Origin of the sequence: Brucella sp. IR068 (assembly GCF_049065885.1) — a bacterium.
Taxonomy (GTDB): domain Bacteria; phylum Pseudomonadota; class Alphaproteobacteria; order Rhizobiales; family Rhizobiaceae; genus Brucella; species Brucella intermedia.
The window spans coordinates 1-113,912 of the sequence record NZ_JBAKHE010000001.1 but is presented as its reverse complement, the minus strand read 5'-3'; the positions used below and the strand labels follow the sequence as shown (position 1 = coordinate 113,912).

Here is a 113,912-nt window from a genome sequence, read left to right as displayed (position 1 = left end):
AAGGGCTTGGCCGTCATTTCGGCGGCAACTTCCATGAAGCGGAAGTGCGCTATCTGGTGGCAAAAGAATGGGCGAAGACGGCGGAAGACATTCTCTATCGCCGCACCAAGCATTACCTGCACCTGACAGAAGCCGAACGCGCCGCATTCGTGGAATGGTTCGACAACGCTAAAATCGTCGCTTGAGGACACATCATGGCGCTGACGCTTTCGCTGAATACCAATCCGCTTGTGAACCGCTTTGCCGAGCCGGGCGACCTGATCGAAACGGTTGCCCGCGACCTGCGCCTGCGCGACCTCCAGCTGACCCATGAATTCATCAATCCGAGCTGGCAGGCTTCGACCATCCGTCGCCTGACGCGCGACATGGACAAGGCCTTGCAGCGCACCGGCGTCCGTGTCACTTCGGGCATGACCGGCCCCTATGGCCGCCTCAACCATTTCGGCCATCCCGATGCGGAAGTGCGCCGCTACTATGTCGACTGGTTCAAGACCTTTGCCGACATTATCGGCGACCTTGGCGGCAAGTCGGTCGGTACGCAGTTCGCTATCTTCACCTACAAGGATTTCGATGATCCGGCGCGCCGCGAAGACCTGATCAAGATCGCCATCGACTGCTGGGCCGAAGTGGCCGAACATGCGGCTGGCGCCGGTCTCGACTATGTGTTCTGGGAGCCGATGAGCATCGGGCGCGAGTTCGGCGAGACGATTGCCGAATGCATGAAGCTTCAGGATCGCCTCACCGCCGCCGACATGGCGATCCCCATGTGGATGATGGCCGACATCGACCATGGCGACGTCACCTCGTCCAACCCGGACGATTATGACCCTTACGCCTGGGCGCGGGCCGTGCCGAAGGTCTCGCCGATCATTCACATCAAGCAGAGCCTGATGGACAAGGGCGGGCATCGCCCGTTCACCGCCGCGTTCAACGCCAAGGGCCGCATCCAGCCGGAACCACTCCTCAAAGCCTTTGCCGAAGGCGGCGCGGTTGATAATGAAATCTGCCTGGAGCTTTCCTTCAAGGAGCGCGAGCCGAACGACCGCGAAGTCATCCCGCAGATTGCGGAAAGTGTGGCTTTCTGGGCTCCCCACATTGACACCGGCGCCAAGGACTTGAAAATATAGGTAATTTCAGGAACCGGACCGTTTTCAATGGCAGATGCTGACGATTCACTGGCGCTGCGCGCCGCCTGGCTTCACTTTGTGGGCGGCATGACCCAGTCAGCCGTCGCCAAGCGCCTCGGCCTGCCTTCGGTGAAGGCGCATCGCCTGATTGCCAAGGCCGTCGCCGATGGTGCGGTGAAGGTAAGTATCGACGGTGACATTACCGAATGCATCGACCTCGAAAACCGCCTCGCCGACATGTACGGCCTCGATTATTGCGAGGTTGCGCCCGACATTGGCGAGGAAGGCCTGCCGCTGATGGTCCTCGGCCATGCCGGGGCGGATTTTCTGCGCCGCGAGATCGAGCACGGCGATCACGAAGTCATCGGCATCGGCCATGGGCGCACGCTTTCTGCCGCCGTCAGCTATATGCCGCGTGTCGCGGCCAGCAATGTACGTTTCGTATCCCTGCTGGGCGGCCTGACGCGCAATTTCGCCGCCAACCCGCATGATGTGATGCACCGCATCGCGGAAAAGACGGGGATGCCCGCTTATGTGATGCCGGTTCCCTTTTTCGCCAACACGGCGGAAGACCGTGAAGTGCTGCTCGCCCAGCGCGGCGTCACCACGGTTTTCGACATGGGTTGCCGCGCCGAACTGAAGATCGTGGGCATCGGCACGGTGGATGCGCAGGCGCAGCTCGTCACATCCGGCATGATAGAATTGAGCGAAGTTGAGGAGATTGCGAACCTCGGCGGCGTCGGCGAAATGCTCGGCCATTTCTTCGATGCAAACGGCCAGCGCCTCGAAACCGCGCTCACCGCCCGCACCATCGCCGCCTCGGTGGAAAACGCTGATATGAGCCGAATCATCGGGCTGGCCGGCGGAATTTCCAAGGCTGACGCCATTCGCGCCGTGCTGAAAAGCGGCCGGCTTTACGGCCTCATCACCGATGAGCGCACCGCAAGGGCTCTTATCCGACAGCCAGATGGAAAATAACAAAATCACATTTTTCTCGTGGATTTTTTTGTGATTTTGTGATCTAACTTCATGCGATAAATGTTCCGCCAATGAGATCGGAAACAGCGTGAAGCGCGACGACAGACGACAGGCGATCATAAACCTTCTCATCGAAAATCAGGCCGTCGACCTCGACGATCTGGCGGACCGGTTTGCTGTTTCCAAGATGACGATCCACCGCGATCTGGATTCGCTGGAACATTCCGGCGTGCTGCGCAAGGTGCGCGGCGGCGCGACCATCGATACCGGCACCCAGTTCGAGAGCGATTTTCGTTTCCGCGAGCGGCAGGACGGCGAAGCCAAGCAGAAGATGGCCCGCGCCGCGCTGGAACTGGTGGAACCCGGCATGACCGTGATGGTCAATGACGGCTCCATGGCAGCTGTCCTCGGCGGCATGTTGCTGGAAAAGCGCCCATTGACCGTCATCACCAACAATGCCGTCATCGTCGATGAGCTGAAGGGCGAGAACGGGATCAATCTGATCGCGCTCGGCGGAACCTATTCAGCCAAGTTCAACGCCTTTTTCGGCATACTGACGGAAGAAGCGCTGTCGCATTTGAGTGCCGACATCGCTTTCGTTTCGTCGCCCGCCGTCAACGGGCAGCTTGTCTATCACATGGATGAAAACGTGGTGCGCACCAAGCGCGCCATGACGGCGTCCGCGGCCCGCACCTGCCTTCTGGTCAATCACCAGCGGTTCGGGCGCCCTGCCCTCCACGTCATGGCAAATCTCTCCGATTTTGACGCGATCATCACCGATTCATCACCCGGCGCCGCCATACTGGACGAACTCGAGCAGGCCGGGATCAGACTGACAATAGCAGCAGACTAGGAACAGTTACGCATGAGCAGATTCTGGGTTGGAACGAGTTGGAAAATGAACAAGACGCTGGCCGAGGCCCGCGCCTTTGCCGAAGCGCTGAAGGCTGCCGATGGCGGTCGTTCCGCCGATATCCAGCGCTTTGTCATTCCACCGTTCACCGCCGTTCGCGAAGTGAAGGAAATCCTGTCGGGGACCTCCGTCAAGGTCGGCGCGCAGAACATGCACTGGGCCGATCAGGGCGCATGGACCGGCGAAATTTCACCGCTGATGCTGAAAGATTGCAATCTCGACATCGTTGAGCTTGGCCATTCGGAGCGCCGCGAGCATTTCGGCGAGACCAACGAAACGGTTGGCCTCAAGGTCGAAGCCGCCGTGCGCCACGGCCTGATCCCCCTCATCTGCATCGGCGAAACGCTGGAAGACCGCGAAAGCGGACGCGCGGCTGAAGTGCTGGAAGAAGAAGTGCGCGGCGCTCTTTCCCGGCTTTCCGACGACCAGAAACAGGCTGAAATCCTGTTCGCCTATGAGCCCGTATGGGCCATCGGCGAGAACGGCATTCCCGCTTCCGCCGATTATGCCGACGCGCGGCAGGCCGAAATCATCGCGGTTGCCGAAAGTGTGCTCGGACGCCGCGTGCCTTGCCTCTATGGCGGCTCGGTCAATCCCGGCAATTGCGAAGAACTCATCGCCTGCCCGCATATCGACGGCCTGTTCATCGGCCGCTCGGCGTGGAACGTGGAAGGCTATCTCGACATTTTGGACAAGTGCGCCAGAAAGATTCAATCCAATTAAAGGAGCAATCCCATGAAAGTAGCAGTAGCAGGCGACAGCGCCGGCGAAGGTCTGGCCAAGGTTCTCGCCGACTATCTGAAGGACCGTTTCGAGGTTTCGGAAATCTCGCGCACGGATGCTGGCGCGGATGCATTCTACGCCAACCTTTCCGACCGCGTGGCTTCCGCAGTTCTCGACGGCACCTATGACCGCGCCATCCTCGTTTGCGGCACCGGCATCGGCGTGTGCATCGCAGCCAACAAGGTTCCGGGCATTCGCGCCGCGCTCACGCACGACACCTATTCGGCAGAACGCGCAGCGCTTTCCAACAACGCCCAGATCATCACCATGGGCGCCCGCGTCATCGGCTCGGAAGTGGCCAAGACGATTGCCGACGCCTTCCTCGCACAGACCTTCGACGAAAACGGCCGTTCGGCTGGCAACGTCAACGCGATCAACGAAGTCGACGCGAAATACAACAAGGGCTGATCGCCCTTATTTGACGTCCCGGCCCGAAACGCTTCCGCTTTTCGGGCCGGTGGCGAAACCGGTTCAGCTTTCCGGAATGACGGCAGCAAAGTCCATTGCACCGTGAAGGATGTGGACGACAATCACCTGCTCACCATCAAGGCGATAAAAGATCAGATAATTGCCGTGAACCTTTCGGCGTATGCCCTGCTTTTCATATCGGGGCACCTTGGGAAAAGCCTTTGGAGAGGCGGCAATCGCCAGGCATTCCCGTTCCATTTCATCGATAAAGGATAAAGCTCTGAGCGGATTGTCCCTCGCGATATAATCGCCTATCCGCAGGAGGTCATTCGTCGCTTCGTCCGTGAAATGGACCTTCATTCGGTCGTGTCCGGCAACATTGCCTGATAGCGTTTACGCAAGGCCCCGAAAACGTCCTCCGCGCCGGCTGTCCGGCTTGCATCAGCGTCGGCGACCCCGCGCATGATGGAGGCGTCGAGCGCAGCAAGACGGGTTTCCCGCTCCTGAACGAGGCGCACGCCCTCACGCAGAACCTCACTTTTCGAGCCGTATCGTCCCGTATCGACAAGGTCCTGTACGTAGCTTTCAAGCTGCTTGCCAAGTTCTGCACTGATCATCTGTCCTGCCTCCATCGCTCTGCGATAGTGACAAGATAGATTTCTTATCAATTATTATCAAGACCCTCGACCGTGCAAACAAAAAGCGGAGGATTTCCCCTCCGCTTTTCATTTAGCTTATAGCAAGGCGCTAAGATGCTAACGCATCACGCCCTGAAGATGCTCAATCGCCGCACGGGCTTAACCAAGTCTCAGCAAGACTTGGTTAAACAGCAGAACTTAGCTGAACTTCGGGTCCAGCGAACCATCGCGATAACGCTTTGCCATGTCGGAAAGCGGGATCGGACGGATTGAGGCGGCATGACCGGCAGTGCCGAACTGCTCGAAACGCTCCTTGCAGAGCTTGGTCATGGCAGCCATTGCCGGCTTCAGGTACTTGCGCGGATCGAACTCGCTCGGGTCTTCCTGCAGGACGCGGCGGATCTGGCCGGTCAGCGCCATGCGGTTGTCCGTATCGATGTTGATCTTGCGCACGCCATGCTTGATGCCGCGCTGGATTTCCTCGACCGGAACACCCCAGGTCGGCTTCATCTGGCCGCCATATTTGTTGATGATTTCCTGCAATTCTTCCGGCACGGAAGACGAGCCGTGCATGACGAGGTGCGTGTTCGGCAGCTTGCGGTGGATTTCCTCGATCACATGCATGGCGAGCACGGAACCGTCCGGCTTGCGGCTGAACTTGTAGGCGCCATGCGAGGTGCCCATGGCGATCGCCAGTGCATCGACCTTGGTTTCGCGCACGAACTTCACGGCTTCGTCCGGATCGGTCAGAAGCTGGTCGTGCGACAGCACGCCTTCCGCGCCGTGGCCGTCTTCGGCATCGCCCATGCCGGTTTCGAGCGAACCGAGAACGCCGAGTTCACCTTCCACCGAGATGCCGCCCAGATGCGACATCTCGCTGACCTGACGCGTGACCGAAACGTTATAGTCCCAGTCGGCCGGGGTCTTGCCGTCGGCTTTCAGCGAACCGTCCATCATGACGGAGGTGAAGCCTGCCTGAATGGCGGTCATGCAGGTTGCGGCTTCATTGCCATGGTCGAGGTGGACGCAGACCGGGATATGCGGATAGATTTCCGTCACCGCGTCCATCATGTGGCGAAGCATGATGTCGTTGGCATAGGCACGCGCGCCGCGCGAAGCCTGCAGGATCACCGGCGCATCGACGGCATCCGCCGCTTCCATGATGGCCAGAGCCTGTTCCATGTTGTTGATGTTGAATGCCGGGACGCCGTAACCCTTTTCAGCGGCGTGATCGAGCAATTGCCGCAGCGTAATGCGCGCCATTTCTAGCCTCCTAGAGCGCATCCCGAAAAGTGTGAAACGGTTTTCGGAACAGGATGCGCGTTGCAAAACAATTGGATGGAGCATTTGCAATGCTCCAGGCGATGTCAGGTCAGGTTATTTCGCGAAGTACTCGCCGAGGATGTCCACCTCTTCGGCAACGCCGAACACCAGCGCACTGCGCTCGTGATAGGTTTGCGGGACGATATCGAGAATGGATCTCGAACCGTCGGTCGCCTTGCCTCCCGCCTCACGGGCGAGGAAAGCAATCGGATTGGCTTCGTAGACGAGCCGCAGGCGGCCCTTCTCGTAGCCGGGGCGGCTGTCGTTCACGTAGAAGAACAGCCCGCCGCGCTGCAGGATGCGGTGCATGTCGCCCACCGCAGCACCAAGCCAGCGCATGTTGAAGTTACGCCCGCGCGGACCGTCCTTGCCGTTATAGGCATCATCCACATAGGCTTTCATGCCAGCCGAAAGGTGGCGATAAACGGATGCGTTGAACGCCAGATCGGAGGTGCGCTCGGGCAACGTCACATTGCGGCGCGTGATATGGAAAATCCCGCTCACCGGATCGAAGGTCGCGAAGATCACGCCTTCGCCGACCGAAAAGCCGAGATCGACCGAATTGCCGTAGGACACATAACCGGCGGCGAGCTGGCGGTTGCCGGGCTGCAGGAACGGTTCTTCCACATCGGCGGGAAAGATCGAGAAGATCGTGCCAAGCGGTGCGCCGAGGCCCACATTGCCGGAACCGTCGAGCGGGTCGATGGCGACGGCGATCAGCCCATCGGCCTTGCCAGCCACCGGCAGGTCCGCTTCTTCGGAAAGAATTGAGGCCGCGCCCGCAGCAATCAGCAGCTCGACGAACAGGTCGTGCGAACCGACATCGATGCACTTCTGCTGGTCCTGATCGCTGTTGACGCCGACGAGCTTGCCCGGATCGCCGGGAAGCGAACCGCGAGCAATGCGACCGGCAAGCCGTGTCGCGCCCGCCAGAATGGCCTTGATCGCATCGGCGGTCGCAAGACGCAGACCATCCTTGCCAGCCCAGTTGTCCAGATAGGCGCCGACCGCTTCGGCTTCCACGCGCTCGCTGTCGCCCACCAGAACCAGCGGAGAAAAATTGCCAGCCATCGTCATTCGCCCTGCTCCAGCAAGAACTTGGCGCGGGCGACAATCGCCTCGGCCGTAATGCCGAATTTCTCATAAAGCACCTCGGCAGGGGCCGAAGCGCCGAAGCCGTCCATGCCGATCACATCGTCTTCGCTGTCGACATAACGTGTCCAGCCGAACTTGCCCGCAGCTTCGACAGCGATGCGCGGCGCATCGCCCAGAACACCCTTGCGGTATTCCTTGCTCTGCTTTTCGAACAGGTCCCAGCTCGGCATGGAGACGACCGCGGTTGCGATGCCTTCTTCAGCAAGCTTTTCGGCAGCCTTCACGGCGAGCGAGACTTCGGTGCCCGTGGCAAGCAATGTGATCTGGCGTTCGCCCTTCGCCTCACGCAGCACATAGGCGCCGCGTGCGGAAAGATTCTCGCCATTGTCGGTGCGCAACTGCGGCACGTTCTGGCGCGACAGGGCCAGAACCGAAGGCGTGTTCGGATCGGAAACCGCAACAGCCCAGCATTCCAGCGTTTCAATCGTATCCGCCGGGCGGAAGACATGCAGGTTCGGCATGGCGCGCAGGCTGGCCAGATGTTCGACCGGCTGGTGGGTCGGGCCGTCTTCGCCAAGACCGATGGAGTCATGCGTCAGCACATGGATGACGCGCACGCCCATCAGAGCCGAGAGCCGGATGGCGTTGCGGGCATAATCGGAGAACACCATGAAGGTGCCGCCGTAAGGAATGAAGCCGCCATGGACCGCAATGCCGTTCATGGCCGCACCCATTGCGAACTCGCGCACGCCGTAGCTCACATAGCGGCCGCTCTTTTCCGGCGTGAAGTCGCTGTCGACAGCCGGAACGCGGGTGAGGTTCGAATGGGTAAGGTCAGCCGAGCCGCCGATCATTTCCGGGAGCGCCGCCGTCAGGCTTTCAAGCGCAATCTGGCTTGCCTTGCGGGTCGCGACATTCTGCGGCTTGTCGAGAAGGCGCTGCTTTGCGTCCGCGACAACCGCAGCGAAGCCTTCCGGCAGGACACCGGCGATCCGGCGGTCGAATTCGGCACGTTCGGCTGCGGGCAGCGCATCGACGCGCTTCTGCCATGCATCGCGTTCCGACGCGCCACGGGCACCGGCTTCGCGCCAGGCATTGAGCAGGGGAGCAGGAATTTCAAAGGCTTCCGCCGTCCAGCCGAGCGCTGCCTTGGTGGCCGCATTTTCGGCGGCACCAAGCGGAGCGCCGTGAACGCCGCTCGTACCGGCGCGGTTCGGCGAACCATAGCCGATGACGGTCTTGAGCGCGATCAGCGTCGGGCGGTCGGCCTGAGCCTTGGCGCGCGTCAACGCCGCATCGATGGCGTCGTGATCGTGACCGTCGACCTTTTCGACATTCCAGCCGCACGCCTTGAACTTGGCCGGAATATCGTCGGTGAAGGCGATTTCCGTGCTGCCGTCGATGGTGATGCCGTTGTCGTCATAAAGCACGATCAGCTTGCCGAGGCGAAGATGCCCGGCGAGAGAGATCGCCTCCTGGCCCACGCCTTCCATGAGGCAGCCGTCGCCGCAGAAAACATAGGTGCGGTGATCGACTATATCCTTGCCGAACTGGTCGGCGAGCGCGCGTTCGGCGATTGCCATGCCGACGGAGCTTGCAAGGCCCTGACCGAGCGGCCCGGTGGTCAGTTCGACGCCTTCGGTATGGCCATATTCGGGGTGACCGGCGGTCTTAGAACCCCACTGGCGGAAGTTCTTCAGCTCATCGAGCGACACGTCCTTGTAGCCCGCCAGATAGAGCGCGCTGTAAAGCAGCATCGAGCCATGGCCGTTGGAAAGCACGAAGCGGTCGCGGTCGGCCCAGTTGGGGGCCGACGCGTCGAATTTCAGGTGCTTCGAGAACAGAACGGCTGCGGCGTCGGCCATGCCGAGTGGCATTCCCGGATGGCCGGAATTGGCGGCATCGACGGCATCGATCGAGAGAGCGCGAATGCAGTTGGCGAGTTGCAGCATATCTGATACGGGCGGGGCGAAATTCATCGGCGGCAACCTCCTTGCCAAATGCAAAGTCTCAGGCATTTCCGGCAAGGCGAAACCCGGGTTCCGGCACCGGCATGCGTATAAACAACAAAGCCACGGCGCATTATGCAACGCGGGCGTTACGCCGACTGGATGCAATGCGCTCGTGCTGCCCGGGTTTGCGCGGTCCCTTCAGGACCAGCCTCCCGGGCACCAATTCCGGTAACACCGTTTCAAAAGCATAACAATATGGTCATAACATTATAACGATTTAAATGTGATCTTGAGTGTGATTTTTCTTTCCACACCCCCGTTTCAGGCCCTTTGGACGGGCAGAATCGCAGGATCGGCGCCGCGACTCACCCCCGCAAAACAAAAAGACAGCCCGCGGGCGACCGCGGACTGTCATTTGAATGATCCTTGCGATGGGGCGGATTACGCGCCCGCCATGCGCTGGCGTCTCTCGCGTAACAGCATCGGACCATATTCCAGAACGTAAAGCCCGAAAGCGCCCATCCAGAGCAAGGCCGAGGCGGCGAGGATGGTGTGGAAGAAATTCGGCATGATTTCCGCCAACGGACGGATCAACGCCGCCGCGACAAGGCAGAGATAAGCGGCCTGCGTGACGGGCGATGCCGTCAGTTCGCGCCCGGTATGGCCGCGGGTGGCCCGCGTCATGACCGCCAGCATCATGCAGCCGATCGCACCCACCGTCACAACATGCAGTGCGGAATAGGGATTGAGGCGATCAATGGCCGAGAGACCGATGGCGATGAAACCGAGCGGGATGAACGCATAGGCGACATGAAGAACCAGCAGCAGCTTTTCCCGCGCCACAGACCATCCCCGCCAGCGGTAAAGCCGCACGATGTGAAACAGGGCTGCAATCCACGCCAGTACCGCCGTTATCGTCTGGTCGGGAGCGGCGATCCAGCCGATACAGGCAGCCACTCCGACGAGAATGCTGAAACCGTCATAGCGGTTGAAAGGCACCGGAAAGCGCGTCTCCCCCATCTTGTTGAGCCAATTGCGGGTGAAGCTTGGCACAATGCGCCCACCAATCACCATAACCAGCAGGACATAGGCGCTGACCCCGATGCGGTCGGCCAATGCCACGTCACCGTCGGTCAGGATCAGATAATGGAAGACGAGATTGGCAACCATCACCGTTGCCACGCCAACCAGCACCTTCAGGTTTTTCCATTGGCGCCCGGCAATGATTTCCCGCGCGCAGATGAAAAGCAGCGAGGGCAGAAACAGACTTTCGACAGCGACTGCAAAGCGCACATCGATCAGGTCAGGCTCGAGAAAGACGAGCCGTCCTGCAAGCCATACCCCGCAGAGAATGGCGAGCGGTGTGCCCGATACCGGCAGGCCGCCTGTCCAGTTCGGAATGGCGGTCAGCAGAAAGCCTGCGAGAACGGCGGAAGAAAAACCGAACACCATTTCATGGGCGTGCCAGTTCAGCCCGCCATAGGAACCGCCCAACGGCGTTCCAAGAGTGAGCGACAATATCCAGAAGAGCATGGCCAGAACGGCCCATATGGCTCCGCCCAGAAAGAATGGGCGGAAGCCATAGCTGAGGAGGACGGGACCGGTCATCTTCAGTCCGCGCGGCATACCTTTTTGATCGGATGGCATCGCAGCAGGTACTGCCTGCAGGCCTGGCTGTCTGGTCATGATGTCCTCGCCATGAAGCCGGTCAAGTCCGGCTCATCGAGTTTCGGTATTACTGGCCCCTATTACTGGCCCGCATTATTTGGCGCTGGCGATGACCTTTTCCAGCCGCTCCTGAACGACCTTCGGCTTCTTGGCCGAAACGATCTGTTCGAGATTGGCCGGGCTGTCGCCCACGGCGATCAGCGCGATCATGCCCATTGCATAATGCGGAGTGCACTTTACCAGATATGCGCCGGGTTCCGTAACCGTCAGCACATAATTCTCGTTGATCTTGCTTTTGAACTTCTCCGCGCCTTCCGGGATCATGTCCTTGATGGATTCGACATTGTGCCCCTTGTCCACCGGCACGAAGGTGATCGTGTCGCCGGGATTGGCCTTGATATAGGCGGGCTCGAAAACCATGGCGCCCTCGGCGCCCTTGTTGAGCATGTGAACTTCGATATTTTCGGCAAGGGCTGGGGCCGCCAGCACCGCAAGAATGCCTGCTGCAGCAAATTTGATTGCGAGTTTACGCATTTTCGTCCTGATCTCCATCGGGTGGGCGCAGCTGCCGTCTCGGCTTTACACGCCACACGACGGGATTTAGACCCGCCGCAGGCCATTCTCTTTGATCTGGATCAAACAGGTTGCGTTATTCATGATAATGACTCTCAGAATAAAAAGGGTTGATTTTCCGCGTCGGCCCACCGCACCATTTCGGGTGAAGCCCTTTTGCCGCAGGCCCCGGCCCGCCTCCCCGGCATGACAACCCTGCATGCATCTTGTATGCATTTCAGCGAACTTTATTCGCCCCTATCCGCACTGCCTCAAGAACCGGCAAGGAATGACAGAATGAGCGACACCATTTCGATTTCGACAGAAGAACTCGCCGGGCTTGTGCGGGAAATCCTGAACAAGGCGGGTTTCAGCGCCGACCATGCCGCAGCCATCGCCAAGACGATTGTGGCGGGCGAGCGCGACGGCTGCAAATCCCATGGTGTCTACCGCATCGAAGGCTGCCTGCGCACGCTGAAAAGCGGCAAGGTGGTCGCCGATGCTGATCCGGTCGTCACGACCGATGACAGCGCCGTTGTTCGCGTCGACGCCAAGGGCGGCTTTGCCAATCTGGCCTTTGAACGTGGCGCCCCTGCCCTGGTCGAGAAGGCACGCAAGCTCGGCATTGCGGCGCTGGCGATCAACGATTGCACCCATTTCGCCGCCCTGTGGCCGGAAGTCGAGGCGCTTGCCGAACAGGGGCTTGCCGCAATCGCCATGTGCCCGAGCTATGCAACCGTTGCGCCAGCAGGCGGAACGAAGCCGCTTCTGGGCACCAACCCCTTCGCCTTCGGCTGGCCCCGCCCCGGCGATTATCCTTATGTGTTCGACTTTGCCACCAGCGTGGCCGCGCGCGGCGAACTGGAGCTTTATCGCCGCGCCGGAAAGCAGCTGCCCGAAGGCTGGGCCGTCGATGCGGACGGCAAGCCCACGACCGACCCGGAAGCAGCCCTTGCAGGCGCGATGCTGCCATTCGGCGAGCACAAGGGCTCGGCCATTTCCACGATGATCGAACTTCTGGCTGGTGTGATGATCGGTGACTTCACCAGTCCTGAAGCGCTCGACTTCCTTGGCACGACGACGCTTGCGCCGCGCCATGGCGAACTCATCATTGCCTTCGACCCTGCCCGCATGGCGGGCGGTCGTGGCAATCCGCAAGAGCGCGGCGAAGTCCTGATCGAAGCGATTGCCGGACAGGGCGCGCGCCTGCCGTCGCAGCGCCGCTTTGCCGCTCGCCGCGATTCACTCAGCAAGGGCATCACACTCACCGCCGCTGAAATGGCGCTGCTGGAAAAGCTCAAGGAAAAGGGTCTCGACGCAGTGTCGTGATCCCAAACAAAAAGGCGCCGGAAACCGGCGCCTTTTTGTTTTTTGAACTGATTTCAGGCAGCGTATTTCGTTGCTGCGCTGCCCTGCTTGTTCCAGTCGGCATACCAGGTCTGGAACAGCTTCAACTGGGTTTCGCAATAGCCGCGCTGGCTATCGGACAGCTTGTCCGTCTCGTTGAAATGCAGTTCATATTCCGGATTGCCGGTCAGCACCATCATGTGCTTGTAGAAGAGAACGAGGTCCGGACCTTCATCGAAGGACGACAGCACGTCGAGTGCGGCTTCCAGTTCCAGCGCCAGCTTGCGCGCTTCGACGTCGCCGGTGGCTGCGGCCTTCGACAGGGCAACCAGATGCTGCACTTCCTTCGGCAGCACATTGCCGATGCCCGTGATTGCGCCGGTTGCACCGCAATTGACGAAACCATGGAAAACGCCGGTATCGACGCCGACCATCAGGGTCACATTGTCATCGGCGCTGGTGATGTTTTCAGCGGCGTAGCGCATGGCTTCCGCGCCGCCGAATTCCTTGAAGCCGATCAGGTTCGGATGTTCCGCACGCAGCGCGAAGAACAGGTCGGCGCGGGTGGCGAAACCATAGTAAGGGCTGTTGTAGATCACGGCAGGCAGATCGGGAGCAGCCGACAGGATCGCCTTGAAATGCGCCTTCTGCGCCGAGATGGACGAGCCGCGCGACAGAACACGCGGAATGACCATCAGGCCCTTCGCGCCAACCTTCTGCGCGTGGGCAGCATGGGCGGCGGCAATCTTGGTGTTGACCGCGCCGGTGCCGACGACGACCGGCACGCCGGCCTTGGCAAGCGCTTCAACGCCAGCCATGCGTTCCTCGTCCGAAAGAAGCGGCCAGTCACCCATGGAGCCGCAATAGACAACCGCAGACATGCCCTTCGCGATCAGTTCCTTGCCTTTGCGGACCAGCGCATCGAAATCCGGCGTGCGGTCGGGCTTGCAGGGGGTCATGAGGGCCGGAATGCAGCCGGAGAAAATGTTAGAAGTCATAGCGTCTTTCCTTGGCGTTTTCCTTGGGCGCTTTCGCGCGAGCTGAACCTACAATCGCTCTGTCGAACCTTGTATTGCAATCAAATATACACTTTGTATTTTTCTTGTCGACCAAAATTTTAAATGAGGATAGGATTGCTTGACCGGTGGAACTTAAACTGCTGTTAGAATGCGGTTGTGCCGCGCCAAATACACCGTAAGAAGGCAGAAAGATCATGGACAAAGACGACGCCAACCAGACAGCCGACCGGAAGAAGGGTTCAGGTGTCAAGCTGGTTTACGACGTGCTGCGCGACGAGATCATCGATCTTTCGCTCGCGCCGGGCAGTCCCATCGATGAAAACCAACTGGCAGAACGCTTTTCCATGTCGCGCACGCCGATCCGCGAGGCTTTGGTGCGGCTTGCAAGCGACGGCTTCGTGACCACGCTCCCCAATCGTTCGACTGTCGTGTCCAATATCGACTTCCTGAGCCTGCCCGCCTTTTTCGACGCGGTGACGCTGATGTACCGCGTCACGACGCGACTTGCAGCGCGCAACCGGACCGACAAGGATCTTGAGAATATCCGCGCGCATCAGGAAGCCTTTGCCCGCGCCGTCCGCTCGCAGAACGCACTGGAAATGATCGCGACCAACCGCGATTTTCATGCGGCCATTGCCGAAGCCGGACGCAATCCCTTCTACACCACGTTCTTTTCGCGGCTTCTCGACGAAGGGCGCAGGCTCTTGCGCCTTTATTACCAGTCCTTTGCGGACCGCCTGCCGGAGCGTTACGTCACCGAGCATGAGGACATGATCCGCGCCATCGAAGAGCGCGATGTCGACACCGCCGATCTGCTCGGCAAGGCGCATGGCGACCAGATCGTCTATCAGATCCGCAAGCTGATTGCGGAAGACCGCCGCGACCAGCTGGATCTATAGAGCATCCATCGTCATACGGCTTCGGGCAATCGCCGCGCTTCCATCACGCGGTCGCACCATCCGAGCACGGCCTTGCTGTCGGGTGCCAGAAGAACGCCGCAATCCCCGGCAAAGTCGTTCCAGCCCTCGACATAGGTTTCGCGCACCACGGTCAGCACCGGAATCTGGCGCGCATAGGCCGTTTCGATGATGGAGCGGAAACCATGCCCTTCCGTCTCGCCCTTGCCGAAACGGTTGAGGATCAGCATATCCGCGCCGTCATCGAGTTCCGTCTGAAGCGCGCCTGCCACATCGGCAAGGGCCGCCGGATCGAGGCGGCAACCCTTCGACCCGGAACCGAGCGCCTGCGAAATGATCTGCGTGACGCCGGTGCCGATATGCTCGATCTCGATATCGCGGCAGCATTCCTCGCCGCCGGTTTCACGGTGCTGCAGAAAGCCGGCCACGCGCAGGCCCGCCTGTCTTGCCCGATGCGCCGCACCTGCCAGAAGCTGGTCCACCGGCACATCCTTGGCGGCGAGGATGGCCGCAAGCGTCGGTTCGTTCCTCATGCCTCGGCTCCCTCGTTCGACAACAGATCGATGCCGGTAATCTCAGCGTCGGCTGCGAGGATCGCGATATATTGCGACACCGCCTTCGACCAGGTGGAGGCTTCCAGCCAGCCCGCAATCCGGTCGGCCACATAATCGAACGGCAGTTCCTCGCCTTCGATGCGGCGGTCAAGCCGCACAATATGAAAACCGAAGCGGCTTTCAATGGGATTGGCCGTGATTTCCCCTGCCGCCATGCGCTCCAGCGCCCTTTCAAATTCAGGCACCGTGCTGCCGCGCGTGAGCTGGCCCAGATTGCCGCCTTGCGCGCCCGAAGGGCAGGACGAATATTCATGCGCGACCGAGGCGAAAGTGGCAGGCTCGGCAATCACCGCCGAAGCCAGGCGGGCAGCGGTCGCGCGGGCCTTTTCGCGGGCCTGGCTGTCGGCGGGATCGGCGGCGATCAGGATATGGCTCGCCTCCAGAATGGGCGCACTGGTGAAGCGGTCGCGGTTGTTTTCGTAGAAGCGCAAGGCTTCCTCCCGCGTGGCGGAAGGCACTTCCACCTCCCGTTCGATCACCATGCGCACCAGCGCATCCTCGTCGGTTTCGCTGCGTCCCTCGGCGTCCTTCTCGCGTTCCGGCACGATGCCCGCCTCCCTCGCCCGCTGCAAAAGCAGTTCGCGGACCGCGAGCGCCCGGGCCGCGGCAAGCAGCGCCGCGCCGGGATTGTCCGACGGATGGTTCTGCGCCTCCGTCAGGATGTCGGTTTCGTTGATCGCCACGCCATTGACGGACACCGCATCGAAAACCGGGCGCGGCTTGGGCGGCACCCGCGTATCCGGCTCCTGATAGGTGGTATAGCCGGTCGGGTGATTGTGCTGCCCGGCAGCGGGTTGTTTCCGGTCGAAAAGCGTTACCATGAGCCTTACTCCGCAGGAACGCGCATATGCGAGGGCTGAGCCGTATGGTTGCGCTCACGCACGACCTGATAGCCCGGACGCCAGATATAGCGCACCGGTGCGCTCAGCATATGCACAAGGCGCGTGAACGGGAACAGCAGGAAGATCGTCAGCCCCAGGAAGATATGCATCTTGAAGACAAACGACGCATCGGTGATGTAGCTCGATGCAGCCGGGTTGAAGGTGAAGATGCCCTGCGCCCAGTTCATGAATGTCACCATTTCGCCGCCGTCGATATGTTGCAGCGAAACCGGAATGGTGCCGAGGCCCAGCAGAAGCTGCACCCACAACAGCATGATGATCAGCGTGTCGGTCGGCCTTGAAGATGCGCGCACGCGCGGATCGAACAGGCGGCGATGCACCAGCATGCTGGCGCCGATGATTGCCATAACCCCGGCAATGCCGCCCGCCACGACGGCGAGAATCTGCTTTGCCTCATGGCTGACGCCAAGCATGTCGAACACCCAGATGGGTGTCAGCAGGCCGACGAAATGACCGGCGAAGATGAACAGCACGCCGACGTGAAACAGGACCGAACCCCACATGAGCTGCCTGCGCCGCAAAAGCTGGCTCGAGCCCGAACGCCAGGTATAGGGCTCGCGGTCGTAACGGAAGATCGAGCCGAGCACGAGCACGCTCAGCGCGATATAGGGATAGATGCCGAAAAGAAACGTATGGAGGTAAGCCATTTTCCGTCTCCTATAGATGTGAAGGGTTGGACGGGGAGCCGGGCTTGCGCTGTGCCGCACGCATCTGCATGCGCAACCGGTCCGGGCCGCAGGCGTTTTCACCCGCATTGCCGCCGAACGTCACCGCTTCTTCTTCCCAGATGCGGTCGAGCGCGGCGAGGTCGTTCGGGTCGTCTTCTTCCTGCCGAAGCAATTCTCCGACGAGGCTCTGGTCCGGCTTGGCGTTGGCGACATGCAGGAGCGCCGCAAAGGCGTTGGCATAGGGCGACTGGCGCTTGCGCAGCCGCTCGCCGATGGCCGCCGTGATATGGCCGGTCTGGGTGAGAAGATCATGGATTTCCTCCGGCGAGCGCGTCGACAGGAACTCGAGAAACAGCGGCAGATAGTCCGGCAGTTCCCTGGCATCCACCACAAAGCCGTTGTCGTCATACATCTTCATCAGGTCGACCATGGCCTGGCCGCGATCGCGGCTTTCACCATGCACATGCTCGAAAAGATGCAGCGACAGCGACCGCGTGCGGTCGAAAAGATGCACATAGCGTTCCTGCGCCTCGTAGAGGTCGCAGTCGCAGACATAATCGACAAGACTGTCGAGAAGCCTGCGGATGCCGGGCGAAAGCCTTTCCCCGGCAAGCGCCTCTTTCAGCTCCTCTCCGCCCAGTTGCAGCTCGGGCGTGGGATAGGAAAGCAGCAGCGAAATGATTTTCAGGGTCCTGTTCATTACACCTGCTCCCTGAAAATATCGGTCGGCGTTTGGACCACTTTCTGGCGCTTGGCACCGAACAGATCTTCCGTCGACGTGCCGCCCGAGCAGCCATTGCCGAAGGTGAAGCCGCAGGAGCCGCGCACGTCATAGGCGTCCTCGGTGATTTCACGATGCGTCGTCGGGATGACGAAGCGGTCCTCGTAATTGGCAATCGCCATGATGTGGTACATTTCCTCGATCATCGCGCCGCTCATGCCGACGCGGTCGGCAATCGCCTCGTCGATGACGCCATCGACCGTCTTGGCGCGCATATAGGCGCGCATGGCGAGCATGCGTTCCAGCGCCGAGATGACCGGCTCTTCCTTGCCTGCGGTCAGGAGATTGGCGAGGTAGCGGACCGGGATGCGCATGGAGCGGACATCCGGCAGCGGGCCGTCCATGCCGAGCTTGCCGGCAGCCGCAGCCGATTGCAGCGGCGAAAGCGGCGGCACATACCAGACCATCGGCAGGGTGCGGTATTCGGGATGGAGCGGGAAGGCGATCTTCCAGTCCATCGCCATCTTGTAGACCGGCGAATGCCTGGCGGATTCCAGCCAGGCTTCCGGCACGCCGTCCTTGCGCGCCTGTTCGATCACGGCAGGATCGTTCGGATCGAGGAAGATGTTGAGCTGTTCCTGATAGAGGTCCTGTTCATTGGCCGTGGAAGCGGCCTCCGAAATACGGTCTGCATCATAGAGCATCACGCCCAGATAGCGGATGCGGCCGACACAGGTTTCCGAACAGACGGTCGGCTGGCCTGCTTCGATGCGCGGATAGCAGAAGATGCACTTCTCGGACTTGCCCGAGCTCCAGTTGTAATAAATCTTCTTGTAGGGGCAGCCGGAGACGCACATGCGCCAGCCGCGGCACTTTTCCTGATCGATCAGGACGATGCCGTCATCCTCGCGCTTGTAGATCGCGCCGGACGGGCAGGCCGCAACGCAGGTGGGGTTGAGGCAGTGCTCGCACAGGCGCGGCAGGTACATCATGAAGGTATTTTCGAACTGGCCGTAGATTTCCTTCTCGACGCCTTCGAAATTGTAGTCCTTCGAGCGCTTGGCGAACTCGCCGCCGAGAATTTCCTCCCAGTTCGGCCCCCATTCGATCTTTTCCATCCGCTCGCCGGAAATCAGCGAGCGCGGGCGGGCGGTCGGCATGGTCCTGCTTTCGCCTGCCGTCTGCAGATGGCCGTAATCGAAGTCGAACGGCTCGTAATAGTCGTCGATTTCCGGCAGGTCCGGATTGGCGAAAATCTTGGCGAGGATGCGCCATTTTGCGCCCATCTTCGGCTCGATCTTGCCGTTCTTCTTGCGGACCCAGCCGCCGTTCCACTTCTTCTGGTTTTCCCATTCCTTGGGAAAACCGATGCCGGGCTTGGTCTCAACGTTGTTGAACCAGGCATATTCCACGCCTTCACGGTTGGTCCAGACGTTCTTGCACGTCACCGAGCAGGTGTGGCAGCCGATGCACTTGTCGAGATTGAGCACCATTCCAATTTGCGCACGGATTTTCATTCTGCTGCCTCCTTCACGGCGGAGTTGCGGTTGCCTTCTTCAAGCGGCCCTTCCATCCAGTCCACATGGTCGAGCTTGCGCACGACCACGAACTCGTCGCGGTTGGCGCCGACGGTGCCGTAATAGTTGAAGCCATAGGATTGGTGGGCGTAGCCGCCGATCATATGCGTCGGCTTGGTGATGATGCGGGTGACGGAGTTGTGAATGCCGCCGCGCTGGCCGGTGAGCGGCGAGCCGGGCGTATTCACGATCTTCTCCTGCGCGTGATACATGAAGATGGTTCCATCCTTCATGCGCTGGGAGACGACCGCACGGGCCACGATGGCGCCGTTGGCGTTGTAGACTTCCACCCAGTCATTATCGACGATGCCGGCCTTTGCCGCATCCGGCTCCGAAATCCAGACAACCGGCCCGCCGCGATTGAGCGTCAGCATCAGGAGATTGTCCGTATAGGTGGAGTGGATGCCCCATTTCTGGTGCGGCGTGATGAAGTTCAGCACCAGATGCGGCTGGCCGTCCGCCTTTTCGCGGATTGCCGGATTGACCGTCTTGGTGTCGATGGGCGGACGATAGACGCAGAAGCCCTCGCCGAAGGCGCGCATCCACAGGTGATCCTGATAGAGCTGCTGACGGCCGGTCAGCGTGCGCCACGGGATCAGCTCATGCACATTGGTATAGCCCGCATTATAGCAGACATGCTCGGATTCGAGCCCCGACCATGTCGGCGAGGAGATGATCTTGCGCGGCTGCGCGACGATATCGCGATAGCGGATCTTCTCGTCTTCCTTGGGAAGAGCCAGATGGGTGTGGTCGCGGCCTGTGAACTTCGACAGCGCTTCCCATGCCTTGACCGCCACTTCGCCGTTGGTTTCCGGCGCAAGCGAGAGAATGACCTCGGTTGCGTCGACATCGGTATAGATGCGCGGACGCCCTTCGGTTGCGCCCGGCTCATGAACCCTGCCGTTCAGCTTGCCGAGAAGCTCGACCTCATGCTCGGTGTTCCACGAGATGCCCTTGCCGCCATTGCCAAGCTTGTCCAGAAGCGGCCCGACGGAGGTATAGCGCTTGTAGAGGTTCGGATAATCGCGCTCCACGACCACGACCGATGGCATGGTCTTGCCGGGGATCGGCTCGACTTCGCCCTTCTTCCAGTCGAGAACATCCTTGGGCTGCGCCAGTTCGCCCGCCGTGTCATGCAGGGTCGGCACCAGAACGATGTCCTTCTCGACGCCCAGCACTTCCGGCGCCACTTCCGAGAACTTCTTCGCGATGCCCTTGAAGATGTCCCAGTCGCTGCGTGCTTCCCATGCCGGGTCGGCGGCACTCGACAACGGATGGATGAAGGGATGCATGTCGGAGGTATTGAGGTCGTTCTTTTCGTACCAGGTGGCAGTCGGCAGAACGATATCGGAATAGACGCAGGTCGTGGACATGCGGAAATCGAGCGTGACCAGAAGGTCGAGCTTTCCTTCCGGCGCATTCTCATGCCACACGGCCTCGCGGCTTTCCTGCGCGCCTTCCTGTCCCAGATCCTTGCCAAGCAAGCCGTTGGACGTGCCGAGCAGGTGCTTCAGGAAATATTCATGCCCCTTGCCCGACGAACCGAGCAGGTTCGAGCGCCAGACGAACATGTTGCGCGGCCAGTTGGCCTCGTGGTCCGGGTCCTCGCAGGACATGGTGACAGTGCCGTTCTTCAAGGCATTCGCGATGAAGTCCTTCGGCTCCTTGCCCGCTGCGGCTGCCTCTCTGGCAAGCTCCAGCGGGTTGGTCTGGAGCTGCGGCGCGGAAGGCAGCCAGCCCATCCGTTCGGCGCGGATGTTGTAGTCGATCATCGTGCCTTCCCACGCCCCCTCGGGCGCGGTGGGCGAAAGGATGTCCTGCACCTTCACGGTCTCGTAGCGCCACTGGTCGGTATGCGCATAGAAGAACGAGGTGGAGTTCATGTGGCGCGGCGGACGGTTCCAGTCCAGCGCGAAGGCAAGCGCGGTCCAGCCGGTCTGCGGGCGCAGCTTTTCCTGTCCCACATAATGGCTCCAGCCGCCGCCCGACTGGCCGATGCAGCCGCACATCACCAGCATGTTGATGATGCCGCGATAGTTCATGTCCATGTGGTACCAGTGGTTGAGACCGGCACCGAGAATGACCATGGAACGGCCATTGGTCTTTTCGGCATTGGTTGCAAATTCGCGGGCGACGGCAATGATCTGGTCGCGCGGGACGCCCGTGATCTTCTCCGCCCAGGCCGGTGTATAGGGCAGGCCCTCGTCATAGGACCTGGCGGAGTTCTCGTCGCCAAGCCCGCGATCGAGGCCGTAATTGGCGGCGAACAGGTCGAACACGGTCGCGACCAGCACTTCGCCCTTCTTCAGCTTGAGCTTGCGGGCCGGGACCTTGCGCACCAGCACGCTGTCATGGTCGGTGCCTTCAAAATAATCGTGCTCGCGATTGCCGAAATAAGGGAACGCCACATCGGCGACGGCATCGTGCGCGCCCGCCGCAATGAAACTCTTGGCGAGTTCCACATCCTTACCCCGGCCATCCTTTTCTTCAAGGTTCCACTGGCCGTCATCGCCCCAGCGGAAGCCGATGGAGCCCTGCGGGGCAACATAGGTACCCGATCTCGTATCAAAGGCGACCGTCTTCCAGTCGGGATTGTTGGCCTCGCCCAGATCGTCCTTCAGGTCCGAGGCGCGCAGGAAGCGGTCCGGCACGTAGCGTCCGTCCTTCTTCGAGAGCATGACCAGCATCGGGAAGTCGGAATATTTGCGGCAATAATCCTCGAAATAGGGAACCTGCCGGTCGAGATGGTATTCGCGCAGGATCACATGGCCAAGCGCCATGGCAAGGGCGGCGTCGGTGCCCTGCTTCGGGTGCAGCCAGAGGTCGGCGAACTTTGCGGCTTCCGAATAGTCGGGCGAGACCACGACCGACTTGGTGCCCTTGTAGCGCACTTCCGTATAGAAATGCGCATCCGGCGTGCGGGTCTGCGGCACGTTGGAACCCCAGAGCATCAGGAAGCCCGCATTGTACCAGTCTGCCGATTCCGGCACGTCGGTCTGTTCGCCCCATGTCATGGGTGACGCGGGCGGCAGGTCGCAATACCAGTCATAGAACGACATGCAGACGCCGCCGAGCAGCGACAGGTAACGCGAACCCGCCGCATAGGACACCATCGACATGGCCGGGATCGGCGAGAAGCCGATCACGCGGTCCGGGCCGTATGTCTTGGCCGTATAGGCATTGGCGGCTGCGATGATCTCGTTGACTTCTTCCCACGTGGCGCGAACGAAGCCGCCGAGACCGCGCACCTTCATATAGTCGGCGCGCTTGGCCGGGTCCTGCTGGATCGCAGCCCAAGCTCCGACCGGCGTTTTCAGCGCACGTTCCTTGCGCCACAGTTTCAGGAGGCGCGAGCGGATCAGCGGATATTTCACGCGGTTGGCCGAATAGACATACCAGCTATAGCTTGCCCCGCGCGAACAGCCGCGCGGTTCGTGGTTCGGAAGATCGGCGCGGGTGCGCGGATAGTCCGTCTGCTGGGTTTCCCAGGTGATGATGCCGCCCTTGACGTAGACCTTCCACGAGCAGGAGCCGGTGCAGTTCACGCCATGGGTGGAGCGCACGATCTTGTCGTGCTGCCAGCGCTTGCGATAGGCGTCTTCCCAGTCACGGTTTTCGTTGGTGGTGACGCCATGGCCCTCCGAGAAGGTGCCGACATTCTTGCGCGCAAGAAAGTTCAGGCGATCGAGGAGTAGACTCATGATTTTATCCTCATTTTGGTTCGTTAGGCGGCAGCAGCGGCTGGCTTGCTGCGGTGCTCCACGTCGTAGAGCAGCCCGCCTTTTCGGGTGTAGACGCCCCAGGTGATGACGAGGCATGTCACGTAGAAGATCAGGAAGGCCCAGAGTGCGGCTTCCGGCCCGCCGGTCATGCTGATCGAGGTGCCGTAGCCCTTCGGAATGAAGAAGGCGCCGAAGGCAGCGATGGCCGAGGTGAAGCCGGTGATGGCCGCGGATTCCTTGTCCGCTTCGTGGCGGCGTTCTTCCGCGGTGGCCTTGGGCATGAGCCTGTCCATTTCCTTCGACATGATCGCCGGGATCATCTGGAAGGTGGAGGCGTTGCCGATGCCGGTTGCGAAGAACAGCAGGATGAAGGAAGCGAAGAAGCCCCAGAACGCGTTCGGCTGATCCTTGATGCCGACGAAGTAGAGCACGCCCGCCACGCCGATCATCATCAGCACGAATGCCCAGATGGTGACGCGCCCACCGCCGTATTTATCGGCAAGCCAGCCCGAACCCGACCGCGACAGCGCGCCGACGAGAGGCCCGAGAAAGGCGAACTGAAGCGCATTGACTTCCGGGAAGAGGATGTTGGTCAAAAGCGGGAAGCCTGCCGAATAGCCGATGAACGAGCCGAAGGTTCCCGTATAGAGCCAGCACATGATCCAGTTGTGCCTGCGGCGGAAGATGACGGCCTGATCGGCAAACGAAGCCTTGGCCGATGCGATGTCGTTCATGCCGAACCAGTTGGCGAAGGCCGTGATGATGATGAACGGCACGAAGAAGAACCCGGCATTCTGCAGCCACAGCGGTGCGCTGCCCGCTTCGGTCGCGACCATTGCCGGATCGCCGCCGAGCTTGCCGAAGATACCGGCGGTGATGACCAGCGGCACCACGAACTGCACGACGCTGACGCCGAGATTGCCGAGGCCCGCATTGAGCGCTGCCGCATTGCCCTTCTCGTGCTTGGGGAAGAAGAACGAGATGTTGGACATGGAGGAGGCAAAGTTGCCGCCACCAAAGCCGCAGCAGAGCGCCAGCAGAAGGAAGATGAAATAAGGCGTGTTCGGGTTCTGCACCGCATAGCCGATGCCGATGGCCGGAATGACCAGCGACCAGGTGGTCAGTGTGGTCCACAGGCGACCGCCGAAGATCGGCACCATGAAGGAATAGAAAATGCGGAAGGTCGCGCCCGAAATGCCGGGGAGCGCTGCCAGCCAGAAGAGCTGGTCGGTCGTGAACTGGTAGCCCACCAGCGGCAGCTTCGCCACCACCACGGACCAGACCTGCCAGATGGCGAAGGACAGCAGAAGCGCGGGGATCGAAAGCCACAGGTTGCGCCTGGCGATCTTCCTTCCCTTCTGCTCCCAGAAGGCAGGATCGTCCGGACGCCAGTCGGTGAGGACGGAATCGCCTTTTGCCGGCTTGATTTCGGCCTTCTTCAGGCCCTGCAATTCGGCGAAGGCCGGAAGTTCTTCCGTGGCCGCGCCTTGCGAGGCGCGTTCCATCTGGCGGATCGAGACATGCATCCATGTGAACGACACGGCGACGATGACGAAAAGCAGCATGAAGCAGCTTGTCCAGAGGCCGGTCTGATCGAGGAGCACGCCGAACAGGATCGGCAGGATGAAGCCGCCAAGGCCGCCGATCATGCCCACGAGGCCGCCGACAGAGCCGACATTGCCCGGATAATAGACCGGAATGTGCTTGAAGACCGCAGCCTTGCCGAGCGCCATGAAGAAGCCGAGGATGAAGACGGTGATGGTGAAGCCGATCACGCCCATTTCGGCATGGAAGGCCAACGGGCCGTTATCGCTCTGGATGACGTAATCCGTCGGCGGATAGGACAGCACGAAGGTTGCGACCAGCGAGACGGCGAAGGTCCAGTACATGACCCGGCGCGCGCCATAGACATCCGAAAGATGCCCGCCATAGGCGCGGAACAGGCTGGCCGGGACGGAGAAGAACGCCGCGATGATGCCTGCCAGGCGAATATCGACGCCATAGACATGGATCAGATATTGCGGCAGCCACAGCGCGAGTGCCACGAAGGCGCCGAAGACGAAGAAATAGTAGAGCGAGAAACGCCAGACCTGCACATTCTTCAGCGGTTCCAGCTCCATCAGCGTGCTGGTGGGCTTTATGCCCTTGAGACGGCGCTCGACCAGAACCGGATCGTCGCTCGTGGTGAAATAGAAGATGAGCGCCATGACGACCATCGCCGCCGCCCAGACTTCCGCGACCGCGTGCCAGCCAAACGCAACCATGACCATCGGCGCGAAGAACTTCGTCACCGCCGAGCCCACATTGCCCGCGCCGAAAATGCCCAGCGCGACGCCCTGCTTTTCCGGCGGATACCAGCGCGACACATAGGCGACGCCGACCGAGAACGACCCGCCCGCCACGCCGACGCCAAGCGCTGCAACCAGCATCTGCGGATAGGTGGTGGCGTAGGTCAGAAGCCAGGTGGCGACCGCCGAGACCAGCATTGTGAGCGTGAAGATGGCGCGGCCGCCATAGCGGTCCGCCCAGATGCCGAGGATGACGCGGATCAGCGATCCGGTCAGGATGGGCGTGCCGACCAGCAGGCCGAACTGCGTTTCGCTCAGTCCAAGCTCGGACCGGATTTCAATGCCGATGATTGCGAAGATGGTCCAGACCGCGAAACAGACTGTAAAAGCGGTCGTACTCATCGCTAGCGCCGTTGTCTGCGCCCTGGGATTTTCCCCTGCGACATGTTGCATAGGCGTACTCCGAATTGAATACCATTGGGAGGTTTCGTATGCACTTATGCGTCGACTGCGAGATGAATACATTGATTAAGATCAATATCTTTAGACTATTCAAGTTGAATTTTAGTTCTTGGTGACTTAAGGACAATAATAAACCGAGTTTGGCCCAAGTATTGATTAATGCATATTGCACGATTGATATTTATCAATTATATTAGCGGGCAATAACTTGCCCCCTGAAGTGAGGATCGATGCGGAGAGAAGAAATCGACGCGCTGAGAAATCTGCCGCTTTTCGCGGACATGGCCGACGCCACGTTCGAGCGGCTGGTGCGCCCGAGTTTCGTGCAGTCGTTTCCGCCCCGCACGACCCTGATCAGGGAGGACGAGCCTGCGGATTTCCTGTTCGTGATCCTGGACGGGCTTGTGCTGATGTCGGCGAAATCGGACGATGGCGAGACCGCGCTGGAGATACTGCGCGCCGAAGACATCTTCATCCTCGCAGCCGTGCTGAACGATGATGTGTGCCTGCAAACCGCGCAGACGCTGACCCCCACCCGCGTGCTGATGGTGCCTTCCAGCCTGGTGCGCGACCTGATGAGCGAGGATGTCGGCTTCATGCGCGCCATCGTTTTTGAAACCGCGCGCGCCTATCGCCGTCTGGTGAAGGAACTGAAGGCGCAGAAGCTGCGCAGCAGCGTACAGCGCCTCGCCAACTGGATCGTCAAGGAATCGCTTTTGAACGACGGCGCCGACGTGGTGATGATTCCTTACGAAAAACGCACGCTCGCCGCCTATCTCGGCATGACGCCGGAGAACCTGTCACGCAATTTCGCGACACTCGGTTCGCATGGCGTCACGGTGCAGGCCTCGGCGATCAAGATCACCAACAAGAACAAGCTGCTGCAATTTGCGGCCCCCTCCCACCTGATCGACAGGCAGGAACCGGCGCGCGCATTCGACAGAATTTGAGATCAGCAGCCTTCATCTTCCTGTCAAACAGAACGACTATCCGGTGACTTTCTCGATCGAACGGGCCGCCGTCATGAAAGCACCTCTTGCTGCACTGTTTCTCGCCCTTGCAACCAGCGCCGTTGCGCATGAAATGCCCAAGCCCGAACTGATCGGCGCTTTCACCCTGCCCACCGGCCTGAAAATCGGCGGCGTCGAATTCGGCGGAATATCCGGCCTCGACTACGACCCGCGTGCAGATGTCTATTACGCCATATCCGACGACCGTTCGGAAAACGCGCCAGCGCGCTTTTACAAGCTCAAGCTCGCCATCGACGGTTCCGGCATGCAGAGCCTCGATATTCTGGAAACGGTTACGCTTCTGGACAAGGCGGGCAAACCATTTGCACTGAAGGACGTGGACCCGGAAAGCATCCGCTTCAATACGGCCACCGGCACCATCTACTGGTCGAGCGAAGGCGACAGGAATGGCAGACCGTTTGTCGGCGAAGCAAAGACCGATGGCAGCTTCATCCGCGAATTTGCCTTGCCGGAAGCTTACATTCCCGACGAGGGCAGGACACGCGGCATCCGCAACAATCTTTCCTTTGAAAGCCTGACGATCACACCTGACGGCAAGACGCTTCTGGCCGGTACTGAAAACGCGCTGGTACAGGACGGGGACAAGGCGACGCTCGACCATGGCAGCCGCTCGCGCATCATCGCCTTCGATCTCGCATCAGGCAATGTGACGGCGCAATATGCCTATGACACCGGCCCGATCTTCACCAAGGCGACTGAGCCGCCCTTCTGGAACGATAACGGCATGTCGGAATTCGTTGCCGATGGAAACGATCTCCTCACCGTCGAGCGCTCCTTCGCCATGGGCGTGGGCAACCGGATCACGCTCTATCGCGCATCCTTCGATGGCGCCAGCAATGTGAAAGACGTTCCGTCGCTCGCCAGCGAGCCGGTAACGCCGCTGTCAAAGCAGCTCCTCCTCCAGCTCGACGAAGGCGATTTCGGCCTCGACATCGACAATATCGAGGCCGTCACCTTCGGGCCGGTGGTGGACGGGAAGAGGACGCTGGTCCTCGCTTCCGACAACAATTTCAGCCACGGACAGGTTTCGCAGTTCATCGCCCTGAAGCTGCCCTGAAGCGACATGACCGGCCACAGCATTTCCAGCTGAAGTGTGGCGCGGTTTTGCGCAGGATGTTCAGGTCCAGAAATAGCGCACGGTGTGGAAGAAGACCGGGGCTGAAAAGACGAGGCTGTCGGCCCGGTCGAGCATGCCGCCATGCCCTTCGATCATGTGGCCCCAGTCCTTCACGCCGCGATCGCGCTTGATGGCGGAGGCGACAAGCCCGCCGAAGAAGCCCATGATGCAGGATGCGGCCGCAAGCGCGCCCGCCTGGAGCGGCGAAAACGGCGTCAGCCAGGCAAGCCCCGCACCCAGAAGCGATGCCGCCGCAACCCCGCCGACAAAGCCTTCCCAGGTCTTTGACGGCGATATGCTGGGCGCGATGCGATGTTTGCCGAACAGCTTGCCGAAAATATATTGCAGCACATCGCTGCCCTGCACGGTGGCCACCAGAAACGCGATCAGCAGCAGTTTCTTGCCGTCGAACCCGGGAATATCCAGCGTCATCAAGGCCGGTACATGGCTGATGCAATAGACCGACAGCATGATGCCCCATTGCTGCTCGCTGATGCGTTCCAGAAAGCGCGACGTGTCGCCGGAAAGCGCCGTCAGCACCGGCATTGCGAGGAAGCAATAGACCGGGATGAAGATGGAATAGAGCCCGTACCAGTCGATCCAGATCAGGTAATATTGCACTGGAATGACCAGCAGGAACATGCCGAGCAGCACGCGGTGGTCGGCGCGCCTTGTCTGGGTCAGCGTCGCATATTCGCGGAGGGCCGCGAACGAGATCATCGCGAACAGCACGATCACGCCACCCTTCCCGAACAGGAAAGCGACGCACATGGCGCCAACCATGATCCACCATGCCTTGATGCGGGCATTGAGATTGACCAGCGTGGATGAAAGCGGCTTCGGCGCGCGCCATGAAAGAACACCGGCCACGGCGCTTGCCGTTATCAGAACGCCCATGAGGCCAAGGAATAATCGGGTTGTTTCGCTCATGGCTGTTTACCGTTACGGGGCTGTATATCGAGAAGGCTCTGGCGGGCGCGGGCGAGAAATTCCTTGCGGTCCTCACCCTCGCGAAGCTGGACCGGCGCGCCGAAAACGACACGGCACAGAAGCGGCACCGGCAGCATCGCGCCCTTGGGCAGCACGCGCGACATGTTTTCGATCCAGCATGGCACCAGTTCGACATCGGGGCGCGCCAGCGCCAGATTGTAGATGCCGGAGCGAAAGCGCAGCAGCGCCTCGTCTGTCATGTTGCGCGTGCCTTCGGGAAAGATGATGAGCGAATAGCCGTCGGCCAGCGCCTTCAGCATCACTTCCATCGGGTCCTGCGTGCGTTCCACCCAGTTGCGTTCCACAAGCACGGTGCGCAACAGAACTTCCGCCATGAACTGGCGCACGCGGTTGCCCCGCCAGTAATCCGCGCCGGCGACGGCACGGGTGCGCGCGCGTTCTTCCTGGTCGAGACAGGAAGAGAGCAGGATGAAATCGCCATGACTTGTGTGATTGGCAAAATAGATGCGCTGGTTGCGCGACGGGCCAGTGCCGCTCCAGATCGGCCGCACGCCGGTAATCCCCCGCGACAGGATTGCCAGAAACGAACCGAAAATCGATTGCACCTGATGCCGGATCAGTTCCCGCATGTCACAGCCCCTGACCCGATGGCACCACGGCCAGCAGAATGAAAAGCACGATCTCAACCCCCATGAAGAACCGCAGGCGCTCCACGATGCGCCGCGAACCCTCGATCCTCGCCGCAAGCGGACGAACAGGACCGGCATGGGTGCGCAGGCCCATGCGTTCCAGAATTCGGTCCACCTCGCTCAGGCCCGTTTCGCCGGAAGCGGCAATCAGCCGGAAAAGCGCTGCATCGAACAGAAGATGCGCCGCGATACCGAGCACGATCAGCGCGCTTGCAAGCAGCAGCGGCCAGATCAGCCAGAAAGCCAGATCGTGCACCGGGCGCAGGAAGGGCGCGACCGCAAGAAGAACCACCGCGACGGCAATGCCGGGAAAGGCGTTGCGGCGCAGCCAGACCGCCGTGGAGGATGCAGGCGCGTTCATGCCGCCTCCCCCGCCAGATGCAGATGAACGGGCCAGCCTTTGGCGCGGATCAGCGTTTCTGCTTCTCGCGCATTGGCCACGCGGCCAGTCGAGACGAGCCAGGCCACCGCAACCGTGGCGCTGCGCTGGAAACCGAGCGCGCAGCAGATGAGAACCGGACCGTGATGGCGAGCCGCTTCAACAGCATCGGCGGCCAGTTGCACTTTTTCCGATGGCGGCGCGACCATATCGATCGCGGCAAAGCTCTTCCATTCCGCGTCATGCGGCGGCGGCACCATTTCAGCGGCCAGATCGATGACGGTCGCGAAGGATGAAAGTTCTGCGGCTCTAGGAAAACGCCCCAGAAACACCCCGTCGGCAAGCTCCACATGCGGCGGCAGCCTGCGGGTCCAGAACCGCACATTCAGCCCGGCAAAAAGACGATAGGGCCAAAGGAGCCAGCGGCTTGCAAGACTGACCGATCCATCCGTCTGCTTCTGGAAAATGCCAGCACCGGCCCCGAAATAGCCAAGCGCCACGATGGCCAGCGCGGTTGCGGGCCAAAGCCAGAAGATCGCATAGCCAGTCATGCTGAGGCCATGAATGCCGAGCGCGAGAAAAAGCACAGCGCCCGCCAGATAATATAGACCCAGCCGACGCGCTTTTGGGTTCGTGGTCAACTGAAAACCGGCAAATGGTGACGACCCACTACGCGGAAAAAGCCACAGGGCAAACAGGCCGAGCAAAGCGCCTGCCGGAATATCGACCGCGTGGTGCTGATAGGTGGTCAGCACCGACAGGCCGATCAGCAGGCACCAGACATGCCAGACCACGCGCACGGCGCCGCCCATCACGCGGCGCATCTGGTCCCAGATGATGATCAGAAGCGCGATATGCAGCGAAGGTGCCTGATTGAAGGGTTTGTCGAAACCGCCGAGCACATCGAACATGAAGCCCGGAATGCCAGCCGTTGCCGGTTTTACGAAGGTCGCCGTCAGCGGAAAGGCGACGAAGCAGAGAACAGCGATGATCTGAGCCGCCAGATAACGCTTCGCCAGCCGGTCCACCTGTTCCGGACTGTCATTGACGAACAGCGCGACCGCGTAGAACAGATTGACCGACCAATAGGGCACGATGCTCCACGCGATGAACGGAACCCGGTTTTCCCACGCGAAGGCAAGGTTCGGCACATGGCTTTGCTGCGATGCGAGCCAGTTGGCCGTGCCGTATGTCAGGTAGAAGAAGGGAGCGAGAAACAGAAGCCAAAGGATGGCGCGACGGACCACGGGCCGCCGCGAATATCCCTCGCGTTCCGTCAGATGCACCGTCACGCCTTGCCGTCTCCGACCCGCTCTGCAATCGAGACGGTGAAAATGCCCCACTGATCGATGCGCTGTTCGATCTTGCGATAGCCTGCCTTTTCGACAAGCTGGTCCATCTCGCCCTGCGTGCGGCGGCGCATCACCCATGCCTCGCCGCCGCGATGCGAGGTCAGCGCCCGCGCGATCATTTCAAGCTGCGGATGCCATGGCTGGTTGGTGTAGATCAGCAGTGCGCCGGGCTTCTGCACGCGGGCAAGCCCCGACAGCGAACGATTGATCAGTGCATTGTCGGGGAAAAGCTCGTAAAGACCGGACACGATGGCAAGGTCCGGCTGCGGCGTGACAGCGGCAAGGCTTTCCTCGTTGAAAGCATCGCCCTCTTCCATATGGGCAATGGCCTCCAGCCCGCGATCCCTGATGAGCTTGTTGCCCGCCAGCACATTGATCGGCGAATAGTCGCGCAGATGGATGCTGTCCGGCATCGCGCCGGCGCGCACCACCGCGTCGATCACGTAGCGGCCATGGCCGCAGGCAATATCAAGAATATTGGTCGAGCGGCCTTCGCTCTTCAGCCGGTTGATCGCCACGCCGATCAGTTCTTCCAGATGCACCTTGCGCTGCCGGATGCCCCGCCAGCCGATCGCTTCCAGAAACTGCCTGTCGATGAGCTTGCCGCCCGGTCCAATACCGCGCGCTTCGTTCTCATAAACGTAATCGAGCGTCGAACCGGAATCGAAGCCGGTGCGCCTGCCGACTTTCAGCCCTTCCGAAAACAGTGCGCCGAAGGCTATCGAAGCCCGCGTCGACGCCCAGTAAAGCCCCTGCGCCGTCAGAAGCGGCAGCGGGGTCGACAGCCGGTCCGCCTCGTCGCGCGTGTGGCCTGCAATATGCGCTTCCGTCAGGTCGGCGCGCTGCGGCGCTTCGGCAAAGCGCGCCTCGATGAAATCATGAATGCGTTCGATGGCCGGTTTGCGATCCCGCTCGCCCAGCGTGTCGTGGTAGAAGCCCTTGAGCACGTGCCGCTCCTTGATGCGGCTGCCGAGGTTCTCGAAGAAGCGATGTTGCGGCGCGGGGCGCACGACGAAATCGCTGCCGGAGATGAGCAGTTGCGTCGGAACGGTAATCGCCCGCGCATCGTCCACCACGCGCTTCGCCGTCTCGTAGAGTTGCAGCAGGATATGCGATGCAATGGGCCGTGCGATCAGCGGATCGGTGCGATAGGATTCGATGCGTTCCGGATCGTGGGTCAGGAACTGCGGCTTGACGTAGGAATTGACGTAGAAAGTGCCTTTCAGCTTCTGCCACAGGCCGATGCCTTCCTTGGCGAATGGCACATAGAGCTTGATGTCGAAGGCGGGCGAAGCCAGCACCAGCGCCCGGATATTCGGCGCATAGTCATGCACCCATGCGGCAGCAAGCACCGCACCGACGCTCTGCGCGATGATTGCCACGTCCTCGATGGCCGCGCTGGTTTCCCGCCGGATATGGGTGACGAAACTGTCGAGATCGCGGATCGACGCGCCGAAGGATGGCGAGAAGCCGCGCACGCCCGGCGACTGGCCGTGGCCGCGCGCATCCCAGGCATAGAAGGCGTAGTCATCCAGCCCCAGCTCATCGACGAGGTGCGCGACACGGCCGCTATGCTCGTGCCCGCGATGCAGCAGGACGATGACGCCTTTCGGCTTTCCGGAAAGCGCCGGCCAGAAACGGTAGAACAGCGACGTGCCGTCATGGGTCGCGAACCGGCTTTCCTGCGCCACGCGATGCGGTTTTACTGCCTGCTCGTCCATGCATCCCTCTCCACAGCGTTTCCTCGCGAGGCGGCTGCCCCCAATTTCTATTGAGTGAAACAAAATGTTTGCTTAAACGAGCTGGAGCGAACCGCAAATAGCTGTTCAATACTTATTCTTCGTTTCCCAAGAGATTCTTGATGTCCGTTTATCAACTCAAGTCGCGTTTCCAGAATTTACTGAGGCCGCTGGTCGTGCGACTTGCCGCAGGCGGTGTAACCGCCAATCAGGTTACAGTCGCCGCCGCGCTCGTCTCGATCATACTTGGGGCTTTTCTGGCGTGGAGCGGAAATGCGGCATGGTTTGCGCTCGTCCCGGTCTGGCTGTTCCTCCGCATGGCCCTGAACGCCGTCGATGGAATGCTGGCGCGCGAACATGGGCAGAAATCGACGCTGGGCGCCTATCTCAACGAGATCGGCGATGTGGTTTCCGACGCGGCGCTCTATGCCCCTTTCGCGCTGGTCGCCCCGTTCACCGGCCCGTGGATTTTCGCGGTCATATTCCTTGCCACGCTGACGGAATTTGCCGGTCTTGCCGGGGCTTCCGTGGGTGCGAGCCGCCGTTATGACGGCCCGATGGGCAAGAGCGACCGCGCCGTGGTCTTCGGCGTGCTTGGTGCCTGGATCGCCATCGACGGCACCTTGCCGGACTGGATGTTCTGGCTGCAACCGCTCCTTTGCCTGCTTCTGGCCGCGACCACCGTCAAGCGCATCGCAAACGGAATAAGCGAGACAAAGAACCGTTAAAAGGTACTGGTCCGGGACTGGTATTGACGCAATTGGGGCCTATGTTGGTCCATTCAATTCCAGCTCAATCGGAGGCCATGCCAATGAAGAAAGCTAAAACTGCTTTTCTGTTTGCGGGCATATTCGCATTTTCATCCGCGCAGAGCCCGGCGCTCGCCGCCAGCGACGGCAGTTCCAGCCAGCGCGCCAGAGAAGTCACAGCGGTGGTCAACGCCGTGGCACAGAAGTTGCCCGGCCAGCCTATCAATACGGTGATGTATATCCGCTCCAACAATTTCGAGGTGCTGGCCGGCGACTGCACAGTGCGCGCGCATATCGTCTCGTCCGGCCACAAGGCGAAAAGCACCTCTCCCGACAAGATCAAGGTCCGGCTCAACAAGCGGCGCTGCGCACGCTAACTCCCGTTGAGCTGTGACCTCGCGACGGTCTTGACCACCCAGTCGGCGAAGACGCGCAGGCGGTTGCTCAGATGCCGGTTGGGCGGATAGACCAGATAGATCGGCGTCGGCTCTATCTCCCATTCCTGCAGGACGGGGCGCAGCGTGCCGCTGGCGATATCGTCCTTCACCATGAACAAGGGCGCCTGCACCACGCCGAGCCCGGCCCGCGCGGCGGCAAGATAGGTGGTCGATTCGTTCGCCGCCACCACATAGCGCCCGTTGACCTCGATCTCCTCCGTCCCCTTCCTGAAGCGGAACGGCATCTGCTGGCCGGTCGATGGCCGGAAATAGCCGACCACAGTACAGTCACGGCTGAGGTCCGACGGGTGAAGCGGCGTGGAGCAACGGTCGAGATATTCGGCGGAAGCGCAGGCGATGAAATGCATGTCGCCGATGCGGCGCGCAATCAGCGACTGGTCGGCCAGCTCCCCGATGCGAATGGCGCAATCGACATTCTCCGCCACATAATCGACAGGCCGGTCCGACACGCCGAGATCGATCTGGATATCGGGATAGCGCTGGTGAAACTCCATCAGCGCCGGAATGATGATGAGATTGGCGACCGCGCCCGCCATTTCGACGCGCAGGCGCCCCTTGGGCAAGGTCTGCGCGCTAGACAGGCTGCCGTCGAGTTCGGCAAGATCGGCGAGCAAACGGGCCGCACGCTCGTAATAGAGCGCGCCGTCCGGCGTCACCAGAACGCGGCGGGTGGTGCGATTGAGGAGCTTCGTACCAAGATGGGCTTCCAATCCCTGAATGAGATTGCTGATCGTTGCCTTGGGCATGTTGAGCGAGGCGGAGGCGCGCGTGAAATTCCCGGTTTCGACAACCCGGAGAAAGGCGCGCATGGCCGAAAGCTGGTCCATTATCAAAAAGCCGTTATTGTTCGAGATTCTGGACAGTGTAACCAATTATAGGGGACTATTCCAGTTCATAGACAATGATAATATCTGATCATGGCAGTTTGCCGCTAGCGCATGTCCCCCAAAAGTGGGAACCGGTTTTGGGGCAAGGACTTGCGTGAATACAGCCAGAGCATTTCCGACGATTCCGTTCAGACAGAAATGCTCCGGCGCATCGTGCAGCCCGGTGGAGATCACCTGACAGGCATGAATGCGGCGCAGCAAACAGCCGGAGCGTGGGCGCGAACCATATATAGGCGTGTCCTGCTCCAGACGCATCATTTTCGGACCGGAAGCGTGAAACGGTTTTGCGTTCGGAAATACGTGGAAATAGAATGGATAGGGCGGTCTGGACGATTCCGTGTGACAGAACCGCTTTATACATGAAGGCCAGAAAAGATGTGCGAGAAGTTTAGTGTAGAGACGTTGCAGGTTCATGGGCGACTTCATGGTCAAGCCCAGGGACAGGCGGGCGACTGCACCTGCAAGGCGCGCATCTACCGGGGGACAAAGCTGCTCTCCCCGCCGCCGGTGGTGCTGCACCTTCACGGTGGCGCTTTCTCGGCCAGTTGTCTGGGCGCCTGCGAGCGCGTCGCCGAAACACTTGCCGAGGCGGGTGCGGTGGTCGTGTCGCCGGAATATTCGTCAGCCTGTCTCAACCCGTTCCCGGCGGCGCTTGAGATAGTCTATTCCATCCTGACTTCGATGCGCGCGCGCTGCCCGGAGTTTGCGCACAAGAAGTCGATGCTGTTCGTCGCCGGTGAAGAGGCGGGCGGCAACCTTGCTGCCGGCGTGGCCCTGATGGCGCGCGATCAATATCTGACCGATCTCAAGGGTCAGATACTGCTTTCGCCCATGCTCGACCCCTGCCTCGCCACGGCGTCTTTCCGCAAATATTGCCCGGAAAGCGCCGTCAAGACGATGTCGGATGGCTGGCAGCATTATCTGGGCGAGTGTGCGGGTTTCACCCACCCCTATGCCGCGCCCGCCTTGTGTACCCGTCTTGCTGGTCTGGCACCCACTTTGCTTGTCACCAGCGCCCAGTGCCCGATGCGTGATGAAACGCAGGCCTATGCCGAGCGTCTTCGTCAGGCGGGCGTGAAGGTCCAATCGCATGTCCTGCCCGGAAAAGCCGGCTGGATACCTGAAAACAAGGTGGCGGGCACCGACTGGTCGCCACAGGAGCACAAACTTGTAGACCTGTTTTCCGATTTCTTCCGGCAGGCAGGAGCAAAGGCAATCGCAGCATGACATCAGTTTTAAAGTCCTCCCAAGCTTTGACCTGATGCCCCAATGAAGCCGGCCCCCACCGGTTAGAGCGAAGCTCTAACCTCCTTGATTGAAAGCATAATCAGACCGAACCTCTCCGGTCGGGTTATGCTGCAGGAGATACAACAATGACATCGATTACAGCCCGCCGGGCCCTATGGGGCGCCGGCCTGAGTATCCTATTGTCTGCAGCTGGCGGCGGCGCCATTCTCTTCGGCGCGCCCCACCTCAAGGCCGATGCCGCAACCGATATTTCCGCTCCCCCGCCTGCCGTGCCGGTTTCCGTCGCCAGGGCGGAATCGCGCCGCATTGCGACCTGGGAAGAATTTTCCGGTCGTCTGGAAGCGATCGACCGGGTTGAAATTCGCCCGCGCGTCGGCGGCGCAATCCTGAAAGCCCATTTCCGCGAAGGCGCTCTGGTGAAACAGGGCGATCTGCTCGTCACCATCGATCCCGAGCCCTATGCAGCGGCGGTGGAAAAGGCGAAGGCACAGGTTTCAGCCGAAGAGGCCCGCGTTGCGCTGGCCAAGACGGAACTGGAACGCGGACGCCAGCTCGTCACCACCCGCACCATCGCCCAGAGCGGCCTCGACCAGCGGTCCAGCGCCTATGACGAGGCGCAGGCAAGCCTGCGTTCAGCCAAGGCGGCCCTTCGTACCGCCGAGCTCGATCTTCAATATACGGAAGTGCGCGCGCCGATTTCCGGCCGCGTCGGGCGGCTGGAAGTAACGGCAGGCAATCTGGTTGCCGCAAGTTCCGCCTCGCCGGTCCTGACCACGCTTGTTTCGGTCGATCCGATCTATGCAAGCTTCAGCGCCAATGAGGAAGTCGTCACCAAGGCGCTTGCCAAGCTTGCAGCCTCGCCCGGCGGAAACGCCATCGAGCGCATTCCGGTCCAGATCGGCACCGCTTCCGATGAAGGCACCCCGATTTCCGGTCATATCCAGCTCATCAACAATGAGGTCGATGCCACGACCGGCACGATCCGCGTTCGCGCCGCAATCGACAATCCGGACGGCAGGCTCATTCCCGGCCAGTTTGTCCGCATCCGCTTCGGCGAACCGGAACCGGATGAAAAGCTGGTGGTGAGCGACCGCGCCATTGCCTCCGATCAGGACAAGAAATTCGTCTTCGTGGTCGGGGCCGATAACAAGGTCGAATACCGACAGGTGGTTCTGGGACGCAATTATGACGGCCTGCGCATCATCGAAAGCGGGTTGAAGCCCGGCGAGAATATCGTCGTGAACGGCCTGCAGCGCATTCGTCCGGGCGTGGTCGTCGCACCGCAACCCGTCACCGAAACACTTGCCAAAAACTGAATTAAAACGGCGCGCCTGAGCGCGCGCTAACCGCAAATGCTCAGCCTCAGCAACCCGCGAAATCTGCCGATTTCGCGGGCCGGGAGAGTCTTTGCCCATCCGCCACGGCATCGGCCCAAAAATCGATTTCGATTTTTGGAAAGCACGATGCCCAGACCCAAACAATTAGAGCGTCCTTTGTGCGTTCGACCGAACGCACGGCGCTCTAAGGGGGATAAACAGATGAACTTCTCACGCTTTTTCGTCGACCGGCCGGTCTTCGCTGGCGTTCTGTCGGTCCTGATCTTCGTTGCCGGTCTGATCGGCATGACAGGTCTGCCGATCTCGGAATATCCGGAAGTCGTGCCGCCGCAGATCGTGGTTCGCGCGCAATATCCGGGCGCCAACCCTGCCGTCATTTCCGAAACCGTCGCCACGCCGCTTGAAGAACAGATCAACGGCGTCGAGGGCATGCTCTACATGCAGAGCCAGGCGACCGCCGATGGCGTCATGACGCTGACGGTCACCTTCGCGCTCGGCACCGATCCCGATCAGGCCCAGCAGCTGGTGCAGAACCGTATTTCGCAGGCTGAACCGCGCCTGCCGGAAGAGGTGCGCACGCTTGGCGTCACGACCGCCAAGAGCTCGCCCGACCTGACGCTCGTCGTCCATATCATCTCGCCCGATGGCCGGTATGACGTGAACTATCTGCGCAACTATGCGGTTCTGAACGTCAAGGACCGTATCGCCCGTATCCCGGGCGTCGGTCAGGTGCAGATATTCGGCGGCGGCGATTATTCGATGCGCGTCTGGATCGACCCGCAGAAGGCCGCCGAACGCGGTCTTTCCGCAAGCGACATCGCCAATGCCATCCGCCAGCAGAACGTTCAGGCCGCTGCCGGCGTCATCGGCGCATCGCCGTCCGTTTCCGGTCTCGACCTGCAACTTTCCGTCAATGCGCAGGGCCGTCTCCAGTCGCCGGAAGAATTCGCCAATATTGTCGTGAAGTCAGGCAATGAAGGCGAAATCACCCGGCTGGGCGATGTGGCGCGCGTCGAAATGGGCGCCGCCGATTATTCGCTGCGCTCGCTGCTCGACAACAAGCTCGCGGTCGGCATGGGCGTGTTCCAGTCGCCCGGTTCCAATGCGCTGGACATTTCCGAAAACGTCCATGCGGCCATGGCGGACCTGAAGAAAACCATGCCGGAAGGCGTGGATTTCGACATCGTCTATGACACGACCGGGTTTGTGAAGGCTTCCATCGAGTCGGTCATCCATACGCTGCTCGAAGCCATCGTGCTGGTGGTCATCGTCGTCATCCTGTTCCTGCAGACATGGCGCGCCTCCATCATTCCGCTGGTTGCCGTTCCCGTTTCCATCGTCGGCACGTTTGCGGTGATGTATGTGTTCGGCTTCTCCATCAATGCACTCAGCCTTTTCGGCCTGGTGCTTGCCATTGGCATCGTGGTCGACGACGCCATCGTGGTGGTGGAAAATGTCGAGCGCAACATCGAACAGGGGCTGTCGCCGGTCGAGGCAACCTATCGCGCCATGCAGGAAGTGTCCGGGCCGATCATCGCCATTGCGCTGGTGCTGGTCGCGGTCTTCGTACCACTTGCCTTCATCACCGGCCTGACAGGCCAGTTCTACCGTCAGTTCGCGCTCACCATCGCAATCTCGACGGTGATCTCGGCCTTCAATTCGCTGACGCTTTCGCCTGCCCTCGCGGCACTGTTGCTGCGCGGTCACGATGCGCCGAAGGATCGGCTCACCCGCATCATGGACAAGCTGTTCGGCTGGTTCTTCCGTGGCTTCAACCGTTTCTTCGGTGCAAGTTCGGAAGCCTATGGACGCGGTGTCGGCAGCATCCTCTCGCGCAAGTCGCTGGTCATGGGCCTCTATGTCGTGCTGCTCGGCGTCACCTTCGTCCTGTTCCGCGCGGTGCCCGGCGGCTTCGTTCCGGCGCAGGACAAGCAATATCTGATTGGCTTCGCGCAATTGCCGGATGCGGCAACGCTCGACCGGTCGGAAGATGTGATCCGTCGCATGAGCGACATTGCGCTCAAGCATCCGGGCGTGGCCAATGCCATCGCCTTCCCCGGCCTGTCAATCAACGGTTTCACCAACTCGTCGAACTCCGGCATCGTTTTCGTGACGCTGAAGTCGTTCGAGGAGCGCAAGACCCCGGAACTGTCGGCCAATGCCATCACCATGGAGCTGAACCAGCAATACGGCGCCATTCAGGATGCCTTCATCGCCATGTTCCCGCCGCCGCCCGTTCAGGGTCTCGGCACGACAGGCGGCTTCAAGCTCCAGCTTGAGGATCGCAACGGGCTTGGCTTCAAGGCGCTTGACGATGCGACCAAGGCGTTTCTCGCCAAGGCCTATCAGACGCCGGAACTGGCTGGTCTCTATTCGAGCTACCAGATCAACGTGCCGCAGCTTTATGCCGATCTGGACCGCGTGAAGGCGCGACAGCTTGGCGTGGCGGTGACCGACGTGTTTGAAACCCTGCAGATTTATCTGGGTTCGCTCTATGTCAACGACTTCAATGCCTTCGGACGCACCTACAGCGTGCGCATTCAGGCCGATGCGAATTATCGCAGCCATGCCGAGGATATCGGCAAGCTGAAGGTGCGTTCGCAGTCCGGCGAGATGATCCCGCTGTCGGCGCTTCTGAAAGTCGAGCAGACCGTGGGTGCGGAACGCGCCATCCGTTATAACGGCTTCCTTTCCGCCGATATCAACGGCAATCCCGCCCCCGGCTTCTCGTCCGGTCAGGCGCAGGCTGCCATTGAACGGATCGCGGAGGAAACCTTGCCGCCCGGCATCACCTTCGAGTGGACGGATCTGACCTACCAGCAGATTCTGGCTGGCAGCTCCGGTTTCCTCGTCTTCCCGCTGGCGCTGCTGCTCGTCTATCTGGTTCTGGCCGCGCAGTATGAAAGCCTTGCCCTGCCGCTGTCGATCATCATGATCGTGCCGATGGGGATCATGGCCGCACTCACCGGCGTCTGGCTGACAGGAGGCGACAACAACGTCTTTACCCAGATCGGCTTGATAGTCCTTGTGGGGCTGTCGGCGAAGAACGCGATCCTGATCGTGGAATTCGCCCGCGAACTGGAGCTTTCAGGACGAGGCGTCGTGCAGGCGGCGGTCGAGGCAAGCCGGTTGCGCCTGCGTCCGATCCTGATGACATCGATGGCGTTCATCATGGGCGTGGTGCCTCTGGTAACGTCGACCGGCGCCGGTGCGGAAATGCGCTCGGCCATGGGCATCGCGGTCTTTGCAGGCATGATCGGCGTGACCGCCTTCGGCATCTTCATGACGCCGGTGTTCTATGTGCTGATCCGCAAGCTCTCCGGCGAGCGCCCGTTGAAACATGCAGGCGCGAAGATCGAGGCCCCGCATCTGGCGCCGGGGGAATAATCCCGGCGTCTCCTTCCATCGCCTTCCACAGAAGGGCCGGAGCAATCCGGCCCTTACTTCGTTGTGGATTGGCCTTCTGCCGTCGCGATATCGCCCGAATCGGTTTCTTAAGAGGAGGCTTTGTCCGCTGCATGAAGGAGAAGATCGTTGCAGAAGTCCGGTTTGCTTGCCCTCGTCCTCGCTGCCACCGCCCTGGCAGCATGTTCCGAAACGACGCCCGGTCCTTCGGCAAGCGCCTCCCCCGCCAGACCGCCGGTCGATCCCACCCCCATCACCGGCAACTGGTGCAGCCCTGACGGCCAGCGATTCGCCATTTCCGGCGAGCGTTTCGACAGCCGCGACGGCCAGTGCTCGGTCACGCGCATGAACAATTACGAAGGCACCTTTACCGTCTCGATGTCCTGCACGGCCAACGGGCAGCAGTCGAAGGAAAACATCACCATTTCACCCGTCGGACAGACGCTGCATATCTCGTTCCTGTCGATGGGCGGCAAGCGCGCCGTGGTCAACCGCTGCGCCTCCTGACCGGGCCGAAATCAAATCAAGGCAGAACCGTGAACCGGCGCGATTTTCGCGCCGGATGCGTTTTTTCGCGGCAAACCATGACTTTTTCCCACCAAAACTTGTGGCGAACGCCCGACAAAATCATGGCGAAAATGCGGCAAATGGCATTTTGGGGATGATGTGATGCGACAGGAGGGGTCCGCTCTGCTAAACTCTCCGCTGCAATGCCATACCCAAATTATAGGGAGACAGACATGAAAGTCGTATTCGTGACTACCGCTGTCCTCGCTCTGTCGGTTACCGGCGCGATGGCAGACTGCACCTATCACAGTGCTCAATCCTCCACGAAAATGGAGAAGCCGCAGACCACTGCAAGCATCCAGACAACGGCTCCGGAACAGAAATAACCGCCGGAAAGCCGGGAACCGGATAGCCCATCCTGATTCGTGACGATCGCGCCGCAACGCCGGTCGTCACTTTTTTCTGAAATTGAAACAGGGCAAAAAAAAGCGCGCCCTTCAGATGAAGGACGCGAAAGAGTTGCAAGCTCGCTCTGTTCGAGGAACCTGAACGGCAGGTTCTAGGCTCGACCAGATGCCTGTCGGCCATTTTGCCCTGGAAGCGACCCAGAATGCGGGACCGGTTTTTATTCGTAGCTCGAAACGCTTCGCTTCGAGAGTAACCGTTATCGCCGCTTCCGCGCTGTCCGGACTGGTTTGGCTGCCTATCGACCCCGACTCCCCGCGGTCGATAAGCAGCCCCCGCCCAATTTTTTGCGTCAGCCTCCTAAGCCCCAACAGGCCGACGGTTATTTAGTGGACGCTCTAGTAGCGAAAAACAATTCCCCTATTCAGGGGGGGAGGTTAGAAAGAAGAACTGACCCACTTTTCCGGCAATGACTTTCAGCAGCCGGTAGATTTTGAAAGACTTTATGAAACCGTTTGATATTTATTTGAAATTGGACCAGACTTTTTCAGTGTTATGTGCGAATTGACGCTTTTGAAGGGGAATTTCGTCCGCCAAACTCAGGAGATTCTTGAAATTTCGGGCATCCTCCCTTTTAAGCTTCGCTGCATTCGCATTCGTTCGTTTCTGGAGATACCTCACGTGTCATGCGCAAACTGGATGTTCGCTTTCCGGCGTCTTCTGGCGCTCCCGGCACTGATCGCGCTTTTCGCCGTCTGCCAAATCATCCTTTCCACAGGCGCGGCTCCTGCTGCATCGCCTGCGACGGTGACCATCACGCTGACCGTCATCGCCCCCGATGGAACGACGCGCGTATTGAGCAATGACGACTTCACGCAGTTGCCGCAGAATACGTTGCAGACCAACACCGCCTGGACCGAAGGTCCGCAGAATTTCGACGGCGTGCTGCTGCGCGACGTGCTGGCAACGGTGGGTGTGGACGGTAAGAACGCCCCCAACCGTTCGATCACCATTCTTGCGCTCAACGATTACAGTATCAGCATTCCGCTGGAGGACGCCTACAAGTACAATGTCCTTGTGGCGCGCAGGATGAACGGCCGGGAGCTGAGCCTGCGCGACAAGGGACCATACTGGATCGTCTATCCGCGTGACCAGCATCAGGAACTGAACGATTCGCGCTATGATCACCGCTGGGCATGGCAGGTGAAGCAGATCGAGGCGAAATGAGAATCAAGCGGGGCTATATTCTCTCCGGCCTTGTCATGGCAGGTTTTGCGGCCCTGCTCGCTTATGCATTCAGCCAGCTTCTCCAGATCCAGAAATCGCTGGCGACCTATACCGGCGAGAACATGGTCTGGGCCATCACCAAGACCGAACGCGACGCCGGACGCCTGGCCGAAACGGCGCTGACAATGCCGGCGGGCAGCACCGACACCGCCGATCTCTCGCTCCGCCTCGACGTTCTTTACAGCCGTTTCGCGCTTCTGGCCGACGGGCCGCAGAAGAAATATTTCGCCCGTATTCCGGGCGCTGCCGAAATCATCCAGCGCAATACCGACCGGCTTCCCCAGATCGAGGCGATGATCAAGGCCGGGCCGGAACAATTCGACCCTATAGCCATCTATCGGGCGCTGGTGCCCATGCGCGATGAACTGACCAAGGTTGCCGATGACGCGACGATCGTGGAGCAGGACCATGGCGGTGCGCAGCGCGACCAGCAATTGCAGTCGATCTACCTGATCATGTTCGCGGTGCTGGGCATCATGGCGACGGGCGCCATCCTGTCCTGGCAGGTGGTTTCCAACATGCGCAAGGCCGAGCGCGCCCACAAGGCATTGCAGGAGTACAAGCAGCAACTCGAACAGACCGTCGCCGACCGCACCGCCGCCCTGCGCGAGGCGCTGGAAAGCGAGCGCAAGGCCAAGGAACTCTACAAGAGCTTCATCACCACGGTTTCGCACCAGTTCCGCACGCCCGTATCGATCATCGACATCATCGCCCAGCGCTTCATCCGCCGCGCCGACGAGTTCACGCCCGAAATCATCATCGACAAGGCCAAGCGGATGCGCAACGCCAGCCGCCGCCTGATCCTGCTTCTGGAAAGCACCGCCAATGCGGAACGCCTTGATGAAAGCGGGTTCCAGATCAACCGCCAGCCGGTCGATTTCTCCGAACTGGTGCGCAACACCTGCGCCTATCATCAGGAGCTGCATCCCGAGCTGGAACTGGTGACGGACATTCAGGACAGCGAGACGTTCTGTTACTGCGACGGCATTCTGGTCGAGCAGATTCTTGTCAACCTGCTTGGCAACGCCACCAAATATTCGCCCGCCGGCAAGCCCATCGAAGTGACCACGGAAGAAGACGAGAACGAATTCCGCTGCATCGTCCGCGACCACGGTATCGGCATACCGGCGGAGGAAGCGGATCGCATATTCACGCGCTTTTTCCGCGCCAGCAACGCATCGCACATGGCGGGCACCGGCCTGGGCCTCAGCCTGTCGCGCGCGCTCGCCGAATTGCACGGCGGAACGCTTGTCTTCACTTCGATTGAAGGACAAGGTACGGTATTCATCCTCACTCTACCAAAGGTGGCCCAGCATGCGACTGCCTGAAATCCTCCCCCAGCCGACCGTCCTCTGCATCGAGGACGAAACCCATATTCTGGAAGAACTGATCGATGAACTGGGCACTTCGGGGTTCAACGCCATTGGCGCGGCCAATGCGACCGAAGCGCTGCGCGTGCTGGACACGACGACGCCCGACATCATCATCTGCGATATATTGATGCCCGGCACCAACGGCCTGCAATTTCTGGAACAGATCCGCAGTTCCCGCACCGACCTTGCCGGAACGCCATTCCTGTTCCTGACCGCGCTTGCCGACCGCAGCCACGAGCTGACCGGCAGGGAGGCCGGTGCCGACGATTACCTGACCAAGCCGATCGATTTCGATGTCCTCATCCTCACGATCCGCGCCCGGCTCAATCTGGTGGCGCGCGTGAAGGCCATATCCAACCAGCCTGCGGCAGCGGAGCCGAACGGCGAGTTCATCCATCTTTCGCGCCGGGAAACCGAAGTGCTGAAGGAGATAGGCACCGGACAGCGCAACGGCGAAATCGCCCGCAAGCTTGGACTGTCGGAACATACGGTCAGCGATTATGTGAAGGCCATCTACCAGAAGCTCAGCGTGTCGTCGCGGGCCGAGGCAACGCGGGAAGCCATAAGGCGTGGCCTGGTCGACATGAGATAGTGGCCGACATGAGATAGGCTTTCGAATTCAACCGGTTTTTCTGGGGATGAGCGGTAATGATCTCGACAATCCGAAAGCCCCAAATTACGGTTTGCCCATGAAGCAACCGGTTCGACAACGCGCTGTCTTCTTCATTGGCGGCTATGATCCGAAAACGCCGGAGGCGTTTTTTGGACGATTGAACAGAGAAATCAAACGGTTCGAGGCACTGTGGAGCGTTCGTTCCGACGTTTCGGATGTCAGCGTGTCGCCGGACGGCGAGATCGGCTCCGTCGCGATCGCGACGGCCTCCGCCGATGATGGATGGGCGACCCAGACCGACTTCAATTTTCTCGTTCTGGACAAGATCGTGCTCGCGGATTTCGACCGTCCGCTGCCGGTCAGGCTCGCCAAATATCTCGCCGCCTTCGGGGATTTCGTCCTGACCGGCACCGCCTTCCGCTTCTTTGCCAAGGCCTGGCGCTTCGGGCTTTATTTTCTCTATCCTTTTCTCGTGCTGGCCCTGTTCGCCGTTGCGGGCTATGCGGTGGCGCGATGGACGGTCCAGTGGCTCGGCGCACTGAGCTGGCTCGTCGGCCTTGCGGTTTTTTTCGCGGCGCTCGCCATTCTGGGCAAAAGATGGTCCACCAACCACCTGATGGACCTCTGGTCGTTCTCGCTCAATTTCATTCGCGGGCGGCGGCGGGATGCAGAATCCCTGATGCAGCGCTTCGCAGCCGGCATTGTCGAGCGCACCGCGGCGAAACATTATGATGAAGTCATCCTGATCGGCCACAGCACCGGCGGCATGCTGATGCTGGATGTTGCCGCGCGCTGCCTTGCCATCGATCCGGAATTCAGCAGCCATGCGCCGAAGGTGACGGTCCTCACGCTCGGATCGACCGCGCTCAAGGCCGGTTACCATCCGGCGGGCGGGCATTTTCGCGAGGGCGTGCAGCGGCTGGTGGACGATGGCGGGATCGACTGGGTGGAAATCCAGTGCCTGACCGATGCGATCAACTTCTACAAGACCGACCCCGTGGCCGAGATGGGTTTGAAGCGGGATGCGCAGCGATCCTTTCCCGTCACGCGGACGGTGCGCATAAAGGAAATGCTGCAGCCGGAAATCTACCGGCGTGTGAAGCGGAACCTTTTTCGCGTGCATTATCAATATGTATTCGGAAATACGAAGCCCTATTGGTATGATTTCTTTCAAATCTGCTGTGGGCCGGTCTCGCTTCGGGAACGGACCGACGACCGCATAATCGGCGCCCTGCCAAGGAAGGAAACTGTTGCCGAATGACACCGACACTGGCTGCAATCGTCTGGAGTATCGGGCTTGTCGCCTGGGTCGTCATCCGCATTCCGCACCAGCGGCGCGCGCGCAAGATCAAGGTTGCGAAGGATGCAAGGACGCTGGCCGACAGGCTGGCGCTGGGGGCGGCGACTGTCGGCCTGTCGCTGATCCCGATCGTCTATGTCGCAACCGGCTTTCCAGCCTTTGCTGACTATGCCTTCCAGCCGTGGCTGGCCTGGATCGGGGTGATTGTCGAGATCGCCTTCCTCTGGCTTTTTTATGCAAGCCACCGGCAGCTCGGCAAGAACTGGTCGGTCTCGCTTGAAATCCGCCGCGAGCACAAGCTGGTGACCGAAGGGCTCTATAAATATGTCCGCCACCCGATGTATCTGTCGTTCTGGCTGTGGGCGATTGCGCAGTTCTGCCTGCTTCCGAACTGGTTTGCGGGGTTGGCGGGCCTTGTCGGTGTCGCCATCCTCTATTTCTACCGGGTCGGCCACGAGGAGGCGATGATGCGCGCGGCGTTCGGCGCATCCTATGACGACTATGCGCGCAGGACGGGCCGCGTCATCCCGAAGATCAAAATATAGCTCAAGTTCTAGTGATTTGGCCGAAGCGGATCGGCGCTCTAAATACTCTTTCGATGCGTTCCGTTCGAAAGCCATTTTCGAACGTGCCCCAACAGGTAGTCGAAGATGGTTTCAAAGCCCGATAGTTTGCATTCGAAAATGACCCGCCGCAGCCTGATCTTTGCGGGGGCGGCGCTCGCCTTCTGTGGGGGCGCGGCCCAGGCAGCGCCCAGAACGCCTTCCCGAACGGCGCCGCAGGCCGATGTCTACCTCCTGCGCGGCTTCGGGGATATCTTCTCCACCGGCATCGACGAGATCGGCAAGCAGTTGCAGGCCAACGGCGTCGATGCGCATGTCGAGGGGCATCAGGCATGGCGTTTTGTGCTGAACCGGATTCTCACCGACCAGAGAAACAATCCGCGTGCGCCGGTGGTGCTGATCGGCCATTCGCTGGGCGCCAATGCCGTTATCGATATTGCAGCGGCGCTTGAAAAGAAGGGCATCCAGGTTGCCTATATGGCGACCTTTGCCGCTACCGCTCCCGCCCCCCTGCCCGGCAATATAAGACGTGTGGTGAACTTCTATTTCAAGGAGCACGGCTGGGGCCTGCCGCTGACGGCCGGGCCACGTTTCAGGGGAAGCCTCGACAACCGCGATTTTTCAGGCATGAAGGATATCGGCCATTTCAACATCGAGAAGCAGCGCCCGCTTCAGGACGAAGTGGTGCGCAATGTGATGGGCATCGTGCGTTCGAGATGATCGGAAAAGCCGAATGGCGGAAGAGAATGGGAGTCGAACCCACCAAAGACCGTCTATCGGCCCCTCCCGGATTTGAAGTCCGGACATGCCACCGGGCATGCATCCCTTCCAGATATTGATTCATTCCATAAATTCGTCTCAGGTGGCCGCGACGAGAGGCCGTTTCTGCCCGGCTGCCACCATTTCACTTACTCCTCATTCCTACCGCACCAGCAATCGAAGCGTCAATCTGGACAACTGGCCGATCATTGAATGATGCAGGTGCCCGGCCATTCATTGCAGGCTCGGTTTGCGCAACCGCCTGCGACAGCCAGAACCAGTATCAGGCACATGGTTGTTGAAAAGGTTTTCACAGGGCTCCTCCCGTTTGTTGCGTTTCCCCTTGCGCAAAATCGCCAAACAGGTCGAGCTTGCGGCGGTTGAGGCGGCGCATGTCTCCGCGCCTTATCGTAACGCTGTTGCGGTCGAAGAATTCCAGTATCTGGATCGCCACCTTGCGGCCGCTGTCGACCCGGTCGCGAAATCGCGCAGCGATAAACCAGCCGCTGTCGAAAGCCGCGTCCATGTCCGACAATATTCCGATCATCTCGGCAATCGTTGCGCGGAGGAAAAAATGGTCGTGCGCCACTTCATGCACCCGGCCCATGCGCCCGGCAAGCTTGAGCAGGCGGCGGATATCTTCCTCCCGCTCATCCAGCAGACCCGCAATATCGCGCACGCGCGGCGGGCGAAAACGGGCATCGCCGCCAAGAAGCGGCGCGATGCGCTGCCAGAGCGCCTCGTCGGCATCGCTCATCGTCACTTCATGATCGCGCAGGCGCAGCCAGGCACCGTCGAGCCGCAACAGGTCCGCCTCGATGAGTGCAGCAATGGCGGCGCGGAAGGCCGGAGCAGGCAGGCGCGGCTTCAACAGCAAGCGCAGCCGCTCCACACCCATGCCAATCAGGTCCGGGTTCTCCGTGTGGAAAGCACCGAGCCGCGCCACAATCTCGTCCCGCAGCGCATTCCATCGCTCCGGCAACAGCAGGAGCACGGAATTCGCCTGCGGCAGCATCACCGCATCGAGCGCCTGCGCCAGTGCCTGCGGATCGTCGGCCAGCGCCCGGTCGCGCTGGAAGGCCGTCGCATCCAGATAATATGGTTCGACGGACAGCAGCGCCCGCGCCGCCTGCACGGGATCATCGATGGAATGGGCGTCGAGTTGCGCCATGCGCTCGGGGCTGCGGCGCTTGCGCTGCGGCGGACGCAGATCGAGAAAACGTCCGCCCCCGATGGTTCGTTGCGCGGACACATCCCGGATGACGAAACGGTCTCCGGCGGCCACGGCAAGGGGGCGATCCAGAACCATTTGCACCCGGTCTTCGCTCCCGGGCCGAAGCTCGCCGCCCCGCAAAGGCACGATGCGCGCGCCAACTTCCGCCGACGCATGATGTAGGCGCGCAGGAAACCACTGGCCTATCGGCTTTTTCTCGGAAGGCAATATTTGCAGCGAAGCATCGATGCGGTCCGTGGGACGATGCAGAGGGGGCGACACCAGCATGTCGCCGCGATGCACCGCCTCTTTCGATATGCCTTCGCCTGCCAGATTGAGCGCGCAGCGATCACCCGCCTGCGCGGTTTCGCTCGGCCGGTTCTGCGCATGAATGGTCCGGACCCGCGCTTCTTTTCCAGCCGGGCTGATCGCCAGATGATCGCCGATGGCGACCTTGCCGGAAAGCACCGTGCCAGTGACGACCGTACCCGCGCCCTTCAGCGTGAAGGAACGATCCACGGCCAGACGAAAACGTCCGTTCGCCTGCCGCTCGCCAACCGCATGGGCCTGCGCCTCCAGCATGGTTCTGAGATCGTCGATCCCGGCACCGGACACGGTGGAAACCGCCAGAACGGGAATATCGACAAGCCCCGTCAGCGCCAGTTCGTTGCGGATAGCGGTTTCCACTTCCGCAAGGCGGTCGGGCGCGGCAAGGTCGGATTTGGTAATGACGGCAACACCGCGCCGGATGCCGAGCAGATTGACGATTGCCAGATGTTCGCGGGTTTGCGGCATGATGCCGTCATCGGCGGCGACAACCAGCATGACGAAATCGATGCTCGCCGCCCCGGCCAGCATCGTATGCACGAACTTCTCGTGCCCCGGCACGTCGACAAAGCCCAGTATATCCTTTTCGTCGCCGGACAACGGCAGATAGGCAAAGCCGAGATCGATGGAAATGCCCCGCGCCTTTTCCTCTTTCAGCCGGTCCGTATCCACCTGTGTAAGCGCGCGCACCAGCGCGGTCTTGCCATGGTCGATATGCCCCGCCGTTCCAACGATCATGGTTGCTCGTCCAGTGCGCTGCGCGCTGCCTCGATGAAAGGCGCGGCAAGCGCGCTGCCGCCCGTCCTTGCGCGCTGCAGATAATCGTAAGCCGCCAAAGGATCGCGTTCCACGCCCATGCCGAGGTGCAGCGCCGCCCCCAGCATGGCCTGCCCGTCGGCATCGCCCGCGTCGGCGGCCTTTCGCCACCAGTAGACCGCCCGGGACGGATCACGCGGCACACCGAGGGCATTATGGTAGATCATGCCAAGCCGCGTCATGGCTGCGGCAACGCCGCCTTCGGCTGCCTTCAGCGCCCATTCACGCGCCTCCACCGGATCGGCGGAAATCACCTCGCCCTCGATGAGCATCCAGCTCAGCATGTCCTGCGCCTGCGCGTCACCCTGTTCGGCGGCAAGGCGGTAGAGCCGCGCAGCTTCCGGGTAATCGGCTTCGATGCCTTCGCCCTTGAAAAGCAGGGAAGCGAGATTGCGCTGGCCGGAAGCATCGCCAGCGGCGGCGGAAAGGGTCAGCCAGCGCTGCGCGAGGCCGATATTCTTCTCGACGCCCATGCCGCCTGCAAAACAGGCCCCGATATTGTTCTGCGCACGGGCATTGCCGCTACGGGCCAGCGGCTCCCAGATGGAAAGCGCCGTTGCGTAATCACCCGTCTTTGCAGCCGCAAGCGCCTTTTCCAGCGCCTGCGCCGTCGTGTCCTGCTTCGTTTTGCGGGCGAAGAGATCAGCAAGCCGCATAGGATGACAGGTTCCCGATGAAACTGCTTTCGTCGTCAAGACAGCGCAAGTCGAGCACGAGCGCGCCCTTTTCTATCCGCCCGATGACCGGGAGAGGCAGCGCGCGCAGCGAAGCGCCAAGCGCTGTCAGCGCGGAGCCGCTGCCGTCCTTCGGTGCAATCGACAGACCGGCGCTTGGCACGGTCGAAAGCGGCAAGGCCCCGGAGCCGATCTGGCTGGCGCACTCCGTCACCGTGACGGTGAAAGCGGGCCCGAGCACCTTTTCCAGCGCGGGTTTGAGCCTTTCCGCCTGCGCGGCAATTTCTGCCTGCGGGCGCGCCAGATAACGCAAGGTCGGCAGTTTTTCCGCAAGCCGCTGCGGGTTGCGATAAAGTTTGAGCGTCGCCTCAAGCGCTGCAAGCCTGATCTTGTCGACCCGCAAGGCGCGCTTCATCGGGTTCCTGTTGATGTGGGCGATCAGATCGCGCCGCCCGACGACGAACCCCGCCTGCGGCCCGCCGAGAAGCTTGTCGCCGGAAAAAGTGATGATATCAGCGCCTTCGGCCACTGCCTCGCGCACCGTCGGCTCATGTGCCAGACCGAAAGCTGTCAGGTCGGCCAGCGTGCCGGAGCCGAGATCGTTGACCAGCGGCACGCCCCTCGCCTGCGCGATTGCTGCAAGTTCCGGGGCAGTGACTTCGCGCGTGAACCCCTCGATCCGATAGTTGGAGGTGTGGACCTTCAGCACCAGACCCGTATCGGAGTTGATCGCATTCTCGTAATCGCGCGGATGGGTGCGGTTGGTGGTGCCAACTTCGACAAGCCGCGTACCGGCGCGGGTCATGATATCCGGCATGCGGAAAGCACCGCCGATCTCGATCAGTTCGCCACGCGAAACAATGGCTTCCTTTCCCGCTGCAAGGCTGTTCAGCACCAGAAGCACCGCCGCCGCGTTGTTGTTGACGATGGTGGCATCCTCTGCCCCGGTCAGTTCGCAGACAAGCGCGCGCAGATGATCGTCACGCTCGCCGCGCGCGCCGGAAGAAAGGTCGAACTCAAGAGAAACCGCCTGCCGCATGGCTTGCGTCGCAGCCTCGATTGCGGCTTCGGCCAGAATGGCGCGCCCGAGATTGGTGTGCAGGACCGTTCCAGTCAGGTTGAACAAGGGGCGCAGGCTCGACTGGCCGGATGCTTCGAGCAGGTGAATAACCCGCTCCGCCAAAAGCACGTTGCTGGAAGGCGCGGCGCCGGACTTCACCGCCTCACGCTCATTTCCCAGCACCTTCCGCACGGCTTCCGCCACCGAAGCATGGCCAAAGCTCTCCAATGCTGCGGCAAGCGCGGGCATTTGCAGGATGGCATCCACGGAAGGAAGATGGCGCAGCGACGATTTGATCTGGTCCATGCTGCCTCACAATCCGGCGAGAAGCGGGGAGAAACCACCCCGCCTGTAAGGCGTCTCGCGCATCAGCATGTCCAGGCCGAGGCTTGCAACATCGTCGGCCACCGGATCGGCATCCGAGGATAGCTGCTGATAGATGATCTTGACCCAGCTTTCGCATTCATCGCAGGTTTCGGCCTTGATGACGCCGCCGCCTTCTTCGACTTCCTTGTAGCCGATGCCTTTTGTGGACCCGCAGCACGTGCATTTGATCCGCACATAGTGCCAGAGCGTGTTGCAGACGGAACAGGAGCAGAAGCGCGCGCCATGCGCACCGTGCCAGCCGACGACCATGGAGCTTGACGGCATGCTGCCGCAAGCGGGGCAGACGCCATCGGCAACCGGCTTCACCGACTTCGGGTCGAGCGCCGAGGCGAGCCGCGCAAGATGAAGCTGCAATCCCGCCCAGATATAGATGTGCTCGGCAATTGCGTCAGGCGGCAGAACGCCGGCAAAGATCGCCTCGACCATCCGGCGACGTTCATTCGCATCGCTGCCCGCCACACGCTCCAGCGCATCGGCGGCGTCCTGCGGCTTGGCGATATTGCGGGCGCGCTCGAAGAGCCGGTCGAAGATGGTGTGAAGCCCCGCATCCGATGCGGCATCCGCACGATCGATCGAGGGCATCCCGAATTCGCGTCCCCGATCATTCTCCTGCCGCGCAGCGACAGGGCCGAGCCCGGCGTCTATTTCGGACTGCGCCTCGCTCAGATCAGCGATGAATTCCAGATAGGGTTTCAGCGGGCTGACCGAAGCCAGAATACGCAGGCGCTCCGCCCGTCTGGCAAAAAGCGCGCCGGGGTCCGGCAGTTGCACGAAGGGTGGGGCCGATATTTCGCCGATGACCGTCGGGTCCGGCACCAGATCTTTCTTGCCTGCCATGTCACTCCTCACGAACCCAACGGGCCACGTGGACCACTGAATAACGTCATTCTGAGGTGCCTGCCGGGAAATGCAACCCGGAAGGCGCGAAGTTCAGAGCATGATTCCGAAAAGCGGAGACCGGCTACGCAGGGAAATCATGCTCAAACAAAAGCCTGGGGCGAGATGAAGCTTCAATTTGAAAGCATGCCGCTCTAGGCGGCAGGCTTGCCGCTGCCCTGCTTCGCCTTCTGCTTCGATGTCAGTTCGCGCAGCCACTTGCGATGGTGCCGCCAGGCCCAGCCGCCCGTCACCGTGCCGCGTGTCATCGCATGGATCGTGCCCTTGACCCAGATCGCGGCATAGACATGCACGATCCAGACGCAGATGGCCGCAACCGCCGCCATGGAGTGAACGAACAAGGCCCAGCGCTGCTGGTTGATGCTGGTATAGGAGCCGAAATATTCGTTCCAGATCATCAGGCCGGACACGATCAGGATCACGATCAGAAGCGACATGGACCAGAAAACAAGCTTCTGACCGGCATTATATTTGCCGACTTCAGGCAGCTTTTCCTCATTGCCGGCAATCACGTCATTGGCCTGCGACAGCCATTGGCTGTCTTCGCGCTTCCACAGATTGGCGCTCCAGAAGCGCAGGAAAAGGCCGAGAAAGCTGAAGAACAGGACAACGCCGATCCATGGATGGATGGCGCGTGTCCACTGCCCGCCGCCAAACAGGCCCGACAGGAAAAACAGCCACGGGTGGAACATTGCAAGGCCGGAAAGGGCCAGCAGCACCAGGCTGGCGGCGGTGATCCAGTGATTGATGCGCGCGCCGCCGGAATAGCGGTGCACCCTGACCGGCGGGCCGGGTTCTATGCCGTCGCCGCGCTCAACATCGTCAAAGTCGGTCCTGCTCATGAGCTTTTTTCCCCCGTGAGCTTTTCGGCCTGTTCCTCGTCGTGCTCTGTCACGACATTCGGCCCCTTGAAGATATAGTGCAGCAGACCCGCTGCGGCGGCCAGCCCCATGACAGCCATGCCCGCATATTTGGACACGCCCTTCCACGCCTCGACAACCGGGCTGATGCGCGGATTGTTCGGCAGGTTGGCATAGAGTTCGGGCCGGTCGGCATGGTGCAGCACATACATGACATGGGTGCCGCCAACGCCCGGCGGATCGTAGAGCCCGGCATTCTCAAAGCCACGCGATTTCAGGTCCTTGATGCGTCCGTCGGCCCATTCCTTCATTTCGTCCTTGGTGCCGTAGACGATGGCCTGTGTGGGGCAGGCCTTGGCGCAGGCCGGTCCCTGCCCTACCGCGATGCGGTCGGAGCAGAGCGTGCATTTATAGGCCTTGTTGGTGACCTCGGAAACGCGCGGGATGTTGAACGGACAACCCTTGATGCAATAGCCGCAACCGATGCAGTTATCGTGGATGAAATCGACGATGCCGTTGGAATATTGCACGATTGCACCGGGCGCCGGGCAGGCCTTGAGACAGCCGGGGTCTTCGCAATGCATGCAGCCATCCTTGCGGATGAGCCATTCCAGATTGCCGGTATCGGGATTGTCCCACTCGGTAAAGCGCATCAGCGTGAAGGTGTCGGGCGTCAGGTCGTGCGGATTGTCATAGACGCCGACATTGATGCCCACTTCCTCATGCGTATCGTTCCATTCGGCGCAGGCCGACTGGCAGGCCTTGCAGCCGATGCACTTCGACACGTCTATGAGCTTCGCCACCTCGGTCTGGCGCTCGGCAGGCGGCGTCACATTCGACGCCGACCGCCTGATCAGGTCCTTGTCACCGAAACGCGGCTGTTGCGGCTGGACGCTAGGATTGGGAACGGGTGGAAACATTTATCCCTCCTAAGCCACAGGCGCGCTTGAGCGCTCGATATTGACCAGAAACGCCTTGAATTCCGGCGTCTCGATGTTCGCGTCGCCGACGAAAGGCGTCAGCGAGTTGGGGCCGAAGCCCTTGCGGGCAGCACCCATGAAGCCCCAATGGAGCGGGATGCCGACCACATGCACCGTCTTGCCGTCGCAGATCAGCGGCTTGATGCGCTTGGTCACCACCGCCTTGGCCTTCACCGAGCCGCGCTTCGACCACACCCGCACCCAGTCGCCCTTGGCGATGCCCTTTTCCTTCGCCAGTTCCTCCGAGATTTCGACGAAGAATTCCGGCTGCAGGACTGCATTCACATGGACATGCTTGGTCCAGTAGTGGAAATGCTCCGTCAGACGGTAGGAGGTGGCCGCATAGGGGAACTCCTCCGAAGCCGTTTCGGCGAACTGCTTGAAGTCGTCGTTGAAGACACGCGCTACCGGATTGCCCCGGATGTTGGGCGCGATCACATTGGCGAGCGGCGATTCAAACGGCTCATAGTGGGCCGGGAACGGACCGTCGCGCATCATGCCGCGGCTGAACAGGCGCGACGCGCCTTCCGCATTCATGATAAAGGGGCCGACTTCCTGCGGCTTGGCGGTCGGCGCAATGTCCGGCACGTCATAGCCTGTCCACTTCGAACCGTCCCATTCGATGAGCTTGCGGCTCGGGTCCCACGGCTTGCCGTCGATGTCGGCGGAGGCGCGGTTATAGAGAATGCGGCGGTTCGCCGGCCATGCCCACGACCAGTTGAGATAGGCGCCCGTCTCGTCCGGATCGTGATTGTCGCGGCGGGCCATGTTGTTGCCCGCCTCGGTGAAGCAGCCGGAATAAATCCAGCAGCCTGATGCCGTCGAGCCGTCGTCGCGTAGCGCCGCGAAACCGGCGAGCAGCTTGCCCGCCTCGGCGACCACCTTGGTCGGATCGGCCGGGTCGGTGACCGTGGAAAGCGCGCGGCCGTTCAACTCCTTGGCCAGTTCTTCCGCTGTCGGCTCGCCCTCATCCTTGTAATCCCAGGTGAGATTGAGGATCGGATCGGGGAAAGCGCCGCCTTCCTTGCGATAAAGCTCGCGCAGCCGCAGGAAAATCTGCGCCATGATCCAGTTGTCGGTCTTCGCCTCGCCGGGCGGTGTGGCACCGGGCCAGTGCCATTGCAGCCAGCGCCCGGAATTGGTGAGCGAACCTTCGTCCTCCGCAAAGCAGGTGGAAGGCAGCTGGAACACTTCCGTCTGGATGGAAGCAGAATCCACATCGTTGAATTCGCCGTGGTTTTCCCAGAAACGCGAGGTTTCCGTTTCCAGCGGGTCCATCGTGACGAGGAATTTCAGCTTCGACAGGGCATCGGTCAGCTTCTTGCGGTTCGGCACCGCCATCAGCGGATTGAACCCCTGACAGACATAGCCGTTGACCTTGCCATCATGCATCATGTCGAAGATGCGCAACATGTCGTAGTTCGGCACGTCGAGCTTCGGCAGCCAGTCGAAAGCAAAGTCGTTTTCGACGGTCGCGGCGCTGCCCCACATCGCCTTCTGGAAACTGACGAAGAACTTGCGATAGTTCTGCCAGTAGCTCGTCTGGTTGGGGCGCAGCGGCTTGAAACCGCGTGTCGACATGTAGATTTCGAGATCGGTCTCCTTTTCGACCGGGATGTTCATATAGCCCGGCAGGAGGTTGGACATCAGGCCGATATCGGTCAGCCCCTGAATGTTGGAGTGACCGCGCAGCGCATTCATGCCGCCACCGCGCACGCCGATATTGCCGAGGATCAACTGCAGCATCGCCATGCAGCGAATATTCTGCGATCCCTTGGAGTGCTGCGTCCAGCCGAGCGCGTACATCGACGTCATCGTCTTGTCCGGCGCCGAGCATTCGGACATCATCTGGGCCACTTTCAGGAATTTCTCCTTCGGCGTGCCGCAGATGCGCTCCACCATTTCCGGCGTGAAGATGGAAACGTGCTCTTTCAGCAGGTTCCATACGCAGCGCGGGTTCTGCAGCGTATCGTCGACGACCGCATAGCCGTCATCGCCGATCACATATTCCCAGCTCGAGCGGTCGTAGTCGCGCTTTTCCTCGTCATAGCCGGTAAACAGCCCGTCCTTGTACTCGAAGCCATCCTTGATGATGTAGCTGGCATTGGTGAAATGCTTCACATAATCCCACTGCACCTTGTCATTCTGAATGCAGTAGTTGATGACGCCGAGCAGGAAGGCGATATCCGAACCCTGCCGGATAGGCGCGTAAAAATCCGCCACGGAAGCCGTGCGCGTGAAGCGCGGATCGACGACGATCAGCTTCGCGCCGCGATGGTGCTTGGCCTCCGTCACCCATTTGAAGCCGCACGGATGCGCTTCCGCCGCATTGCCGCCCATGACGACGACGAGATCGGTGTTCTTGATATCGGTCCAGGAGTTGGTCATTGCTCCGCGGCCAAATGTTGGGGCGAGACTCGCCACCGTCGGGCCGTGTCAGACGCGTGCCTGGTTATCGAATGCGACTATGCCTGTGCTGCGCACCACCTTGTAGGTGAGAAACGCCGTTTCGTTGGTGGTGGCCGATGCCGCGAGAAAACCCGTCGAGACCCAGCGATTGACCGTGGTGCCCGCCGCATTCTTCGCGATGAAGTTTGCGTCGCGATCGTCTTTCAGATGGCGTGCGATGCGGTCGAGCGCATCCTCCCACGAAATCTGCTTGAATTCGGCGGCGCCCGGCTCGCGCACCCGCGGATTTTTCAGGCGGGTCTCGGCCTGGACGAAACCCCTGAGTGCCGCGCCCTTCGGGCAAAGCGTGCCGCGATTGGTGGGGTGATCCGTATCGCCTTCGACGTGGATCAGATCGGCCTTCTCGCCTTTCCTCACATCCCCCTTGGAATAGAGGATGATGCCGCAGGCGACCGAGCAGTAAGGGCAGGTATTGCGGGTTTCGGTCGTGTTGGTCAGCTTGAAGGGGCGAATGGTTTCGGCATAGGCGCTTTCCACCGCACCAAAACCGAAGGACCCAAGCGCCGAAGCCGCCACTACCGCCCCCGTTCCGCCCAGAAACTGGCGGCGTGAGAGCTCCACATTCATTGCGCTGCACCTCCCTGATCGTCAGAAGAAAAATGCCGAAGCATATCCCTCCCTGAATTGGACTTGCCTGACATCAGTTCACCGCAATAAACCCAAGTTGTCAACCGAAGGGCAGGTTAAATTAATTAACAATAAGACCCATTTATCAATAATATGACTTTCATAGTCAGGTATTAATACATGAACCTCACCACAGGAATGACTTGGAAACGTGCCAGCTGATTGACGTTGCCGTGTAAAAACGCCAGACTGATGTCGTGGCTTCTTTTGTTGCTCCCGAGTTTCGGGGCTTGAATTTTGAGCGGCTCCTGCCTCGCACCGGCTTCCCTGACCCGATGCGACGGCATCGTGCGGCCCTCGGCTCCGGCTCCCCTCAGCCGCGCAAAACCACAGCCCGAATTTCCTGCCATCGCTGCATCTATGCCCTTCGCGCGTTCCGGGCTTTTCGGGGTTTCCGGACCTTCCAGCTTGGCGGCGCGAAAGTCGTCCTTCCACGCCATCGCACAGAACAATTCAGAGCAAAAAGGGGATCGTCATGAACCGTCGGGAGCTTCTTAAATCCGGTGCGGCCTGTGCCGCCGTCAGCATGCTGCCGAATTTTGCCTCTGCGGCCAGCACCGCATTCGCGCCGCAGCCGTCGGACTGGCGCAGCTTCGAGATCACAACCAGCGTCACGCCTGCCGCTTCGGGAGAAGTCATTCGTGTCTGGGTGCCGCTGGCGGGCTTCAACGCCGATGACTGGAACCGCCCGGAGGGCAATCGCTGGACGACCAATGCCAAGGTCGCGCGGCTCGACCGCGATCCGGCGAGCGGCACCGGCCTTCTCTATCTCGAATGGGATGGAGGGGAAGAAAAGCCTCAAGCCGAAATCATCAGCCTCATCTCCACCCGCGACCGTTCGGGCAATCTCGAGGCACCGGCCAAGGCCGTGCCGCTGACCCGCGCGGAACGCGAACGCTATCTGGCGGGAACGCGGCTTGCGCCAGTCGATGGCATCGTCAAGCAGACCTCTGACAGGATCGTTGCGGATGCCGATACCGATCAGGAGAAGGCGCGCCGGATCTACGACTGGGTCGTCGCCAACACCTATCGACGGGCCTCCACGCGCGGCTGCGGAGACGGCAATATTGTCGCCATGCTCGACAGCGGCGATCTCGGCGGCAAATGCGCCGACATCAATCCTTTGTTCGTGGCTCTCGTCAGGGCGGCGGGAATTCCGGCCCGCGACCTTTATGGCGTGCGCGTCGCGCCTTCCGCCTTCGGCTACAAGAGCCTCGGCGCGAAAAACGAGGTCATCACCAAGGCCCAGCATTGCCGCGCCGAAATCTATCTCGACGGCATCGGCTGGGTCGCGACCGATCCGGCGGATGTGCGCAAGGTGATGTTGGAAGAGGAAAAGGACGGGCTCCCCGCCGACGATCCGCGTGTCGCAGCCGTGCGGCAAAAACTCTTCGGCTCCTGGGAGGGCAACTGGATCGCCTTCAATGACGGCAGCGATATCGTCTTGCCTTCCGCGCAAGGGCCGGAACTCGGCTTCCTCATGTATCCGCAGGCCGAAGTCGCCAGCACCCGTCTGGATTGTCTCGATGCGGACGCCTTCCGCTACGCCATGACCGCACGCGAAATAACGATATAAGTTTTGAGGTTATCATGGATATTGCATCGCCTATTCGTCTCAGCACGCTTGCCCATGGCGGCGGTTGCGGCTGCAAGCTTGCTCCAGCCGTTTTGCAGGATCTGCTGTCGGACCAGCCGGTCATGCAGCCGTTCAGCCAGCTTCTCGTCGGAACGGAAACCGGCGACGATGCCGCCGTCTGGCAACTGGACGACGAAAACTGCGTGATCGCCACGACGGATTTCTTCATGCCGATGGTGGACGATCCATTCGATTTCGGGCGCATCGCGGCCACCAATGCGATATCCGACGTCTATGCCATGGGCGGAACGCCGATCATGGCGCTGGCGATCCTCGGAATGCCGGTGAACAAGATGCCCGCCGAAATGATCCGAGAAATCCTGAAGGGCGGTTCCAGCATCTGCGCGGAAGCGGGCATTCCGGTTGCAGGCGGGCATTCCATCGACGCGCCGGAACCGATCTATGGGTTGGCGGTCATCGGCACCTGCAAGCTTTCGAACCTGCGCAGGAACAGCGGCGCGCGTGTCGGCGACACGCTGATCCTGACCAAGGCAATCGGCGTCGGCATCTATTCCGCCGCCTTCAAGAAGCAGGAACTCGACAGCGCCGGTTATGATGAAATGATGGCGTCAGTCACCTTGCTGAACCGGATCGGTGCCGAACTCGGCAAGGATGACGCCGTTCATGCCGTCACCGATGTGACCGGCTTCGGCATTCTCGGCCATGCGCTGGAAATGGCGCGCGGCTCCAATGCGGGCATTGCGCTGGACTATTCCGCCCTGCCCTTTCTCAATCAGGCCGAACATCTGGCGCAGGCCGGTTTCGTAACCGGAGCCTCCACCCGCAACTGGGCAAGCTACGGCCATGGCGTGCAGCTTCCGGACGACTATCCGCTCTGGAAACAGCAATTGCTGACCGACCCGCAGACGTCCGGCGGGCTTCTCGTATCCTGCGCGCCGCAGGAAGGCGAAAGGCTCCTCGGCAGCATCCGCGCCGCCGGCTATCCATCCGCCCGCATTGTCGGGAAAGTGACGGACGATGCGGGCCGCGTGACCGTAAACGGATGAAATCGCTGCAACATCAGCCTGAAAGCAGGATGCGTGGATTCTACAGTCTGGAGGGCCGTTTGTGCGTTCATAAGCACGTGCGGCGCTCCAGGACGGCTCATCAACAGCTCCCTCATTGTTTGGACTGTTCCCCTCTGGAAATCGGTGGCATGAGTCGATAAAGGCAGTAGCGCGTCCCGAAAAGTGCGAAGCGGTTTTCGGAAAAGATGCGCGTTAAAAACAAACGGATAATATTTTCCAGAGGGACATCATGGGCTATTTTCCAAGTTGGCGTTTGACATCAAACGCCGTCGTGCTTCCTGACGAGCGTCTTCCGGCCGCCGCCGCCATTCCGATGGGCGTGCAGCACCTGCTTGCAATGTCCGGCTCGACCATCGTCGCGCCCCTGCTGATGGGCTTCGATCCCAATGTAGCCGTCTTCTTTTCCGGCATCGGCACGCTTCTGTTCTTCGTGCTGACGGCAGGCCGGGTGCCGAGCTATCTCGGTTCGTCCTTCGCCTTCATCGCGGTCGTCATCGCCGCGACGGGCTATGGCGGCTCCGGCCCCAATCCCAATATAGCAATCGCGCTTGGCGGCATCATCGCCTGCGGCGCGCTCTATGCGCTTATCGGCCTCGTGGTCATGGCCATCGGCACGGGCTGGGTGGAGCGGCTTATGCCCCCGGTCGTCACCGGCGCCATCGGCGTTTCCATCGGCCTCAACCTCGCCCCGGTCGCTGTCGGCCAGCTGAAGGGAAGCGGCACGCATATCACCATCGCGCTGCTTACCGTTCTCTGCATGGGTATGATCGCCGCCTATGGTCCGCGCGGCACCAAGCGCCTGTCGGTGCTCTTCGCACTGCTTTTCGGTTATCTGCTGGTCCTGATCCTCGGCAACGGCCTCGGCATCGTGCCGGGCATCGATTTCACCGCCGTCAGCAATGCGGCATGGTTCGGCCTGCCGCATTTCACCACGCCGGAATTCAACTGGCAGGCGATCACCCTGATCGCGCCGGTCGCCATCGTGCTGGTGGCGGAAAACCTCGGTCATATCAAGGCGCTCGGTTCTATCACCGGCCAGAACATGGACCGCTACATCGGCCGCGGCTTCCTCGGTGACGGCATCGCGACCATGATTTCCGGTTCGGGCGGCGGCACCGGCGTTACCACCTACGCCGAAAACATCGGCGTCATGGCGATGACCAAGGTTTATTCCACGCTGATCTTCGTGATTGCCGCCGTCATGGCGCTGATCCTCGGCATGTCGCCGAAATTCGGCGCGATCCTGCAGACGATCCCGGCTCCGGTTCTGGCCGGTCTTGCCGTTTCGGTCTTCGGCCTCATCGCCTCGGCCATGGCGCGCATCTGGATCGTCAACAAGGTGGATTTCGCGGATTCCCGTAACCTGTTCACCGCCGGTGTGGCGCTCATTTTCGGCGCGGGCGACTTCACCTTGAAGATCGGCGAATTCGCGCTCGGCGGCATTGCGACATCGACGCTAGCCGCCCTCGTGTTCTATCAGTTGCTCGGCATCGGCCGCAGCGACAAGCCCGCCGAATAAAATCAGAGGGAGCGGGCATCCGGCCCGCTCCTTCCACTGCCGAAGCAGGTCCTGCTTGATCCGCATCAAATACTGTACTTCTATATTCGTCTATGTCCGAGAATGAAGATCATCCGGATGAGACGGGTTCATGCTATCAGACCTTTTCGAACATAACCGGCAGTGGGCCGCGGAAAAACGCCGGGAAGATCCCGAATATTTCAGCCGGCTGTCCTCGATGCAGCGCCCGGAATATCTCTGGATCGGCTGTTCCGACAGCCGCGTTCCGGCCAATGTCGTCACCGGATTGCAGCCGGGCGAGGTGTTCGTGCACCGCAACGTCGCCAACCTCGTCCATCGCGCCGATCTCAACCTGCTGTCGGTGCTCGAATTTGCGGTCGAGGTGCTGGAGATCAGGCACATCATCGTCTGCGGCCATTACGGTTGCGGCGGCGTGCGCGCCGCCATGGCCGGTTATGGCCACGGCATCATCGACAACTGGCTGCAGCCGGTGCGCGATATCGCGCAGACACATGAGCAGGAACTGGACCGCTTTACCGATCCCGAAGAACGCCTGAACCGGCTTTGCGAGCTGACCGTCGCCTCGCAGGTGGAAAGCCTGTCGCGCACGCCGGTTCTGCAATCGGCCTGGAAACAGAACAAGGAGATTGTCGTGCATGGCTGGATTTACGGCCTCAAGGACGGCCTGTTGCGCGACCTTCAATGCGACTGCACGAAAAGCGTGCTGGATTTTTCATGTCAGCAGGCCGGTTGATCCGCAAGCAGCCTCTCGGCCCTCAAGCGCATGTCGGGTGCAAGTTCGGCTGAACGCCGCGCAACCTTGTCGAAACATACAGAGGTAACTTCGTTGACCGCGCGCAGTTCGCCGTCGAGCGAACCCGCCATCGTCTGGCGAAACGTGATCGACGAGCGCCCGACTTTCAACACCTGCGAACAGATCGTCAGCAGGTCCCCGGCTGGCACTTCACGCTTGTATTCGGTTGCCGAGCGCACATCGGCCCAGCCGAATGCGTCATCGGGAATTTTCCCTGCGATGTGGCCAAGCAGTTGAAAGCTCGCATCGTCGAACATCCCGGCATAATGCCGGACATTCATATGCCCCATGACATCGCACATCCACGGATGCGCGACGCCGACAAAGGTAACAAGACCGCTCATCGCGCCACCGACCGGTAGCCGCCGAGGAAGGCCGTGAGATTATCGCCCAGCGCATCGCACAGATAGCCGCCTTCCTGCACGATGACGGTGGGCAGCCGCAGCTTCGCGATTGCTTCGGCAATGCGTCCGAAACCGCCGGTAGTCACCGACAACCCGCCGAACGGATCCCCCTCGAACGGATCGAGGCCGAGCGCGACCACGATCGCATCGGGCGCGAAGGCTTCGATGCGGCGGAAGGCCGTGTCGAGCGAGGCGAGGAATTCGGCGTCGCCGGATTTGCGCGGCAGCGGCAGGTTGAGATTGTAGCCAAGCCCCGCGCCTTCGCCGCGTTCGTCGGCGTGGCCCCAGAAGAATGGATAGAAACGCACCGGATCAGCATGGATGGAGACGGTCAGCACATCGGGACGGGAATAGAATATACCCTGCGTGCCGTTGCCGTGATGAAGATCGACGTCGAGGATCGCCACACGCCGGGCATTGGAGCGCAGGCGCTCTGCGGCGACCGCCGAATTGTTGACGAAGCAGAAGCCGCCCGCCACATCGGCAAAGGCATGATGCCCCGGCGGACGGCAGAGCGCATAGGCCGCAACTTCCCCTGCAAGCACCGCATCGGCGGCATCGACCGCGCTCCACGCGCTCCAGCACACGCTTTCCCACGTGTGTTCGGCAATCGGGCAGGCCGTATCGGCCATGTGATAGCCGACCTGCCCCACGGCGGACGCCGGATAGCGGCCGTCACGCGCGAGCGGATGGATGTTGGGGATCACCTCTTCCGACGCCTCTTCGATACGCCGCCAGCGGGCATGGATGTGCTGCAGGAATTCCAGATATTCCGGCGTATGCACGGCCGCAATCGGGCCAAGGCCGTGATTTTGCGGACGGATGATCTCGCAGCCTGCGGCCTTTGCACCGGCGAGCAGACGTTCGACACGCTCCGGCTGTTCGGGGTTCGGCTGCGGCGCGCCGCTGGAAAGAAAGGCTTTCGGGTCGTGACGCTTCTGCTCGACTGCGTAAAAGGCTTTCATGACTGCTCCCTGATTTGATTGATGCGCGCCAGGCGGGTGAAATCCTCACCATAGGCGCCGTGATCGCGGTCGGATTCGATCCAGCCGATACCGAGCCGCTCATAAAATCTCTGCGCAGCAATATTGTCCCGGTCCACGGCCAGCCGCAGATAGACGCCGCCCCGCGCCATCGACCAGGAGGAGACATGGCGCAGAAGCACTTCGCCGATCCCGTTGCCGCGAAAGGCTTCATCGACATAGAGGTCCTGCACGTAGACGCCGGGCTTGCCATACCATGTCGAGAAGATGGGGAAAAACAGGGCCAGCCCGGCAAATGCCCCGTCCACCTCGGCGATCAGGCTGGTGAATGCCGCATAGGGGCCGAAACCGTAACGGCGAAAATCCTCGACCGTGCTGGAAATCCTGTCGGCAGCGCCAAGCCCCTCGCCCATGATGCGGATCGCCTCATGGATCATTTCGGCATCAGCGGGTTCGCCCAGACGAACGATGACGCGCCTTTTGCTGTCCAACACGATTTTCGGCATCAGAACGCCACCCTGTCTCCGCCTTTGAGGCCCAGATATTCGCGTGCCTCCTCGGGCGTCGCAACGTCCAGCGACAGGCCGTCGAGGATGCCGCGTATGCGCCGCACCTGATCGGCATTGCTTCTGGCAAGCTGGCCGCGCCCGTCATAAAGGCTGTCTTCCAGCCCCACGCGGACATTGCCGCCCATGGCGGCCGCCATGGTTATCATCGGGATCTGGTGCCGCCCCGCCGCCAGCACGGAAAAGGAATAATCGTCCCCGAACAGCTTGTCGGCAATCCGCTTCATATGCATGAGATTGTCCGGATCGGCCCCGATGCCACCCAGAACGCCAAAGACGAACTGGATGAACAGATGGCCCGACACCAGTCCCCGGTCGCGGAAATGCGCCAGCGAATAAAGATGGCCGACATCGTAGCATTCAAACTCGAAACGCGTGCCGCAGCCCTGTCCGAGACTGGTCAGGATGCCTTCCATGTCCGCGAAAGTGTTCTTGAAGATGGAATGGCGGGTGGCTTCGAGCAGTTCCGGCTCCCACGCATGTTTCCATTCACGCGGCTTGTCGAGTGCCGGGAATAGCGCGAAATTCATCGAACCCATATTGAGCGAGCACATTTCCGGCTCTGCCCGGAGCGGCGCGGCCAGCCGGTCCTCCAGCGTCATCAGCGACGAGCCGCCGGTGGAGATATTCACCACGGCAGATGTCGATTGCTTGATGCGCGGCAGGAACTGCATGAACAGGTCCGGATTGGCGGAAGGCCTGCCGTCGCGCGGGTCGCGGGCATGCAGATGCAGGATCGACGCACCCGCTTCCGCTGCCGCAATGGCTTCGCTCGCAATCTCGTCGGGCGTTACCGGCAGATGCGGCGACATGGACGGCGTGTGCACGGAACCCGTCACCGCGCAGGTGATGATCACCTTGCGACGCATTTTCTTCTTGTCGGTCATGATCCGGTTTCCTTACGCATTCACGGGCAGTTTGAGCTCACGCGCCAGAACCTCCAGCGTGTCGCCGAGGATGTCGGTGATCTCGCCGACCTGTTCGCGGCTGACGATCATGGGCGGGCAGACGAGGAAATGATCGCCTTCGACGCCGCCGCGTGTGCGGCGCGAATAGATGATCAGCCCGCGCTCATAGGCGAGATCGACCATGCGCTGATGGGCGTTCAGCTCCTTCGGCAGCGGCTTCATGGTTTCGGGGTCGGAAACGAATTCGGCAGCGAGCAGCAGGCCCTTGCCGCGCACATCGCCGATAAAGGGGAAGCGCTTTGCAAGCCCTTCCAGTTCGCCCTTCAGCGCATCGCCCATGCGGGCGGCATTGCCGACGAGATCGAGGCGATCGATTTCCTGCAGCACTGCCTTGCCTGCCGCGCAGGCCAGCGGATTGCCGGCATAGGTGAAGCCATGCAGGAAGCCGCCCGCGTCCAGAACCGGCTGCACGATGCGCCCCGGCGCCGCCATCGCGCCCAGCGGGCAATAACCGGAGGCAAAGCCCTTGGAAAGCGCGATCAGGTCCGGCTTGCAGTTCCAGTGGTCGCCGCCCAGAAACTTGCCGGTGCGCCCGGCGCCGCTCATCACCTCGTCATGGATCAGCAGGATGCCATAACGGTCGCAGATTTCGCGGATGCGCGGATAATAGCTGTCGGGCGCAACCAGCGCGCCGGTAGAGGCGCCGCCGATCGGCTCCATGATGAAGGCGAGCACGCTTTCAGGGCCTTCCTCCTGAATCCGTTCCTCCAGCATGTCGGCATATTTCTGTCCGCGCTGTTCCATCGAGAGATTGTCGCGGTCGAGATAGGCGGTCGGCGCCGGAACCTTGGGCATTTCGCGCATGATGGGCGCGAAAGGCTCGCTCAGGGCCGCATAGCCGGTGACGGCGAGCGCCCCAAGCGTGCCGCCGTGATAGGAGGGAAAGCGCGAAATCACTTTCCAGCGCTTGCCCTGCCCGGTCGCAACCGCCCACTGGCGGGCGAGCTTGATGCAGGATTCGACCGCTTCCGAACCGCCGGAAACGAAGAATATCTTGTCCAGACCTTCCGGCATACGCTCTGCGGCCATGCGTGCCAGATCTTCCGCCGGTTCGTTTTCGAAATGCAGGCGATAGGCGAAGGTCACGCGGTCCATCTGCTCCTTCATGGCATCGAGCACGTTGCGATTGCCATGGCCGATATTGACCACCATCGCGCCGCTCGATCCGTCGATGACGCGACGTCCGTCCTGATCCCAGATGTAGATGCCCTCGGCGCGATCCACCAGCGGCCTGCGCAGGCGCGACTGGTAGAAAAGATGTGATGCCGGGCGTTCATTCTGTGCATTTGTGTTGAGCATGGCGTTACTCTGTCAGCGCTTGAGATATTGGTTGAGAACATTGGCGGTCACGCGCTCGACCATGCGGTCGCCGCGCTTGAGGGCCGCTACCCACTCGCAGCTTCCGGCGTGGAAGACCTCGCCCTTGCCGCGTGGAAAATTGACGATCATGCCGCAGCCCCGCTTGGTGCGTTCCACGGCTGCATCCCCATCGTTGCCAATCAGCGTATCGGCCACGAATTTTGCATCGGCGTCGGAAAGGAACTGGTCGTCGGCCGGAATATCCGCGCTTTCCTCCTTGAGAGACGACATGCCGAGCGCCAGAATCTGCAACCCGTCAGGTGCGCCGCTGCCCTCTTCCGGCTCCGGCAATCCGCCACGGATCACATAATCCAGTCCGTCGACCTCGTAGCCGAAGGCATGGCCTTGCGAACCCAGAAGATCGCCGTAATAGATGCCGGTTCCTGCAAAGGCCCAGTGTTCGGGACGATAGACCGGGAAACCGCGCACGCCGCGCGGGGCGCAGCCGCCCCAGCCGACATAAAGCCCGCGCAAGGCGTTGAGGCCGAATGTCTCTGCGGCAGGCCGTCCGGTTTCCGCCGCTTCCCAGCAGCCGCTTGTGCGGCGCGGATCGGCGGAGCGATAGACCGGATCTTCGGCGCGGGCACGGTATTTGTAGCAGGTCTGCCGCTTGCCATTATCCTCAAGCCGGGTCTGCCACATGAAATTGCCGGCGAAACGCGCCGCACGACCGCCGCCATCGACATAATTATCGACGGCATCGCGCATTTCCCATGTCCAGTATTCATCATGACCGACAAAGACCACGCAGTCATAACCGTCGAGAATTTCCGGCGCGAAATGCAGCTCATGCTGGGTTGCGAGATCGACCGCATAGCCTTCCCGTTCGGCCCAGCGGAAAAACAGGCTGTCATAGCTTGCCCAGCCGGACGAGGCATATTTCTTGGAATAGCCATTGGCATAGGCCCATTCCATGTGCGGATAGCGCGGGGGCGCGGCAGGGGGCGTGACGATTTCCAGCGGCACACGCGGCGCATCGGGCGGCAGCAGCGCGAAGCCACGGCAGAACGGGCGCTCGATGCTCACCGTCGTCGCATATTGATCGCCGTTCGGCCCGGTAATGCCCTGATAATGGTTGGAGCCGCCCCAGGTATTATAGGCCGTCCATGTGCCGGTTGCGGCAACCTGCAGGATACGGCCCGGCTTGCGCCCCGCCGCAGGGCGCAGGATGAACAGGTGATGGCAATGGATGGGCTGGCCGTCATTGCCATGCGCCTTCAGCGTGATGCGATAAGCGCCGGAGGGCCAGGTCTCATCCGTCCTGACGGCGAATGTCGTTTCCCAGCCGCAGCCGACGACCGAACATTGCGCCGGTGTATCCTGCCATTTGCAGTCGATCCCGCGTTTTGAGAATACCGGCGCTTCCACTGCGCCGTCCCGCACGATTTCGATGTCGAAACGTTGCGCGGTCGCACTTACCTGAAGATGAACCGTCGCGCCCGGCAGATAGGAATAGGCGTCGGTATAACACCAGATTTCGCCGCGCGGCCCGTCCATGCCGGGATATTCGTAATAATGGCCGAGGACAGCCTCGCGGCGCTGCGCCGGGGTCAGCCCGAAATCGGGAAACTCCGCGAAATTCACAAACTCGTTGTTTCGCTCGCTCATGCCGACACCTCACGCAGCCAGATATTTCTTGAGGAAGGAGCGGGTACGCTCCTGCACCGGGTTGCTGAGTATCTGGTCCGGCGGCCCTTCTTCCACGACCACGCCGCCATCCATGAACAGGATGCGGTCGGCAACCTCGCCTGCAAAACGCATCTCGTGCGTGACGATCAGCATCGTCATATGTTCGGCGGCAAGCTGTTTCATGACGGCATTCACTTCGTCCACCAGCTCGGGGTCGAGCGCCGAAGTTGCCTCGTCAAACAGCATCACTTTCGGCTGCATGGCGAGCGCACGCGCGATTGCCACACGCTGCTTCTGCCCGCCCGACAGGCGCGAGGGATAGACGTCGATCTTGTCGGCAAGCCCGACCTTGGACAGAAGCTCCAGCGCCAGCGTGCGCGCCGCGTCCTTGCCCATGCCCTTGAGCTTGATCGGGCCGAGCGTGATGTTTTCCAGCACGGTCAGGTGCGGGAACAGGTTGAAGTGCTGGAACACCATGCCCATCTGCTGGCGCACCGCATTGATGTGCTTTTCGAACGCCTGCCCTGCCAGCGGCTGGTTGACCTGCACGCCGTCCAGCCAGACCTCGCCGCCATTCAGCGTTTCCAGATGGTTGATCGACCGCAGGAGCGTGCTCTTGCCGGAGCCGCTGGGGCCGATGATGGCAACGATCTGGCCCCGCGCCACTGAAAGGTCTATGCCCTTCAATACTTCCAGCGCGCCGTAGGCCTTGCGGGCGCCCTTCACTTCGACCATCGGTTTTGCCGATTTGGAGCTGCTCATCGCGTGACCTCCACTTTTCTTTCAATGCGCCGCAGACCAGCCTCGAGCACGAGATTGACCACGTAATAGATGGCCGCGACGGTGATATAGAATTCAAACGGGCTGAAGGTTTCACTGATGGCAAGCTGGGCGCTGTGCACCAGTTCCGCAATGCCGATGATCGAAACCAGCGACGTGTCCTTCAGAAGAACGATCATGTTGTTGCCGATCGGCGGGATGGTGTTGCGGATCGCCTGCGGAATGACGACATAGCGCAAGGCCTGTCCGTGGCTGAAACCGATGGAACGGGCGCCTTCCATCTGGCCGGGATCGACAGCCACGATGCCTGCGCGGATGATGTCGGCATTATAGACCGCGAAATGCAGGCTGAGGCCGATGATGCCCGCGCCAAGGGCCGGAATATCGATGCCGATCTGCACCAGCCCGAAATAGATCAGGAACAGTTGCAGCAGAAGCGGCGTTCCCATGAACAGCCACATGAAGAACCGCACCGGCCAGGCGAGGATTGCGGGCGCATAGAGCACCACCAGCGCAAATGCGATGCCGAGCACGAAGCTCAGGAAGGCCGAAGCCACGGTCAGAACCAGCGTCCACCAGAGGCCGGTCAGAAGCAGATCGGTATAGGGAGTGACGATGCTGAAATCGAGAGCCTGCATCCAGTCCTCCCTCACTGCGCCGCAAAGCGCTTGTCGAGAAAATCGACCCCGCGCGCCACGACATAGATGATGATCATGTAGAGAATGGCGGCGACGCCGAAAATCTCGAACGGCTTGTAGGTCGAGCCGATAAAGCGCTGCGCGGTATAGGTCAGCTCGACCACCGAAATGGTGGAAACCAGCGCCGAGCCTTTCAAGAGAGCGATGGCGTTGACGCCAAGCGGGCGGATCATCAGGCGAGCCGCCTGCGGCAGCACGACGAGACGCATGGTCTGGCCGCGTCCGAAACCGACGGAGCGCGCGGCTTCCGTCTGTCCGCGATCAACGCTCTGGATCGCGCCGCGGATCGATTCCGACATATAGGCGCCGATATTCAGTCCCAGCCCGATGACACCGGCGGCAAACGGCTCCAGATTGATGCCCACCTGCGGGCCGCCGAAATAGAGAATGAAGAGCTGCACCAGGCAGGGCGTGCCGCGAAAGACGCTGACATAGGCCGCCGCCAGCCCGCGCAGAATGGGGGAGCGGGAAAGGCGGCCCGCCACGAGTATTGCAGCCACCACAAGGCCCAGGATCAGGGCCAGCGCGGAAATTTGCACAGTCACCCATGCCGCCTCCAGAAAAAACGGGAGGACGCGCTGCATCAACGCAAAATCCATCGGAAAACTCCGGTCAATCGGTTCTCAGCCGGCCCGGACAATTGCCGGGCCGGGATGACGGCATGTCAGCGGATGTCGCTGCCGATCCACTGCATCGAGATCTTCTCGTAGGTGCCGTCGGCCATGATCTCGTCGAGGGCCTTCTGCATCGCTGCCTTCAGTTCCGGATTGTTCTTGCGGATGGCGATGCCGATGGCGACGCTGCCGCCTTCGATGTCCGGCGTATCGAGCTTGCGGACCTTCTGCCCGGTTTCCTTGATCGCCACCATGACCGGGATATTATCGACGACGATGGCGTCGACGCGGCCCGAATTCAGCTCCAGCATCAGTTCCGGCAGGCCCTTATAGGTGCGGATGGTCCAGCCGCCCTGCTCGCGCGCCCATTTCTCGTGGGTTTCGCCAAGCGTCACGCCCAGCGTCTTGCCCTTGAGATCATCGAGCTTCTGCACGGCAGAGTCTTCCTTCACGAAAACCGCGCGGCCCGCGTGATAATAGGGTCCGACGAAGTCCACCGCCTTCTCGCGCTCCGGAGTGATCGTCATGGAGCCGACCACCGTGTCGAACTTGCCCGCCCGGAGACCTGCGACGATACCGTCCCATGCTGTGGTGATGAGCTGCGGCTTCAACTGCATGCGTTCGGCAATGGCCGAACCGATGGACGCATCGAAGCCCACGACCTCGTTCTTCTCATTGACGAAATTGAACGGCGGATACTGGCCGCTCATGGCGATCTTGAGTTCTCCCGATGCCTTGATCTTTTCAAGATCATCCGCCTGTGCGGGCGCAACTGCAAAAACTGCGGTGGCGGCAATCGCGGCAGCGGCAATGAAACCCGTGAATCTGTTAAACATCTTGTTCCCGACTTCCTCTTGTTTGTTTTTCTTGAGGCTTGTTTCTGCCCCTCAATATTCATGATTGCTTTTATGGATTCATTTCGCAAATAGATAATGGGAATGGATTGCATAGATTTCATGAATGGATAAAGCCATGTCGTTACATCGGCCCGAGCGTCTTGTCTGGGATCTGGACTGGAACCTGCTGCGCAGTTTCGTGGTGATCGCCGAGGTGAAAAGCATCACCCGCGCAGCCGAACGCCTCAACCTCAAACAGCCGAGCGTAAGCAATGCCTTGCGCCGTCTGGAAGACCGCATCGGCCAGCGGCTGGTGGAGCGGGACGCCACCCATTTTGAACTGACGGAAGTCGGCAAGCTTCTTTATGAGCAGAGCATCGAGGTCTTCGGCGCCATCTCCCAATTGCCGCAGCTGGTGCGCGGGGTGGGAGACGATGTGACCGGCCATGTCACCATATCGGTTGCGAGCCACATTATCTCGCCGATCTTCGATCAGGCGCTTGCGCTCTTTCACGAACAGCATCCGCGCGCGACCCTGACGATCAACGTATCCGCCAGCACCGAAGTCGCCCGGCTGGTGCGCGAGAAGCGCGCCTCTTTCGGTTTGGGGCTGGTAAGCAATCGCGATCCGGCGCTGGACTACACGATGGTCTATCGGGAGTTCTTCGGCTTTTTCTGCGGCCCCCGCCATCGCATGTTCGGCCAGTCGGGACTGACGCTCGCCGATCTGAAGGGGGAGCCGTCCGTGTCGTTCCAGACCGACCATATCGCCGACGCGCTGCGACCTGTCGCTCTCCTGCGCAGCGAGGCGCGGCTTTCGCCGGAGGTGGTCGGCACGTCATCGAGCCTTGAGGAAGTGCGCCGCATGATCATCACGGGCCTTGGCATCGGCCCGCTGCCGCTGCACGTGGCCCGGCGCGAGATCGATGACGGTCTTCTCTGGCGCCTGCCACCCTATGAAAACCCGCCCGCCATCGATGTTTTCCTGATCCACAATCCGGAAACCAATCTCAACAAGGCCGAGAAAGCCATGCTTGCCGGACTGAAGGGGCTGATCGCTTCCACGCCCATGGAAGAGCGTATCTATGGAGATTGACGAGCGGGCGTTACCCGCTCGTCCTTATGGCGTCATTCCGCCGCTTCGGCAGCGCATAGCGCATCGCATTCGGCGGTTTCCGTCGCAGCGGAAAGGCTGGCCTGACCAAGCGCGACGACGGCCATTGCGCTGAGGCTCGCCACGACCGAAACCCAGAAGCCGTTCCCGGCACCGAAATTGTCGACCACCCAGCCGGAAACGAAGGCCCCGAGCGCCATGCCGATGCCAATGCCAGTCATGACCCAGGTGATGCCTTCGGTCAGCATCGCTTCGGGCACGCGGCGTTCGATCAGGCCGAAGGCCGTGATAAATGTCGGGGAAATCGCAACACCGCTGACGAACACCGCCGTTGCCAGAAGCGCGGTTGATGTACCGGCGAAGGGCAGCGGCAGCGCAGTCAGGGCAAGGACGCTGACGGCGATCAGCAACTGGCGCTGCAATGGAATGCGGATCGACAATGCGCCAAGCGTTATCCCTACAAGAAACGAACCGATGGCATAGACACCGATGACGATGCTGGCGGCGCCGGGCTCGCCAAGCTCACGCGTGATCGCCACGGCGCTGACTTCAGCCGTTGCGAAGGTCGAGCCGACGAAGATGAGAGCAAGCGTGATGATTTGCACGGGACGCGACCAGATCGCCGAACGTTGCGGGTGGTTCCGGTCGAGCGCACGAACCGGCGGCTCGCTGGAACGCTGCAGGAGGAAGGCAACCGTCCCCACGGCGAGGAAGGCCGTGCTGATCAGCATTCCAGCTTCGGGAAACAGCGAAACCGCCAGGGCCACGGAAAGGGAGGCACCGGAAATATAGACCAGCTCATCAGCCGCAGATTCAAACGCGAAAGCGGTGTTCAGCTCGGGACGATTGCGGAAAATTTCAGTCCATCTTGCCCGCACCATCGCGGGAATGCTGGGCATGACGCCGGCAAAGAACGCCGAGGCGAACAGGGTCCAGTTGGCCCAACCCTGATTGGTAGCTATGAGCAGGAAGACGAAGGCTATCACCGAAACGATGGTGGCGGGCATGACGATGCGGCTTTGTCCGTAACGGTCGACAAGGCGCGAAATCTGCGGCGACACAAAAGCATTCGTCAGCGCGAAGGTGGCGGAGACCGCGCCCGCCAGCCAATATTCGCCATGGGTCTGCGCGAGCATGGCTACGATGCCGACAGGCGCCATCGCAATGGGAAGACGGGCGAAGAATGCAGCCGCCGAAAAGCCGACAGCGCCGGGCGCGCTGAAAATCTCTCTATATGGATTGGACATCGGAGTGGGTCCTTGAAAGGGGAAATTGCATCACTTGCATACGGTCCGTATGTTAATTAAATAATTGATACGCGGCGTATGTCAACTAATATACGCAGCGTATCTGAATAAATGGAGCGACGATGCGTAAACCTCGCAGCGAAATGATTGCCGAAACAAGGGCGAAGCTGATGGCTGCGGGCCGCAAGGCTTTCGGCACCGTTGGCTATGCCGAAGCTTCGATGGATGACTTTACCGCCTCCGCCGGTCTGACGCGGGGCGCGCTCTACCATCATTTCGGCGACAAGAAGGGTCTTCTGCAGGCCGTGATCAACGAAATCGATTGCGAGATGGCCGCGCGGCTGTGCACGATTTCGGCGAAGGCGCCCAACCGCTGGCAGGGCTTTGTCGACGAGAATGTCGCCTATATCGAAATGGCGCTGGAACCTGAAATCCAGCGCATCATGTTCCGCGACGGACCGGCGGTGTTTGGCGATCCGTCCTGCTGGCCGAGCGCCAATGGCTGCATCCGCACGATCACCACAAGCCTCGATGCCTTGCGCGAGGAAGGCGTCATCATCGATATCGACGCGGAAGCCGCCGCACGGCTGATCAACGCGGCAAGCAGCAGCGCGGCGCAGTGGATCGCCAATTCCGACGATCCCGAAGCCACGTCAAAGCGCGCGGTGAAGGCGTTCCGGACATTCCTGGAAGGTCTGTTGAAGCGGGAAGGTTGAGCTAGCCCGAGACGATCGAGGTGAAATCAGCCATGCCCGCGAAACGGGCGGCACGGACCTTGCCATATTTGCTCTTGTCGACGACAAGATGTTTCTCGACGGCGCGTTGCATGGCCATCTGCTTGATCGGCACTTCGTGGAAGTGCGAGCACGTGACCCCGTGCTGTTCATCGACCCCGCCGGCGGACAGAAAAGCCTTGTTGATGTTGACGCGCTTCAGCACATCGATCCCCTCATCGCCCGAAAACGATGCCGCCTCCGGGTGGTAAAGCCCGCCCAGAACGATGAGGCGCACATCGCCGCGCTGCGACAGGATTTCGGCGATGTTGAGCGCATAGCAGACGACGGTGATGTGCTGGTTCTGCGGAATGCGGTGAGCAAGATGCGGCATCGTCGTGCCGCAATCGATGAAAACCGTATCATAGGGTTCGATCAAAGCAGCGGCTGCGGCGCAAGCCTGCGCTTTCGCGCCGGCATGGCTGTCCTTTTCAAAATCGAAGACATAATCGCCGTTGGCACCGTCTTGTGTGGGGATAATGTAACCACCCAAACAATTGAGCGCTGCGCCGTCGCTGCCTATATCGCGGCGGATCGTCATTTCCGAAACGCCGAGGCGCGCTGCCGCATCGCGCAGACGAAGCACGCCGACTTCATCGACCAATGCCGCCAGTTCAGCGATGCGCTCTTCTTTTCGGCTGATTCTGCTCACACTGTCCCCAATTCTTGCAGTCTGCTCATCCGTTTATACGTCCCTCACATTTCACGCAATTACGATCCTTCGATCTTGACAGGCCGAACATAAATGTGAAACGATCCAAACATAATGATCGGATTATAACATTATAATTCGCATTGTCGGGAGGATATGACAACAGGGTTTTGCGCGCGCCGGACAGAATTCGGTTCGCAGCGTCAAACAGGCGGGAAAACAGATTGATTTTCGCCCGGCCGGGAAGCCGGGCATGGAGGAGAACGCCGGTGCACCCACCGTTCCGGGTGCACCGGCGCAGCAACAGTTGAGCCTGTCGGAGCCACCGAGGCAGACGGCCAAGGAATTCCCAGGGAGGAAAAACCGGTGAAAAAATTTCTAGCATCCGTGGCGATTGCCATGTCCGTTGCCGTTCCGCACGCTTTCGCGGAAGGCGTCGTTGATACGTCGAAGATCAACAAGGAACTCATCACCACGGCCAATGACAAGAAGTACACCATCGCGACGGTCGTGAAGGTGGACGGCATTGCATGGTTCGACCGCATGCGCGATGGCGTGGACCAGTTCAAGGCCGATACCGGCAATGACGTCTGGATGGTCGGCCCGAGCCAGGCGGACGCCGCGGCACAGGTGCAGATTGTCGAAAACCTGATCGCGCAGGGCGTTGACGCTATTGCCATCGTGCCGTTCTCGGTCGAAGCAGTGGAGCCGGTTCTGAAGAAGGCGCGCGAGCGCGGCATCGTGGTCATCAGCCATGAAGCATCCAACATCCAGAACGTCGACTACGACATCGAAGCCTTCGACAACAAGGCCTATGGCGCCAACCTCATGAAGGAACTGGGCAAGTCGATGGGCGGCAAGGGCAAGTATGTCACGACCGTAGGCAGCCTGACCTCCAAGTCGCAGATGGAATGGATCGACGGTGCCGTCGAATACCAGAAGGCGAATTTCCCGGAAATGGCAGAGGCAACCGGCCGCCTCGAAACCTATGACGACGCCAACACCGACTATAACAAGCTCAAGGAAGCGATGACCGCCTATCCGGACATCAAGGGCATTCTCGGCGCGCCGATGCCGACCTCTGCCGGAGCCGGACGCCTGATCGCCGAAGGCGGTCTCAAGGGCAAGGTCTTCTTCGCAGGCACGGGCCTCGTTTCGGTGGCTGGCGAATATCTGAAGAATGACGACATTCAGTACATCCAGTTCTGGGACCCTGCCGTTGCAGGCTATGCCATGAACATGCTGGCCGTCGCAGCGCTTGAAAAGAAGAACGACCAGATCAAGGCCGGTCTCAATCTGGGTCTGCCGGGCTATGAAAGCCTGCTGGCGCCGGATGCCGCCAAGCCGAACCTGCTCTATGGCGCAGGCTGGGTCGGTGTGACCAAGGAAAACATGGATAAGTACGACTTCTGATATCCATGGATGTTTAGAGCGCATCCCGAAAAGTGTGAAACGGTTTTCGGAATAGATGCGCGTCTAAACAAACATATGGAGCGCCGATCTGATTCAATCATATCGAAACGCGCTTGACGGGAGGAGCTTCATGCCCCTCCCACCCTGCCAATCGCATTCCAGCCTTGCACGAGGCCCCTCATGAGTGAAAACCTGATCGAACTGCGCCATATCGGGAAACGTTTCGGTGGCGTCAGGGCGCTGGACGACGTTTCCTTTGCCATCAAGCCCGGCGAAATCCACTGTCTGGCAGGCGAGAACGGCTCCGGCAAATCTACCATCATCAAGGTCATGTCGGGCGTCTACACGCCGGAAGACGGCGAGATACTGATCGACGGCAAACCTGTCGGCAAGCTCGATCCCGTCAAGTCGGTTCATCATGGCATCCAGGTGATCTATCAGGATTTCTCGCTGTTCGGGAACCTGACCGTTGCCGAAAATCTGGCCATCAATACTTTTCTGATCGAAGGCCGCAAGGGCGTCGACTGGAAGCGGGTGCGCGAACTGGCGCAGAAGGCACTGGACCGGCTTGGCGTCAGCATCGACCTCGATGCGGATGTGGACAGCCTGCCCACTTCCGGCAAGCAGATCGTGGCGATTGCGCGCGCCGTCATGGCCGACGCCCGGCTCATCATCATGGACGAACCGACAACCGCACTGACGCGGCATGAGGTGGACGCGCTGTTCAGGATCGTGCGCGATATTCAGACGCAGGGCATCGCGGTGCTCTTCGTCAGCCACAAGATGCGCGAGATGCTGGAAATAAGCGAAAGGCTGACCGTCTTCCGCAACGGCAGGAAAGTTGCCGAAGGCCCGATTTCCGATTTCGACGAGCCGTCGATCACACGCGCCATGACCGGCCAGGAACTCACATCGGACCATTATCACTGGACCCCGCGTGAAGGCGCTTCGGCCAATCCGACGCTGGAAATCGCCAATCTCTCCGTTCCCGGTTCCGTGGACAATGCCAGCCTCACCCTCCATGCAGGCGAGATCGTCGGCATATCCGGGCTGATCGGTTCGGGCCGCACGGAGCTCGCGCTGGCTCTCTTCGGCATGAAGCCGGATTTCACCGGCACCGTGCGTATCGACGGCAGGCAGGTCCACCCGAAAACCGTGCAGGAAGGGATCGCCTGCGGCGTCGCCTATGTGCCGGAAGACCGCCTGACGGAAGGCCTGTTCCTGGCGCAATCGATCGAGCGCAACATCATCGTGACCTCGATCGAGAAATTCGTGCGCGGCCTTTTCATAGACCGCGCGAAGGCGGACACCACGACCCGCGACATGTTTTCGGCAATGCACATCGTGGCCCCCGGCCCGCATACGCCAGTCAACCACCTGTCGGGCGGCAATGCGCAGCGCGTGGTGCTGGCGCGCTGGCTTTTGACCGGCGCCAAGGTGCTGATCCTCAATGGGCCGACCGTGGGTGTCGATGTCGGCTCCAAGGCGCAGATCCACAACATCATCCGCAAGCTCGCGCGCGATGAAGGGCTCGCCGTCCTGATGATTTCCGATGACGTGCCCGAGTTGGTGCAGAACTGCAATCGTGTGCTGGTGATGCATCGCGGGCGTTTCGTCGATGAGCTTTCCGGTGAAACCATGACCGAAGATGCCGTCAACGACCGGCTCAAGACGCTGAATTGAGGAGCCGGCAAATGAAATTCTTCCGCAGTACCGAATTCATCATTGCCTGCGTCCTGTTCGCGGCGATGGTCATTATCGGCCTCATCAATCCGGCATTCTGGTCGCTGGACAATATCTTCGGCCTCCTGCGTTCCAATGTCGTGATCGGCATCATGGCGCTCGGTGTGTTGCTTGTGATGATTTCCGGCGGCATCGATGTTTCCTTCACCGCCTTTGCCATCGCGGCCATGTATCTGACAGTCCGCGCCATGGTCTATCTCGGCTATGACGGCGTGTTCATTCCCTTCGTCGCGGCAACGCTGATCGGCCTGCTGCTCGGCGCTTTCAACGGCCTGATCATCCATCGCTTCAAGATGATCCCGCTGATCGTCACGCTCGGCACAGGCTCCATCGTGCGCGGACTGGTGCTGGGCCTTGTCGGCACCAGCATCGTCAACATCAACAAGATGCCGAAGGAACTGATCGCATTCGGCAAGACCGATGTGATCTCGCTGACATCGGCCTCCGGCACGGCTTTCGGCCTGACCGCGATGTTCCTCGTCTATCTGGCGCTGGCGCTGCTGATCCACCTGATCCTCAACTATACGATGATCGGGCGCAGCGTCTATGCCTATGGCGGATCGCCGGAAGCGGCAAAGCGCGTCGGCTTCAATACCCGCCGCACCATCTTCTTCGTCTATTGCGTGGCCGGGGCGCTCGCAGGCTTCGCGGGCCTTCTGCATTCCTCGATGATCTGGCTTGCCAATCCGCGTGATTTCGTCGGGCTTGAGCTGGACGTGATCGCAGCCGTGGTTCTGGGCGGCGCGTCGATCTTCGGCGGACGCGGCACCGTTCTCGGCACGCTGATGGGTGTCTTCATGCTCGTCATGGTCAAGAACTCGCTCATCATCATGAAGGTCGACACCACATGGCAGCGCGTCGTGGTGGGTCTCATCATCATCGTTGCCACCGCCATCACCGCATGGCGTGACCGCAAAAGCATCGCCTGAGGAGACAAGCGACATGAAACAGTCTTCCGACATGCGCCGCATCCTTGGCGGAGACAGCAATATCATCCAGCTCATCGTCATCACCGTGCTGGTCTTTGCGTTGATGACCTGGATGAATCCGGACAAGTTCCTGCGCTATTACAACTTTGAATCCATCAGCTACATCATGCCGGAGCTGGGCATCCTCTCCGTCGCCATGATGATTGCCATGCTGACGGGCGGCATCGATCTTTCGGTGGTCGGCATCGCCAATCTGGCGGGCATCGTGGCCGGGGTTTATTTTCACTCCTCCATGGTGCAGGCGGCACAGGCCTCCGGCTCGGGGATGCTGTTCTACACCATCATCGGCATATTGCTCGCACTGCTGGTCGGGCTTGTGTCGGGGCTGGTCAACGGCCTCCTCATAGCCAGGCTGCGCATCACGCCGATCCTCGCCACGCTCGGCACCGGACAGGTGCTGATGGGGCTTGCCCTGGTTCTGACCGGCGGGCCTGCCATCGTCGGCTTCCCCGATGCGTGGAACTGGGTCGGTAACGGCAATCTGTTCGGCATCGCCACGCCTTTCCTTCTGTTCATCGCGGTGTGCATCGTCGTGGCAATTCTCCTGACGCGCACGACGCTCGGCATCAATCTCATGCTGATCGGCACCAATCCCCGGGCTGCCGTCTTTGCCGGCATCCGCAAGGAGCGCATGATCCTTTACTCCTACATGCTCACCGGCGTTCTGGCTTCCATAGCCGGGATCATCCTCTCGGGCCGCACCAACGCCGCCAAGTCGGACTATGGCGCGTCCTACCTGCTGCAAGCCGTGCTGATCGCCGTTCTCGGGGGCACCAATCCGGCAGGCGGCAAGGGGCGGGTGCTGGGCATCGCCATCGCGCTCGTGGCGCTGATGCTGCTTTCCTCCGGCTTCCAGATGATGCGGTTCTCCAACCATCTCATCGATTTCATCTGGGGCGCTTTCCTCATTCTCGTCATCGCGATCAACGCATCGCGCAATCAGGGCAGGTGATCCCTATGCAAAATATCGGGCCGGACATCGAATTTCATCTTCGCCGCCAGGATTTTGTCGAGCAGCCGCATGTGATCGCCAACACCTATGGCCTCAGCGTCACCGCCTTTCGCTATCCAAGCGGCATAGAGGCCCTGCTGGTCGAGAACGAGCGCGGCAACATCATCGTGCTGCCCTTCATGGGCCAGATGATCTGGGGGGCTGAATTCGACGGCGTGGACCTCACCATGGGCAACAGCTTCTCCATGCCGCGCCCGGCAACCACCATCGTGGAAACCTATGGCTGCTTTGCGTTCCACAGCGGCATCCTGCGCAATGGCTGTCCTTCGCCTCAGGACAATCATCTTCTGCATGGCGAAATGGCCTGCGCAAAGATGGACAAGGCGGGCCTTCTCTTTGGTCATGACGCGCGCGGCGTCTTTGTCGAGATCACCGGCGAATACGAATATGTAATGGGCTTCGGCGCGCATTATCTGGCACGGCCAAGCGTGCGGCTTCATGCCGATGAAACGCTGTTCGACATCACCATGGACGTGGAGAACCTTTCATCCGCTCCTATGGAGCTGATGTATATGTGCCACGTCAATTTCGCCTATGCGGAAGGCGCGCGGATCGTGCAGCCGGTGCCCTATACGCCGGATCACGTGCAGGTGCGCACCGCCGTTCCCGGCCACGTTACGCCCAACGACGATTACCTGTCGCTGATCGACGAACTGGCCTCCGACCCGGCCGCGATGGAAGTGCTGGATGAACCGGAGCGCTACGATCCCGAGCAGGTCTTCTATATTCGCGGCTTGCCGAAAGATGCCGATGGCAACACACATCTGATGATGCAGCTTCCCGAGGGCGACGGATTTGGCATTTCCTACCCGACCGAAATCTTCCCAAAAACCGTGCGCTGGATTCTCGTGAACGGAGACGCGCAGGTTGCAGCCTTTGCCCTGCCCTCGACCTGCGAGCCGGAAGGCTATCTGGCCGAAAAAGCCAAGAACAATGTGCAGGTGCTGGCACCGGGTAAGCGCGCCGTCTTTCCCGTGCGCGTCGGCTATCTCGATACGACAGCCGCCGAACAGTTTGAAGCCACGATCAAGGCACTCTGAAATTTCAAAGGAACGTCTCATGACCAGAAAGATCGGAGTGGTCGGCTCCAACATGGTGGACCTCATCACCTATGTGAACCGTATGCCCGGCCCCGGCGAAACGCTGGAAGCCCCGACATTTGAAATCGGCTGCGGCGGCAAGGGCGCCAATCAGGCCGTCGCCGCCGCGCGCCTTGGCGCGGATGTGATGATGGTCACGCGGGTGGGCGACGATATTTTCGCCGACAGCACCATCCGCAACCTGAATGAGTTCGGCGTCGATACGCGCCATGTGCGCAAGGTCCCCGGCAAATCGAGCGGCGTAGCCCCAATCTTCGTCGAACCCTCGGGTGAAAACTCGATCCTCATCGTCAAGGGCGCCAATGCCGATCTTCTGCCCGCCGAAGTCGACAAGGCTGCCAACGATCTGAAAGCTTGCGGCCTTATTCTCATGCAGATGGAAGTTCCGGTCGAGACCGTCTATCACACCATCGCCTTTGCTGCAGAAAATGGCATTGAAACCATCCTGAACCCGGCCCCTGCCGCCGCCGATCTCGATCCCGAATTGATCCGGCAGGTGACCTTTCTCGTGCCGAACGAGAGCGAGTTGGCAATCCTCTCCGGCCTGCCGACCGGGACGGACGATGAAATCGTCAGCGCAGCGCGTTCGCTCATCGCGCGTGGCATCCGCACCGTCATCGTTACGCTCGGCGGACGCGGAGCGCGGATGATTACGGCAAGCGAAATCGTCAATATTCCGCCAGTCAAGGTCACGCCGAAGGACACGACTGGCGCAGGCGATGCCTTTATCGGCTCCTTCGCCCGGTTTTACGCCGGGACCGGCGATGTGGAGGCCTCGCTTCGCAAGGCCGCCCTGTATGCGGCCCATTCCATCACCCGGTCCGGCACGCAGAAAGCCTATGCCAGCCAGGAAGAATTCGAAACGTTCTGCCGCGATCACGCCCCCTCGACCGAACGCGCCTGATCGTAACTGAACCCATGAACGGACAATGAAATGACCGAAGCCCTCCCCCGCAATAACGGGACACCGCTCAAGCCGGACTGGTTTGAGGACGTGTCCGTCAATCGCAGCGCCTCCGAGCGCCGCGCCGCCACCATCAGCGCCCGCCGTTCGGTGAAGAAGGAATATCAGGCGGCGTGGCTCATCCGCGCCATCCAGTGCATCGACCTGACGACGCTCGCCGGCGACGATACGGCGGGCCGCGTGCGCAGGCTCTGCGCCAAGGCGCGCCGTCCGGTACGCGAGGATATTCTGGAAGCGCTGGGCCTCGCGGATGCAGGCATCACCACCGGTGCGGTCTGCGTTTATCCGACCATGGTTCCGCACGCCGTGAAAGCGCTTGAAGGTTCCGGCATTCCGGTCGCCTCGGTGGCGACGGGCTTTCCTGCCGGTCTGACCCCCTTGCCGCTGCGCCTTGCCGAAATCACCTATGCGGTGGAACAGGGCGCGCATGAAATCGACATCGTGATTACCCGCGAGCACGTGCTGACGCAGAACTGGTCAGCCCTTTACGACGAGATTGCCGCCATGCGGGAAGCCTGCGGCGATGCGCATATGAAGGCGATCCTCGCCACCGGCGATCTCAACACGCTCACAAATGTCTATCGCGCCTCGATGGTGGCGATGCAGGCGGGTTCGGATTTCATCAAGACCTCGACCGGCAAGGAAGATGTCAACGCCACCTTGCCGGTGAGCCTGACCATGGTGCGGGCGCTGCGCGATTATGGCGCGCTTTCCGGCCAGAGCGTCGGCTTCAAGCCTGCGGGCGGCCTCAAGAGCGCCAAGGATGCGCTCGCCTGGCTCACCCTGATGAAGGAAGAACTCGGCAATCGCTGGCTGGAACCCGATCTGTTCCGCATCGGCGCATCATCGATGCTTGGAGATATCGAACGGCAATTGGAGCACTTCGTGACCGGGCGCTACTCCGCCGCCAACCGTCACGCTGCTGCATAAAGTTTATCGCATTTCTGCGACGCCAAAAGCTCCATTTGGCTGCAAATGCTTAGAGGATTTTCAGAATGCGACCCATCAAGGACATTCTCAAGACCATGGAATACGGACCTTCACCCGAAGCAAACGGCGATGTGAACCTGTGGCTGGAACAGCATGGCCGTTCTTTCGGCCACTATATCAACGGAGCCTTTGTCAAGCCGGAAGGCCGCAAGGCGATCGCCGTCGCCAATCCGGCCAATGGCGACAAGCTCGCAGAAATCACCTGCGGCAATGCGGATGATGTCGATCAGGCGGTAAAGGCCGCCCGCGCCGCTTTCGGCAAATGGTCCAAGCTGTCGGGCTACGAGCGTGCGAAATATCTCTATGCCATCGCGCGCCATATCCAGAAGCGCGAGCGCTTTCTGGCCGTGCTGGAAACCATGGACAATGGCAAGCCGATCCGCGAAACCCGCGATATCGACATTCCGCTCGCCGCCCGCCATTTCTACCATCATGCGGGCTGGGCCGAGATGGTGGAAGATGAGTTCAAGGGCTTTTCGCCGGTCGGCGTCTGCGGTCAGGTCATTCCGTGGAATTTCCCGCTTCTCATGCTTGCCTGGAAGATCGCACCCGCTTTGGCCGCCGGTAACACGGTGGTTCTGAAACCTGCCGATCTGACGCCGCTTTCGGCCATTGCCTTTGCTGAAATCTGCCACGAAGTCGGCTTGCCCGCAGGTGTCGTTAACATCGTGCAGGGCGATGGCACCACCGGCGCGGAAATCTGCGGCCACGACGGGGTGGACAAGGTTGCCTTCACCGGCTCGACGCGGGTTGGCCGCGTCATTCGCGAGCAGATCGCAGGTTCGGGCAAAAAACTGTCGCTGGAACTGGGCGGCAAGTCGCCCTTCATCGTCTTTGAAGATGCCGATCTCGATGCCGCGGTCGAGGGTGTGGTCGATGCCATCTGGTTCAATCAGGGCGAAGTGTGCTGCGCCGGATCACGGCTGCTGGTGCAGGAAGGCATTGCCGGGCGTTTTTATGCCAAGCTGAAAAAGCGCCTCGAAAGCTTGTGGGTCGGCGATCCGCTCGACAAATCGACCGATGTCGGGGCCATCGTCTCGCCCGGTCAGGTGAAGCGCATTTTCGATCTTATCCAGAAGGGCATCGAGGAAGGCGGCGAATTGTGGCAGACGCCGAACCCGCTGCCAGCCAAGGGCAATTACATCGCCCCCGGTTTCTTCACCGAAGTGGATCAGGCCTCGACCGTGTGTCAGGTGGAAATCTTCGGGCCGATTGCGGCGGCGACGACCTTCCGCACCCCGGACGAAGCCGTCTCGCTTGCCAACAATACGCGCTACGGGCTGGCTGCGTCGATCTGGTCTGAAAACATCAATGTCGCGCTCGATCTTGCGGCGCGGGTGAAGGCCGGTGTCGTCTGGATCAACTGCACCAACATGCTGGATGCCGGAGCCGGTTTCGGCGGCTACCGCGAAAGCGGGTTCGGCCGCGAAGGCGCACGCGAGGGCATGTACGAATATCTTGTCTCCGATTGGGAAAAGGCCCTCTCCCCGGCCGAGGTTGCGGAAGTCTTCGTGCCATCGGCCTCGCCTGCCAGTGACGACAAGGTCGCTATCGACGGTATTGATCGCACGATGAAGAACTATATCGGCGGCAAGCAGGCGCGCCCCGATGGCGGCTACAGCTATTCGGTCATCGGCAAGGGTGGCGCGGTCATCGGTCAGGCCGGGATCGGCAATCGCAAGGACATTCGCAACGCGGTGGAAGCGGCGACAAAGGCCGGAAGCTGGGGCGCAGCAACAGCCCATAACCGGGCGCAGGTGCTCTATTATCTCGGCGAAAACCTTGATGCGCGCCGGGCGGATTTCGTGGCGCGACTGATGGAAAGCACCGGCGTCAACGAGAAAAAGGCGGAAGAGGAATTTGAAACCGCGCTGCGCCGCATCTTCTATTATGCCGCGCAGGCCGACAAGTTCGACGGGGCGGTGCACTCAACCAAGTCGCGCCATGTAACGCTGGCGATGAACGAACCGTGGGGCGTGATGGGCATCGTCTGCCCGGACGAAGCGCCGCTTCTGTCGCTCGTCTCGCTCGTGCTTCCCGCAATCGCCATGGGCAACCGAACGGTGGTCGTGCCTTCCAGCCGCCAGCCGCTGGTCGCAGGCGACTTCTATCAGGTGCTCGACACGTCCGATGTGCCGGGCGGCGTGGTCAATATCGTCACCGGAGAACGCGACCTTCTGACGAAGACGCTGGCCGAACACGACGATGTTGCGGCTGTCTGGTACTTCGGTTCCCGCGAGGGCAGCGCCATGGTCGAAAAGGCTTCAGCCGGAAACCTCAAGGCCACTTGGGCCAACAACGGTCGCCTGCCCAACTGGCTTAACAGGGCCGAAGGACAGGGCCGTGATTATCTGCGGCGGGCTGTGCAGGTGAAAAATATCTGGGTGCCTTACGGGGCATAGGCCAAGAATAAAAGGCCCGCTTCGGCGGGCCTTTTGCTGTGCATTTACTGCGGCACCCACAAAATGGCGTCGGAATTGATCCCGAGAAGCAACGCCTGCGCGACAGCACGCGCCTTCAACTCTTCGCTTGGCTCCGGCTCGCGCGACAGCACCCAGAAGTAACTGCGCGTAGAGCCGACAATGATCGACCATTGATAGCCGCCTTCATCGATATCCATGATGTTGTAGCCGCCGTAGAATGGCCCGAAGAAGGAAACTTTCAACGCGCCTTCGTCGGGAGACCGAACAAAGCGCGCGGTTCCGGTGGCCTGCGTCCAGCGACCTTTCCACGGATCGAAGCCGCGATTGACCACTTTCACCGTTTGATCGGGATTCAGCGAATATTCCGCGGTCGTGCGCGTCAGACCACGCTCGAAACGGTTTTCAAGCCGTCCCACTTCGTACCACTTGCCGAGATAGCGCGTGAGATCGAAGGGTTTAACCGGGACTATTCCCTGTGGAATTTGCGGCGAGCTTGCCCGGGTCAGCGCGTATCCCGCGGCCAATCCCGTCAGACCCAGGGCGAGTTTTCCAAATCTCATCGTCTTCCCTTCCTTTTTCGCATGAAGAGAAAAACCGATGCCGGGGCGATTGGTTCCCCACAGGCGGCAGGACGCCCTTTCGCAACGTCATCCAACTGTCACGCAATCCGAATAGAAGCTCCCAAGTCATTTGGATTGCGGGAAAATGTTACAGTCCTCTAATATAAAAGCGGATATTGCCGTTCGGGCTGAGGGGCTGAATCTTGCCTACGGTCCGACCACGATATTGAAAAATATCGATCTTTCACTGCCGCGAGGACAGACCCTCGCCCTGCTAGGGCCGTCCGGTTGTGGCAAGACCACGCTGCTTCGCCTCGTGGCCGGACTGCTCGCCCCGACGAAAGGATCGATCACGATCAACGGCATCACCGTCGCGGATGCCCGGAAGGGCACTTTCGTCCCGCCTGAAAAGCGGCATCTCGGCATGGTGTTTCAGGATTATGCGCTCTGGCCGCATATGACCGTTTTCGGCAATGTGTCCTTTCCGCTCGAAATGCGCGGGCTGGGCCGCGCGGAGCGGGAAAAGCGCGTTGCCTCCGCACTCGACCGCGTTGGTCTGGCCGGATTTGGAGAGCGTGCGATCAGCGATATATCGGGCGGCCAGCAGCAGCGCGTCGCCATTGCCCGCGCCATCGTTGCCGAACCGGGACTGGTATTGTTCGACGAGCCGCTTTCCAATCTCGACCGGGAACTGCGCGAAAACATGGTCACCGAGATCGGGCAGCTTGTCGCCAATCTGGGCCTGACCGCGATCTATGTCACCCACGACCAGAGCGAAGCCTTTTCCCTGGCCGATCAGGTGGCTGTCATGCGCGCCGGTGTGATCGAGCAGCTGGCTTCGCCTGAAGCGCTTGTCGCCGAGCCGACCACACCTGCGGTCGCCGATTTCCTGCGGCTCGGCTGTGTCGTACCGGTCGAACAGCGCGACAATGCCTACAAGATCGCGCGCACTGAAATCCACATCGCCCAAGGTTCCGCCGCCGGACAGGCAACCCATGTGCTGTTGCCGTCGCGCTCCGTGCGCAGCGTTCCCGTCCATGAAGCCGCAATTCCCGCAACCGTGCTGCGCTCGCAGTTTCGCGGCGACGGCCACCTGACCACGGTGCGCATCGGTTCGCAGCAGGACGGTCACGAACTGACTTATCTCGACCATATCCGCCTTTCTCCCGGCGTTCCGGTCGGCATTTCGGTCGATGCCAGCCAGCTGCGCTGGTTTTCGAAATAGGACCATTCCATCAGGCAACATCTCAGGAGAGACAGATGAAAAAATCCATTCTCGGCGCAGGGCTGGCGCTTGTCACCGCCTTGCTGTCCAGCACGGCAGCCCATGCAGACATCACCGTCTATTCGGCTGGTCCCGGCAGCCTGATCGAAAAGCTTGCGGCAGGCTTCACCGCCAAGACCGGCGCGAAGGTCAACGTCTTTCAGGCAACCACCGGCAAGGTCATGGCGCGCATCGAAGCGGAAGCCGCCAATCCGGTTGTCGACGTTCTGATTTCGGCGTCCTGGGACACGGCAACCGACTTCGCCAAGCGCGACTGGCTGGTGGCCTATACCAGCCCGAATGCGGAGAAAGTACCGGATTTCCTCAAGAACGAAACCGCGGTCGCGCAGGGCGTCTCCGCCCTCGGTATCGCGTGGAACCCAGCGAGCAAGACGCCGAAGCCTGCCGAATGGGCCGATCTCGCCAAGCCCGAATACAAGGATCAGGTCAACCTGCCGGACCCGGCGCAGTCGGGCGCGACCTTCGAGCTCGTTGCCGCCCTTCAGGCCCAGCAAGGCTGGGACCTTTTCAAGAACCTGCATGAAAACGGCGCGGCTGTGGCCGGTGCCAATGCAGAGGCTCTGAACCCCGTCCTTCAGGGTGCCAAGGCCGCCGTGTTCGGTGCCGTCGACTATATCTCGCTTGCCGGCAAGGCCAAGGGCGAATCCATCGACGTCATTTTCCCGGCATCCGGCACAGTGATCGCGCCCCGCCCCGCCATGATCCTCAAATGGTCGAAGAACCAGGATGAGGCCAAGCAGTTCGTCGACTACATGCTGTCCGACGAAGGCCAGAAAATGGTTGCCGACACCTATCTGATGCCTTCTCGCACCGATGTTCCAGCCAATCGCCCGCTGATCGGCGATCTTAAAATCCTGCCGATCGACGCCAAGGAAGTCTACGGCAAGCGCGACGAGACGCTGAAGGAATTCGGCGCCGCCTTCGCAGCCAGCAACTGATATTTGAGGGGAAGACAGACATGAAGACAGGCGGTGCGGCGGCTCGCAATCCGCTCGGGTTCGTTGCGGTTGCCGGGCTCGCTTTCATCGTCGCGGTACCGTTTGTCTTCATCGTTCTTCAGGCTGTCTTTCCGCAACTGGGGAGAGGCTCGCTGGCCGAGCCTTTCCTGCATCTCCCGGCCCTGTTTGAAGACCCGAAGCTTTTGCGCATGAGCGGCAACACAGTGCTGCTGGGGCTTTCGGTGGTCGTGCTTTCCGCCTTCATCGCCGTTCCGCTCGCCGTTTTCCGCGCGCTCTACAAGGTGCCTTTTGCCGTCCTGTGGGACGTGCTGATGCTCGTGCCTTTCATGATCCCGCCCTATATCGCCACGCTTGGCTGGATCATGACGCTGCAACCGCGCGGCTATCTCGAGCAACTCATCGGTTTCAATCTGGCGCCCTTTCTGTTTTCGGTCGCCGGCATGAGCTTCGTCATGGCGCTGAACACGTTTCCGCTCGTCTATTTTGCGGTATCGCGCACGATTGAAGCGGTCGGCGCACGTTATTCCGATGTCGGTCGCGTGTTCGGCGCCTCGCCGTGGCGCTCCTTCTTCCGCATCACCCTGCCACTGGCGACACCGGGCCTTGCGGCAAGCCTTTTGCTCGTTTTCGCCGCAGCCATCGAGGAATATGGCACCCCGGCAGCCCTTGGACGCCGTTCCGGCTTTGAAGTGCTGGTGACGGAGATCGATCTTCGCATTTCCGACTGGCCCATCGACCTTGCGGGTGCTGCCGTCTTTTCGCTGGCGCTCGTCTGCCTGTCGCTGGCGGCTTTTCTGGTCCAACGCTGGATATTGACGCGCCGGTCCTATGTGACGACCGGCGGCAAGCCACAGGCAAAGGACAAGCGTCCGCTCGGAGCGCTCACCATTCCCGTGGTCGCTCTCTTCGCCCTCGTTGCCTTCGCTGCAACGGGCGTTCCCCTGCTGGCCATTCTGGCGACCGCTCTTTCCAAGACCGTATCCGGCGGGCTGGTGCCGTCGAACCTCGGCTTCGACAATTTTGCCGCCATTGCCGAAAACAGCGCAGGCGGCATGCGCGCGCTCGTCAACAGCCTCTCGCTCGGCGTCGCAAGCGCTCTCCTGACCGGGCTTCTCGGCGCGGTCGCCGCCTATGCCGTCGTGAAGATGCGTTTTCGCGGGCGCTTCTGGCTCGACATACTGACTGTCCTGCCCAATGCCTTGCCCGGCGTCGTCGTCGCGGTCGGACTCATTCTGGCCTGGAACCAGCCCGCCCTGCCCGTCTCGCCCTACAACACACCGCTGATCCTGCTGCTTGCCTATTGCTGCATTCTTCTGCCGCAGCCGATCCGCTATGCATCCGCTGCCTTCCACCAGATCGGCGACAATCTGGAAGCCGCGGCGCGTGTGTGCGGCGCAAACAGCTTCACAGCTTTCCGGCGCATCATGCTGCCGCTGATCGCGCCAAGCCTCATAACGGCCATGCTGCTCGTCTTTGCCATTGCCACGCGTGAGCTGGTCGCATCCATACTGGTCGCTCCGGTCGGCATGCAGACAATCTCGATCTTCATCTGGCGTCAGTTCGAGCAGGGCTCTGTCGGGCTCGGCATGGCCATGGCATTCATCGCCATCCTTATCACCACACTTCTGCCGCTGATCCTGATGGGCTTGTTGAAGCGCTCCGGCCTCGTTAGAATCTGACCTTCCTTCCCTACGGGGACATGCTGCAACAGCAGGGTCGAAATTCAAGCGCATCGAAAAGCCGGGAGAACCATTTTGACGAAACAAGCCGTTGTCTTGAAAAGAGAAGACTGGGCGAGGCGCGACGATGCGTGGTCCGGCCGCGTCGAAGGCAAGAGATTTGGTACCGATGCGTCGATCATATTCTTCTCGACCGATGTTGTCGGGCATGGTCCCAAACTGCACCAGCACCCTTATGACGAGATTTTCATCGTTCGTCAGGGAAATGCGCTGTTCATGGTCGGCGACGAAAAGATGGAGGTATCAGAAGGCCAGGTTGTATTCGGTCCGGCAAACATACCGCACAAATTCGTCAATCTCGGCCCCGGACGTCTGGAAACAACGGATATTCACGTGAGCCAGCATTTCGAGCAGGAAGACCTGGAGTGAAATGAGGGGCAACGCCTCACAGCATTTTCGGTAGAATTGGCTTGCCATAGCCGCAAAAGATGATAATTTTAGTCATATTAATGCATTGATATGTTGGCGCATATCCACGAAACACTTCCGGCAGACGAGCCGGAATTTCAACGAAACGCTGCGCACACGGATCGGAACGTTTTGGGCTTCTGGCATTCGATGATCTGGCAGGCCGAAGGCATCCGGGTGGTTGCGCCGGTTCAATGGCGTGTGCTGGATGGGCTGGTGAGCGTCTATTGGGAGGCTGAAAGCCAGACGGGAGCCAACGGCTATTTCCTGTCGCACGATCCCCGCATCATGATTTTCTTCCAGGATGTTTCGTCCAACATTCGCATATCGAACGATAGCGGTGTCTTTACCCAGCATCACCGCTCCCAGCACCATCGCCCGATGACGCGGGCGATCTACATCCCCGCTGGCGTCCCGATGTGGACGAATACCGTTTCGCTCCACCGTTTTTCACATCTGAACCTGCATTTCCACAAGGACCGGCTGCTCAAATATCTGAGCCCCACGCTTGGTGCATCCATGGCGATGGCCGCCATGCGCAGCCCGGTGGAAATTCAGGACCTCGGCGCCATAGAAACGCTTGCCCGCCTGATCGTCGACGAGACAGCCAATCCAACGAAACACGGGCTTTATGCTGAAAACCTCATTGGCAGCATTCTGACCGGCCTTCTCGATATACCCGGGGAAGACAACAGGCAGGGTTATGGACGCCTAACCATGGCGCAGATGAACAGGCTCAATGCGCGTTTCGACAGCTGCAGCGACCGCCGGTTGAGTGTTGCCGAAATGGCCGCAGCCGTCGGTCTGTCGGAAAGCTGGTTCGCCAATGTCTTCAAGCAGACGACCGGCAAGACACCATTGCAATGGCAGATGGCGAAGCGCATCGATCGGGCGCAGCAATTGCTGGCGGAAAGCGACATGACTGTCGCCGGCATCGCGGCCCAGCTCGGTTTTACCGATCAGGCCCATCTAACCAAGGCTTTCCGGCAGGTCGTTGGTGAAACGCCTGCCGCGTGGCGGCGTTTCCAGTCCAAACGCTAGCTGTTCCCGGTTGAGGCTCCGCTGCCTTTACTGACGGAACCGCTCACTCACCACGTTCGGCGCAGCGTCGCGGTGATCTCCCGGCCCGGATTGTAGAAATCCGCTCCAAAGCCGCCATAGGCGACATATTTCTTGTCGAACAGGTTGCTGACATTGACCTGCAACGCCGAGTTATCGAGAAACTCATAGGTAAACGCGGCGTCGAACACCACATTACCGCTCGTGCCCGACGTATTGTCCGGCGTAAAGTAATAGGCGCCGATATAGCGGCCACCAACGCCGAACGTCATGTCGCCACGACGACCGCTGCCCTCGATCTTGTAGTTCGCCCAAAGCGACGCAAGGTGTTTGGAAACAAACTGCGGACGGTTGCCCTCATTGCCGCCAGTGCCGTTCTCGACGATCTCCGGGTCCATATAGGAATAGGCCGCGATCAGGTTGAGATTGTTCGTCAGCTCGGCCTTGGCTTCCAGATCGATACCGCGAACGCGAACTTCGCCAATCGTGGATGGCTGAAGCGTAATGGGATCGTTGACCGAAATATTGTTCTTGGTCAGGTCGTAAACAGAAGCGGTGAACAGGGCCGGAAATGCGGTCGGCTGGTATTTCACCCCGACTTCGATCTGTTCACCCCGCTCAGGATCGACGCCGATGGCCGGGGGCGCGACCGATTCAGCATAGCTCGTATAAACCGCCCATTCATCGGTCACCCGATAGGTGAGGCCGAAGCGGCTGGTGAACTCGCTCAGATCACCATCTGTCGTCTTGTTGCTGAGATTGTTCGTCTGCGACAGGTCGAGCCAATCATTGCGCAGGCCAACACTGGCGATCAGCTTTTCTGCGAATGTCAAATCTTCCTGGAAATAGATTGCCCTGGTCTTCTGCCGGGTCGACGTATTGCCGATGAGCGGCAGACCAACCGGGGCACCGGTAAAGACCGGGTTGGTCCAGTCTATGCCTGGTGCTGGACCCCAGAGTGTCTTGTTGGTCGCCGAATAATTGTTGTACTCGATGCCCGCCATCGTCCGGCTTTCAAACCGGTCGAAGCTGGTTTCATATTTGAGATTCACATCGCCCACGAAATTCTCGGCCGAGGATTCGTTCCCGAAGAAATCGCGCCGGGCAATCGTTGAGCCATCGGTCGGCGTCGCAGAAATATAGGCATAGCCGAAATCGGTATCCTGATTGCTGTAACGTCCGTTTGCGCTCAACGTCAGGCCATTGCCGAAGTCATGATCGAACATGGCGCTGACGGTATTCCGGTCGGTACCGCGATAATTGAAGTCAGGCTCTCCAAAAAAGCGGCTTCTGCTGAAATTGGTGCCGACCGGATGGCCCCCGCTTCCGGGCACGCCATTACGGTGAAGATGATCAAAGATCACCGTCAGATTGGTCGCATCGCTCGGACGCCAGGTCAGGCCGCCCATGATGAACTTTTCATCATCGCGCGAATAATCATATTCGGCATCGGCATCCTTGAACTTGCCGGTAAGGCGATAGGAAAGCGTTTCATCGCCGGTCAAATTATCGCCGAAATCGAAGCCGACTTCCTTATGATTGAAGGACCCGCCCGTAACATAAGCTTCGCCGAAGCGCTCCGTTTTCGGTCGCTTGGTCACATAGTTGACCATGCCGCCGGGATCGGAAACACCGAAGGCCGTGGAACTGGCGCCTTTCAGCACTTCGATACGTTCGAATGCATAGGGCTCCTCCCGCACACCCCCAAAGGGGCGGCCAAGCGTAAGCCCGTCGCGATAGGTGTTGGCGTCGAAGCCGCGTATCTGGAAGAAGTCGAACCGATCATCCGATCCGTAGAAATTGGTGGACACGCCTGCCGTATATTGCAGAACCTGCTCGACAGTCTGGGCGTTACGTTCCTGCATTTCCTTGGCAGTGATCACCGATACGGAAGCTGCCGTGTCCATGATATCCGCCGCCATCTTGCCGCCGCCGGTTGTGCGCGTTGCGACGATTGATTTGGAATCGTCGTCGCTTCCGCCGGAGCCATTGACCGTGATGGTCTTGAGCACCGTGGTCGTTTCCCCCGTTGCCGCTTGCTGCGCCGAAGCCAGATCGGGCATGGATACGACCAGCGCCGTACACCCCAGAAGAATTGCCCTGCGGTAGCGGACCCGCGTGATCTTCTTCGTCTCAGCAGTCTTTTCAGTGTCCATGGTCAGGTCCGATATGCAGTTTGCGGCGGCCGCCTTCGGCGACGGTTTTCAAATCGTGGGGATGTTGGCCAGCCTTGCGATTCCAGCCTTTCAAAGACCGGACGCGTCCGGTCATCGACTGTCGGTAAACTGAAATTGTCCCCGGATCGCCATTAACTTGATAAGCGTTGTCCAGTATTGTAGAAAACTGCTTTTTTGTAGGAAGTCACGGTTAATTCGCAACAGCTTTATCGAGGCGCGTGCTTCGGCCTTGACGTGAGGGTCTTAACTTGACAGTGAAAGGCCACTTTACATGCAAGGAGAATGCGCCGGATGACGTGGTCCATTCGCTCTCTATTTTTCGCTGCCCTGGCCTCATTTGCGATCACTGCGCCGCAAAGCGCACAGGCCGGCGCAAAAGCGACTTATCCGATTGTTATCAAACATGCCTTTGGCACGACGACAATCGAGAAAAAGCCGGAGCGGATCGTCACTGTCGCGTGGGCAAATCATGAGGTTCCTCTTGCGCTCGGCGTGGTGCCGGTCGGTTTTGCGCGCGCCAATTTCGGTGATGACGACAACGACGGACTGTTGCCCTGGGTGGCAGCAAAGCTGAAGGAACTTAGCACGGATACACCGGTTCTCTTCGACGAAGGCGACGGGATCGATTTCGAGGCCGTGGCGGAAACGCGGCCCGATGTCATCCTTGCATCCTATTCCGGCCTCAGCCAGTCGGATTACGATACGCTCAGCCAGATCGCTCCGGTTGTCGCCTATCCGGAAGCGCCATGGTCCACCGACTGGCGCGACATGATCCGCCTCAACAGCGCTGGCATGGGCATGGCGGAAGAAGGCGAAGCGCTGATTGCAAAGATCGAAGGCGAGATTGCCGAGACGGTCAACCAGTATCCGCATCTCAAAGACAAGTCGGCTATGTTCGTCACGCATCTCGATACGACGGACCTGAGCACGGTCAATTTCTACACCACTAACGACACGCGGGTGAGATTCTTCACGGACCTTGGCCTGAACTCACCCAAAAGTGTGGTCAACGCCTCCAAACCGGGCCAGTTCTCCGGCTCCATCAGCGCCGAGCGTGTCGACATGTTCGATGACGTGGACATCGTCGTAACCTATGGCAGTCAGGAATTGCTAGACGCCATGAAGCGCAATCCACTTCTCGCCAGCATGCCAGTGGTCGAAAATAATGCAGTGGTCATGCTGGGCAAAAACCCTCTCGGGACAGCGGCCAATCCCACACCGCTTTCCATTTCCTGGGTGTTGAAGGACTATGTCGCCCTTCTTGCCGGCGCGGCCGATAAAGCAAAATGACCGTCGCCCGCATCCGGCGTTCAAGCCAGCCAATCACCATATATCGGTCCAACAGAGCGAGGACCGGCTGGCTCGGCGCGGTCGTCTTTCTCCTCGTGACCCTTTGTGTTCTGTCCGTGTCGCTCGGCACGCGTGAAGTGCCATGGCCTGACATTGTTGCGGCCCTGCGTGGTCATATGGACACCATCGGACAGGCCGCCGTCGCCATGCGCATTCCGCGCACCTTGCTCGCTCTTCTCGCCGGAGCAGCGCTCGGTCTGGCAGGCGCCATTATGCAGGGCATTACCCGCAATCCGCTGGCAGATCCCGGCATTCTGGGCGTCAATATGGGCGCATCGCTTGCCGTCGTCATCGGCGTTGCGTGGTTCAACATCGTTTCCGCACCAGCTTATATCTGGGCAGCCATATTCGGTGCCGGTTGCGCCGCCGTCTTCGTCTATATGGTCGGATCGCTTGGCCGTGGTGGCGCAACACCGCTCAAGCTCGCGCTGGCCGGTGCAGCCACGTCGGTAGCATTTTCCTCACTGGTTATCGCCATCGTGCTGCCCCGCAACGATATTGCCGGCGGCATTCGCGCCTGGCAGATCGGCGGCGTTGGAGGTGCGACTTTCGACCGGCTCGCTTATGTGCTGCCATTTCTCGCTGTCGGTTTCGTTGTCAGCTTTCTATCGGCGCGCAAACTGAACTCCCTGGCACTCGGCGATGAACTTGCCGCCGGGCTCGGAGAAAAGGTCGCCATTGCTCGCGCTGTTGCGGCGCTCGGCGCAATTCTGCTGTGTGGTGCAACCACCGCCATCTGCGGTCCCATAGGATTCGTGGGCTTAGTTGTGCCGCATATATGCCGCCTCCTGGTCGGGGTCGATCACCGCTGGCTATTGCCATTCTCGGCCCTCAGCGGAGCCTGCCTCCTGCTTGCTGCAGATATTGCCGGACGCCTCGTTGCCCGCCCTGCCGAACTCGATGTCGGGATCGTCACCGCCCTGATCGGTGCGCCGTTCTTCATCTGGATTGTCAGGCGCCAACGGGTTCGCGAGTTGTGATCATGCTGCATTCCACCGCCGATCTTATCGCCCGGAACCGTCGCAGCCGCACCCGCAAGCGCAATCTTGTCATCGGTCTTCTTCTGGTCATTCTCGTCGCCCTCTTCCTCCTCACTTTGATGCTGGGCCAATCGTTCACGCCGCCAAAAGATGTCGTCCGGGTACTCCTGGGCGAAAACGTTCAGGGAGCAAGCTTCACGGTCGGGAAGTTGCGCCTGCCGCGCGCCGTCCTGTCCGTGCTAGCAGGGCTGAGCTTCGGCCTTGGCGGTGTCGCATTCCAGCTTATGCTGCGCAATTCACTTGCAAGCCCTGACATTATCGGAATCAGTTCCGGGGCAAGCGCTGCGGCTGTTTTTGCAATCGTTGTGCTGTCGCTAAACGGCCCCATTGTTTCAATCTTTGCCGTTGTGGCTGGCCTCGCCGTAGCGCTTGCCGTCTATGGTCTTTCCTTCAGGAACGGGGTCGCCGGAACCCGTCTTATCCTCGTTGGGATCGGTGTTTCGGCGATGCTCGAAAGTGTCATTGCCTATATTCTTTCAAACGCGCCCGCCTGGAGCCTGCAGGAAGCCATGCGCTGGCTCACCGGCAGCGTCAACGGCGCAAGGCTGGACCAGATGTTTCCTCTTCTGGTCGCGCTGGTCGTTTTCGGCGGTTTGCTTTTGAGCCGGTCGCGCGATCTCGAAGCATTGCGGCTGGGCGACGACAGCGCCGCAGCATTGGGAACCAATGTGGGGCGAACCCGGATTGTTATAATCATTGCCGCCGTCGGCATGATAGCTTTTGCCACGGCCGTTTCCGGCCCCATTGCTTTCGTCGCCTTTCTGTCCGGCCCCATTGCAGCACGTGTCATCGGTAATAACGGTTCCCTGCTCGTCCCGTCTGCCCTGATTGGAGCCATACTAGTCCTCGCCGGCGATTATTGCGGACAGTTCCTGCTGCCCGGCCGCTATCCGGTTGGCGTCGTCACCGGAGTTCTGGGCGCTCCTTATCTCATCTACCTCATCATACGCGTCAACCGCAGCGGGGCATCCCTATGACCGATCACACCCTCATCGCGCGTGAGCTGACCACTGGCTATGGTGACAGGCTTGTGCTGGATAGTCTCGATCTTCAGGTGCCTTCCGGCAAGGTAACAGCAATCGTTGGAGCAAATGCCTGCGGGAAATCTACCTTGCTGCGCACTATGTCGCGACTTCTTGCACCACGACACGGGGAAGTACTGCTTGACGGCAAGTCGATCCACACGCTTCCCTCCCGGCAACTGGCACAAACGCTCGGCCTGCTGCCCCAATCGCCGATAGCGCCGGAGGGCATACTGGTTGCCGATCTGGTCAGTCGAGGTCGAAACCCCTATCACGGCGTATTCTCGCAATGGACGCGGGCAGATGACGAAGCGATCGCAACGGCACTTGAAGTAACCAAGACGACCGAACTGGCCGACAGGCCAGTGGATGAACTTTCAGGCGGCCAGCGCCAGCGCGTATGGATTGCGATGGCACTGGCGCAGCAGACCGATATTCTCCTGCTGGATGAACCGACAACCTTTCTCGACATCAGTCACCAGATTGAAGTTCTGGATCTGCTCACAGATCTCAACCAGAAGCGGGGAACCACAGTCGTCATGGTTTTGCACGATCTCAATCTTGCCGCCCGCTATGCGGATTTTCTGGTCGCAATGGCTAACGGGCGACTATACGCAACCGGAACGCCCGACGACGTGCTGACAGAACAAAATGTTCGTGAGGTATTTCATCTCGAAAGCCGTATCATGACCGATCCAACTTCCGGTCGACCGATCATGTTGCCTTTGGGGCGTCATCGCCTTCGTGATGAGCATCTTGAAGCGCAGCTCGCGCATTCAGACGGATAACCGGCCGCGCCGCAACAGGCTTTTGCAGACTTCTCCAACCCGCTGATTTCATAGCGCCGCGATCCAATGATCGCGGCGTTTTGCGTTCTGGCACAGTCACAACGCAGTGCATCATTATACACATTCCATAATTATCTATAATATTTTAGCTTGAGTCACCGGTTCACATAAAGATAATCTATATTACATAGATTCTTTCTATTTTTATAGATAAAATGGAGAAAGCATGCTCAATACGGTGCAATCGAACCCGGAAGGCGCTGAGAAAACGGCGTCCAAATCGGAGCAGGATGCATGGACGCGCGCAAGCGCGCGTCTGCTCTATGAACTTCCGTTCAACGATCTTCTTTTGGAGGCACAGAGCGTTCATCGTGCCAATTTCGATCCGAACCGCGTTCAGCTCAGCAAACTGCTCAACATCAAGACGGGCGGCTGCCCGGAAGATTGTGGCTATTGCAGCCAGTCGGCACATCACGCTTCGGGTCTCAAAGCTTCCAGATTGATGAGTCTGGATACAGTCCTCGAGGAAGCGCAGAAGGCAAAGGATAGCGGCGCAACCCGCTATTGCATGGGTGCGGCCTGGCGCAGCCCGAAGACGCGGGATGAGCCCGCGATTGTCGAGATGGTCAAACAGGTGAAAGCGCTTGGTCTGGAAACCTGCATGACGCTGGGCATGTTGAGCCCGGATCAGGCGCAGACCTTTGCAGAGGCTGGGCTCGATTATTACAACCACAATATCGATACGTCGGAGCGGTTTTATCCGCAGGTCATCACGACGCGCAGTTTCGACGATCGACTGGAAACGCTCACCCATGTCCGGGAAGCAGGGATCAAGGTTTGCAGCGGCGGCATTCTCGGCCTTGGAGAAACCGAAGACGACCGCGTCGATATGCTGGTGACGCTGGCAAATTTGCCCATCCCACCGGAAAGCGTGCCAATCAATATGCTGATCCCGATGCCCGGTTCGCGGCTGGAGAAAGCATCGCCCGTCGATCCTATCGCCTTTGTCCGCATCATCGCCCTTGCCCGCCTGATGATGCCGCAATCGCATGTCCGGCTGACAGCGGGACGCAGTTCAATGAGCGATGAAATGCAGGCACTATGCTTTTTCGCAGGCGCAAATTCGATCTTTATTGGCGACATGCTGCTGACCGCCGCCAATCCGGGTGAAGATCGCGACACAAGCCTCATGCGACGGCTTGGCCTGACCGCCGATGCACTGGATGCCCATGCATGAGCACCAACCCGTTGGCCCGTTACGCTGCGAAGTTGAAAAACTTACAGCGGCGGCAGCATCTGCGCGCACTTGCCGATAACAGAGGTGCGGATTTCAGCTCGAATGACTATCTGGGTCTTGCCGCATCGCCGTCGATCCGTAATGCATTGATTGCCGAGCTGGAGAACGGCCTTACCACCGGGTCTGGCGGCTCCCGGCTGTTGCGCGGCAATCACCCGGAACACGAACTTCTGGAGGCTGAAGCTGCTTCCTGTTTTCGTGCACCTTCAATGCTGTATTTCAATAACGGGTATACGGCAAATCTAGCAGTTCTCTCGACTTTGCCGTTACGCGGCGATCTGATTGTCTATGACGAACTGATCCATGCCAGCGCACGTGAAGGCATGCGGGCCGGAAAGGCCGAAACCGTTTCCATCCCGCATAACAATACAGATGCATTCGATAGAGCAATCTGCACATGGCGCAAAAAGGGCGGACGCGGCACCCCGTGGATTGTGGTAGAAAGCCTCTATTCTATGGATGGTGACATCGCGCCGCTTTCCGATCTCATCGAGATAGCAGACCACTACGACGCTTTTCTTTTCATCGACGAAGCCCATGCGACGGGCGTGCACGGGCCGGACGGACGCGGTTTTGCTACCGGACTGGGAAACCGACAGAACATCATCACGTTACATACTTGCGGCAAGGCAATGGCCAGTTCCGGCGGGCTGGTTGGAGGAGATCCGGTCCTTCGCGATTTTCTCGTCAATCGTGCACGGCCATTCATCTATTCGACCGCACCTTCGCCCTTGCAAGTATCCGCAACGCGGCTTGCGCTGAAAACCATGATCGCCGAACAACATCGTCGGCCCGAATTGCACCGGCTTATCGCATTCGCCAATGCGCAATTCGCCGATCGACTCGGCAAAGCCGGCAGCGGGACGCAGATACTGCCGCTCGTCATTGGCGATGCCGACCGCACCTTGCGCATTGCACATCGCATGCAGACCGACGGCTTCGACATACGCGCCATACGCCCGCCCACTGTGCCCGCCGGCACGGCGCGCCTGCGCATCACCATCACGCTCAATGTCGATGAACCCACGATAACGCGCATGTTCGAACACCTTGCCACGATCATGGCAGAGGAAATGATATGAACTGCGCTTTTATCGTTACCGGAACCGATACAGGTATCGGCAAGACCGTGTTTTCTGCAGCACTCGCGGGCGCGCTCAGTGCTTATTACTGGAAGCCGGTTCAGTCGGGGCTGGAAGAAGCAACCGACAGCGAAACCGTTGTTCAGCTTGCCGGACTTTCACGCCAGAACATCATCCCGGAATGCTGGCGCCTTAATACGCCTGCTTCGCCGCATCTTTCCGCGCAAATCGACGGTGTGGAGATTGATGCGGAGTCACTCGAGGTACCATCGGTCGATGCACCTCTGGTGATCGAAGGCGCAGGCGGATTGCATGTACCGTTGACACGCTACACGACATTCATTGATGTTTTTGCGCGCTGGCAAAAGCCGATCATCCTCTGTGCGAGAACCAGCCTCGGCACCATCAATCATACACTGCTTTCGCTTGAAGCGTTGAACCGGCGCAGTATCCCCGTGCTCGGTATTGCCTTCATCGGCGATCCTCAACCAGATACCGAGCAGATAATCCCGGAACTGAGCGGCGTTCGCAGACTGGGACGACTGCCCCGCCTTGCGAATCTTGATCCGGACACGCTCCGCCATGCGTTTCGCGAGCATTTCAATATGAACGTTTTTTACGAGGCTTCCTAATGACCGGACGTTCGTCTCCTGTCTGGCATCCCTTCACCCAGCACGCCACAGATCCGGTTTTCCGCAGGATCGTCAAAACTGACGGTGCCTATTTAAAGGATGAAACCGGCCGTTCGGTGCTGGATGCCATATCGTCATGGTGGGTGATTACACATGGGCACCGTCACCCAAAGATCATGGCGGCGATCCGGGACGCATTGGACCAGTTCGATCAGATCATCTTTGCCGAATTCACTCACGAACCGGCAGAAAAGCTGGCGCAAGAACTGGTCAAACTCACCCCGCAAGGCCTCGCCCATGTGTTCTATTCCGACAGCGGTTCCACAGCAGTCGAAGTCGCTATCAAGATGGCACTCGGCTTCTATCACAATAGAAACAAACCGCGTTCACGCATCGCAGTGTTGGAGCATAGCTATCACGGCGATACGATTGGCACCATGTCCACCGGTGCGCGCGGTGTGTTCAACTCCGCCTATGCCCCCCTGCTGTTTCAGGTCGACACCATTCCGTTTCCATCGGTGGGGCGGGAGCAGGAAGCACTCGACGCGCTGGAGCACTTCTGCCGGAGTGGCAAAGTTGCCGCTCTGCTCTTGGAGCCGCTTGTTCTGGGTGCAGGTGGAATGAAAATCTATCCTCCTCACCTGCTCACCGAGTTCCGGCGGATCACGAAACAATACGGAACACTACTAATCGCCGATGAAGTGATGACAGGATGGGGACGCACGGGCACCATGTTCGCGTGCGAGCAGGCATCCACCTCGCCAGATATTCTGTGCCTTTCCAAAGGCATTACCGGCGGCGCTCTTCCGCTAGCCGCAACGCTCAGCACGGCTGAAATCTTCGATGCGCATTTTTCGAAAGACCGCAGCCGCACATTCTTTCATTCCAGTTCCTACACGGCCAATCCGATTGCCTGCGCGGCAGCACTTGCAAATATAGAAGTCTGGCAAACGGAACCCGTCGCGGATCGCATCAGGACATTGGGGCAATTGCACTCGGAAAGGCTATCGCGTTTTCAGGATGATCCTCGTTTCACCAATTTTCGCCAGCAAGGAACCATTGCCGCCCTTGATCTCGCGGTCAAAAAAACCGGCTACCTTTCCGATGCTGGGCCGCAATTGAAATCCTTCTTCCGCAAACAGGGTGTGCTTCTGCGTCCGCTCGGCAACGTGATCTATCTGATGCCCCCCTATTGCGTAACGCCACTTGATCTGGACCTTGCCTATGACGCGATTCATGCGGCGGCCGATATGATTGAGACGGCAGCGCGATGAGTATCTCGAGCCGTATGGCGGGTTTCGGCCATTACGTGCCAGACCGCCGAGTTGCTAATGAGGAACTGGAGCAGCATCTCGGACTGGATACTGGCTGGATCGAAAGGCGCACCGGCATTCGCGAGCGGCGTTGGGCGGCACCGGATGAAACTCTAACGGACATGGCTATGAAGGCGGGAGAAATGGCTCTCCAGGATGCCGGTGTCCCGCACAATTCGGTGGCGCTTGTCATTCTCGCGACATCAACGCCCGATCATCTCCTGCCACCTTCCGCGCCGCTTCTCGCTCACAAGCTGGGGCTGGAAAACTGCGGCGGGATCGATCTTGCAGGCGCTTGCTCCGGGTTCCTTTATGCGCTTGTTCTGGCAGACGGCTTTGTCAAAAACTTCCGCAAGCCAGTTCTGGTCGTGGCAGCCAATATATTGAGCCGCCGGGTCAGTATGGAGGAGCGCAACACAGCAATTCTCTTTGCCGATGCCGCCGGTTCAGTCCTGCTTGCACCATCGAACGATCCACATGCTGGACTGCGTGGGTCGGCGCTCATGTCCGATGGAGGAAATTACGGGCTGATTTCCATTCCCGCTGGCGAGACAAGAATGACCATGCGAGACGGCAAGGCCGTCTTTACGCAGGCCGTTCGTATGATGTTGCGTTGCGCAACCGACGCGCTTGAACAGGCAAAGCTTACTGCCTCCGATGTGAACAGGTTCTTTCCCCATCAGGCCAATGCGCGGATCATCGACACGGTTTGCGACCAGTTGCACCTGCCTGCCTCGATTGCCGCCAGATCGATTGGCGTGTTCGGCAACTCGTCGGCGGCGACGATCCCGCTCTCGCTATCACTGGCATCGAAATCGCAGCCTTTTCAGTCAGGCGAACGGCTACTTCTTTCAGCCGCCGGTGCCGGCATGCTTGCCGGCGCTGCAGTCTGGGAAATTGGCGATGGTTGAAATCCGGCCATGGCTCGAACTGAAATCGGCATTTCCGTCCTGCCTTAGATGGCTACCAGCGCAGTATCCTCGTCAAACATCTCGGGGAGGCTTCGCAGCAAGTCATCCTTGAAACGCTTTCGTATCTCAAGAAGATTGTTCAGTCCCTTGGCAATGCGCCTGGCATAGCAAAGATCATTGAGAAGCGACCTGAGTTGACAAGCAGCCCCGCAAGACGGACAGCCTGCTGTCGAAGCCCTGGACGTGAAGAAGCGTCCATTTCTGCGTGTACAGTCTTCAATGTTCGCTGTCGTCCGAACTGTCAGACCCGACCGCAGAGCATGCAACCGGAACTGCCTGCGTGCCGGGAACAATCTACCTCAGTTGAACCACGCGGATTTTGCGAGCGGCTGCCTGCAAAAGTGTGAAAGCCTCGAAACGCTGGTCGTGCCATCTGGCCAGCCCGGCATCCGGCCTGTTAACTTCTCCTAGTTCCGACATGGCGTCCATGGCCGATGCAAGATCAGGGTAAGCTCCCGACGCGACGGCACCCAGCATGGCAGAGCCGAGCAGAACAGGTTCGGGCGAAGTGGAGGCGGCGATGACAAGACCGGTCGTGTCGGCAAGCACCTGTCGCACCAGATGCGAACGTGCAGCCCCACCCGAGACGACGATAGTATCGGTCGCGATACCCTTTGCTTTCTGGGCCTCCACGATCTGCCGCGCACCATAGCCGAGGCCGCACAGCCCGGCCAAATAAAGTGCCGTAAGGCTGTCGATCCCGGCATCGAGATCGAGCCCGGCAATGATTGCGCGCGCATCAGGGTCCGCGAACGGTGCACGATTACCGAGGAACTCCGGCACGACGTGAATGTCGCCAATGATGGCAGCTGCCTCTTCTGAGCCTCCCCTCGCGTCGACTTCTGCGGCAAGAATGTCGACCAGCCCCTTGCCTTGGGCGTTTGCCTGCTCTTCCGCTTCCTTCGCGAAAGGATGCATGTGGATCAGATGATCGATAGCTGCACCCGCTGCCGATTGTCCTCCCTCGTTAAGCCACAGGCCCGGAACCATCGCCGAATAATACGGACCCCATACACCATCCACGAAAACCGGCTGTTCGGTTGTCGTCATGGTGCAGGCCGACGTGCCAAACACATAGGCCATGCGCGACAATATCCGGCCCTCCGGACCGCGTGCCCCGACCGTGCCGATCCCGCCCGCATGAGCGTCGATCAGGCCAGCGGCAATAGCTGTGCCCGGCATAAGACCGAGTTCTGCTGCGGCCTGTTCGCTCAAGCCGCCAAGACTCTCGCCACCGGGTCGAACGTCCGTACCGATGCGGACAAAATTTTCGTCCGCCAGTTCGCCAAGGCCCACTTCACGGAAAAAGGTCTCATCCCAGCGCTTTTCATGACTGAGATAGGTCCATTTGCAGGTGACCGTGCAGGCCGAACGGGCAAGACTGCCGCAAGATTTCCATGTGAGAAAATCGGTAAGATCGAAAAACTGCCATGCAGCAGCGAAGGTTTCCGGCTTGTTTTCCTTGAGCCACAACAGCTTCGGCGTTTCCATCTCGGGGGAAATAGCGCTGCCAACGTAGTCGAGAACCTTGGCTTTGGTCGCATTAATGCGTTCTGCCTGGCCAACAGCGCGATGATCCATCCATACAATGATGTCGCGCGCTGGATCGTTGGACGGACCGACTGCAAGCGACTTGCCGCCCTCACCCAGCACAACCAGCGAACATGTCGCGTCATAGCCGATACCGGCAATGTCAGTCGGATCAACATTGGCAGTCTTGACGGCTTCGCGCACGCTTTCGCAAACAGCCTGCCAGATATTGGCGCTCGACTGCTCGACAATGCTGCCCGCCTCACGCCAGATGGTGATATCGCGCTTGGCCGAAGCAAGCATGGTACCGCTGGCGTCGAAAAGACCGGCGCGAGCGCTGCCGGTGCCGACATCGACGCCCAGATAATAGCTGGTCATGGTCGCTCCCATTTACAGATCGAGGCTTTGTGGAAGAATGACCAGATCGCGAATGGTAATGTTGCGCGGGCGGGTCAGCATGAACATCACCGATTCCGCAACTTCCTTCGGTTCCATCAGACTGCCATTAGCCAGCGCTTCATCCAGCTTTGCCTTCGGCCAGTCGCTAATAAGTGCGGTAACCACCGGACCCGGCAGAACGCCACCAACGCGGATACCGTGCGGGGCAACCTGACGGCGAACCGTATGAACGAAAGCCTGAACGGCATGTTTGGATGCGGTATAGATAGGCTCCCAGATGACCGGTACGACACCTGCGACAGAGCTTGTCATGATGATATCGCCGGTCTTTCGTTCCATCATATGTGGCAGAACCGCATGAATGGTGCGGAAAGCCGCGTTGATGTTGAGGTTCAGCATGCGGTCCCATGCATCCGGGTCGCCTTCCCAAAGAGGTCCGCCAATATAGGCACCCGCATTGGCGTGAAATACGTCGAGTTTGCCCGCTTGGTCGAGTATTTGCGGCATCATGGTGGCGACTGATGCCGGATTGAGCAGATCAATGACCAGCGGCCTGGCTTTATCGCCGAGCTCGGCGCATTTTTCATTAAGCGCCTTCTCGTCACGGTCGACGAGAAACACCGTCATTCCCGCTTCTAACATGTGCTTTGCACATTCGAAGCCGATGCCAGAGGCAGCACCGGTAACGGCGCCGACTTTTCCATTGAGATCCTGAGCCATTTTTCAGTCCTTAAAGTTTTAGGCGCGACCGTGCGACTGGCGCGAGCGGCGGGCAAGGGAGTCGACAATCACGGCGATGGCGAGCACAGCGCCAGTAATCATGTAGCGAAGCGACGATGACAGATCGAGCAGCGTCAAACCGCTGGCAATCGACTGGATGACGATAATGCCAAGTAGAGCCGACCAGGCGCTGCCACGTCCGCCAAAGAGGCTAGTGCCGCCGATGACCGCTGCTGCAATCGCGTTCAGGTTGACGTCGCCAGTGCCTGCCTGCTGGCTGGAAGAAGCAAGGCGAGCTGCGGCCAGAATGCCGCCTGCGGCAGCCAGAACCGAACAGGTCATGAAAGCCGACATATAGATAAATTTCACATTGATGCCAGCGCGACGCGCAGCTTCACGATTGCCGCCAACGGCCTGCATGGCGCGGCCCCATTTGGTGCGGGTGAGTGCGTAGTTCATCGCGATCACCAGAGCCACGAACAGGCCGAACATCCATGGCACGCCGCGCGACTGGTTGAGATAGAATACTGCACCACCGACAATGACCGTGATGACAATGGCCTTGAGCGCAATCCCGGCCGACGACGGTGCCGACAGACCGGCTTCGCGGCGGCGCTGCGCGGAACGGAACCCGGTGAAGAAGATTGCAAGTCCGGCAATTAGCACCAGCGCATAAGAAAGCGGGCGCGGCATCACCAGAAGCTGGCCGAAGCTCACGAGCCAGGAGCCGTAAGGCAGATTGATCGAGCCGGTATTGCCCAGGAGATAAAGCTGCAGGCCAAGCGCTGCCAGCAGGCCAGCCAGCGTGGAAACGAAGCTTGGCATGCTGAAGCGATTATAGAGGAATGCGTAAAGCAGGCCGATCAGCGCGCCGGTGCAGAGCGCTGCCAGCATTGCGATCCCGACCGGCCAGCCATGATTGACCCACAGCACGCCGACAATTGCCGAAGCAAGACCGCTGACCGAGCCGACTGAAAGGTCGATTTCGCCCAGCATCAGGATGCAGACGATACCGAGCGAAATGACGCCGATGGTCGAGCAGTCGAACAGCAGGTTGACGAGATTGTTGCTCGACAGGAAAACCGGGTTCAATGTCTGGAAGACGGTCCAGATGATGACGAGGCCGACGATGACCGGCAGTGATCCAAGATCGCCCGAGCGAACACGGTCGAAGAAATTGCGCAGCGCGCCTGAAACGCCTTCGTCATGGCGCACGCGGGTATCCTGCCGGTCGAGAGGGGTATTTCCGGTTGCCTGGTTCATTATGCTTCTCCCCGATCATGGACCTGACCGGTTTCATGCTGCGCCTGACGCCGTTCGGCACGGCGGGAAACGGAATTGCTGCTTGCGCCGGTGATAGCTGCGACCAGCTCCTCGTTTGAGGAATCCGGGTAGAAAACACCATTGTTTCGGCCAAGCCGCAGCACGACGATACGGTCCGCGACAGCACGAACGTCTTCCATATTGTGGCTGATCATCAAGACACCGAGCCCACGGTCACGAACGCGCTCGATAAGATCGAGAACCTCAGCGGTCTGCGCAACGCCAAGTGCTGCAGTTGGTTCGTCGAGCATAATGAGCTTGGGATCAAGCAACAGCGAGCGCGAGATCGCGACCGTCTGGCGCTGGCCACCAGAAAGGGAGGCGACCGGCTCGCGTACACTCGGAATACGGGCGGAAAGCTCGTTCAGAAGCTTCCACGCCTTGATCTCCATGGATACTTCGTCAAGCCGATAGGGGCTCATTTCGCGGCCAAGGAAAATATTGGCGACCACGTCGAGATTCTCGCACAGCGCCAGATCCTGAAAGACCGTCGCAATGCCGAGATCGAGCGCAACGCCCGGCGAGGAAAGCACAACCTTCTCGCCATTGAATTCGATTGTGCCGGACGTGGGCTGATGCACACCCGCCAGCGTCTTGATAAGCGTGGACTTCCCCGCGCCGTTGTCGCCGACAAGAGCGACAACTTCGCCCGGAAAGACTTCCAGATCGATATCTGTCAGCGCTGAAACGGCACCGAAATTCTTGGATATGCCGCTTAGACGCAGCACTGGCTGCCGCGACGACGCAGCGGCTTCGTGATCTTGGGACATGATCTCACTTTCCCTGGCATATTGCAGGATACGCCATTGCACATCAAACTGCCCGACCGGATAACCGGCCGGGCGTATCGTTGCCTACTTCGTGATGCCGAGCTTCTTGCAGCCTTCGGCATAGCGGTCGACGCACAGGGTTTCAGCCGAAACGATGTTCTTGTCGATGATCTCAGCCTTGAGATTGTCAGCCGTCACGACCACTGGAACGAAAAGCTTCGACGGCGTGTTGTAGAGCGTGGCTTCTGCCTTCGGGGTTTCGTCATTCAGAAGCTGGCCCGCGACGCGTGCGGCTTCCGCAGCAACGATTTCCGACGGCTTTTTGATCGTATTGTACTGATCGCCCGAAATGATGAGCTGGAGCGCTGCAATCGTCGCATCATTGCCGGTGACCGGAGGAAGCGGATCGATACCAGCCGCCTTCATGGCTGCAATCGCGCCGCCAGCGGTGCCATCATTGGCAGCCACCACGCCGACGATCTGGTCGTTGAAGCGAGTGATCTGGCCGCTGGCCCACTGCTGTGCCTTGCTCGGTGCCCACTCGGGCGTATCGTATTCGGCAAGCGTCTTGTAGCCGCTGTCCTTCAGTCCGGCATGGATACCGTTCTTGATGAGACCGGCTGCGGCATCGGTTGGCGAACCATTGATCTGCAGGACGCCGCCCTTGTCGCCCGGTACACCCTTGTCCTTCAGGTGCTTGACCAGCGAATCGGCAATCGACTTGCCGATGGCTTCATTGTCGAACGACACGTAAAAATCGGAGGTCGCATCCGGGATCGGACGGTCATAGGCGATGACCTTGATACCCTGGGATTGGGCCAGCTTGACCAGCGAGGCTGCCGCCGCCGTGTCAACCGCATCGAGCACGATCACCTTCGCGCCCTGCGAAATGACCGAGTTGAACTGCTGCTGCTGCTTGCTCGCATCGCCATCGGCATTGAGATAAAGCACCTTGCAGCTTTCGCAGATCTTCTTCATCTCGGCGGCAAAGCCCGGATAATCACGCTCTTCATAACGGGTGGATGCCTGATCCGGCATCAAGAAGCCGACCACTGCGTCCTTCACTTCTGCCTGAGCACCGCTCGCAAAAGAGGACAGCATCACCGCAGCAAAAGCTGCCTTACCAAACAGATTCTTCATGTCTCACTCCCGTTGGGTTTTAATTTTGTTGTTTCGCAACCTTACAGACGAACTTCGCCTCGCTATTCCACCCTGAATGTTCTCCCGATAGCGACCTTCTACTCCACAAAGTTCCGATCATTCTGACGGCACACCGCATCGCGGTACGCCAATCAAATCGAGCGCTGCTGACGAGGATTGTTGTGCATGAATCGAAGGCTCTTCCCCGCCCTCGGCATGTGCGCACCGCTCCTCTCGGCTTGTCGTCACACTGCACCATCGATAGTGCAACACGATCATTGCTCGACATGCGGTATCCGGTCAAGAGGAAAATGCCAGAGGAACACACCGGATTCGCACCTGCTCCCACTTGCAGCGGGTGGTGACAGACCGCTAAGATCGAACTTCTACCCACATGAAAAGCAGGCTTAATGAGCACTCCCCGGAAAGTAACCATTTACGACATATCGGAAAGAGCTGGAGTATCTCCGTCGACCGTTGCTTCTGTCATGAATGGTTCGTGGGAAAACCGCAGGATAAATAAAGCAACGGCGGACCGAGTAAGAGTAATAGCCCGTGAACTCGGCTATACGACCAACCTTCAAGCGCGCGGATTACGCATATCCAACTCCGGCTTGATCGGCATGATCTTGCCGATGCTGGACAATCGATATTTCAGCTCGATGGCGGCGTCCTTCGAAGCGGTAGCCCGCTCCCGGAATCTTGTTCCGGTCGTTGCCAGCACATTGCGCGATCCGCAGCAGGAACGCAGCACTGTGGAAACATTGATTGCTCACAACATCGATGCCCTGCTGATAGCAGGCGCAACCGATCCGGACAGTGTCGCGGAACTGTGCGAAAAGGCTCACCTGAAGCATATCAATGTTGACCTTCCGGGAAAACACGGCGCGTCCGTGATCAGCGACAATTATGACGGCGCCCGACAGTTGACCCGCCAGATTGCCAGCCGCAGGTCTCATCGAACGGAAAACAGCTTCTACTTCATCGGTGGCGTGGATAGTGACCACAACACGCGCGCACGTGTGCGCGGGTATAAGGATGAACTGGCTGCGCTGAACCTTCCGGTTCGCGGCGGAACAATCACGACGAATGGCTACGATCCCGAAAATGCCGCAAGTGCAATCCGCGCAGTTTACGGTGAACTTAACGGCCTGCCGGAGGCGCTTTTCGTTAACTCGACGAGCCCCTTTGAGGGTATCGTCAGTTTTCTCAAGACACTGCCGGTTGACGAGGTCCGGGAGTGCTCCATCGGGTGTTTCGACTGGGACCCCTTCATTGAGGTTCTCCACTTCCCGGTCGTGATGGCCCGGCAAAATGTTCAGGCAATGATCGAACGCGCCTTCGAGCTTCTGGATGAGCCTGCACAAACGACCGACCAGCCCGAAATGATACCGACGGAGCTCATTATTCCACGGGGTCTTTGAACCTCATTGCTTGGATAGGAGAAATATGCCGTCCGCGCGATCACCGGTTGTTTTGTTTTTTCAGATAGATAAGCTGAGCTGTCAGTCCTATGATGAGGATGATCAAAAGACTGCCCTGCGCGCCCAGCAACAACGGGGATTTGGGATCGGTCACAAATGGATGACCATTTGGTACGCGCCGCAATACCTCGCTTACCGCCGGCACTATTAGCAGGAAGGCAGTCAAGCTTAAAAAGACTGTTTCCAGATAGCGGGTCGCACGACCAAAGATTGAACTGTAACCGATTGAATAACCGGCAATGAGCAGAACTATCGTCGCAGCACCGATAACATAGCTGACCTGCTGGCGTGCAACGAGAAATGTTGTGCCAGCACCTATGAGCATCGAGACAAAATAAAGACCTCCGGATTTTGACCCGGGCAAAATTCGCCCGTAGCGGACGAACATGTAGATGGCCAGGGGAATGGCAGGCAAACTGCCGATCGTGTGCATCCAGCCTAGCGGGGAAATTCCAAACATAACCAAAGCTCCTGTAAATATAACAACCTACTAATAGATAGGTTTTAGAATAAAACCTAGTTCATTGATCAGGACGGTCGATTAACCATTCAAAACATACTGATAGCATCCATCCACATTCACCACAGTCATCCTTCCCAAAATTCCCTCGCCATTTCGACAACTGGCCGACGAGAAGCACCGTCGTGACAGCGACATTCCAGAAACAGGCACACAACATTTCGATATTCATTCCAGGCATTGCCTGCGCCCGGCATGTTTCGAAATATCAATGCGATGATGGCTGCAGGCTGGATAACGGGGTCGCCGCATTCGCCTCCCTGCCAATTGATAGCCTGACTACAGAGCATGATCAGGCTTTGATCGAAATCACTGTGCCGCAGCCAGTCTGCGAAGCATTGGTTCAACTATAAGCGAAAACATCTTCGGATCGCTGTGGGCTCTCGCTGACAACATCCCTCCGTGAACGGTAGCAGCAAAAGCTTCTGCCTCGATGTCAGGGGAGTCGATCAAGCGAATGCGGCCCTGTCTTGCGCCGCGTGTGAGGACTGATGTCAACCATCTCGATAACGATCTGAAATAGTTTTGAATCTCAGAAGCGAGTTCCTGTGGCAATATAGGAATTTCGCTTGCCAGAAGCGCCCCTACACAGAATGGCGCACTCCCGTCCGTGATACACGCACTCCAGTATTGAGTATAAGCCTGCAGTTGCTCCAGCGGATCATCGACTTTGCTCTCGAGATTGGCAAAACCTGCTTCTGTATCTTCACGATGTCGCACGATTAGTGCCTTTACCAGATCGACCTTGCTCGGAAAGTGATGATGGATACTGGCCTTGCGAATGCCTACGACGCTGGCGATATCCGCGTAGCTGAATCCATTATACCCACCCGACATGATCAAGGTTTTGGCGCATGCGAGAATATCATCGGAAGTGGTGGACAAATTGCTCATACTCAGTACCTACCTTCCAGTAGGTTGAATGTCAAGATAGATCAAAGTGAAGAGATTTGTCACACGGTCGAATTTTACCTCATGCAGAACCCGATCCCGTCGACACAGTTCATATGTTGCAACAGTCCGGGGCAAACGGCACGAAATGGATCGACTCTGGACTTCGCAAACAGGTTAGTGCCGGAAGTCTTGACCGCGGTCGAGTTTCTGGCTCTGACGTATCGCTGCTATTTCCTGGGCCCTGGCGGTCGAAACTGTTTGCTGAAGAACCTTCAACGTGTCCTGAAGCCCCTCGAAAACGGAATGTTGTGCGGGAGGCACGCGTTTGATGTTGTCGCGGTCGCCGCGCAGGATTGCATTGCGCCCGAATCTGAGATCAAGGGCGCGGCTGACGCTTGTGAACTCCCGACGAATATGCGGTTCGAGCGAACCGGCGAGGACATCAAGCCGCGCGTTCTTCTTTTGCATCGCAGTTGTGATGCGACGGAGTTCTTCGCTAGCCTCTTCTGACAATCCTGGAATGGCGGTCTCCATCTGCTGACGCTCTGCGGCGATTGCTGTTGTTGCAGCGTTCAGGGCTGAGGCCCAGCCCGATCCCAGCGAGCGGACACTTGCCTGCACATCCGGCACGGCTTCCAGTGCTGTCTTTCGCTCGCGGCCAACGGCCAGAAGCCTGTCCCTCAGCCGACCGGAACCGCGCAGGGCACCATAGGCCGCAGGATCATTGGCAATGGCTGCCGCAATCCGATCACCGGCAATGCCTTTCCGGATCAGTGCCTCAATCGTTTCAACAGCATTGGCAGGTTCACGCCAGATCCGCATTGCTGTTTCAGCAAGTAGCGAACGGTTGTGAACGTGATGAGCGGCTTTTGAAGCTCTTTCGCGTGCCTCAGTCTCCACCGGGGTCGTGAACACTGTCACAGCAGCAAGCAGCGGCGGTATGGAGCGGGCTTCCCGGCCCTGCCCGATATTGTCAGTCGGCCGGATCCGGGGCGAACCCGGAGAATTTCGATCCACGGACATCCGGGCTGTCGGATTCTGCATGGGGAATCTTTCGGATTGC

General features: G+C 59.9%; 103 protein-coding genes, 1 tRNA gene and 1 pseudogene (1 of these 105 running past the window's edge). 53 read left to right on the top strand and 52 right to left on the bottom strand.

Annotated elements, in window-relative coordinates:
* The 6 genes from ACOWVS_RS00525 to ACOWVS_RS00500 form a co-directional block, all read left to right on the top strand.
* On the top strand, positions 1–185 hold the 3' end of the coding sequence (locus tag ACOWVS_RS00525) for a glycerol-3-phosphate dehydrogenase (protein ID WP_006468379.1). Its footprint begins 1,324 nt before the window's first position; only the last 185 of its 1,509 coding nucleotides appear in the window; its start codon lies off the left edge, out of view; it ends in the stop codon at positions 183–185.
* Between the two features lie 9 nt (positions 186–194).
* Positions 195–1,127 carry a sugar phosphate isomerase/epimerase family protein gene (locus ACOWVS_RS00520; protein ID WP_006468378.1) on the top strand — a complete coding sequence of 311 codons (933 nt, stop codon included), beginning with the start codon at positions 195–197 and terminating at the stop codon, positions 1,125–1,127.
* A gap of 27 nt (positions 1,128–1,154) precedes the next feature.
* Complete coding sequence (locus ACOWVS_RS00515) at positions 1,155–2,105, top strand: sugar-binding transcriptional regulator (protein ID WP_006468377.1); 951 nt, start codon at positions 1,155–1,157, stop codon at positions 2,103–2,105.
* A gap of 88 nt (positions 2,106–2,193) precedes the next feature.
* The gene (locus ACOWVS_RS00510; protein ID WP_006468376.1) at positions 2,194–2,958 is read left to right on the top strand and encodes a DeoR/GlpR family DNA-binding transcription regulator; all 765 of its coding nucleotides are present in this window, start codon (positions 2,194–2,196) and stop codon (positions 2,956–2,958) included.
* 12 nt (positions 2,959–2,970) lie between these two features.
* A complete protein-coding gene (locus ACOWVS_RS00505) occupies positions 2,971–3,741 on the top strand; it encodes a triose-phosphate isomerase (protein ID WP_006468375.1) in 771 nt (256 codons plus the stop codon).
* 12 nt (positions 3,742–3,753) lie between these two features.
* The gene (locus ACOWVS_RS00500; protein ID WP_006468374.1) at positions 3,754–4,209 is read left to right on the top strand and encodes an RpiB/LacA/LacB family sugar-phosphate isomerase; all 456 of its coding nucleotides are present in this window, start codon (positions 3,754–3,756) and stop codon (positions 4,207–4,209) included.
* Positions 4,210–4,272: 63 nt separating this feature from the next.
* Here ACOWVS_RS00500 and ACOWVS_RS00495 read toward each other — a convergent pair whose 3' ends face one another.
* From ACOWVS_RS00495 to ACOWVS_RS00465, 7 genes are all read right to left on the bottom strand, one after another.
* On the bottom strand, positions 4,273–4,569 hold the full coding sequence (locus ACOWVS_RS00495) for a type II toxin-antitoxin system RelE/ParE family toxin (RefSeq protein ID WP_006468373.1): 297 nt from the start codon (positions 4,567–4,569) through the stop codon (positions 4,273–4,275).
* On the bottom strand, positions 4,566–4,826 hold the full coding sequence (locus tag ACOWVS_RS00490; RefSeq protein WP_006472453.1) for a type II toxin-antitoxin system ParD family antitoxin: 261 nt from the start codon (positions 4,824–4,826) through the stop codon (positions 4,566–4,568). The genes ACOWVS_RS00495 and ACOWVS_RS00490 overlap by 4 nt, the downstream gene beginning before the upstream one ends.
* A gap of 219 nt (positions 4,827–5,045) precedes the next feature.
* The gene (gene fba, locus ACOWVS_RS00485; RefSeq protein WP_006472452.1) at positions 5,046–6,110 is read right to left on the bottom strand and encodes a class II fructose-bisphosphate aldolase; all 1,065 of its coding nucleotides are present in this window, start codon (positions 6,108–6,110) and stop codon (positions 5,046–5,048) included.
* 114 nt (positions 6,111–6,224) lie between these two features.
* On the bottom strand, positions 6,225–7,247 hold the full coding sequence (locus ACOWVS_RS00480) for a class 1 fructose-bisphosphatase (RefSeq protein WP_006468369.1): 1,023 nt from the start codon (positions 7,245–7,247) through the stop codon (positions 6,225–6,227).
* Positions 7,244–9,244, bottom strand: coding sequence for a transketolase (tkt, locus tag ACOWVS_RS00475; protein ID WP_025092109.1), 2,001 nt, complete (start codon positions 9,242–9,244; stop codon positions 7,244–7,246). Before tkt ends, ACOWVS_RS00480 begins: the two co-directional genes overlap by 4 nt.
* Before the next feature lie 414 nt (positions 9,245–9,658).
* Complete coding sequence (locus ACOWVS_RS00470; protein WP_006468367.1) at positions 9,659–10,903, bottom strand: NnrS family protein; 1,245 nt, start codon at positions 10,901–10,903, stop codon at positions 9,659–9,661.
* Between the two features lie 75 nt (positions 10,904–10,978).
* Entirely contained in the window at positions 10,979–11,419 is a 441-nt protein-coding gene (locus ACOWVS_RS00465) for a pseudoazurin (RefSeq protein WP_006473392.1), read from the bottom strand.
* A 315-nt stretch (positions 11,420–11,734) separates the two neighbouring features.
* Between ACOWVS_RS00465 and ACOWVS_RS00460 the strand changes: the two genes are divergently transcribed.
* Positions 11,735–12,766 (top strand): Ldh family oxidoreductase, encoded by a 1,032-nt coding sequence (locus ACOWVS_RS00460; RefSeq protein ID WP_025092110.1) that lies wholly within the window; start codon positions 11,735–11,737, stop codon positions 12,764–12,766.
* 53 nt (positions 12,767–12,819) lie between these two features.
* Here the strand turns inward: ACOWVS_RS00460 and ACOWVS_RS00455 are convergent, their stop codons facing one another.
* Positions 12,820–13,782 carry a dihydrodipicolinate synthase family protein gene (locus ACOWVS_RS00455; protein ID WP_006468364.1) on the bottom strand — a complete coding sequence of 321 codons (963 nt, stop codon included), beginning with the start codon at positions 13,780–13,782 and terminating at the stop codon, positions 12,820–12,822.
* A 215-nt stretch (positions 13,783–13,997) separates the two neighbouring features.
* On the opposite strand from ACOWVS_RS00455, the gene ACOWVS_RS00450 reads away from it, so the two are divergent.
* Complete coding sequence (locus ACOWVS_RS00450) at positions 13,998–14,702, top strand: GntR family transcriptional regulator (protein WP_006468363.1); 705 nt, start codon at positions 13,998–14,000, stop codon at positions 14,700–14,702.
* A gap of 11 nt (positions 14,703–14,713) precedes the next feature.
* On the opposite strand, the gene ACOWVS_RS00445 is transcribed toward ACOWVS_RS00450, so the two are convergent.
* From ACOWVS_RS00445 to ACOWVS_RS00415, 7 genes are read right to left on the bottom strand one after another with little or no spacing between them, the layout of a single operon-like run.
* Positions 14,714–15,253: a DUF2478 domain-containing protein gene (locus tag ACOWVS_RS00445; protein ID WP_006468362.1), complete on the bottom strand. Its 540-nt coding sequence runs from the start codon at positions 15,251–15,253 to the stop codon at positions 14,714–14,716.
* On the bottom strand, positions 15,250–16,155 hold the full coding sequence (locus ACOWVS_RS00440) for a peptidylprolyl isomerase (protein WP_075041575.1): 906 nt from the start codon (positions 16,153–16,155) through the stop codon (positions 15,250–15,252). The genes ACOWVS_RS00445 and ACOWVS_RS00440 overlap by 4 nt, the downstream gene beginning before the upstream one ends.
* 5 nt (positions 16,156–16,160) lie before the next feature.
* Positions 16,161–16,883, bottom strand: coding sequence for a respiratory nitrate reductase subunit gamma (gene narI, locus ACOWVS_RS00435; RefSeq protein WP_006472081.1), 723 nt, complete (start codon positions 16,881–16,883; stop codon positions 16,161–16,163).
* Between the two features lie 10 nt (positions 16,884–16,893).
* A complete protein-coding gene (narJ, locus tag ACOWVS_RS00430; RefSeq protein WP_006468359.1) occupies positions 16,894–17,604 on the bottom strand; it encodes a nitrate reductase molybdenum cofactor assembly chaperone in 711 nt (236 codons plus the stop codon).
* Positions 17,604–19,142 carry a nitrate reductase subunit beta gene (gene narH / locus ACOWVS_RS00425; RefSeq protein ID WP_006468358.1) on the bottom strand — a complete coding sequence of 513 codons (1,539 nt, stop codon included), beginning with the start codon at positions 19,140–19,142 and terminating at the stop codon, positions 17,604–17,606. Before narH ends, narJ begins: the two co-directional genes overlap by 1 nt.
* Positions 19,139–22,903 (bottom strand): nitrate reductase subunit alpha, encoded by a 3,765-nt coding sequence (locus ACOWVS_RS00420; RefSeq protein WP_006472080.1) that lies wholly within the window; start codon positions 22,901–22,903, stop codon positions 19,139–19,141. The genes narH and ACOWVS_RS00420 overlap by 4 nt, the downstream gene beginning before the upstream one ends.
* A gap of 23 nt (positions 22,904–22,926) precedes the next feature.
* On the bottom strand, positions 22,927–25,665 hold the full coding sequence (locus ACOWVS_RS00415; protein WP_025092112.1) for a nitrate/nitrite transporter: 2,739 nt from the start codon (positions 25,663–25,665) through the stop codon (positions 22,927–22,929).
* Between the two features lie 239 nt (positions 25,666–25,904).
* On the opposite strand from ACOWVS_RS00415, the gene ACOWVS_RS00410 reads away from it, so the two are divergent.
* Both ACOWVS_RS00410 and ACOWVS_RS00405 read left to right on the top strand, forming a co-directional pair.
* Entirely contained in the window at positions 25,905–26,624 is a 720-nt protein-coding gene (locus tag ACOWVS_RS00410) for a cyclic nucleotide-binding domain-containing protein (RefSeq protein WP_006468355.1), read from the top strand.
* A gap of 73 nt (positions 26,625–26,697) precedes the next feature.
* The gene (locus tag ACOWVS_RS00405; RefSeq protein WP_025092113.1) at positions 26,698–27,762 is read left to right on the top strand and encodes an esterase-like activity of phytase family protein; all 1,065 of its coding nucleotides are present in this window, start codon (positions 26,698–26,700) and stop codon (positions 27,760–27,762) included.
* Positions 27,763–27,822: 60 nt separating this feature from the next.
* Here the strand turns inward: ACOWVS_RS00405 and ACOWVS_RS00400 are convergent, their stop codons facing one another.
* The 5 genes from ACOWVS_RS00400 to ACOWVS_RS00380 are packed head-to-tail and all read right to left on the bottom strand — an operon-like array spanning position 27,823 to position 32,914.
* Positions 27,823–28,752 carry a phosphatidate cytidylyltransferase gene (locus tag ACOWVS_RS00400; protein WP_006468353.1) on the bottom strand — a complete coding sequence of 310 codons (930 nt, stop codon included), beginning with the start codon at positions 28,750–28,752 and terminating at the stop codon, positions 27,823–27,825.
* Positions 28,749–29,402: a lysophospholipid acyltransferase family protein gene (locus ACOWVS_RS00395; RefSeq protein ID WP_006468352.1), complete on the bottom strand. Its 654-nt coding sequence runs from the start codon at positions 29,400–29,402 to the stop codon at positions 28,749–28,751. Before ACOWVS_RS00395 ends, ACOWVS_RS00400 begins: the two co-directional genes overlap by 4 nt.
* A gap of 1 nt (position 29,403) precedes the next feature.
* Positions 29,404–29,823 carry a hypothetical protein gene (locus ACOWVS_RS00390; RefSeq protein WP_006472077.1) on the bottom strand — a complete coding sequence of 140 codons (420 nt, stop codon included), beginning with the start codon at positions 29,821–29,823 and terminating at the stop codon, positions 29,404–29,406.
* Positions 29,820–31,133 (bottom strand): phosphatase PAP2/dual specificity phosphatase family protein, encoded by a 1,314-nt coding sequence (locus ACOWVS_RS00385; protein WP_006468350.1) that lies wholly within the window; start codon positions 31,131–31,133, stop codon positions 29,820–29,822. Before ACOWVS_RS00385 ends, ACOWVS_RS00390 begins: the two co-directional genes overlap by 4 nt.
* Positions 31,130–32,914 (bottom strand): bifunctional alpha/beta hydrolase/class I SAM-dependent methyltransferase, encoded by a 1,785-nt coding sequence (locus ACOWVS_RS00380; protein WP_006472076.1) that lies wholly within the window; start codon positions 32,912–32,914, stop codon positions 31,130–31,132. The genes ACOWVS_RS00385 and ACOWVS_RS00380 overlap by 4 nt, the downstream gene beginning before the upstream one ends.
* A gap of 140 nt (positions 32,915–33,054) precedes the next feature.
* On the opposite strand from ACOWVS_RS00380, the gene ACOWVS_RS00375 reads away from it, so the two are divergent.
* Both ACOWVS_RS00375 and ACOWVS_RS00370 read left to right on the top strand, forming a co-directional pair.
* Positions 33,055–33,660: a CDP-alcohol phosphatidyltransferase family protein gene (locus ACOWVS_RS00375; RefSeq protein WP_006472075.1), complete on the top strand. Its 606-nt coding sequence runs from the start codon at positions 33,055–33,057 to the stop codon at positions 33,658–33,660.
* A gap of 83 nt (positions 33,661–33,743) precedes the next feature.
* Positions 33,744–34,058 carry a hypothetical protein gene (locus ACOWVS_RS00370; RefSeq protein WP_006472074.1) on the top strand — a complete coding sequence of 105 codons (315 nt, stop codon included), beginning with the start codon at positions 33,744–33,746 and terminating at the stop codon, positions 34,056–34,058.
* On the opposite strand, the gene ACOWVS_RS00365 is transcribed toward ACOWVS_RS00370, so the two are convergent.
* Positions 34,055–34,966 carry a LysR family transcriptional regulator gene (locus ACOWVS_RS00365; RefSeq protein WP_006468346.1) on the bottom strand — a complete coding sequence of 304 codons (912 nt, stop codon included), beginning with the start codon at positions 34,964–34,966 and terminating at the stop codon, positions 34,055–34,057. The genes ACOWVS_RS00370 and ACOWVS_RS00365 overlap by 4 nt on opposite strands.
* Positions 34,967–35,401: 435 nt before the next feature.
* On the opposite strand from ACOWVS_RS00365, the gene ACOWVS_RS00360 reads away from it, so the two are divergent.
* From ACOWVS_RS00360 to ACOWVS_RS00310, 11 genes are all read left to right on the top strand, one after another.
* A complete protein-coding gene (locus ACOWVS_RS00360; protein ID WP_006468345.1) occupies positions 35,402–36,253 on the top strand; it encodes an alpha/beta hydrolase in 852 nt (283 codons plus the stop codon).
* Between the two features lie 146 nt (positions 36,254–36,399).
* Positions 36,400–37,590 carry an efflux RND transporter periplasmic adaptor subunit gene (locus ACOWVS_RS00355; protein WP_006468344.1) on the top strand — a complete coding sequence of 397 codons (1,191 nt, stop codon included), beginning with the start codon at positions 36,400–36,402 and terminating at the stop codon, positions 37,588–37,590.
* Positions 37,591–37,812: 222 nt separating this feature from the next.
* Positions 37,813–40,998, top strand: coding sequence for an efflux RND transporter permease subunit (locus ACOWVS_RS00350; protein WP_006472072.1), 3,186 nt, complete (start codon positions 37,813–37,815; stop codon positions 40,996–40,998).
* 147 nt (positions 40,999–41,145) lie between these two features.
* The gene (locus ACOWVS_RS00345; protein ID WP_006468342.1) at positions 41,146–41,523 is read left to right on the top strand and encodes a hypothetical protein; all 378 of its coding nucleotides are present in this window, start codon (positions 41,146–41,148) and stop codon (positions 41,521–41,523) included.
* 233 nt (positions 41,524–41,756) lie between these two features.
* Complete coding sequence (locus tag ACOWVS_RS00340; protein WP_022570581.1) at positions 41,757–41,909, top strand: hypothetical protein; 153 nt, start codon at positions 41,757–41,759, stop codon at positions 41,907–41,909.
* Between the two features lie 700 nt (positions 41,910–42,609).
* On the top strand, positions 42,610–43,155 hold the full coding sequence (locus ACOWVS_RS00335; RefSeq protein ID WP_235691671.1) for a molybdopterin-dependent oxidoreductase: 546 nt from the start codon (positions 42,610–42,612) through the stop codon (positions 43,153–43,155).
* The gene (locus tag ACOWVS_RS00330; protein ID WP_006472071.1) at positions 43,152–44,543 is read left to right on the top strand and encodes a sensor histidine kinase; all 1,392 of its coding nucleotides are present in this window, start codon (positions 43,152–43,154) and stop codon (positions 44,541–44,543) included. The genes ACOWVS_RS00335 and ACOWVS_RS00330 overlap by 4 nt, the downstream gene beginning before the upstream one ends.
* On the top strand, positions 44,530–45,180 hold the full coding sequence (locus ACOWVS_RS00325; RefSeq protein WP_006472070.1) for a response regulator transcription factor: 651 nt from the start codon (positions 44,530–44,532) through the stop codon (positions 45,178–45,180). Before ACOWVS_RS00330 ends, ACOWVS_RS00325 begins: the two co-directional genes overlap by 14 nt.
* 97 nt (positions 45,181–45,277) lie before the next feature.
* Positions 45,278–46,462: an alpha/beta fold hydrolase gene (locus ACOWVS_RS00320; RefSeq protein WP_006472069.1), complete on the top strand. Its 1,185-nt coding sequence runs from the start codon at positions 45,278–45,280 to the stop codon at positions 46,460–46,462.
* Positions 46,459–47,046 carry a protein-S-isoprenylcysteine O-methyltransferase gene (locus ACOWVS_RS00315; RefSeq protein ID WP_006468334.1) on the top strand — a complete coding sequence of 196 codons (588 nt, stop codon included), beginning with the start codon at positions 46,459–46,461 and terminating at the stop codon, positions 47,044–47,046. Before ACOWVS_RS00320 ends, ACOWVS_RS00315 begins: the two co-directional genes overlap by 4 nt.
* 138 nt (positions 47,047–47,184) lie before the next feature.
* A complete protein-coding gene (locus ACOWVS_RS00310) occupies positions 47,185–47,784 on the top strand; it encodes a thioesterase domain-containing protein (RefSeq protein WP_025092114.1) in 600 nt (199 codons plus the stop codon).
* 14 nt (positions 47,785–47,798) lie between these two features.
* On the opposite strand, the gene ACOWVS_RS00305 is transcribed toward ACOWVS_RS00310, so the two are convergent.
* The 9 genes from ACOWVS_RS00305 to ACOWVS_RS00265 all read right to left on the bottom strand — a co-directional run bounded on the left by ACOWVS_RS00305 (position 47,799) and on the right by ACOWVS_RS00265 (position 58,573).
* Positions 47,799–47,894: transfer RNA gene (locus tag ACOWVS_RS00305), tRNA-Sec, on the bottom strand.
* Between the two features lie 239 nt (positions 47,895–48,133).
* Positions 48,134–50,101, bottom strand: a complete 1,968-nt coding sequence (selB, locus tag ACOWVS_RS00300) for a selenocysteine-specific translation elongation factor (protein ID WP_025092115.1) — start codon at positions 50,099–50,101, stop codon at positions 48,134–48,136.
* Complete coding sequence (locus ACOWVS_RS00295; RefSeq protein ID WP_006472067.1) at positions 50,098–50,835, bottom strand: tetratricopeptide repeat protein; 738 nt, start codon at positions 50,833–50,835, stop codon at positions 50,098–50,100. Before ACOWVS_RS00295 ends, selB begins: the two co-directional genes overlap by 4 nt.
* Complete coding sequence (selA, locus tag ACOWVS_RS00290; protein ID WP_006468329.1) at positions 50,822–52,219, bottom strand: L-seryl-tRNA(Sec) selenium transferase; 1,398 nt, start codon at positions 52,217–52,219, stop codon at positions 50,822–50,824. Before selA ends, ACOWVS_RS00295 begins: the two co-directional genes overlap by 14 nt.
* Before the next feature lie 6 nt (positions 52,220–52,225).
* On the bottom strand, positions 52,226–53,137 hold the full coding sequence (fdhE, locus tag ACOWVS_RS00285; protein WP_006472066.1) for a formate dehydrogenase accessory protein FdhE: 912 nt from the start codon (positions 53,135–53,137) through the stop codon (positions 52,226–52,228).
* Positions 53,138–53,331: 194 nt separating this feature from the next.
* On the bottom strand, positions 53,332–54,039 hold the full coding sequence (locus tag ACOWVS_RS00280) for a formate dehydrogenase subunit gamma (protein WP_006468327.1): 708 nt from the start codon (positions 54,037–54,039) through the stop codon (positions 53,332–53,334).
* Positions 54,036–54,977, bottom strand: coding sequence for a formate dehydrogenase subunit beta (gene fdxH / locus ACOWVS_RS00275; RefSeq protein WP_006468326.1), 942 nt, complete (start codon positions 54,975–54,977; stop codon positions 54,036–54,038). Before fdxH ends, ACOWVS_RS00280 begins: the two co-directional genes overlap by 4 nt.
* Before the next feature lie 9 nt (positions 54,978–54,986).
* Positions 54,987–58,073: a formate dehydrogenase-N subunit alpha gene (gene fdnG, locus ACOWVS_RS00270; protein WP_077684181.1), complete on the bottom strand. Its 3,087-nt coding sequence runs from the start codon at positions 58,071–58,073 to the stop codon at positions 54,987–54,989.
* Between the two features lie 173 nt (positions 58,074–58,246).
* On the bottom strand, positions 58,247–58,573 hold the full coding sequence (locus tag ACOWVS_RS00265; RefSeq protein ID WP_006472063.1) for a hypothetical protein: 327 nt from the start codon (positions 58,571–58,573) through the stop codon (positions 58,247–58,249).
* 35 nt (positions 58,574–58,608) lie between these two features.
* Here ACOWVS_RS00265 and ACOWVS_RS00260 point away from each other — a divergent pair, with 35 nt between their 5' ends.
* The 4 genes from ACOWVS_RS00260 (at position 58,609) to can (ending at position 63,070) form a co-directional block, all read left to right on the top strand.
* Positions 58,609–59,709: a transglutaminase-like domain-containing protein gene (locus tag ACOWVS_RS00260; RefSeq protein ID WP_006472062.1), complete on the top strand. Its 1,101-nt coding sequence runs from the start codon at positions 58,609–58,611 to the stop codon at positions 59,707–59,709.
* Between the two features lie 14 nt (positions 59,710–59,723).
* Positions 59,724–60,776, top strand: a complete 1,053-nt coding sequence (gene selD, locus ACOWVS_RS00255; RefSeq protein ID WP_006472061.1) for a selenide, water dikinase SelD — start codon at positions 59,724–59,726, stop codon at positions 60,774–60,776.
* Positions 60,777–61,026: 250 nt separating this feature from the next.
* Complete coding sequence (locus ACOWVS_RS00250; RefSeq protein WP_006468320.1) at positions 61,027–62,316, top strand: solute carrier family 23 protein; 1,290 nt, start codon at positions 61,027–61,029, stop codon at positions 62,314–62,316.
* A gap of 130 nt (positions 62,317–62,446) precedes the next feature.
* Positions 62,447–63,070: a carbonate dehydratase gene (gene can, locus ACOWVS_RS00245; protein WP_025092117.1), complete on the top strand. Its 624-nt coding sequence runs from the start codon at positions 62,447–62,449 to the stop codon at positions 63,068–63,070.
* Here the strand turns inward: can and ACOWVS_RS00240 are convergent.
* The 10 genes from ACOWVS_RS00240 to ACOWVS_RS00195 all read right to left on the bottom strand — a co-directional run bounded on the left by ACOWVS_RS00240 (position 63,055) and on the right by ACOWVS_RS00195 (position 71,967).
* Positions 63,055–63,474 (bottom strand): acyl-CoA thioesterase, encoded by a 420-nt coding sequence (locus tag ACOWVS_RS00240; protein WP_006468318.1) that lies wholly within the window; start codon positions 63,472–63,474, stop codon positions 63,055–63,057. The two genes, can and ACOWVS_RS00240, sit on opposite strands and share 16 nt — an antisense overlap.
* Entirely contained in the window at positions 63,471–64,499 is a 1,029-nt protein-coding gene (locus ACOWVS_RS00235; protein ID WP_006468317.1) for a histone deacetylase family protein, read from the bottom strand. The genes ACOWVS_RS00240 and ACOWVS_RS00235 overlap by 4 nt, the downstream gene beginning before the upstream one ends.
* The gene (locus ACOWVS_RS00230) at positions 64,496–65,023 is read right to left on the bottom strand and encodes a GNAT family N-acetyltransferase (RefSeq protein ID WP_006468316.1); all 528 of its coding nucleotides are present in this window, start codon (positions 65,021–65,023) and stop codon (positions 64,496–64,498) included. Before ACOWVS_RS00230 ends, ACOWVS_RS00235 begins: the two co-directional genes overlap by 4 nt.
* Positions 65,023–65,970 carry a 3-keto-5-aminohexanoate cleavage protein gene (locus tag ACOWVS_RS00225; protein ID WP_006472060.1) on the bottom strand — a complete coding sequence of 316 codons (948 nt, stop codon included), beginning with the start codon at positions 65,968–65,970 and terminating at the stop codon, positions 65,023–65,025. The genes ACOWVS_RS00230 and ACOWVS_RS00225 overlap by 1 nt, the downstream gene beginning before the upstream one ends.
* Positions 65,971–65,982: 12 nt before the next feature.
* Positions 65,983–67,350 (bottom strand): aspartate aminotransferase family protein, encoded by a 1,368-nt coding sequence (locus ACOWVS_RS00220; RefSeq protein WP_006468314.1) that lies wholly within the window; start codon positions 67,348–67,350, stop codon positions 65,983–65,985.
* Positions 67,351–67,362: 12 nt separating this feature from the next.
* On the bottom strand, positions 67,363–69,018 hold the full coding sequence (locus ACOWVS_RS00215; protein ID WP_006468313.1) for a N,N-dimethylformamidase beta subunit family domain-containing protein: 1,656 nt from the start codon (positions 69,016–69,018) through the stop codon (positions 67,363–67,365).
* A gap of 9 nt (positions 69,019–69,027) precedes the next feature.
* Entirely contained in the window at positions 69,028–69,774 is a 747-nt protein-coding gene (locus ACOWVS_RS00210; protein WP_006472059.1) for an amino acid ABC transporter ATP-binding protein, read from the bottom strand.
* Positions 69,775–69,797: 23 nt separating this feature from the next.
* Positions 69,798–70,457, bottom strand: a complete 660-nt coding sequence (locus ACOWVS_RS00205) for an amino acid ABC transporter permease (RefSeq protein ID WP_006472058.1) — start codon at positions 70,455–70,457, stop codon at positions 69,798–69,800.
* Between the two features lie 11 nt (positions 70,458–70,468).
* Positions 70,469–71,116, bottom strand: coding sequence for an amino acid ABC transporter permease (locus tag ACOWVS_RS00200; protein ID WP_006468310.1), 648 nt, complete (start codon positions 71,114–71,116; stop codon positions 70,469–70,471).
* 65 nt (positions 71,117–71,181) lie between these two features.
* Entirely contained in the window at positions 71,182–71,967 is a 786-nt protein-coding gene (locus ACOWVS_RS00195) for an ABC transporter substrate-binding protein (protein WP_021585454.1), read from the bottom strand.
* Between the two features lie 136 nt (positions 71,968–72,103).
* Here ACOWVS_RS00195 and ACOWVS_RS00190 point away from each other — a divergent pair, with 136 nt between their 5' ends.
* Positions 72,104–73,063 carry a LysR family transcriptional regulator gene (locus ACOWVS_RS00190; RefSeq protein ID WP_006468308.1) on the top strand — a complete coding sequence of 320 codons (960 nt, stop codon included), beginning with the start codon at positions 72,104–72,106 and terminating at the stop codon, positions 73,061–73,063.
* A 32-nt stretch (positions 73,064–73,095) separates the two neighbouring features.
* On the opposite strand, the gene ACOWVS_RS00185 is transcribed toward ACOWVS_RS00190, so the two are convergent.
* Positions 73,096–74,328 carry an MFS transporter gene (locus ACOWVS_RS00185; RefSeq protein WP_025092119.1) on the bottom strand — a complete coding sequence of 411 codons (1,233 nt, stop codon included), beginning with the start codon at positions 74,326–74,328 and terminating at the stop codon, positions 73,096–73,098.
* 122 nt (positions 74,329–74,450) lie between these two features.
* Between ACOWVS_RS00185 and ACOWVS_RS00180 the strand changes: the two genes are divergently transcribed.
* Positions 74,451–75,044 (top strand): TetR/AcrR family transcriptional regulator, encoded by a 594-nt coding sequence (locus ACOWVS_RS00180; protein WP_006468306.1) that lies wholly within the window; start codon positions 74,451–74,453, stop codon positions 75,042–75,044.
* Between the two features lies 1 nt (position 75,045).
* Here ACOWVS_RS00180 and ACOWVS_RS00175 read toward each other — a convergent pair whose 3' ends face one another.
* The gene (locus ACOWVS_RS00175; RefSeq protein ID WP_006468305.1) at positions 75,046–75,753 is read right to left on the bottom strand and encodes a DeoR/GlpR family DNA-binding transcription regulator; all 708 of its coding nucleotides are present in this window, start codon (positions 75,751–75,753) and stop codon (positions 75,046–75,048) included.
* Positions 75,754–76,119: 366 nt separating this feature from the next.
* On the opposite strand from ACOWVS_RS00175, the gene ACOWVS_RS00170 reads away from it, so the two are divergent.
* The 8 genes from ACOWVS_RS00170 (at position 76,120) to ACOWVS_RS00135 (ending at position 86,366) form a co-directional block, all read left to right on the top strand.
* The gene (locus tag ACOWVS_RS00170) at positions 76,120–77,166 is read left to right on the top strand and encodes an autoinducer 2 ABC transporter substrate-binding protein (RefSeq protein ID WP_006468304.1); all 1,047 of its coding nucleotides are present in this window, start codon (positions 76,120–76,122) and stop codon (positions 77,164–77,166) included.
* Between the two features lie 180 nt (positions 77,167–77,346).
* Positions 77,347–78,849, top strand: coding sequence for a sugar ABC transporter ATP-binding protein (locus ACOWVS_RS00165; RefSeq protein ID WP_075041576.1), 1,503 nt, complete (start codon positions 77,347–77,349; stop codon positions 78,847–78,849).
* A gap of 11 nt (positions 78,850–78,860) precedes the next feature.
* Entirely contained in the window at positions 78,861–79,838 is a 978-nt protein-coding gene (locus ACOWVS_RS00160) for an ABC transporter permease (RefSeq protein WP_006472056.1), read from the top strand.
* A gap of 13 nt (positions 79,839–79,851) precedes the next feature.
* Positions 79,852–80,850: an ABC transporter permease gene (locus ACOWVS_RS00155; RefSeq protein WP_006472055.1), complete on the top strand. Its 999-nt coding sequence runs from the start codon at positions 79,852–79,854 to the stop codon at positions 80,848–80,850.
* A gap of 5 nt (positions 80,851–80,855) precedes the next feature.
* A complete protein-coding gene (locus ACOWVS_RS00150; protein WP_006472054.1) occupies positions 80,856–81,950 on the top strand; it encodes an aldose 1-epimerase family protein in 1,095 nt (364 codons plus the stop codon).
* Between the two features lie 19 nt (positions 81,951–81,969).
* The gene (rbsK, locus tag ACOWVS_RS00145) at positions 81,970–82,914 is read left to right on the top strand and encodes a ribokinase (protein WP_025092120.1); all 945 of its coding nucleotides are present in this window, start codon (positions 81,970–81,972) and stop codon (positions 82,912–82,914) included.
* Positions 82,915–82,944: 30 nt separating this feature from the next.
* Positions 82,945–83,904, top strand: a complete 960-nt coding sequence (deoC, locus tag ACOWVS_RS00140) for a deoxyribose-phosphate aldolase (protein ID WP_006468299.1) — start codon at positions 82,945–82,947, stop codon at positions 83,902–83,904.
* Between the two features lie 65 nt (positions 83,905–83,969).
* On the top strand, positions 83,970–86,366 hold the full coding sequence (locus ACOWVS_RS00135; RefSeq protein ID WP_006468298.1) for an aldehyde dehydrogenase family protein: 2,397 nt from the start codon (positions 83,970–83,972) through the stop codon (positions 86,364–86,366).
* 44 nt (positions 86,367–86,410) lie between these two features.
* Here the strand turns inward: ACOWVS_RS00135 and ACOWVS_RS00130 are convergent, their stop codons facing one another.
* Positions 86,411–86,947 (bottom strand): lipocalin family protein, encoded by a 537-nt coding sequence (locus tag ACOWVS_RS00130; RefSeq protein ID WP_006468297.1) that lies wholly within the window; start codon positions 86,945–86,947, stop codon positions 86,411–86,413.
* A gap of 145 nt (positions 86,948–87,092) precedes the next feature.
* Between ACOWVS_RS00130 and ACOWVS_RS00125 the strand changes: the two genes are divergently transcribed.
* The 5 genes from ACOWVS_RS00125 (at position 87,093) to ACOWVS_RS00105 (ending at position 92,379) form a co-directional block, all read left to right on the top strand.
* On the top strand, positions 87,093–88,172 hold the full coding sequence (locus ACOWVS_RS00125; protein WP_006472053.1) for an ABC transporter ATP-binding protein: 1,080 nt from the start codon (positions 87,093–87,095) through the stop codon (positions 88,170–88,172).
* A 35-nt stretch (positions 88,173–88,207) separates the two neighbouring features.
* A complete protein-coding gene (locus tag ACOWVS_RS00120) occupies positions 88,208–89,170 on the top strand; it encodes an ABC transporter substrate-binding protein (RefSeq protein ID WP_006468295.1) in 963 nt (320 codons plus the stop codon).
* Between the two features lie 20 nt (positions 89,171–89,190).
* Positions 89,191–90,870 (top strand): ABC transporter permease, encoded by a 1,680-nt coding sequence (locus tag ACOWVS_RS00115; RefSeq protein WP_006468294.1) that lies wholly within the window; start codon positions 89,191–89,193, stop codon positions 90,868–90,870.
* Between the two features lie 75 nt (positions 90,871–90,945).
* Positions 90,946–91,299: a cupin domain-containing protein gene (locus ACOWVS_RS00110; RefSeq protein WP_006468293.1), complete on the top strand. Its 354-nt coding sequence runs from the start codon at positions 90,946–90,948 to the stop codon at positions 91,297–91,299.
* 171 nt (positions 91,300–91,470) lie between these two features.
* Complete coding sequence (locus ACOWVS_RS00105) at positions 91,471–92,379, top strand: helix-turn-helix domain-containing protein (RefSeq protein WP_198510844.1); 909 nt, start codon at positions 91,471–91,473, stop codon at positions 92,377–92,379.
* Between the two features lie 47 nt (positions 92,380–92,426).
* Here the strand turns inward: ACOWVS_RS00105 and ACOWVS_RS00100 are convergent, their stop codons facing one another.
* Positions 92,427–94,553, bottom strand: a complete 2,127-nt coding sequence (locus ACOWVS_RS00100; RefSeq protein WP_006468292.1) for a TonB-dependent siderophore receptor — start codon at positions 94,551–94,553, stop codon at positions 92,427–92,429.
* A gap of 312 nt (positions 94,554–94,865) precedes the next feature.
* On the opposite strand from ACOWVS_RS00100, the gene ACOWVS_RS00095 reads away from it, so the two are divergent.
* The 9 genes from ACOWVS_RS00095 to ACOWVS_RS00055 all read left to right on the top strand — a co-directional run bounded on the left by ACOWVS_RS00095 (position 94,866) and on the right by ACOWVS_RS00055 (position 104,009).
* The gene (locus ACOWVS_RS00095; RefSeq protein ID WP_006472051.1) at positions 94,866–95,864 is read left to right on the top strand and encodes an iron-siderophore ABC transporter substrate-binding protein; all 999 of its coding nucleotides are present in this window, start codon (positions 94,866–94,868) and stop codon (positions 95,862–95,864) included.
* The gene (locus tag ACOWVS_RS00090) at positions 95,861–96,904 is read left to right on the top strand and encodes a FecCD family ABC transporter permease (protein ID WP_006468290.1); all 1,044 of its coding nucleotides are present in this window, start codon (positions 95,861–95,863) and stop codon (positions 96,902–96,904) included. Before ACOWVS_RS00095 ends, ACOWVS_RS00090 begins: the two co-directional genes overlap by 4 nt.
* Positions 96,905–96,906: 2 nt before the next feature.
* Positions 96,907–97,941: a FecCD family ABC transporter permease gene (locus tag ACOWVS_RS00085; RefSeq protein WP_006472050.1), complete on the top strand. Its 1,035-nt coding sequence runs from the start codon at positions 96,907–96,909 to the stop codon at positions 97,939–97,941.
* Entirely contained in the window at positions 97,938–98,774 is an 837-nt protein-coding gene (locus tag ACOWVS_RS00080; protein WP_006472049.1) for an ABC transporter ATP-binding protein, read from the top strand. The genes ACOWVS_RS00085 and ACOWVS_RS00080 overlap by 4 nt, the downstream gene beginning before the upstream one ends.
* Positions 98,775–99,000: 226 nt before the next feature.
* Positions 99,001–100,011, top strand: coding sequence for a biotin synthase BioB (bioB, locus tag ACOWVS_RS00075; RefSeq protein ID WP_006468288.1), 1,011 nt, complete (start codon positions 99,001–99,003; stop codon positions 100,009–100,011).
* Positions 100,008–101,153 (top strand): 8-amino-7-oxononanoate synthase, encoded by a 1,146-nt coding sequence (locus ACOWVS_RS00070; RefSeq protein WP_006468287.1) that lies wholly within the window; start codon positions 100,008–100,010, stop codon positions 101,151–101,153. Before bioB ends, ACOWVS_RS00070 begins: the two co-directional genes overlap by 4 nt.
* Entirely contained in the window at positions 101,150–101,785 is a 636-nt protein-coding gene (bioD, locus tag ACOWVS_RS00065; protein ID WP_006468286.1) for a dethiobiotin synthase, read from the top strand. Before ACOWVS_RS00070 ends, bioD begins: the two co-directional genes overlap by 4 nt.
* Positions 101,785–103,059, top strand: a complete 1,275-nt coding sequence (locus ACOWVS_RS00060) for an adenosylmethionine--8-amino-7-oxononanoate transaminase (protein ID WP_006468285.1) — start codon at positions 101,785–101,787, stop codon at positions 103,057–103,059. Before bioD ends, ACOWVS_RS00060 begins: the two co-directional genes overlap by 1 nt.
* Positions 103,056–104,009, top strand: coding sequence for a beta-ketoacyl-ACP synthase III (locus tag ACOWVS_RS00055; protein WP_006468284.1), 954 nt, complete (start codon positions 103,056–103,058; stop codon positions 104,007–104,009). The genes ACOWVS_RS00060 and ACOWVS_RS00055 overlap by 4 nt, the downstream gene beginning before the upstream one ends.
* 354 nt (positions 104,010–104,363) lie before the next feature.
* Here ACOWVS_RS00055 and ACOWVS_RS00050 read toward each other — a convergent pair whose 3' ends face one another.
* From ACOWVS_RS00050 to ACOWVS_RS00030, 5 genes are all read right to left on the bottom strand, one after another.
* On the bottom strand, positions 104,364–105,977 hold the full coding sequence (locus ACOWVS_RS00050; RefSeq protein ID WP_006472047.1) for an FGGY-family carbohydrate kinase: 1,614 nt from the start codon (positions 105,975–105,977) through the stop codon (positions 104,364–104,366).
* 12 nt (positions 105,978–105,989) lie between these two features.
* Positions 105,990–106,718 carry an SDR family oxidoreductase gene (locus ACOWVS_RS00045; protein ID WP_006468282.1) on the bottom strand — a complete coding sequence of 243 codons (729 nt, stop codon included), beginning with the start codon at positions 106,716–106,718 and terminating at the stop codon, positions 105,990–105,992.
* Positions 106,719–106,736: 18 nt separating this feature from the next.
* The gene (locus ACOWVS_RS00040; RefSeq protein WP_006468281.1) at positions 106,737–107,981 is read right to left on the bottom strand and encodes a sugar ABC transporter permease; all 1,245 of its coding nucleotides are present in this window, start codon (positions 107,979–107,981) and stop codon (positions 106,737–106,739) included.
* Complete coding sequence (locus ACOWVS_RS00035; protein WP_006472046.1) at positions 107,981–108,811, bottom strand: ATP-binding cassette domain-containing protein; 831 nt, start codon at positions 108,809–108,811, stop codon at positions 107,981–107,983. Before ACOWVS_RS00035 ends, ACOWVS_RS00040 begins: the two co-directional genes overlap by 1 nt.
* Positions 108,812–108,895: 84 nt before the next feature.
* A complete protein-coding gene (locus ACOWVS_RS00030) occupies positions 108,896–109,951 on the bottom strand; it encodes a sugar ABC transporter substrate-binding protein (RefSeq protein ID WP_006468279.1) in 1,056 nt (351 codons plus the stop codon).
* Between the two features lie 410 nt (positions 109,952–110,361).
* Between ACOWVS_RS00030 and ACOWVS_RS00025 the strand changes: the two are divergent.
* Both ACOWVS_RS00025 and ACOWVS_RS00020 read left to right on the top strand, forming a co-directional pair.
* Positions 110,362–110,469 (top strand): annotated as a pseudogene (locus tag ACOWVS_RS00025) (LacI family DNA-binding transcriptional regulator); the annotation flags it as partial.
* Positions 110,470–110,586: 117 nt separating this feature from the next.
* Positions 110,587–111,375, top strand: coding sequence for a substrate-binding domain-containing protein (locus tag ACOWVS_RS00020; RefSeq protein WP_235691704.1), 789 nt, complete (start codon positions 110,587–110,589; stop codon positions 111,373–111,375).
* A 40-nt stretch (positions 111,376–111,415) separates the two neighbouring features.
* On the opposite strand, the gene ACOWVS_RS00015 is transcribed toward ACOWVS_RS00020, so the two are convergent.
* From ACOWVS_RS00015 to ACOWVS_RS00005, 3 genes are all read right to left on the bottom strand, one after another.
* On the bottom strand, positions 111,416–111,895 hold the full coding sequence (locus ACOWVS_RS00015) for a hypothetical protein (protein ID WP_006472044.1): 480 nt from the start codon (positions 111,893–111,895) through the stop codon (positions 111,416–111,418).
* A 369-nt stretch (positions 111,896–112,264) separates the two neighbouring features.
* Positions 112,265–112,849 (bottom strand): TetR/AcrR family transcriptional regulator, encoded by a 585-nt coding sequence (locus ACOWVS_RS00010; protein ID WP_006468276.1) that lies wholly within the window; start codon positions 112,847–112,849, stop codon positions 112,265–112,267.
* A 174-nt stretch (positions 112,850–113,023) separates the two neighbouring features.
* The gene (locus tag ACOWVS_RS00005) at positions 113,024–113,872 is read right to left on the bottom strand and encodes a BID domain-containing protein (RefSeq protein WP_420972951.1); all 849 of its coding nucleotides are present in this window, start codon (positions 113,870–113,872) and stop codon (positions 113,024–113,026) included.
* Between the last annotated feature and the right edge of the window lie 40 nt (positions 113,873–113,912).

What these genes read in the sequence shown, in the direction of transcription:
- ACOWVS_RS00070 (WP_006468287.1), top strand. Translation starts at nt 100,008, where the DNA reads ATGAGCACCAACCCGTTGGCCCGTTACGCTGCGAAGTTGAAAAACTTA.
- ACOWVS_RS00455 (WP_006468364.1), bottom strand. Translation starts at nt 13,782, where the DNA reads ATGACTTCTAACATTTTCTCCGGCTGCATTCCGGCCCTCATGACCCCC.
- ACOWVS_RS00035 (WP_006472046.1), bottom strand. Translation starts at nt 108,811, where the DNA reads ATGTCCCAAGATCACGAAGCCGCTGCGTCGTCGCGGCAGCCAGTGCTG.
- ACOWVS_RS00280 (WP_006468327.1), bottom strand. Translation starts at nt 54,039, where the DNA reads ATGAGCAGGACCGACTTTGACGATGTTGAGCGCGGCGACGGCATAGAA.
- can (WP_025092117.1), top strand. Translation starts at nt 62,447, where the DNA reads ATGCTATCAGACCTTTTCGAACATAACCGGCAGTGGGCCGCGGAAAAA.
- ACOWVS_RS00010 (WP_006468276.1), bottom strand. Translation starts at nt 112,849, where the DNA reads ATGAGCAATTTGTCCACCACTTCCGATGATATTCTCGCATGCGCCAAA.
- ACOWVS_RS00390 (WP_006472077.1), bottom strand. Translation starts at nt 29,823, where the DNA reads ATGAACGCGCCTGCATCCTCCACGGCGGTCTGGCTGCGCCGCAACGCC.
- ACOWVS_RS00185 (WP_025092119.1), bottom strand. Translation starts at nt 74,328, where the DNA reads ATGTCCAATCCATATAGAGAGATTTTCAGCGCGCCCGGCGCTGTCGGC.
- ACOWVS_RS00120 (WP_006468295.1), top strand. Translation starts at nt 88,208, where the DNA reads ATGAAAAAATCCATTCTCGGCGCAGGGCTGGCGCTTGTCACCGCCTTG.
- ACOWVS_RS00135 (WP_006468298.1), top strand. Translation starts at nt 83,970, where the DNA reads ATGCGACCCATCAAGGACATTCTCAAGACCATGGAATACGGACCTTCA.
- selD (WP_006472061.1), top strand. Translation starts at nt 59,724, where the DNA reads ATGGATATTGCATCGCCTATTCGTCTCAGCACGCTTGCCCATGGCGGC.
- ACOWVS_RS00365 (WP_006468346.1), bottom strand. Translation starts at nt 34,966, where the DNA reads ATGGACCAGCTTTCGGCCATGCGCGCCTTTCTCCGGGTTGTCGAAACC.
- ACOWVS_RS00495 (WP_006468373.1), bottom strand. Translation starts at nt 4,569, where the DNA reads ATGAAGGTCCATTTCACGGACGAAGCGACGAATGACCTCCTGCGGATA.
- ACOWVS_RS00200 (WP_006468310.1), bottom strand. Translation starts at nt 71,116, where the DNA reads ATGGATTTTGCGTTGATGCAGCGCGTCCTCCCGTTTTTTCTGGAGGCG.
- bioD (WP_006468286.1), top strand. Translation starts at nt 101,150, where the DNA reads ATGAACTGCGCTTTTATCGTTACCGGAACCGATACAGGTATCGGCAAG.
- ACOWVS_RS00220 (WP_006468314.1), bottom strand. Translation starts at nt 67,350, where the DNA reads ATGCTCAACACAAATGCACAGAATGAACGCCCGGCATCACATCTTTTC.
- ACOWVS_RS00490 (WP_006472453.1), bottom strand. Translation starts at nt 4,826, where the DNA reads ATGATCAGTGCAGAACTTGGCAAGCAGCTTGAAAGCTACGTACAGGAC.
- ACOWVS_RS00045 (WP_006468282.1), bottom strand. Translation starts at nt 106,718, where the DNA reads ATGGCTCAGGATCTCAATGGAAAAGTCGGCGCCGTTACCGGTGCTGCC.
- ACOWVS_RS00470 (WP_006468367.1), bottom strand. Translation starts at nt 10,903, where the DNA reads ATGACCAGACAGCCAGGCCTGCAGGCAGTACCTGCTGCGATGCCATCC.
- ACOWVS_RS00100 (WP_006468292.1), bottom strand. Translation starts at nt 94,553, where the DNA reads ATGGACACTGAAAAGACTGCTGAGACGAAGAAGATCACGCGGGTCCGC.
- ACOWVS_RS00260 (WP_006472062.1), top strand. Translation starts at nt 58,609, where the DNA reads ATGAACCGTCGGGAGCTTCTTAAATCCGGTGCGGCCTGTGCCGCCGTC.
- ACOWVS_RS00160 (WP_006472056.1), top strand. Translation starts at nt 78,861, where the DNA reads ATGAAATTCTTCCGCAGTACCGAATTCATCATTGCCTGCGTCCTGTTC.
- ACOWVS_RS00395 (WP_006468352.1), bottom strand. Translation starts at nt 29,402, where the DNA reads ATGCGGGAACTGATCCGGCATCAGGTGCAATCGATTTTCGGTTCGTTT.
- selA (WP_006468329.1), bottom strand. Translation starts at nt 52,219, where the DNA reads ATGGACCAGATCAAATCGTCGCTGCGCCATCTTCCTTCCGTGGATGCC.
- ACOWVS_RS00360 (WP_006468345.1), top strand. Translation starts at nt 35,402, where the DNA reads ATGTGCGAGAAGTTTAGTGTAGAGACGTTGCAGGTTCATGGGCGACTT.
- ACOWVS_RS00465 (WP_006473392.1), bottom strand. Translation starts at nt 11,419, where the DNA reads ATGCGTAAACTCGCAATCAAATTTGCTGCAGCAGGCATTCTTGCGGTG.
- bioB (WP_006468288.1), top strand. Translation starts at nt 99,001, where the DNA reads ATGCTCAATACGGTGCAATCGAACCCGGAAGGCGCTGAGAAAACGGCG.
- ACOWVS_RS00230 (WP_006468316.1), bottom strand. Translation starts at nt 65,023, where the DNA reads ATGCCGAAAATCGTGTTGGACAGCAAAAGGCGCGTCATCGTTCGTCTG.
- ACOWVS_RS00020 (WP_235691704.1), top strand. Translation starts at nt 110,587, where the DNA reads ATGCTGGACAATCGATATTTCAGCTCGATGGCGGCGTCCTTCGAAGCG.
- narJ (WP_006468359.1), bottom strand. Translation starts at nt 17,604, where the DNA reads ATGAACAGGACCCTGAAAATCATTTCGCTGCTGCTTTCCTATCCCACG.
- ACOWVS_RS00445 (WP_006468362.1), bottom strand. Translation starts at nt 15,253, where the DNA reads ATGAGGAACGAACCGACGCTTGCGGCCATCCTCGCCGCCAAGGATGTG.
- ACOWVS_RS00030 (WP_006468279.1), bottom strand. Translation starts at nt 109,951, where the DNA reads ATGAAGAATCTGTTTGGTAAGGCAGCTTTTGCTGCGGTGATGCTGTCC.
- ACOWVS_RS00180 (WP_006468306.1), top strand. Translation starts at nt 74,451, where the DNA reads ATGCGTAAACCTCGCAGCGAAATGATTGCCGAAACAAGGGCGAAGCTG.
- ACOWVS_RS00520 (WP_006468378.1), top strand. Translation starts at nt 195, where the DNA reads ATGGCGCTGACGCTTTCGCTGAATACCAATCCGCTTGTGAACCGCTTT.
- ACOWVS_RS00515 (WP_006468377.1), top strand. Translation starts at nt 1,155, where the DNA reads ATGGCAGATGCTGACGATTCACTGGCGCTGCGCGCCGCCTGGCTTCAC.
- ACOWVS_RS00085 (WP_006472050.1), top strand. Translation starts at nt 96,907, where the DNA reads ATGCTGCATTCCACCGCCGATCTTATCGCCCGGAACCGTCGCAGCCGC.
- ACOWVS_RS00440 (WP_075041575.1), bottom strand. Translation starts at nt 16,155, where the DNA reads ATGGTAACGCTTTTCGACCGGAAACAACCCGCTGCCGGGCAGCACAAT.
- fdhE (WP_006472066.1), bottom strand. Translation starts at nt 53,137, where the DNA reads ATGGCAGGCAAGAAAGATCTGGTGCCGGACCCGACGGTCATCGGCGAA.
- ACOWVS_RS00055 (WP_006468284.1), top strand. Translation starts at nt 103,056, where the DNA reads ATGAGTATCTCGAGCCGTATGGCGGGTTTCGGCCATTACGTGCCAGAC.
- ACOWVS_RS00460 (WP_025092110.1), top strand. Translation starts at nt 11,735, where the DNA reads ATGAGCGACACCATTTCGATTTCGACAGAAGAACTCGCCGGGCTTGTG.
- ACOWVS_RS00150 (WP_006472054.1), top strand. Translation starts at nt 80,856, where the DNA reads ATGCAAAATATCGGGCCGGACATCGAATTTCATCTTCGCCGCCAGGAT.
- ACOWVS_RS00375 (WP_006472075.1), top strand. Translation starts at nt 33,055, where the DNA reads ATGTCCGTTTATCAACTCAAGTCGCGTTTCCAGAATTTACTGAGGCCG.
- narH (WP_006468358.1), bottom strand. Translation starts at nt 19,142, where the DNA reads ATGAAAATCCGTGCGCAAATTGGAATGGTGCTCAATCTCGACAAGTGC.
- ACOWVS_RS00310 (WP_025092114.1), top strand. Translation starts at nt 47,185, where the DNA reads ATGACCCGCCGCAGCCTGATCTTTGCGGGGGCGGCGCTCGCCTTCTGT.
- narI (WP_006472081.1), bottom strand. Translation starts at nt 16,883, where the DNA reads ATGGCTTACCTCCATACGTTTCTTTTCGGCATCTATCCCTATATCGCG.
- ACOWVS_RS00370 (WP_006472074.1), top strand. Translation starts at nt 33,744, where the DNA reads ATGAAGAAAGCTAAAACTGCTTTTCTGTTTGCGGGCATATTCGCATTT.
- ACOWVS_RS00480 (WP_006468369.1), bottom strand. Translation starts at nt 7,247, where the DNA reads ATGACGATGGCTGGCAATTTTTCTCCGCTGGTTCTGGTGGGCGACAGC.
- ACOWVS_RS00130 (WP_006468297.1), bottom strand. Translation starts at nt 86,947, where the DNA reads ATGAGATTTGGAAAACTCGCCCTGGGTCTGACGGGATTGGCCGCGGGA.
- ACOWVS_RS00410 (WP_006468355.1), top strand. Translation starts at nt 25,905, where the DNA reads ATGCGGAGAGAAGAAATCGACGCGCTGAGAAATCTGCCGCTTTTCGCG.
- fdxH (WP_006468326.1), bottom strand. Translation starts at nt 54,977, where the DNA reads ATGTTTCCACCCGTTCCCAATCCTAGCGTCCAGCCGCAACAGCCGCGT.
- ACOWVS_RS00215 (WP_006468313.1), bottom strand. Translation starts at nt 69,018, where the DNA reads ATGAGCGAGCGAAACAACGAGTTTGTGAATTTCGCGGAGTTTCCCGAT.
- deoC (WP_006468299.1), top strand. Translation starts at nt 82,945, where the DNA reads ATGACCGAAGCCCTCCCCCGCAATAACGGGACACCGCTCAAGCCGGAC.
- fba (WP_006472452.1), bottom strand. Translation starts at nt 6,110, where the DNA reads ATGGCGCGCATTACGCTGCGGCAATTGCTCGATCACGCCGCTGAAAAG.
- ACOWVS_RS00340 (WP_022570581.1), top strand. Translation starts at nt 41,757, where the DNA reads ATGAAAGTCGTATTCGTGACTACCGCTGTCCTCGCTCTGTCGGTTACC.
- ACOWVS_RS00265 (WP_006472063.1), bottom strand. Translation starts at nt 58,573, where the DNA reads ATGGCGTGGAAGGACGACTTTCGCGCCGCCAAGCTGGAAGGTCCGGAA.
- ACOWVS_RS00325 (WP_006472070.1), top strand. Translation starts at nt 44,530, where the DNA reads ATGCGACTGCCTGAAATCCTCCCCCAGCCGACCGTCCTCTGCATCGAG.
- ACOWVS_RS00205 (WP_006472058.1), bottom strand. Translation starts at nt 70,457, where the DNA reads ATGCAGGCTCTCGATTTCAGCATCGTCACTCCCTATACCGATCTGCTT.
- ACOWVS_RS00060 (WP_006468285.1), top strand. Translation starts at nt 101,785, where the DNA reads ATGACCGGACGTTCGTCTCCTGTCTGGCATCCCTTCACCCAGCACGCC.
- ACOWVS_RS00315 (WP_006468334.1), top strand. Translation starts at nt 46,459, where the DNA reads ATGACACCGACACTGGCTGCAATCGTCTGGAGTATCGGGCTTGTCGCC.
- ACOWVS_RS00155 (WP_006472055.1), top strand. Translation starts at nt 79,852, where the DNA reads ATGAAACAGTCTTCCGACATGCGCCGCATCCTTGGCGGAGACAGCAAT.
- ACOWVS_RS00240 (WP_006468318.1), bottom strand. Translation starts at nt 63,474, where the DNA reads ATGAGCGGTCTTGTTACCTTTGTCGGCGTCGCGCATCCGTGGATGTGC.
- ACOWVS_RS00250 (WP_006468320.1), top strand. Translation starts at nt 61,027, where the DNA reads ATGGGCTATTTTCCAAGTTGGCGTTTGACATCAAACGCCGTCGTGCTT.
- ACOWVS_RS00400 (WP_006468353.1), bottom strand. Translation starts at nt 28,752, where the DNA reads ATGAGCGAAACAACCCGATTATTCCTTGGCCTCATGGGCGTTCTGATA.
- ACOWVS_RS00095 (WP_006472051.1), top strand. Translation starts at nt 94,866, where the DNA reads ATGACGTGGTCCATTCGCTCTCTATTTTTCGCTGCCCTGGCCTCATTT.
- ACOWVS_RS00090 (WP_006468290.1), top strand. Translation starts at nt 95,861, where the DNA reads ATGACCGTCGCCCGCATCCGGCGTTCAAGCCAGCCAATCACCATATAT.
- ACOWVS_RS00115 (WP_006468294.1), top strand. Translation starts at nt 89,191, where the DNA reads ATGAAGACAGGCGGTGCGGCGGCTCGCAATCCGCTCGGGTTCGTTGCG.
- ACOWVS_RS00195 (WP_021585454.1), bottom strand. Translation starts at nt 71,967, where the DNA reads ATGTTTAACAGATTCACGGGTTTCATTGCCGCTGCCGCGATTGCCGCC.
- ACOWVS_RS00500 (WP_006468374.1), top strand. Translation starts at nt 3,754, where the DNA reads ATGAAAGTAGCAGTAGCAGGCGACAGCGCCGGCGAAGGTCTGGCCAAG.
- ACOWVS_RS00190 (WP_006468308.1), top strand. Translation starts at nt 72,104, where the DNA reads ATGTCGTTACATCGGCCCGAGCGTCTTGTCTGGGATCTGGACTGGAAC.
- ACOWVS_RS00125 (WP_006472053.1), top strand. Translation starts at nt 87,093, where the DNA reads ATGTTACAGTCCTCTAATATAAAAGCGGATATTGCCGTTCGGGCTGAG.
- ACOWVS_RS00295 (WP_006472067.1), bottom strand. Translation starts at nt 50,835, where the DNA reads ATGCGGCTTGCTGATCTCTTCGCCCGCAAAACGAAGCAGGACACGACG.
- ACOWVS_RS00415 (WP_025092112.1), bottom strand. Translation starts at nt 25,665, where the DNA reads ATGCAACATGTCGCAGGGGAAAATCCCAGGGCGCAGACAACGGCGCTA.
- ACOWVS_RS00355 (WP_006468344.1), top strand. Translation starts at nt 36,400, where the DNA reads ATGACATCGATTACAGCCCGCCGGGCCCTATGGGGCGCCGGCCTGAGT.
- ACOWVS_RS00350 (WP_006472072.1), top strand. Translation starts at nt 37,813, where the DNA reads ATGAACTTCTCACGCTTTTTCGTCGACCGGCCGGTCTTCGCTGGCGTT.
- ACOWVS_RS00330 (WP_006472071.1), top strand. Translation starts at nt 43,152, where the DNA reads ATGAGAATCAAGCGGGGCTATATTCTCTCCGGCCTTGTCATGGCAGGT.
- ACOWVS_RS00235 (WP_006468317.1), bottom strand. Translation starts at nt 64,499, where the DNA reads ATGAAAGCCTTTTACGCAGTCGAGCAGAAGCGTCACGACCCGAAAGCC.
- ACOWVS_RS00505 (WP_006468375.1), top strand. Translation starts at nt 2,971, where the DNA reads ATGAGCAGATTCTGGGTTGGAACGAGTTGGAAAATGAACAAGACGCTG.
- tkt (WP_025092109.1), bottom strand. Translation starts at nt 9,244, where the DNA reads ATGAATTTCGCCCCGCCCGTATCAGATATGCTGCAACTCGCCAACTGC.
- ACOWVS_RS00405 (WP_025092113.1), top strand. Translation starts at nt 26,698, where the DNA reads ATGAAAGCACCTCTTGCTGCACTGTTTCTCGCCCTTGCAACCAGCGCC.
- ACOWVS_RS00380 (WP_006472076.1), bottom strand. Translation starts at nt 32,914, where the DNA reads ATGGACGAGCAGGCAGTAAAACCGCATCGCGTGGCGCAGGAAAGCCGG.
- ACOWVS_RS00210 (WP_006472059.1), bottom strand. Translation starts at nt 69,774, where the DNA reads ATGGTCGAAGTGAAGGGCGCCCGCAAGGCCTACGGCGCGCTGGAAGTA.
- rbsK (WP_025092120.1), top strand. Translation starts at nt 81,970, where the DNA reads ATGACCAGAAAGATCGGAGTGGTCGGCTCCAACATGGTGGACCTCATC.
- ACOWVS_RS00450 (WP_006468363.1), top strand. Translation starts at nt 13,998, where the DNA reads ATGGACAAAGACGACGCCAACCAGACAGCCGACCGGAAGAAGGGTTCA.
- ACOWVS_RS00080 (WP_006472049.1), top strand. Translation starts at nt 97,938, where the DNA reads ATGACCGATCACACCCTCATCGCGCGTGAGCTGACCACTGGCTATGGT.
- ACOWVS_RS00320 (WP_006472069.1), top strand. Translation starts at nt 45,278, where the DNA reads ATGAAGCAACCGGTTCGACAACGCGCTGTCTTCTTCATTGGCGGCTAT.
- selB (WP_025092115.1), bottom strand. Translation starts at nt 50,101, where the DNA reads ATGATCGTTGGAACGGCGGGGCATATCGACCATGGCAAGACCGCGCTG.
- ACOWVS_RS00165 (WP_075041576.1), top strand. Translation starts at nt 77,347, where the DNA reads ATGAGTGAAAACCTGATCGAACTGCGCCATATCGGGAAACGTTTCGGT.
- ACOWVS_RS00225 (WP_006472060.1), bottom strand. Translation starts at nt 65,970, where the DNA reads ATGACCGACAAGAAGAAAATGCGTCGCAAGGTGATCATCACCTGCGCG.
- ACOWVS_RS00420 (WP_006472080.1), bottom strand. Translation starts at nt 22,903, where the DNA reads ATGAGTCTACTCCTCGATCGCCTGAACTTTCTTGCGCGCAAGAATGTC.
- ACOWVS_RS00015 (WP_006472044.1), bottom strand. Translation starts at nt 111,895, where the DNA reads ATGTTTGGAATTTCCCCGCTAGGCTGGATGCACACGATCGGCAGTTTG.
- ACOWVS_RS00005 (WP_420972951.1), bottom strand. Translation starts at nt 113,872, where the DNA reads ATGTCCGTGGATCGAAATTCTCCGGGTTCGCCCCGGATCCGGCCGACT.
- ACOWVS_RS00050 (WP_006472047.1), bottom strand. Translation starts at nt 105,977, where the DNA reads ATGACCAGCTATTATCTGGGCGTCGATGTCGGCACCGGCAGCGCTCGC.
- ACOWVS_RS00040 (WP_006468281.1), bottom strand. Translation starts at nt 107,981, where the DNA reads ATGAACCAGGCAACCGGAAATACCCCTCTCGACCGGCAGGATACCCGC.